Raw genomic sequence first — 115,343 nt, 5'->3', positions numbered from 1 at the left:
CGCGGGGCGTCGCCAGTGCACAAGTGAGTGTGCACAAATCATTGTGTACTCATGCCGAAGCAACGACGCATCAAGGAGATCGGCGATCTCGGGGCGCTCAAGGCGCTCGCGCACCCACGCCGCCAGCAGATCCTCGAACATCTGGCGCTGCACGGGCCGGCCACCTCGGCGACCCTCGCCCGCGCCCTGGACCTGAACACCGGAGCCACCAGCTACCACCTGCGGGAGCTGGACCGGCACGGCTTCGTCGAGGAGGCCGAAGGGACGGGACGGGGGCGCGAACGCTGGTGGCGGGCCGCGCCCGCGGACCTGCGCTTCCCGCAGCGCTCCGAGCAGAGCGACGAGATGCGGCCGGTCGTCGACGAGATGAACCGTCTCGCGTTCGCCGCCGACCTCGTGCTCTTCGAGCGGTCCCAGCGCGAGATCGAGGGCGGGTGGGCGGACGGCCAGCCGTACTCCCGGGGCTCCATCCAGGTGACCCTCCCCGAACTGCGCGAGTTCTTCGAGGAGTACATCGCCCTGGTCAACCGGTACAAGCGAGCCGACGACGCACTGCCGGAGGGCGCGCGAAACGTGCTCACCCGGTTCCTCGCCTTCCCGGCACCGGCCGACGACACCACGAACGGGGATCCGTCATGAACACGCTTGCCATGAACGCGCTTGCCGTGGACACCGACCGCATCGCGCTCGCGCCGGCCGTACGACTGGCGGCCGTCACCAAGACCTACGGCCGGGGTCCCCGGGCGGTGCGCGCCCTGGACACGGTCACCGCCAAGGAGATCCTCGGCCTCCTGCGCGGCTGTGTGGACGACACCGGCCAGACCGTCGTCATGGTCCCCCACGATCCCGTCGCCGCTTCGTACGCCGACACCGTGCTCTACCTCACCGACGGACGCATCGCGGGCCGTGACGACGAGCCCACCGCCGACCGGGTGGCCGAGCGCATGACGCACCTGGGGGCGTGGTCCTGATGCTGCACTACGCACTGCAGACCCTGCGGGCCCGCAAGGGCGGCTTCGCGGGAGCCTTTCTCGCCCTGTTCTGTGCCGCGGCGCTCGTCACCGCGTGCGGGGTGCTGCTGGAGACCGGCCTCCGGGGCGAGATCGCGACCGAGCGGTACGCGGCCGCACCGATCGTCGTCGGAGCCGACCAGAGCGTGCACCAGACGACCGTCAAGGAGAAGAAGGGCAAGACCAAGGTCAAGAACAAGGCCAAACCGCTCGCCGAACGGGTCTGGCTGCCGGACACCACCGTGCGGACCGTCCGCCAGGTGCCAGGAGTGCGGGCCGCAGTCCCCGAAGTCACCTTCCCCGCCTACGCGGTGGGCCCGGGCGCGGACCGGAGCGGTCCGCTGAGCGGAAAGCCGTCCTTCGGCCACGACTGGACCTCCGCCGTACTCACGCCCTTCACCCTCGCCGAGGGCCGTGCCCCGCAGGCGGACGGCGATCTCGTCGTCGATCGCGAACTCGCCGTGTGGCTGGGCCTGAAGCCGGGCAGCAGTGTCACCGTCCAGTCCACCCGGGCCCCGCGCAGCTATCGCGTCACCGGCATCGCGGCTGCCCAGGACGGTGATCTGCGACAGCAGACCTCGCTGTTCTTCACCACCGCCGAGGCCGGACGGCTGGCCGGTCACCCCGGGCAGATCACCGCGATCGGGGTCCTGCCGGAACCCGGCGCGGACACCGGAGCCCTCGCCACGAACCTCGCCGCCGCCCTGCGGGGCACGAAGGCCCAGGTGCACACCGGAGCCGACCGCGGACCGGTGGAGTTCCCCGACGCGGCCATGGCCAGGATCAAACTGGTCAGCATGGGTGGCGCGATCGGCGGCACCTCACTCCTCGTTGCGGTCCTCGTGGTCGTCGGCACCTTCACGCTGACCATCCAGCAGCGCTACCGGGAGATAGCCCTGCTGCGCGCCATCGCCGCCACCCCGAAGCAGATCCGCCAGCTGATCGGCAGGGAGGCGCTGCTGGTGGGCCTCGCGGCGGGCGCTCTCGGCTCCCTCGCGGGCCTGCCGGTCGCGTACTGGCTGCACGCCGAGTTCGTCGGCTTCGGCGCCGTGCCGGACACGCTGGGGATCGCCTGGAGCCCCTTCCCGATGTTCGCGGCCGTGGGTGCCGCGCTGCTCGGCGGCTGGTCCGCGGCCCGGATATCCGCCCGCAGGGCGGCCAGGATCCGGCCCGCCGAGGCGCTCTCCGAAGCCGCCATGGAGACCCGCACGTCCCCCTGGGGCCGGCTGCTGGCCGGCGGGCTGTTCCTCGCGGGCGGCATCGTCCTGCTCGTCGTGCTCAGCGGTCTGCGTACCGAACCCGCGTCCACGCCGGTCACCTTCCTGACCGTGGTGGTCCTCGCCGTCGCGGTCTCCCTGCTCGGGCCGCTGCTGGCCCGGATCGCCGCCGCGGTACTGGCCGTTCCGCTCCGCGCCTTCCGTATCGGCGGCCACCTCGCCGCCGCCAACGTCCGTACCAACTCCAAGCGCCTCTCGGCGGCCGTCACCCCGCTCGCGCTGCTCGTCGGGATGACCTGCACCGTGATCTTCGTGCAGACGACGATGGGTCATGCCGCCCAGCAGCAGGCCTCGGCCGGCAACCGCGCCCAGTGGGTGCTCGGCGCCGCCGCGCCCGGTGTGCCCGGCGAAGCCGCCGCGGCGGTGCGCCAGGTCCCCGGCGTCACCGCGGTCACCGAGGTCGTACGGACCAGCGTCCGGGTCGGCCTCTCGAAGTACACGGCGCAGGGCGTGACCCCCGCCGGACTGACGACGACCTGGGATCCCGACGTCACCCAGGGCACGCTCCAGGGATTCGGCGACGGCGACATGGCGCTCAGCGAGGTGGCCGCCGACGGGCTGGGGGTCCGGCCGGGCAGCACCGTACGGCTCACCCTCGGCGACGGAACTCCCGTCGCTCTCAAGGTGACGGCCGTCTACGCCCGCGGCCTCGGCTTCGGCGACCTGACGATGCCCCACGACCTGGTGGCACGACATGTCGACAATCCGCTCGCATCGGCCGTCCTCGTCGCCACCGACGGTCGCGCGGACCGTGCGGCGCTCGGCGCGGCGGTCAAGGACTTCCCGGGTGTCACCGTCCTCGACCACGCTCAGGCGGGAGCGGTCCAGGCCGAGGTCCAGCAGTCCAACGCCGAGGTCAACTACCTCGCGATGGGCCTGGTGCTCGCCTTCACCGCGATCGCGGTCGTCAACACCCTCGCGATGTCCACCGCCGACCGGTCCAGGGAGTTCGCGCTGCTGCGGCTCGTGGGCACCACCCGCCGGCAGGTGCTGCGGATGCTGCGGCTGGAGGCGTTGACGGTCGTGCTCGTCGGGGCGGTGCTCGGCACCGCGATAGCCCTGGCCACCCTGACCGCGTTCAGCCTCGGCATGACGGGAGCGGCGGCGCCGCGGCTCGACCCTGCCGGATACCTGCTGACCGTGGCCCTGGCGGCGGGTCTCGCCCTGCTCGCCACCGCCCTCCCGGCCCGGCTCGCGCTGCGGGTCCGGCCCGCCGAGGCGATCGGCTGACCACGAAGAAGTCCCGGAAGAAGTCCCGGAAGGAGTGCGGAAAGAATCCGGGAACAAGTCCGGGAAGAAGTCCGGTTCGAACACTTGCCCCTGTGATTGCTACCGGACAGTATCGGCAGCCATCCGTACGGAGCCCGAGCCTGAGAGGTGGGCCATGCGCCTGCGCCGTACCGCTACCGCACTCGCCGTCAGCGCCGCCCTCCTGGGCGCCGGAAGCCTCCCCGCCACCGCTCAGACCGGCCAGAGCCACCGTGCCGCCCAGAGCCACCGGGCGGCCCCGGTTGCCGCTGCTCCCCACCGGGCGGCGGCGAGCGCGGCGGCCGGCACCGTCACCACCCCCGACGGCCTGACCTATCTCGCCGACCGTCAGGGCCGCGCCCTCCAGTTGCACGGCCTCAACCTCGGCAAGACCGACACCGTCACCGAGGCCGGTATCGCCGAACTGGCCGCGAGCGGCTTCAATCTTGTACGGCTTAACATCCAGTGGCAGAAGGTCGAACCGCGGCGCGGCCACTACGACACCGGCTATCTGCGCTACCTCGGCCGGGTCATGGACTGGGCGGACCGGTACGGCGTCCTGGTCCTCGTCGACTGGCACCAGGACGTCTTCGGACCGGCCTTCGGCTTCAACGGCGTCCCCGCCTGGGCCACCCGCACCGATGGCATCCCCTACGAACCGCTGCCCGGCGACGACTGGTTCGCCAACTACTTCCAGCCGGCGGTCGGTGCGGCCTTCCGGCACCTCTACGACGACGCCGACCTGCGGGCCGCCCAGGCCGCCGCGTACACCAAGGTCGCCGCGACGCTGCGCGGCCACCGGTCCCTGCTGGGCTACGACCTGTTCAACGAGCCGTTCGGCCCCTTCACCGGCGACCCCACCGACCCGGCCACCCAGATCGAGAACTCCGCCGCAATGGAACGGGGCCGGCTCGCCGGCCTGTACCGGCGGCTGATCGCCGCCGTCCGCACGGCCGACCAGGACGCCTGGCTGTTCGTCGAGCCCACGGTCCTCATCGGCCAGGGCGTCCCCACTCAACTGCCCGGCTTCAGCGACCCACGACACGGCTCCGACCGCATCGGCTACGCCCCGCACTACTACGACACCGCCGTGGAGAACGGCGCCGACTGGGATCCCGCCGACGGGTTCATCGAAGCCTACGAAGCCGTCATCCGCGCCTACCCGGCCGCCCACAGGATGCCGGTCCTGGTCGGCGAATGGGGTCCCGCGAAGGCCACCGGCAGTGGCAACGCCGAGCTGATACGCCGCCAAACGGCGTCCATGCGCGGCTTCGCCACGGGCTGGGCCCTGTGGTACGACTGCCACGCCGCCGAAGGCGGTGGCTACTGCGCCTACGACGCCGACGGCCGACCCGCGCCCGGCAAGGAGCCGGTGTTCGCCGCCTATGCGCCGGCGATCGCCGGGACGCCCGGCGCGGAGTCCTACGACCCCGCCACCCACACGTACACCCTCGCCCTGACCACCACCGCGGTCTCGCGGCGCGCCTGGACGGAACTGCGGCTGCCCGCCACCGCGTTCCCGCGCGGCGCCAGGGTGTCCGTCACCGGCGCCCGCGGCGCCCTCGTCCAGCAGGCCCCGGGCGAGGCGCGGATCCTGCTCCCGGCGACCCCGCCGGGGAGGCACGTGACGCTGACGGTCACGGCCCGCTAGAAGCCGGGGCAGCCAGCGGGGTCCCTAGTCGGCGCGGATCGCCGCTGCCAGCCGTCCGGCCTCGGCCGCGCCCAGCTTGCGGGCGATATCGGCTTCGCTGATCATGCCGACGAGCGAGTCGCCGTCCAGCACGGGAATCCGGCGGATGCGCTTGGCGGCCATCGCGGCCACGACGCTGTCCGTGGTGTCGCCGGCCATGGCCGTCACGGGCTTCCCGTTCATCAGCTCGGCGGCCCGTATGGCCGACGGGTCATGCCCGATGGCCACACACCGCAGAACGATGTCCCGGTCGGTGAGCACGCCCCGCAGTCCGCCGTCCGAATCGGTGATGGCCAGCGCGCCGATGCCCGCATCCCGCATCCGCTTGGCAGCCACGTCCAGCGTCTCGTGTTCGGAGATGCTTTCCACACCCTTGTGCATGATGTCGCGTGCAGTCGCCACGGAAACTCCGTCCATCGCAGGTAAGCCCCCGCATTGACGCTAGGCGAGCCCGCCCCGGCCTGCATCCGGAGCCGCCCCCTGCTCGCCCACCCGGCTGGCGAACCGGTCACCCGTCCCGAAAGCCCCACCGGCCCCTCCTTCGCCGACCACTGGGCCGAACGGGTGCCGAACGGATGCCGAACGGACGCCGGCCGCGTTCCTACCGGAAATGTCGACACGTATGAGGTGCGCCCGCCGGGAACGGGCCGGCGACGCCGTACGCACTGGGGGGGCAGCGACTCACGTGAGTCGCTGCCCCCCAGTGCGTACACAGGGCGCCGTACCGGCACGACCTGCGGAAAGGTTTCCCCGGTACGGGTGAAGCGGTGGTGCCCCCAGCAGGACTCGAACCTGCGGCCAAGTGCTTAGAAGGCACCTGCTCTATCCACTGAGCTATGGGGGCCGGACAGTGGCCGCGGCTGTCTCCGCCCCTGGGTGGTTCCGTGACCTGGCCGGGGTCAAGGATAGGGCGCGGTGGACCTTCTACCGGTTGCTTCACCTCCGTGACACGTTGTGGAGGTTCAGTGAAGCGGTCCGATAATCGCAGGCGGGTACGAATGCTGCACCGCTTTTTCCGCCTCAGTCGGCGGCCGTTGTGCACTCGTTATGCCCGGGTCTCGTCCGGCTCCCTTACCGCCGTATCGGGTGCGTGCAAGCCCAAAAGGCGTGAACTGGGCGGTATACGCTTCAAAAATGCGCCAAAATGGGGCATTCTGCCACTGTGGCGATCTTGGACGTACGGCCCGATCTGCTAGACGCGCTGTCCGCGCTGCGTGACCGCGTCGACGTCGCGCGCTTTCCGTTCCCACTTCCTGGAGCCGCGCGGGCCCGCCGTACCCGCCAGGAGCTGATCGCGCAGCTCGACGACTATCTGGTGCCCCGGCTGCGGACCCCCGAAGCGCCGCTGCTGGCGGTGGTCGGCGGATCGACGGGGGCCGGGAAGTCCACGCTGGTCAACTCGCTGGTGGGGCGGCGGGTCAGCGAGGCGGGGGTGCTGCGTCCCACGACGCGGACGCCGGTGCTGGTGTGCCACCCCGCGGACCGGGCCTGGTTCGCCGATCCGCGGATCCTGCCGGGCCTGGCACGCGCCTGGTCCGCGCGCCCCGGGACGCAGGACGAGGACGGGGCCGCGGAGGGCGAACTGCTGCGGCTGGAGATCGATGACGCGCTGCCCAGGGGGCTCGCGCTGCTCGACGCCCCGGACATCGACTCGCTGGTCGCGCGCAACCGTGAGCTGGCCGCGGAGCTGATCTGCGCGGCGGACATCTGGATCCTGGTCACGACCGCGTCGCGGTACGCCGACGCGCTGCCCTGGCATCTGCTGCGCACCGCCAAGGAGTACAACGTCACGCTGGCCACCGTGCTGGACCGGGTGCCGCACCAGATCGCGGGGGACGTCGCCCGGCACTACGCGGCGCTGCTGACGAAGGCCGGGCTCGGGGACGTACCGCGCTTCACCGTTCCGGAGCTGCCCGAATCGGCGGGCGGCGGCGGGCTGCTGCCGCAGACCGCGGTCGCGGCGCTGCGCCAGTGGCTGGCGCACAACGCCGAGGACCCGGCCGCCCGTCAGCAGGCGGCACACCGCACCGTGGTCGGCGTCCTGGACTCGATGCGCGCCAGGATGCCCGCCCTGGCCTCGGCCTCGGCCGTCCAGCACGCGGCGGCGGTACGGCTGGCCCGTGGCGCGGAGGACGCGTACGCGGAGGCCGCCGAACGGATCGACGGCGCTGTGACGGCCGGGGTGCCGTTGGCCGGCGAGGCCCTGGCGCGCTGGCTGGAGTACCCGCACTGCGGGCGGGAGTCGCTGCAGTCGGCGCTCGCCGAGGGGCTCGCGACGCTGCTGCGCTCCGAGGTCGACGCGGCCGACGAGCGGATCGCCGCCGGATGGCAGCGGGACCGTGCGGGGGCCGCGCTGCTCGCGGAGCCGGACGGGCGCCCGGACCGGGCGGCCGCCGCGGACCGGATCGACGCCGGGGTCGCGCGGTGGCGCGAGGGCCTCACCGACCTCGCGTACGCCGAGGTGCGGGCCGCCCGCGACGCGGATCGCGCCCCCGCCGACCCGGAGGACGCGGCAGCGCTGCTGGCCACCGTCCTGCTCGGCGGCCGGCGCGGGAGCGCCGCCGGCGAACGGCTCGCGGAGACCGTCGGCGCGCAGGCCGCGCTGCGGATGCGCGACCGGGCGCGGGAGCAACTGGAGGACGGGGTCGCAGGGCTGCTGCGCGGCGAGTGCGAGCGGCGGCTGGCGCCCGTGGACGGCCTCGATGTGACCGCGCAGCAGCAGTCCTCGCTGATCGCCGCACTGTCCCTACTGCAGAAGGAAAGGTGATCGCGGTGGCTTCCACGGCAGGAACCGGCACGGGTGCCGCCAGCGGAACTGGCTCCGCCAGAGGAATGGGTGCCGGCGGTGGATCAGGCGTCGCCGGAGGAACGGGCGTCGCCAGCGGAACGGGTGTCACCGGACGGAGCGGGGCCCGTTCTTCCGGGGGCTCTTCCGGGGCCTCGCGCTTCCCCGATCCGCTCGCGGCCCGGGTCGACGCGCTCGGGGAGCTCCTGGGGCTGTCCCGGACGCGCGTCAGCCCGGACGAACTCGCCGAGACCGGAGCACTGTTGGAACGGCTCGGGGAGCGTCGGCGGCTGTCGCTCGACCACACGGTCGTCGCGCTGGCCGGTGCCACCGGGAGCGGCAAGTCGACGCTGTTCAACGCGCTCGCGGGACTGGAACTGTCGGCGACGGGCGTCCGCCGGCCGACCACCGCCGCCCCCGTCTCCTGCTCCTGGGACCCCGAGGGCGCGGCCGGACTGCTCGACCGGCTCGGCATCGCCCCGCAGGATCGTTACGCCAGACGGAGTGTGCTGGACGGCGCCGACCGCGTTCCCGGGACGGACGAGCGGCTGGCCGGGCTCGTGCTGCTGGACATGCCGGACCACGACTCGGCCGCGCACGGCCACCGCGACCAGGTGGACCGGCTGCTGCAGCTGGTGGACGTGGTGGTGTGGGTGCTGGACCCGGAGAAGTACGCGGACGCCGCGCTGCACGAGCGCTATCTGCGGCCGCTGGCCGGCCACGCGGACGTCACACTGCTGGTGCTGAACCAGGTGGACCGGCTGCCCGGCGACGCCGCCGACCAGGTACTCGACGATCTGCGGCGGCTGCTGGACGAGGACGGCCTCGCCGTCGGCGAGCACGGCGACGCCGGCGCGGTGGTGCTCGCGGTCTCGGCGCTCAGCGGGGTCGGCGTACCCGATCTGCGGGCCTGCCTCGGGCAGATCGTGGCCGAACGGGGGGCGGCGAACCGGCGGTTGGCGGCCGACGTGGACCGCACCGCCGGCCGCTTGCAGTCGCTGTACGTGGGCGAGGGTGCGGTGGGCCTGACGGATCCCGCGCGCGAGGACTTCGTCGACCGGTTGGCCGACGCGGTCGGTGTCGCGGGCGCCGGTGAGGCCGCGGAACGTGACTGGGCGCGCGCCGCGGAGGCGGCCTGCGGCACCCCGTGGGGGCGGTTGACCACCGATCGCCAGGGCGGGGCGGACCGGGTGGCCCGTGGGCCGGCCGGGCTCGCCGCGTCCCGTCCCGCGGTGGACGAGGCGGTGCGGGCGCTCGCGGACGACGCGGCCCAGGGGCTGCCCGTCCCCTGGGCGCAGGCGGTGCGGGACGCGGCGCGGCGTGGCGGCGAGGGACTGCCGGCGGCGCTGGACAAGGCGGCGGGCCGCGCGGAGCCGGGGGAGCCGGAACGGCCCGCCTGGTGGTCGGCGGTGGGTGCGGCCCAGTGGCTGCTGATGAGCCTCGCGGTGGCCGGGGTGGTGTGCCTGGTCGCGATCGCCGTCGGTTCGCTCGACGCTTCGTGGTGGCTGCCGGTCGTCCTGCTCGCGGTCGGCGCCCTCGGCGGCCGGGCGCTCGCCTGGGCCTGCCGTATCGCCGCGCGCGGGCCGGCCCGCCGGTACGGGCAGGCGGCCGAGCGCCGGCTGCGGGCCGCCGCGGCGGACTGCGGCCGGGCGCGGGTGCTGGAGCCGGTGGCGGCGGAACTGCTGCGCTATCGCGAGGTGCGGGAGCAGTACGCGGTGGTGGCCGGGGGTTGAGGACGGGAGCCGGGCCCGGGGCTTGGGGGCGGGCCCGGGGGAGGGGGTCGGGCGCTGAGGCGCGGTGCCCCTGGACCTGCCCGGCGTCCGGGGCCGGTATCCCGGGCCGGATTTCACTCCCAGGAGTGACGGAGATATCCACAACCGGCCGGTAATCCACAGATTCGCTCCGGTTTTTCCACGCTCCGTCCGGCTCGTGCACGATGTTCCCAGGGCATTCGGGAGCGGGAAATTCGGCGGCGGGGGGAGAGCGGGCGGATGAATGAGACGTCGGTGACGGTGGTGGGGAATGTCGTGACGCAGCCAGAATTCCGGGAGACCGCGACGGGGGTGCCGGTCATCCGGTTCCGGCTGGAGACGACAGCGCGTCGCTGGGTCGCGGAGCGGCGGGCGTGGAGCGAGGGCAGTACGAGCTTCTTCATGGTGCGCGCGTGGCGGACGCTGGCGGCCAATGTGCGGACGTCCGTCCAGGTCGGCGAGCCGTTGGTGGTGCGGGGCCGGTTGCGGGTCCGCGAGGAGGAGCACGACGGACGGTGGTATGCCGCCGCGGACATCGACGCGGTGGCGATCGGACACGATTTGTCCCGGGGGACGGCGGCGTTCCGCCGGGTGTCGGTGGTCCGGCCGGAACTCCTTTCGCCCCGACCGGTCGAGATGTCCTGAGAGGCCCGTTTGTGCGGCTTTATACGGGCGAGTGACATCGGTGACTTATCGACATTCTCATGACCATCCCTTAATCACATAACGATTGCGATTCGAATCGGTTATGGGAGGGGATTGTTGGTGGCCGCGATACCTGTGGTTCCTAGGATTCCTTCGGTACTGCGGGGGCCCGGATGCTCTCGGAGCCGCAGGCGAGGCCACCCTCACGACCCGGCTTCGCCCGAAGGGGAGTTCCATGTTCAAGATTCAGAGGCGAAGCGCTGCCCGCCTCGCCGCCGCGGGCCTGGCCACGGGTCTGCTCGCAGCCGGTGCGATATCCGGCGCGGGAGCCGCTTTCGCGGACGGCGGTGCCACCGCGGTACTGGGCGGTCTGCAGGCCGACAAGTCGGACGGCGTCGTCATCCACGAGGGTGGCAAGGACAAGGCCATCAACGCCGGCCTGTTCACCATGGACGTCGGCGGCGGCACCATCCAGACGTACTGCATCGACATCCACAACCCGACGCAGAAGCACGCGAAGTACCAGGAGGTCCCGTGGGACTCCTCTTCGCTGCACAACAACCCTGACGCGGGCAAGATCAACTGGATCCTGCAGCACTCCTACCCGCAGGTGGCCGACCTCGACGCGCTGGCCCAGGCCGCCAAGTCCGGCCCGCTCACCGAGAAGACCGCCGCGGCCGGTACCCAGGTCGCCATCTGGCGCTTCTCGGACAAGGCTGATGTCGAGGCGAACGACCCGGCCGCCAAGAAGCTCGCCGAGTACCTGGGCAAGACGGCGACGGACACTCCCGAGCCCAAGGCGACGCTGACGCTCGACCCGCCCGCCGTCTCCGGCAAGTCCGGCGACAAGCTCGGCCCGGTGACGGTGCACACCACCTCCACCACGCCCGTGCAGATCCAGCCCGCCCTGGACGTCCCGGCCGGCGTGAAGATCGTCAACAAGTCGGGCAAGGCCGTCACCACCGCGAGCAACGGTGACCAGCTCTTCTTCTCCATCCCGGCGGGTGCCGCCGACGGCACCACGTCGGTGACGGCCACGGCCGTCACCCAGGTTCCGGTCGGCCGCGCGTTCACGGGCGTCGACAGCAAGAGCCAGGTCCAGATCCTGGCGGGCTCCAGCGCCACCACCGCCACGGCCACGGCCACGGGCACCTGGGCCAAGAAGGGCCCGATCCCGGCGGTCTCCGCCACGGTCGACTGCGCCAAGAACGGCGTCGACGTCACCGCCAGCAACAAGGGCGACGAGGCCTTCACCTTCGAGCTCGCGGGCAAGAAGTTCTCCATCGAGGCCGGCAAGTCGAAGACCATCACCGTCCCGGTGAAGGAAGACCAGAAGTACGAGATCACGATCTCCGGCCCGAACGGCTTCACCAAGACGTTCAAGGGTGTTCTGGACTGCAAGACGACCGGTACGCCCACCCCGGCGCCGAGCACCCCCACCACCCAGCCCAGCCCGGCCTCGGCCGGTTCCACCACCGGCACCACCGGCGGTGACCTCGCTCAGACGGGTGGCAGCAGCGCCACCCCGATGATCGCGGGCATCGCCGTCGCGCTCGTCGCGGTCGGTGGCGGCGCGGTCTTCTTCCTCCGCCGGAAGAAGTCGGCCGGAACTCCCGCAGGCCAGTAGCAGCGGGCAGTACCGCAGGCTGAAGTACCTGAAGTACCTGAAGTAACGGGGGCGGGACTCTTGGAGTCCCGCCCCCGGCTCGTTCCCGGGGCCGGCGGAGAAGGCGCAGGCGGGGCCCTCTGACCTACTCGTTCGCCCGTCAGGGTGGACGTACGGCAAGATGGGGTGTATCTGCCCACACATCGATTGCCGGACGGTTTCTCTTGGCTGAGTACATCTACACGATGCGCAAGACGCGCAAGGCACACGGCGACAAGGTGATCCTTGACGACGTGACGCTGAGCTTCCTGCCCGGCGCGAAGATCGGTGTGGTGGGTCCCAACGGTGCCGGTAAGTCCACGGTGCTGAAGATCATGGCCGGCCTGGAGCAGCCCTCCAACGGTGACGCGTTCCTGTCGCCCGGTTTCACCGTCGGCATCCTCATGCAGGAGCCGAAGCTCGACGAGTCCAAGACGGTCCTGGAGAACGTCCAGGACGGCGCCGCAGAGATCATGGGCAAGCTCAAGCGCTTCAACGAGGTCGCCGAGCTCATGGCGACCGATTACTCGGACGCGCTGCTGGACGAGATGGGCAAGCTCCAGGAGGACCTGGACCACGCCAACGCCTGGGACCTCGACGCGCAGCTGGAGCAGGCCATGGACGCGCTGGGCTGCCCGCCCGGCGAGTGGCCCGTCACCACCCTCTCCGGTGGCGAGAAGCGCCGTGTCGCGCTCTGCAAGCTGCTGATCGAGGCCCCGGACCTGCTCCTCCTCGACGAGCCCACCAACCACCTCGACGCCGAGTCGGTGAACTGGTTGGAGCAGCACCTCTCGAAGTACGCGGGCGCCGTCGTCGCGGTCACTCACGACCGGTACTTCCTGAACAACGTCGCCGAGTGGATCCTCGAACTCGACCGCGGCCGCGCGATCCCCTACGAGGGCAACTACTCCACGTACCTGGAGAAGAAGGCCACCCGCCTCAAGGTCGAGGGCCGCAAGGACGAGAAGCGCGCCAAGCGCCTCAAGGAAGAGCTGGAGTGGGTCCGCTCCAACGCCAAGGGCCGTCAGGTCAAGTCCAAGGCGCGCCTGGCCCGTTACGAGGAGATGGCGGCCGAGGCCGACAAGGTGCGGAAGCTGGACTTCGAGGAGATCCAGATCCCGCCGGGCCCGCGACTGGGCTCCATCGTCGTCGAGGTCAACAACCTCTCGAAGGCGTTCGGCGACAAGGTCCTGGTCGACGACCTCTCCTTCACCCTGCCGCGCAACGGCATCGTCGGCATCATCGGCCCCAACGGTGCCGGCAAGACCACGCTGTTCAAGATGATCCAGGGCCTCGAGCCCGCGGACTCGGGCTCGGTCAAGATCGGCGACACGGTCAAGATCAGCTACGTCGACCAGAGCCGCGCCAACATCGACCCGAAGAAGACCCTCTGGGCGGTCGTGTCGGACGAGCTGGACTACATCAACGTCGGCCAGGTCGAGATGCCGTCGCGGGCCTACGTCTCCGCCTTCGGCTTCAAGGGGCCGGACCAGCAGAAGCCCGCCGGCGTCCTCTCGGGTGGTGAGCGCAACCGGCTGAACCTGGCGCTCACGCTCAAGGAGGGCGGCAACCTGCTGCTCCTCGACGAGCCCACCAACGACCTCGACGTCGAGACCCTGTCCTCGCTGGAGAACGCCCTGCTCGAGTTCCCGGGCGCGGCCGTGGTCATCTCCCACGACCGCTGGTTCCTGGACCGGGTCGCGACCCACATCCTCGCGTACGAGGGTGAGTCCAAGTGGTACTGGTTCGAGGGCAACTTCGAGTCGTACGAGAAGAACAAGGTCGAGCGGCTCGGCGCCGACGCGGCTCGCCCGCACCGCGCCACCTACAAGAAGCTGACCCGCGGCTGATGGCCCGGCATATCTACAGCTGCCCGCTGCGCTGGTCGGACATGGATGCCTTCGGGCACGTCAACAACGTGGTCTTCCTGCGGTACCTGGAAGAGGCGCGGATCGACTTCATGTTCCGGCTGGCACCCGGTGAGGGCAGCACGTCGTTCACGGGCGGGTCCGTCGTGGCCCGGCACGAGATCGACTATCTGCGACCGCTGGTCCACCGGCACGCGCCGGTGACCATCGAGTCGTGGGTGACGAAGATAGGTGCGGCCTCGATGACCGTCGCGTACGAGATCAAGGACGAGGAGACCGTGTATGTACGGGCCTCCACGGTCGTGGTCCCGTACAACCTCGCGGAAGCGCGGCCGCGGCGGATCAGCGCGGAGGAACGGTCCTTCCTCGAGGCGTACCGCGACGAACCGCCGTCGACGGCGGAAGCCGTGGCAGAAGAGGCCGTCGCCGCATGACGCGGCTGCTTCTCGCCGGCGCCGGGGAGGCGGCGGGTCTCGCCGCCTTCCTGGGCCGGCTGGTCCGCTGGGACAAGGCCGCCGTGGTGCGTCTGCGCTCCACGGAGGGGGTGCTCGCCGTGTTCGGCCAGCCGCCCTTCGGCGGCGTGCTCGCCATCCGCACGGCCTCGCTCCGCCATGTTTTCGACCTCGATGCCACGGTCTCGGCGGGGCAGCTGCTGGAAGGCATCCAGGAGCACTCCGGGGACGCTGCCGAAGCCGGCGACAGCGGCGACTCCGTCGTCGTCCCGCCGTCCGTCACCGGCCCCGCATGGGCCGGGCTGCTGCCGCCGCGCGGCGGCTGGCAGCGGATCGCGGAGTTCGCGCCCGAGGACGTACGGGCCGCCGCGGAGCGGCTGGTGGGGGAGTTCCGCTCGCGCACCGAAGTGCTGGTGCCGGAACGGCGGACGCGGGCCGAGCTCGACGCGCTCGCCGAGGAGGTCTGGTCCCGGCCGGTCGGGGACACGGTGCTGCCGATGCGCGCCGTGCACGCGGCGCAAGCCCTGGGCTTCCTGCGGGGTGGCCGCGACGAGCCGTTCACGCTGCTGACGGCGGGGGCCTGGCTGCGGCTGCGTACGCCCTACGGCTCGGTCGCCGTACGGCGCACCGCCCTCGGCTCCGGCCTGACCGTCACGCCCGCCTGACCGTCACGCCCACCTGACCGTCACGCTTACCCGTGACATCCCGCCGTCACGTCCGCAAGCCGCCGGATCAGTCCTGCTCCGGCGGCGCCGGACGGTCCGGCCAGACGCCGATGTGGTCGGATTCCAGTTCCAGCAGGACCCGGTTCTCGATGGAGAGCGCCGCGGTGTAGTCGCGGGGGAGCTGCAGCCGTCCGGCGCGGTCCACGGTGGCGTACTCGCGGGCGACGACCGACTCCTGGCCGTGTTCGTCGATCTCGGTGTGGCGCAGCACCTCGGACGCCGTCCGGCCGTCCCGGATCGCGACCGTGCGGCGTACGGCGTCGGCGACGGCGTGGTCGTGGGTGACGACGACGACGGTGGTGCCGAGCTCCTCGTTGGCGGTCCTGAACGCGGCGAAGACCTGCTCTCCGGTGGCGGAGTCCAGTTCGCCGGTGGGCTCGTCGGCCAGTACCAGGGACGGGGAGTTGGCGAGTGCCACGGCGATGGCCGTGCGCTGCTGCTCGCCGCCGGACATCTGCCCGGGGTGCCGGTCGTGGCAGTAGCCGACGCCGAGCATGGTGAGCAGCTCCGTGGCGCGGGCGGCGTGCAGCCGCTTGGCGCGGAACCCGTCGCGCCCTGACAACTGCATCGGCAGCACGACGTTCTGAGCTGCCGTCAGATAGGGCAGCAGGTTGCGGGCGGTCTGCTGCCAGACGAAGCCGACGACCTCGCGGCGGTAGCGCAGCCGGGACTTGGCGTCCATGTCGAGCAGGTCGTAGCCGCCGACCGAGGCCGCGCCGGCGGTCGGGACGTCGAGGCCGGCGAGGATGTTCAGCAGGGTGGACTTGCCGCTGCCCGAGGCGCCGACCAGGGCCATCAGCTCGCCCTTGGCGACGAGCAGGTCCAGGCCCTGCAGCGCCTGGACCTCGACGCCGTCGGCCGTGAAGATCCGTACCAGCCGGTCGCAGCTGATGAGCGCGTCCTGACCGTAGGCGGGCCGCTCGCGGCGGGCGGCCGCCCGCTGTTCCAGGTCGGCCAGGGTGGTCGTGGCGCCGCCGGCGCCGCTCTCGGTGGTGTGGGTCATGAGCGGTCTCCTACTCTCAGGTCCGTACTCTCTCGGCGCCGTCCGGTCACCCAGACCTGTGCCAGCAGCACCACGCAGGCCAGTGCCAGCAGTCCGAACGACGGCAGCGCCAGCGAGAGCGGGTCGACGCGCAGCCCGAGGCCGGCCGGTGCGGTCGTGCCGGGGTCGCTGCCGAACGCCAGCGCGGTGATGTCCACGCCGGGCCCGAGCAGCGGGATCACCGCGAGGCCGACGAGCACGCCGCCGATCGCCGCCAGCAGCGCCTGCGGCAGCATTTCCAGGAACACCAGCCGTCGCCCGTCGCGCCGCCCCATGCCCATCGTCCGCAGCCGGGCGAGCAGGGCGGTGCGTTGGGGTGCGGCCTGGAGCAGGGACAGCAGCAGCGCGAGCGCGCTGTAGCCGGCGCCGCCCGCGACCGCGGCGAGATAGATGCCCCGCGCCCCGGTCTGCAGGGCCGAGTCGGCGAGCACACCGCGCTGCTCACTGAGCAGGGCCACGAACATGTTGGAGCCGGTCCTGGCGGTGGCGGCGCGCAGCGCCTTGCCGTCGATCGGACCGTCCGCGGTGACCATCAGCACGGTGGGACCGGTGTACTGGCTGTAGTTCATGTCCGGGTGGCGCTTGGCGAGTTGCGCGGACGAGACGATCACGAAGTCGGCGTTGGGTGCCGCCGGGGTGAGGTCCAGCACCGCCGCGGCCCTGATGTCGGTCGTTCCGATGGCGGGCTCCACGGGGACGGTTCCGCCCGCGAGCTTCGCGGCGACGTTCCGGGAGACCACGGCCGGCATGGGGCCGGTGCCGTCGTCGTGCAGGAGGGCGTCGGCGGGGAAGTCGGGGAGGCCGATGGAACGGGTCAGCGCGGCGTACGCGACCGGGTCGACGCTGACCAGGCTGTACGGCATCCCGAAGCCGGTGGTGGAGGCGCTGGGCTCGATGCGGACGCCGAGGGTCCCGGCGACGCCGGGCACCTGCCGGACGGTCGCCGCGAGCTTCTCGGGCAGGACGAAGTTGGCGTCGATCCTGGCGTCGGCGCCGATGGCCGCGCGGGCCGCCACGTCCCGGCCGTCCGCGACCCCGGCGAGCACCGATCCGCCGAACGAGGCCACGGTCAGCGACATCAGCAGGGCGAGCAGCGGCAGTTGGGCGCTGGCCGGGGAGCGGCCGGCCCGGGCCAGGCCGAGATGGGTGACGGCGCCGGTCAGCCGGGCCGCGGGCCGGGCCAGCAGCCGCAGGGGCAGCGGGTACAGGCGCAGCAGGATCAGGGCGGCGGCGATGGCGACGAGGACGGGGGCGGCCGCCAGGAACGGGTCGGCGCCGCTGACGGTGCCCCGCCTCCGCAGGGCGGCCACCGCGCCGATGACCAGGACGGTGACCGTGAGCTCGGCCACCGTGCGGCGCCGGGAGGGCCGGGCGGCGGCCACGTCCTCGCGGGCGGCCGGGCGCGGCCGGCCGTGGGCGGCGACGGCCCGCAGCGGCAGCGCGAGCGAGGCCGTCACGGCCACGGCGGACCCCAGCAGCACGGACAGCAGGTACCGGTCGGTCGGCAGCAGGACGAGGGCGAGCGCGATTCCGGCGAGCGCGGCCGGCACGGCGGCCGCCGTCGTCTCACCGAGCAGCCGGCCGACCATGCCGCGCAGGGAGCCGCCGCGCGAGCGCAGCAGGGCGAGTTCGCCGCGCCGCCGCTCGGCCGCGAGCCCGCCGGCCATGAGCAGGACGGCGAACGCGGTGGCGCCGACACCGATCGCGGCGACCAGGACCAGCGGCAGCGCCGCCGTCCGGTCGCGTTCGTAGGAGGTGAGCAGCCGGCCGAGCCCGGTCGTGGTGTGGAGGTAACTCCCGGTGCCGTCCTGCAGGGCGGCACCGGCCGGGCCGCTGTCGAGCGAGGCCAGCTCCGACTGGAGCGGGGCCACGTCCTGGGCGGTGAGGCCGCCGGTGTCGACCGGGTGGTGCCAGTAGAAGGACGCGCCCTTGCCCAGGCTGAGCAGCGCGGGCGCCGCCTCCGGTGCGATCAGCACGGTGAAGTGCCAGTAGAACGTGGGGTACTCGCCGGGTTTCGGGGGAGGGGACGTCAACTGGGGGGTGAGGACGTCCTGCTCCTCGTTCCAGTACGCGCTGCCGGGATCGGTGGGCGCGACGATGCCGGTCACCTGGACGGTGAATGCCCTGCCCAGGGTGCTGAGGTGGATCGCGGAGCCCGGACGCAGACCCATCACCTTGGCGGTCTGCTCGGTGATCGCCGCATCGACCCGGTCCGTCCCGCCCGACGCGTCGGCGGGAGCGGGGCCGCGAGGCATGCTGCCGGCCACCAGCCGGGAGTGCCGCTCCAGACCCTGCTGGGCGACGAGGTCGGCCTTCGGGTTCAGCGCCTTGGTCGGCCGGGGGAGCGCGGGATCCAGCGCCGCGGAGTCGCTGCCGGTCCTGACCCCGACCACGGACTGGCCCGGCTGCAGCCGCAGAGGCGGCTGTACGAGCTTCTGGAACTCCGACTCCACGCCGGCGAGCCACTCCGGTGCGAACCGCGACGTGTCCCCCGCGCCCTCCGCACCCGACGAGGAGTCGCTGAGGCTCAGGGTGCGGTCGCGCAGCTTGGCGTCGGCGAGCGAGCCCCGCAGCGCCTTGACCTCGTAGCGGTCCACCGCGCGCGGCAGCGCGGCCGCGAGGAAGGCGGTGACCAGCACGAGCAGGGCCATCGCGATGGCGGCGGCCGGAGCGGCGCGCAGCCGGACCCGCACCCAGGAGAGCACGGCGGGCCGTGGAGCCGCCGGGAGACCTTCGGTCCCGTTCGTCATGTCAGTCCTCCCCTTGCCGGCGCAGCGCGGTGACCGGGTCGCCGCGCCGGACCGCCGTCAGGACGACCACCAGCAGCGGTACGACCAGCACGATGGCGATCAGCTGGACCAGCGGCCCCACCGGCAGGGTGACCAGCAGTCCCGGAACGGGCTGGGACGCCTGCGCCGTCAGAACGATCAGTGGTACGACCAGCCGGGTCAGCAGCGCGCCCAGCGCCACCCCGACCACCAGGGCCAGCAGCACCAGCAGGCCCTGCTCCGCGGCCATCATCCGGGCCAGCTTGCGGCGCGGTGCCCCCAGCGCCCGCAGCACGGCGAACTCCCCGCTGCGCTCGCGGATCGCGCCGGCCGAACTGACCGCGAAGCCCACCGCCGCCAGCACGGCGGCGGCGATCACGGCGGCCGGCAGCACCGACTGCGGACCGGCGCCGAGCGGGTCGGCCCGCAGCTCCGACGCGGTCTCGTCGCGCACCAGCAGCGAATCGATGTCGGCCCGGTCGCGCAGCGCGGCGGCGACCTTCCCGGTGGCGCCCGGCCGGGCCGACAGCCACCACTCGCTGGGCTCCATGCCGCGGCCGCCCGTCGCGTTGAGCGTCCGGTTCACGGCGCGCAGGTCCAGCAGCAGCGCCCCGCCGTCCTTCAGAGAGGACGGCGGTGCGGTGGTGCCGGGCAGCGCGCGGATCACGGAGGTGATGCGCACGGTCGTCTCGATGCCGTTGAGTTCGACCCGGACATCGCCGCCCACCTTGCTGCCGGTGGCCCGCAGGAAGGCGTCGGTGGCGACCCCGGCGAGCGGCGGGGCGGCCGGTTCTGCGACACGTACGGACAGATGGGCGCCCTTGGAATCCGCCAGGGTGGCCCCGGTGGAGTAGTCCACGGTCAGTGCGGAACCGGCCGCCGTGCTGGTGACGGTGCCGGCGTTCGGCTGGAGGGCGGGGTTGCCGCCGAGCGCGGCGTCGGCCCGCTGCATCTGCGCCTTCGCGGCCCAGGCCGAGCCGGCGGTGGTCGTGAGCGGGCGGACGGTGCCGTCCGCGGCGACGGTCGCCGGGGCGAGGGTGAGCCGGTGCCTCTCGACGGACTCGGGGGCCGTGTAGTCGACTTCGACGCGGGTGAGCCGCAGCGGTCCCGCCGGGGCCCCGCCCGTCCGGCCCGCCGCGTCGGCGAGGTCCAGGACCAGGAGGTGCGGTTTCCCGTCGGCCGGGAGGTCGCCGAGCGGGAAGGCGTACGTGATGCCGTTGGCGTCCTTGAGGACCGCGGTGAGCGAGTCGAGGACCCCGCCCTGCCCGTCCGAGTCGAGCCGCGCGGTGAAGCGCAGCTGCCGGGCGGTCGCCTCGACGGGGAAGCCGCCGGTCTCCTTCGTCCCGCCGGACGGGCCGGCCCGCAGCGGCAGGAGCAGCTCCGGCAGCGGTCGGTCGGCGAGGTCCTGGCGGAACCGCATCATCTCGCCGGCCTTCGCCGTGTCGATCATGAGGACGGAGGCCACCCGCTGTTCGGGCAGCGTCAGTTGGGCCCGCGCCGCGGGGGCGGCGCTGGCGATGCCGGGAGTGTGTTCGTACACCCCCGCCTGTCCGAACGGCGGGGTGGTGGAGCCGGTCACCCGCAGGTCCGCGCCCACCGCGAAGTCGGCCTGGTCGCGCTGGGACCGGTCCCAGCTGGCGCCCTGCCCGATCGCGAACATGCCCATGGCGACGGCCAGTACGAGCAGCAGCACGGCTCCGGCGCCGCGCCGCGGCCGCCGGGAGAGCTGCCAGCCCGCGAGGGCGAGCGACAGCCCGCTGCCCCGCGCCGCTCTGCGCTCACCGAGCCGGGCGGCCAGCGGCAGCAGCCGCAGGATCAGCACGGTGCCGGCCAGCAGGCACAGCGCGGGCGCGGCGACCAGCACCGGGTCCACCCCGAGGCTGCCGCCGGTGTCGGCGCTCAGCACCCCGCTGTCGGAGGCGCGGCGGGACAGCTGCCAGTAGGCGACCCCGGCGAGCAGCAGCAGCCCGAGGTCGGCCCCGGCCTGCACCGCGGCGGGCAGCGCCCCGCGCCGGGCGCGTGCCGAGCGCTCCTCGACATAGCTCCCGGCGCTGCGCAGGGCCGGCACGATGACGGCGAACGCGCAGGCCAGCGCGGTTCCGGCGGCCACCCACCAGGCGGCCGCACCGATCGCGCCGCCCAGGTCGGTGCCGGACCTGGCCAGGGCGCCCTGCCCGGCCAGCAGCCGGATGACCGGCCCGGCGAGCAGCGGCGCGGCCAGCCCCGCGGGCACCGCGAGCAGCAGCGACTCGGTGCCGGCCAGCCGGGCGACGCGGCCGCGCGAGCCGCCGCGGGCCCGCAGCAGCGCGGTCTCGCCGGCCCGTTCCTCGGACAGCAGCTGGGCGACGAGCAGGAGCGCGAAACCGGCCAGGATCAGCAGCTGCAGGGCGCCGATCAGCAGCGTCGAGCGGGTCACCAGCAGGGTGCGCTGCACCCCGGTGAGCAGGTCGGGCAGTTCGGAGGAGATCTGGATGCCGGAGTTCGCCGGGTCCTTGGCGGTGGCGTCGATGGTCCGCTGCACGTCGTCCCGCACCCCGGGGATCCCGGCCACGTCCAGGTTCCGGAAGTCGGCGGTGCTCTGCCAGGACAACTCGGCGGGCGTGAGGCGGTCGGAGGCGAAGACGCTCGGGTCGGCGAGCAGCGGCCCGTAGGTGGTGAAGGACACGGTGCGGATGCCGTGGCCGCCCATCGGGTCGAGCTGCCAGTACGGGTCGGTCCGGTCGGTCGGGCGGTACGTGCCGGTGACCCGGATGTGGAGCACCGGGCCGCCGAGCCGGCTGGTCAGATCGACCAGGGTGCCGGGCCGCACGCCCAGGGAGCGGGCCACGGGCTCGGGGACCGCCACCGGTACGACGCCGGTGCCGCGGTCGACCGCGGTGGGCCAGCCGCCCTGGACCAGCGTCACGTGCGCCCGGTCGAAGGTGGCCAGCAGCGTCAGGTCCGGGTCGGCGCCCTTGGGGGCGCCGGACGCGGCACCGCCCAGCGTGGCCGGCAGCGCGTACGGACCGGACCTGATGCTGGACCGCACCTGCGCGGGCAGCCCGTCGTACGCGCTCCCCAGGTTCTTGCGGATCCCGGCGTCCGCGGTCCGCCAGGCGTCGGCCGTGACGGTCAGCTGGACGTTGACGGTGGTCCGCGCCGCCGACTGGTGCTCCAGCGTGCGGCGCAGCCCGGCATCGCCGATGGCACCGGTGAACGCGGCGAGGGTGGCCAGCACGCTGGTGGTGAGAACCACGGTGAGCAGGGCGGCGGTCAGCAGCAATCGGTGCGCGCGGACACGCAGAAACACAAACCCCGTCACGCCACTCCCCCGTTCGCCCGCTGTCCGGATGCTCTCAAACAGATCGGGCGTGAGGAAGTGCAGAAAATTGTCGCAATACGATCGTGACCCGTTGTCCGTTGTTCGATGTCCGGTCAGCGGACGGTCACAGCACGGCCGAACGGCAACGGCGGTCCGCTCAGCCCGCGGTGTTCACCATCGACGCTGCGGCGTACACCAGGTAGTCCCACAACTGCCGCTCGTGCTCGGGCGCGAGAGCCAGATCGTCGACCGCGTCCCGCATGTGGCGCACCCACGCGTCGTGCGCGGCCTGGTCGACCTGGAAGGGTGCGTGCCGCATCCGCAGCCGCGGGTGGCCGCGGTTGTCGCTGTAGGTGCGCGGGCCGCCCCAGTACTGCATCAGAAAGAGCGTCAGCCGTTCCTCGGCGGGGCCGAGGTCCTCCTCCGGGTACATCGCCCGCAGTTCGGGGTCGGCCGCGACACCCTCGTAGAAGCGGTGCACCAGCCGCCGGAACGTCTGCTCGCCGCCGACGGCGTCGTAGAACGTCTGCTGCGGCGCCGTGTCCTGCGGGGTCTCGTTCACTCAGCTCCACCTCAAGATGTCGCACCGGCCCGGCGCCGGTCGACGTGGTCCGCGCACGGGGCACCGGGGTCGCCCCCGGAAGCGTGCGGCACTCCTCCATGGTCGCAGACGACCCGGCGGAGGACCTGGGACCTACGACCCGGTGCGCGACGGGACCGGGACGAGGGCGCGACGGGGCCGCGTCGGGACAGGGACCGGGGCCGGGACCGGTTTCCGGCCGGCGCGGACGCGGGGCGTCGCGGATCGGGCCCGGCCGCCGCACAGTGGAGCTATGGAGGACGCGGACCGGAAGGAGCACCGCACCGAGGCGGCGGACGCGCTGCGCGGCCTGCTGGTACGGCGGATCGTCGCGGCCGGCGGGCTGGCCGACCCCGGGTGGCGCACGGCCTTCGAACAGGTGCCGCGCCATCTGTTCGTCCCCGAGTACTACAGTCCGCGGCCCGGCGGATACGAACGGCTCTCCGCGGACGACCCCGATCCGAAGGAGCGCGCCCGCTGGCTGACCGGCGCCTACGAGGACGTTCCGCTGGTCACGCACGTACAGGACGGGAGGCTGATCTCGTCCAGCAGCCAGCCGTCGCTGATGGCCTCGATGGCCGAGGCACTGGAGGTACGGGAGGGACGGACGGTGCTGGAGATCGGTGCCGGCACCGGCTACAACGCCGCGCTGCTCGCCCACCGCCTCGGCGACGACGCGGTCACCACCGTCGACCTGGACCAGGAGATCACCGACGCGGCCCGCGCGCACCTGGCGACGGCGGGCGCCGCACCGGCCGTCGTCACCGGCGACGGGGCGCTCGGCCACCCGGACCGGGCGCCCTACGACCGGATCGTCGCGACCTGCGAGCTGCCGTCCGTGCCGGTCGAGTGGCTGCGCCAGTGCCGCCCCGGCGGCCGGATCCTCGCGCCGTTCGCGGGCGGGCTGATCCGGCTGACCGTCACCGGCCCCGACCGTGCGGAGGGCCGTTTCCTGCACACCGCGGCCTACTTCGTCCCGCTGCGCGGCACGGCCGCCGCCCACCGGCAGGATCCCGTACCGGACGGGCCGCACGACGGGCAGCACGACGGGTCACCGGACGCGCTGCCGGACGACGTCCCGGAGCGGGTCCGCTGGTCCGGCACGCCGCCGCGGATCCTGGAGGACGATCTCTTCCGCTTCCTGCTGACCCTGCGGACGGGCGCCCTGGAGGTCCGCTGGGCCTCCGGCTACCGCGGCGTCGCCATCACCGCCCCCGACGGCTCCAGCGCCCGCGCCGACCGCGACGGCAGGGTCCTGCTGGCCGGCCCCCGCGATCTGTGGGCCATCGCGGAGAGCGCCCACGCGCTGTGGCAGCGCGCCTCCCGGCCGGCGCGTGACCGCTACGGCCTCTCCGTCCACGGCGGCCGCCAGTGGACCTGGCTCGACGACCCTGACGGGCCGCACTTCTGGGACGTCCCGGCCGCCTGAGGCGGACCCGGGCGTCGTGCCGGGGGAGAAGTGACGGTTCAGCCGCGGCTGACGGTGATCGTCGTCCAGGCGCCGACGTGGACGCGGTCGCCGTCCTTCAGCGGTACCGGGAGGTAGGGCTGGATCGGGTCCGCCGCTCCGTTGACCGTGGTGCCGTTCGTCGAGTCCTGGTCGACGACGGACCAGCCGCCGTCGGGCTGTTGCACCAGAACGGCGTGCTGGTGCGAGACGCCCGGGTCCTCGGGGGCGCGGGACAGGTCGATGTCGGGAGCCTCGCCCGTGCTGTGCCGGCGGCGGCCGATGGTGATCTGGTTGCCGAGCAGCGGCAGCCGCAGTTCGGGGGAGTACGACGGGAAGTACAGACCGGTGGCGTCGGGTCCGCTGCGGGCCATCATCGCGGTGAAGTAGTCGCGGTCGGCGGCGACGGTGGCGGTCCAGGTCGTCACCTCGGGCGCGACCGGGGCCACCACCGGCTCCGCGACGGGCTCGGGCCGGGACGGCGCCGACGGGGTGGAGGGCGCGCTCGGCGGCGTCAGCAGGAAGTCGCCCGAGCCGCCCGGGATGATCGCCTCCGGAGCCAGCGGCTCCGCCGGGCGGTTCATCTGGGACGGGCGCGAGCGCTGCGACTCGTACCGCTGGTAGGGCGGGAACCCCGGCGAGGGCGGCGAGGGCGGGGCGACGAAGGTGGTGGCGGTGTGCGTCTGGAAGTTGTAGCGGCACTCCTCGCAGAACAGCGCCAGCCCCTCCCGGGGCGTACCGCAGGCCGGGCACGGCTCGGCCGCCGCCGTCGCGTCCGGATCGTAGCCGGACCTCACCGGCCCGGCGGGCCCCGAGGCCGCGGAGGAGGACGGCACGGCGGGTGCGGACATGCGGTGACCGCACACCTCGCACCAGTCGTCGGTTCCCGACTGGTGACCGTTCGGACAAGTCGACATACGGCTGGCTCCCCCTCCGCCTGCGAGCGCGGCTACTTCTTGACGCGGACGGTTTTCGTCGACCGCGTCTCCAAGGTCATCTCGTCGGCGTCCGCGACCCGCGCCTTCAGCCGTACGGTACCGCTCGGCGCGTCGACCACGTCGACCACCTTGGCCAGCAGCTTCGCGGTGTCGTCATTGCCCGAGGCGCTCGCGAGCTGAACGGCGCGGCCCAGCTTCGCGGTCGCCCCGTCGATGTCGCCCGACTTGCGTGCTTCCAGGCCCTCCTGGATGACGGAGGCGAGCTCCGCCTGGCCCGTGTAGTGCGCGACCTGCGGGTTGATCCGGGTCGAGGCGGCCATGTCGTCCGTCCACACCGCCCGAACCAGCCCCTGGGAGAGCACCTGGGAGGTGCCGTCCGGCTGCGGCAGGACCAGCGACAGACGGGCGGCGAGCATCTCCTGGCCGACACCGGCGTTCGGGACCTGGACGCACACGTGGTAGTCGCGGGACTCGTCGCCCCAGGAGCCGGTGGGGTAGTCGCCGGCCCGCGGACCGGCCTCCGTACGGCGTGCCGTCAGGTCCTCGACCGTCGGCGCGACCTGCTTCACGAACTTGATCTCGGAGCCCTGCGGGGTCCACAGCCGCAGACCCACGTCCGCGACCTCCTTGCCCATCGCGGTCTCCATCATCGCCTGGAAGTCCGCCTTCAGCCCGGCCGGGTCGGCGACGATGTCGACGGAGCCGAGCATCGCGGAGGCGATCCCGGTCAGCTCCTTGACCTCCCAGTCCGTCCCCACGCCCCGCGCGTCACAGGTGAAGCGGCCGGCGCAGGCCTCCAGGGTGGCCCGCAGGTCCTCCGGCTTCTCGTGCTCGTTGCGGCCGTCGGTCAGCAGGATGCCGTGCCGGATCGGCACGTCGGCGGTCGCCAGCAGCCGGTCGGCGAGCCGCAGCCAGGTGCCGATCGCGGTGCCGCCGCCCGCGGTGAGCTTGCGCAGCGCCTGCTTGGCCTGGCCGCGGGTCTGCGCATCGGCCACCGCGAGACCGCCGTTGGCGGGGTAGACCTCGCGGGCCTGATGGGTGCCGCCGACCACGGCGAAGGCCACCCCGTCGCGGATCGTGTCGATCGCGGCGGCGGTCGCGTCGCGGGCGTTGCGCATCTTCGTGGGCGGGTAGTCCATCGAACCGGAGCAGTCCACCATGATCACCACCGCTCCGCCCGGTGCGCCGTCGGTGGCGTAACCGGGAGCCGCCAGCGGGTGACCGCCGGAGGTGCCGCCGCCGGTCGACGTCACCGTGACGATGGCATTGACCTCGCGGCCGCCCTCGGGCAGGTACTCGTTCTGATAGATGTCGACCGAAAACTGCGGCACGTTCGACTTGGAGAAATTGGCCATCGCGTGAGCTCCTCGCGCTCCTCAGTCCACAAAGACATCCCCCGGAGAGGGACCGGTTCTACGCAGGTTCGGATCCTGCCCGCCCCACCGTGGCCGGGAACGGAAGTACGGCGACTGTTACGTTGTCGTGGCCCCCGCCGTCGAGCGCCACCCCCACCAGCGTCTGCGCGCAGTGCAGCGGCCGGGTGCGGGCGTCGGCCGGCACCACCGCCGCCAGTTCGGCCGCGGACTCGGCGTAGTTCCACAGCCCGTCGGTGCACACGACCACTACACCCGTTCCCTCCGGCTGGAAGGAAGCGGTGTGCGGATCGATTTCGACGGCGTCGGCGCCGAGCCAGCCGGTGATCGCGTGGGCGCGCTCGTCCGCGTACGCCTCGGCCTCCGACATCAGCCCCGCCGACACCATCCGGGCCGCCCACGAGTCGTCCTCGGTGAGGCGGGCGGACGGGGTGCTCCGGTCGTCCGGGACCCAGTACGCGCGGCTGTCGCCGATCCAGCCGACGGTGAAGACCGGGCCCGCGGCGACGGCGCTCACACAGGTGCAGGCCGGGGCGTTGTGGTGCGGGCCCTGCCGGCCGTCGTCCTCCTCGGCCAGCACCGCCACCGCGTGGGCCGCCGCCAGCAGGGCGTCGTGCATGGCCTGTTCCGGCGGACTGCCGTGCTCCAGCGCGTCGAGCAGCTTCTCGCTGCCCACCGCGGCGGCCGCCGCCGAGGCGTCGTCCGGGCGGTACGCCGACGAGACGCCGTCGCACACCACCGCGATGACCGCGGGTGTCCCGTCCGGCAGCGACGTCGCGGCCACGGCGAACGCGTCCTCGTTGCGGTGGTGCCGCAGACCGCGGTCGCTGACCGCGGCCACGCCTTCGAGTTCGCGCTCCTGGTGGTCGCGCAGCCGCGGCTGCGCGTGCCCGCAGTGTTCGCAGTACCCGTCGGCGTCGACCCCGCCGACCCCGCACGCCACACAGGTCCGCCCCTGCGGGGCCGGTCCCGCGAGCAGTTCCTCGCGGGGGTCGGTGACCTCCGCGGCGGGCTGCGGCGCGGCGGGGGCGTCAGCGCTCGCCGGCCGTCCCGGTGCGGACTGCCCGGGGACCCCGGCGGGGCTCTGCGGCGGGGCGAGCGCGAAGGGATCGGTGAACTCACCGTTCCCCGCGCCCGACGCTACCGAGCCGTTGCCGGAGGGCCCGGTTCCGGGCAGGTCGGCGCCCGAGGCGGGGAGCGGCGCGGTCACGTCCGTGCCGCATACGCCGCAGAACCTGTCACCCTCCTCCAGCGGTTCCGCACAGCTGGGGCAGCTGATCGACTGAGCTGACTGGGCCGACTCCGGCAGTCCTGGCATTCGGTTACACCCACGTCCGGGGGCGGAAACGGTTGGCCCGCTCCACCAGTTCGATCCTTGTGCGGTCCTTCTGGGCCAGCCGGGCCAGCACCCGGTACGAGCGCTCCAGGCCGAAGCGCAGCCCGCGTTCTTCCAGGGCGCTGCCCAGCAGGACCGGACGGGCGCCGGCGGCGGGCTGCGCGCCCTGCCCGCCGGCCAGCACCCAGTCGAGCGCGCTGCCGAGCACCTCGGCGGACAACTGCTCGCGCCGGTCGGCGTCGAGGCCCTGCTGCTGCAACTGCTCGACCTGCCGGCCGGCGGCCGTCAGATCGTCCAGCAGCGGTTCGTGCGGGGACCGGTCGCGCAGCCGGGCCCTGATCGCCGCGACCCGTGCCGCCGTGAAGTGGATCGACGACTCGGGCACCGACTCCAGGACCTGTACGGCACCGGGCCGGTCGCCCGCCGCCAGCCGCACCCGGGCCAGCCCGAAGGCGGCGCTGACGTAGCTCTGGTCGGTGCTCCACACCAGGCGGTAGTACTCGGTCGCGTTGTCCAGCTGGCCCAGCACCTCGGCGCAGATGCCCAGCGCGAGCTTCGGCGCGGACTCGCCGGGGAAGGCGTCGTAGACCGCGTCGAAGGAGAGCGCGGCCGTCTCGTGGTCGCCGGTGGTCAGCGCGGTGAGGCCGCGGTGCCAGACGACGCGCCAGTCCTCCAGGTCGTCGTCCGCCAGCCCCTGCAGCACGAGCAGTGCGGTGCCGCCGTCGCCCAGTTCGAGCCGGGCCCGCAGATCGCGCAGCCGCCGCTCGACCGACTCGACGGGGGAGGACTGCAGCGCGGAGATCAGTTCGGCGGGCGCCGCGGACGACAGACCCGCCAGGAAACCGGCGTTCGGGTCGGACGGGTCCACATGCGGCACGGGGAGCGCCAGTACGGCGGCGGGTGCGTCGAGCCGGGTGACCGACGGGAAGCCGAATCCGTTCCCGTCACCCGCCGGTCCCGCCGCACCCGGCAGGGCGGCCGGGGCGATGGGCACCGTGCCGACGACGGTCGCGCTGTACGGGAGGGGAGCGCCGGGCGGCAGGGCGGGCGCGCCCGGGGTGCCCGCCAGGGCTCCCTGCTGGGCGCCGCCCTGCGGCGGGATGAACGCGGGCGGCGCGCCGTTCACGCCGTTGGCGGTGCCCGCGGCGACCGCGCCGGGCTTGCGGCGGCGGTCCGCGCCGAGCCGGGACGCGTCGCCGGGCAGCGGGTGCACCAACTCCGTGTCCACCACCCGGATCTCCGGCCCGAAGAGGGTGGACAGCGCGGGCCGCGGCTTGCCGGTCTCGAGCGCCACGACCTCGCGCAGCACGCCCAGCAGCTGGTCCGACATCTCCTCGGCGGACGCGAAGCGCTTGTCCGGGTCCGGGTCGGTGGCGCGCACCAGCAGCCGGTAGAAGGACTCGTAGCGGGAGAAGACCTCGATGTTGTCGGGGTCGGGCAGGCTGTCGGCGAAGACGTTGGTGTAGCCCTGGAAGTCGAAGGTCAGCACGGCCAGGGTGCGCGCGACGGTGTACAGGTCGGAGGCGACGGACGGGCCCAGCTCGGCGACCTCCGGAGCCTGGTAGCCGACCGTGCCGTAGATCGCGCTGTCGTTGTCGTCCATCCGGCGGACCGCGCCCATGTCGATCAGTTCGAGGCGGTCCTCCTGCTGGATGGCGTTGTCGACCTTGAAGTCGCAGTACAGCAGGTTGCGGCTGTGCAGATAGCCGAGTGCGTCCAGCGCCTCGATGGCGTACGCGATGGCCGTCGCCACCGGCAGCGGCGCGCGCTTGCCGTCGGGACCGCGCCGGTCGTTGGCGATCTCCTTGAGCGACTTGCCGCCGACGTAGGCCATCACGATGTAGCCGTCGAGGGTGCCGGACCGCTGGTCCAGGTGCTCCACGAAGTTGTAGATGCGGACGATGTTCGGGTGCTCGATCTCGGCGAGGAACCGCCGTTCGGAGACGGCCGCGGCCAGCGCGTCCTCGTCCCCGGTGTCCAGCAGGCCCTTGAGCACCACCCAGCGGTCGGAGACCGCGCGGTCCACCGCGAGGTAGATCCAGCCGAGCCCGCCGTGCGCCAGGCAGCCCACGACCTCGTACTGGCCGCGCACCACATCGCCGGCCCGCAGCTTCGGCGAGAAGGAGTACGGGTGCCCGCACTTGGTGCAGAACCCCTCGGTGCGGCCCGCCTTGTCACCGCGGCTGCGGCCCACCGGCGCCCCGCAGTCGCCCTTGCTGCAGAACCGCTTGCGCTCGGGGACCTGCGGGTTGTCCAGGACGGCCGCGGCCGGATCCGGCCGCGGGATGGGCGGTACGGAGACCAGCCCGGCGCCGAGCTTGCCGCGGGTGGAGCCGCTGCCGGCGCTCCGGGAGCTGCGCACCGACACCGAACGCCCGGTGGTGGAGCCGCTGAGCGCGCGGGACAGCCGCCCGGACACCGAGCGGCGCGAGGACCGCGAGGACGACTTGGACGAACGGGAGGAGTGCGCCGACGAGCGCCCCGAGTCCTGGCCGCCGCCGGCGGCCGACCGTGCCGAGCTGCTCGCCGCCGCGACGGCCACGGGGGCGAGCCCGCAGGTGTCGCAGTACAGCTCGCCGCCGCCCATGTCCTCCAGAGCCCCGCCGCAGCCGGGCCGTTGGCACTTGCTCACGGTGTCCCCCCTCGTTCACTCGTGCGGCCGCCCGGCGACCGTCCAGCCCTCTTCGGTGATCCCGTTGTCCGATGGTCCCGCATCAGTGGTCCCGCCTGTCCGCGGGCTGGGACTGCTTCGGGGCCAGAGTCTCCGCCACCGCCTGCTGGTAGCGCAGCACCGTCGACTCCGCGGCCCGCAGATCGCACGGCGCGCTCCACAGCATGCGGCGCGCCTGGTCGTACCGTTCGATCAGCAGCGGATCCTCCGCCATGCCGTGCCGCGCCACCTTCGCGCGGTAGGCGTCCAGCCGGCCGCGCAGCTCGGCGCGGACCGCGAGCGGCGCGGTCACCGCCGTCAGGGAGTCGCGGGCCCGCAGCAACTCGTCGTCGGCGTGCTGCTCCAGGCCGTCCAGCAACGGCGACAGCCGGTGCCACTGACCCGTCCTGTGGTAGTCGTCGGCCGCCGAAAGCCGCTCGTGCAGCGCGGACGACGGGCCGCTGACCGCGGGCACCTCCGACGCCGCTATCTTCGCCAGCACCTCGACGCGCGCGCTGCGCGCCTCGGTGAGGGTGCGGTCCGCCCGGGACAGCACGTCCCGCAGGTGCAGCAGCCGCTGGTCGGCGTCGTCGCGCACGTGCAGCACGGCGTCGACCTCGCGGCGCAGCTCCTCCAGCCGGCGGCCGGCCTGCTCGTAGCGGGCGGTGTCCGCGCGGCCCGGCTTCGGCTCCGGCAGCCAGAACGCCAGCGGGTCGGAGACCACCTGGGCGCGCAGCGCGGCCAGATCGGTGATGAGCCGCTCCAGCTCGTCCCCCGAGGGGTGGGCGCCGGGGCGCACCCCCACCGAGTGGGCCAGCGAGCGGACCCGCTGCACGTCCGCGGCGAGCAGATCGATACGGGCGGGCAGCGCGGACCAGACGGAGTCGGCGCCGGCGACCATCGTCATGGCCTGCTCGTACCAGCCGTTCATCCGGTCCAGCAGCTGCTCCAGGCTGAACCGTTCGGTGAGCACGGCGGGGCCGGTCAGACTGCGGGCGGCGTCCGGGACCGCGCCGCCGGACACCGTGACGCCGGTGCCGCGCAGCAGTTCGGTGAGCGAGTTCAGATCGGTCTGGGTGGGCCAGCGGCGGCGGCCGCGCAGCTCACGCGCGGAGTTGAGGGCAGCGGTGTACGCCTCGAAGTGCGACCAGAGCAGGGTGATCGCCGAATCCGTCTCGGTCCAGCGCTCCTTGGTGACACCCGTCAGCTCGGCGCCTTCGAGCAGCCTGCGGCCGGAGTGGTCCTGGAGTGCGAGCAGCGAGGACTCGATGGCCTCGTGGTCCGCGCCGAGCCGCGCCAGGGCACGGTCGACCTCGTCCCGGCCCATCACCGGCCCGGACGGTCCCTCCACCGACCTCCGGCCGGGAGGTGCCCCCTCCGCCATCGAACCTTCTTTCCCGTAACCGGCACGTCGTGTGCGGAGCTCAGTCCTGCTGGGTCGGCCCTGGTGTTCCCGGCCCTGGTGGCCCGGTGGTTCAGTTCTTGTAGAGCGGTGCGGGCGGTCCGGTCACATCCGGCAGCTTGGCGGCCAGCCAATGACGGTACGCCTGCATCCAGGGGCTGTTGACGCCGCCGCTGCGGTAATCCTCCAGAACCTTGTTGACGCGGGCCACCAGATCGGTGTCCTTGAGGTTCATGGCCACCCCGTACGGCTCCGTGGTGACCTTCTGGCCGATGAGGTGGACCGAGGGGTCCTGCGCGGCCTGGCCGGCCGCCAGCGCGTTGTCGGTGAACACCGCGTCCACCAGGTTCAGCTGCAGCCGCACGAGGCAGTCCAGCTGGTTCGGTACGAGGACGACCTTGGCTCCGTGCGACTCCTCCTTGAGCTTGGTCTCGCCCGTGGAGCCCTTCGCGGTGCAGACCGTCCGGCCGTTGAGGGAGTTGTCGAAGCCGGTGATGGTGGTGCCCTGCAGGGGGACGAGGAGCTGCTGTCCGGCCTCGAAGTACGCGGTGGAGAACGCCACGTCCTTCAGCCGCGAGCAGTTGATGGTCATGGTGCGCACCACCATGTCCACCTTCCCCGCCTTGATCATGGGGATGCGCTGGTCGGTCGGCACCGTCAGGTACTGGACCTTGTCCGGGTCGCCGAGGATGTCCTTGGCTATGGCGCGCACCAGGTCGATGTCGAAGCCGGTGATCTGGCCGGTGGCCGGATCGCGGAAGCCCCACAGGTAGCTGTTCTGGTCCACGCCGACGATGAGCTTGCCGTGCTCCTTGATCCGCCGCACGGCGTCACCGTCCACCGCCGACGGCCGCTGGCCGCTGGCCTCCGGGTGGTCGCAGGTGTCCTCCGTGGAGGCGTACTTGGCGCTCAGCACGCCCTCGGGCGTCGCCGACCGCGCGCCGTCCGGCGTGCCGGCACCGCGCAGCGGGACCGCCACCGCGGTGACGACCAGCGCGCAGGCCGCCGCCATCCCCGCGACTCCGCCCCAGCCGCGCCAACTGCGGCGCGTCCGCCGCGTCCGCGGCGTGTCCTCGCCCATGGTCCGCTTCCCTCCACCGGCCTGGCCGGTCACGCCGGTCACCGGTACTCCGACAGCCGGCGTCCGATGCCGAGCGCGGCGCCGGCCGCGGCCAGTACGGCCAGCAGCGCGGCACCCGCCGGAAGCCCGGTCAGCGCCCCGCGGCCGTCGTTCGCCGCCTGCTCGAATTCCTGCTGCTCATGGTCGACGGCCTTGCGCAGGCTGGCGTCCACCGCGTCGAAGCACTGGCCGGTGGTCGCGCTGACCACCTCGCCCTGTTGGTTCTTGCCGCCGATCACCTGAGCGACGGCGTCCGCGTAGTTGCCCTCGTTGTCGCTGGCGCGGGCCGCGGTGTGCCGGCCCCGCCAGGCCTGAACGCCCTTGATCGCGTCGTTGACCGGGCCGCGGCCCGCCTCGTCGTCCGCGAGCGTCAGGGCCTGTGCCATCTCGCCGCCGACGCCCTTGGGGTCCTTGCCGGCCAGGGTCGACATGCCGCCCTGGAAGTTGGTCTCGTACGAGGCGCCGGAGCCGCGGGCGACCAGCGTCAGGTTCTCGTCGCCGCGGGCCTGCAGCACGCCGATCCGGGCGCTGTTGAGCACCTGCAGGGACTTCGCCCCGTGGTCGTACGACGTGTCGAGCTGGGAGGCGGCGACGGTGTGGCCGACCACCGCCCACAGCAGCACCACCACGGAGGCCGCGCTGGCGGCCAGCATCCCCTGGTTGAAGACGCGGTTGGTGCGCCGGTACGAGCGCCGCTGGGCCCACAGCAGGGCGCCGAGCGCGATCGCTCCGAGCGACCAGGCGAGCCACGGCAGCGCCTTGGCGGAGCCGTAGTCCTCGCCGAGCCGGGCCGTCTCGGCCTTGTACAGCTTGTCGGCGGTGTCCAGCAGGCCGCCGTCCTGGCGCATCAGCTCGTTGGCGTACCGCAGGTAGGCACCGCCCACCGGGTAGCCCTGCCGGTTGTACACACCGGCGTTCGCCACCGCCTCGGTGTACCCCTTGAGCTGCTGGTTGAGCAGCGAGATCTGCTCCAGGGTCGTCGCGGACCCCTGGGCGTTCCCCGCCGCCTCGGCGATCAGCTTCGACGCCGTCCGCAGATCGGCGTCGTACCGGTCCGTGACGGACTTCGGCTGCTGGCCGCCGATGAGGAAGCCGCCGGAGGCGGTGGTGTCCGCGTCCGCCAGCGACCGGTAGATCTCGGCGGCCTTGGCGCTCAGCGGGGCGCTGTGGTTGACCACGTCGCTGGCCGCCGAGGCGCGGTCGGTGATCTGCCACGCCGTCACCGCGCCGAACGCCACGACCAGCACGGCCAGTACCGCGCCGATGATCCGCAGCCGGCCGGGCTCGGTCGTCGCGGCGGCGCGCAGCCGGTCCGCGCCCTCGCTCCAGGCCCGCCGCCGTGGCGGCGGGGGCGGCGGTGCGGCCGGCGGCCTCACGGGCTGCTGGGGAACGCGCGGCGCGGGCGGGGCACCGTAGCCCTGCGCGGCCGGGATTCCGCTCCCCGTCGGCGTTTGTGTCACTGACCCTCCCCCGGAACAACTCCCCTGCGCACGGCAGTCAAGCTCTTGGCCAGCAGTATGGCCGTAGGCGGTGTCATCCACCTAGGGATTGCGTGGATCTTGCGCGAACTGCCCGCTATGCGGCCCTGCCGTACGAACTTCACCCGTATCCCATCACGCCCGGGACCCGCGCCCGGTTCCGGGGGCGCCCGCGAAAAGCCGGACGGACCCGTGGAACGGGCCCGTCCGGCGGTCGCGGACGGCACTACGCGTAGTGCGCGCGCAGCCTGGCGTGGACCGCGGGATCCGCGGCGACGTGGTCCAGGCCGAGAAGCGCCGCGCCCAGCACCGGGGCGGCGCTCACCACACGGGTGACGGCCTTCGGCGCGCGGGCGGTGAGGCGCTCCGTGATGGCGTCCATCAGGGTCGGGTTCCCGGCCGCCATGACACCGCCGCCGAGCACCACGTCGGCCTCCTCGTCGAGCAGGCCGAGCCGCCCCAGCGCCACGGTCGCCAGCGCGACGATCTCGTCGGCCTGCCGGCTGACGATCTCCCGGGCCACCGGATCGCCCGCGTCCGCGGTGCGGAACAGCACGGGCGTCAGCTCGTACTTGCGGGACGGCGGGATGTGCTCCAGGTGCAGCGCCTCGATCAGCGCGTACATCGAGGTGAGGCCGAAGTGCGCGGGCAGCGCGACGGCCAGTTCCGTGGGGCCGCCGCGGCCGTCCTCGGCCCGTGCGGCATGGAACAGGGCCTCCTCCGCCAGACCCGATCCGCCTCCCCAGTCACCCGATATCTTGCCGATCGCCGGGAAGCGGGCCGTCCGGCCGTCCGGCAGCATGCCGACGCAGTTGATGCCCGCGCCGCACACGACCGCGACGCCGCGCGGCTCGTCGACGCCCGCGCGCAGTATCGCGAACGTGTCGTTGGCGACCCGGGTGCTCAGGCTCCAGCCCTGCGCGTGCACGGCCAGTTCGAGCTGCTGCTCCTCCACGGGCAGGTCGGCGTTGGCCAGACAGGCCGAGGTGTGCTCGGTCAGCGGCCGCTCGCCGAGGGTCAGGCCGGCCGCGGCGGCGGCCCGGCCGACGATGGCCGCCAGAGCCGCGACGGCCGCGTCGACACCGACGACCGGCGGCTGGAAGCCGCCGCCGCGGGCGGTGCCGAGCACCGTCCCGTCGGCGGCCACGATCGCCACGTCGGTCTTGCTGTTGCCCGCGTCGATGGCGAGGACGCCACCCGCCACGAGCGGTTCGTTCAGGCCCACGCGAGGTGCTCCCGGTTGTGCGCGACGAGACTGTCGGTCAGCGCTTCGGCGTACTCGTACTGGCCGATGAGCGGGTGCGACAGCAGCGCCTTGAACACCCGGTCCCGGCCACCGTGGATCGCGGCCTCCAGAGCGAGGTCCTCGTAAGCGGTGACGTTGGCGATCAGGCCCGCGTACAGCGGGTCCAGCGGGGCGACGGGCAGCGGCTCGGTGCCGGAGCCGTCCACCGTCGCCGGTACCTCGATCACCGCGTCGTCCGGGAGGAACGGCAGGGTCCCGTTGTTGTACGTGTTGACGACCTGGATGTCGCCGGTGTTCCGCAGCAGGGAGGAGGCCAGGGCCACCGCCGCCTCGGAGTAGAAGGCGCCGCCGCGCTTGGAGAGCAGCTCGGGCTTCTCGTCCAGCTTCGGGTCGCCGTACATCTCCAGCAGCTGCTTCTCCATCGCCGCGACCTCGGAGGCCCGCGACGGCTTGATCTTCTGCTCGCGCACCACCTCGTCGTGCGCGTAGAAGTACCGCAGGTAGTACGAGGGGACGACGCCGAGCCGGTCCAGGATCACCCGCGGCAGGCGGATGTCCTCGGCGATGGCGTCGCCGTGCTCCGCGAGGAGCCGGGGCAGCAGGTTCTCGCCGCCGGGTCCGCCGAGGCGGACCCCGCGCTCCCACGTCAGGTGGTTGAGGCCGACGTGGTCCAGGTGGACCTCGCCGGGCGCGACGTCGAGCAGTGCGGCGAACTTCCGCTGGAAGCCGATCGCGACGTTGCACAGGCCGACGGCCTTGTGGCCGGCCTGCAGCAGGGCGCGGGTCACGATGCCGACCGGGTTGGTGAAGTCGATGATCCAGGCGTCGGGCGCCGCCCTGCGGACCCGCTCGGCGATGTCGAGCACGACCGGGACGGTGCGCAGCGCCTTGGCGAGGCCGCCGGCCCCAGTGGTCTCCTGGCCGACGCAGCCGCACTCCAGCGGCCAGGTCTCGTCCTGGTTGCGCGCGGCCTGTCCGCCGATGCGCAGCTGGAGCAGTACCGCGTCGGCGCCGGCGACGCCGGCCTCCAGGTTCGCGGTGGTGGTGACCTTTCCGGGATGTCCCTGCTTGGCGAAGATCCGCCGGGCGAGTCCGCCGACGAGTTCGAGGCGCTCGGCGGCCGGGTCGACCAGCACCAGCTCCTCGATCGGCAGCGTGTCGCGCAACCGCGCGAAACCGTCGATGAGTTCGGGGGTGTAGGTCGAGCCACCGCCGACAACTGCCAGTTTCATCCCTTGACTCCAGTCAGGGTCACGCCTTCGATGAAGGCCTTTTGGGCGAAGAAGAAGACCACGATCACGGGAGCCATCACCAGAACGGTGGCGGCCATCGTGAGATTCCAGTTGGTGTGGTGGGCGCCCTTGAACGATTCCAGGCCGTAGCTGAGGGTCCAGGCGGCCGAGTTGGAGCTGGCGTAGATCTGCGGGCCGAAGTAGTCGTTCCAGCAGTAGAAGAACTGGAACAGCCCCACGGCGGCGATCGCCGGCTTGATCATCGGCACGATCACGGTGAGGAGCGTGCGCAGCTCGCCGCAGCCGTCGACCTTGGCGGCCTCCGTGTACTCCTTCGGGATCGTCAGCAGGAACTGCCGCAGCAGGAAGATGGTGAACGCGTCACCGAACGCCATCGGGATGATGAGCGGGTACAGGGTCCCGTCCATGCCCATCTGCCGGGTCCAGAACAGGTACATCGGAATGATGATGACCTGGGGCGGCAGCATCATCGTCGAGATGACCAGCACCATCACCAGATTGCGGCCGCGGAAGCGGAACTTCGCGAGCGCGTAGGCGACGGGCAGGCTGGACACGACGGTCAGCACCGTGCCGGACACCGCGTACACCAGGGTGTTGCGCCACCAGGTGAGGAAGCCCGGGGTGTCCCAGACCTGCCGGAAGTTGCTCCACTGCCAGTCGTGCGGCCACAGGTCGCGGCTGAGCGCCTGGTTGTCGCTCATCACGGCCGTCAGGAAGACGAAGACGAACGGCAGGACGAAGAACAGCGCCGCCGCGAGGCCGAGCGAGTGCACCGCGATCCAGTGCAGTACGTCCTTGCGCTTCGCGGTCCGTCTGGCCGCCACCGCGGTGATGTGCGGGGCCGGCGCCTGGGTCGGCGGGGCGAGAGTTGCGTGGGTCATGATGATCAGTCCTCCGCCGACAGGAAGCCGTTGCGGCGTCGCATGAGCAGCGCCGTGAACGCCATCGCCAGGACGAAGAGCACCAGCGCGATCACGCAGGCGGCGCCGTAGTCGAAGCGCTGGAAGCCCAGGTTGTACACGAGCTGGGGCAGGGTCAGGGTCGACTTGTCCGGGTAACCGGGCTCGAGCTGCTGGCCCGAGTTGCCGATGATGCCGGACGCGATCTTCCCCGCGACCAGTGGCTGTGTGTAGTACTGCATCGTCTGGATGACGCCGGTGACCACCGCGAACATGATGATCGGCGAGATGTTGGGCAGCGTGACGAAGCGGAACCGCGCCCACGCGCCCGCGCCGTCCAGCTCGGCCGCCTCGTACTGGTCCTTCGGTACGTCGAGCAGCGCGGCCATGAAGATGACCATGAGGTCACCGATGCCCCACACGGCCAGGATGGTCAGCGCCGGCTTGGACCACGCCGGATCGGTGAACCAGCCCGTCGTCGGGATGCCCACCGAGTCCAGGATGTGGTTGACCGGTCCGGTGCCCGGGTTGAGCAGGAAGACGAACGCCATGGTGGCGGCGACCGGCGGGGCCAGGTACGGCAGGTAGAACGCCGTGCGGAAGAAGCCCGCGCCGGTCTTGATCTTGGTGATCAGCAGACCGATGCCGAGTCCGAAGACCACCCGCAGCGTCACCATGACGATGACCAGCCACAGGGTGTTCCGCAGCGACGGCCAGAACAGGGGGTAGTCGTTGAAGACGTACGACCAGTTCTTGAATCCCGCGAACGTCGGGGGGTTGAACCCGTCGTACTTCATGAAGGAGAAGTAGACGGTCGACAGCAGCGGGTAGACGAAGAAGACCGTGAAGCCGATCAGCCACGGCGAGAGGAAGCCGAGGGTGCGGAGGGTCGATTTCCTGCGCTTCGCCTTGAGCAGGGGATGGATGGTCGTCATCACTTGGCCTGCGCGATGTCCTTGTCGACCTGAGCGTCGACACCCTGCAGACCGGCCTGGACATCCGTCTTCTTGCCGGACTCGAAGGCGTATCCGAAGTCCTGCAGCGTCACCTGGTAGGCGCCGCCGTTGATGCTGGCCGGGGTGGTGTTGCTGTACTGGTTCTGGGCGATGTCGAGGAAGACCTTCGGGACACCGGTCAGCTCGGGGGACTTCTGCGCCTCGAACGTCGACGGCACGTTGTGGATGGCGTTGGCGAACGACACGACGGCCTGGGTGTCGGTGGTCATGAACTTGACCAGCTCCCACGAGGCGTTCTTCTTGGAGCTGGTGTTGGCGACGCCGACGATGGTGCCGGAGAGGTAGCCGCGGCCGTAGGTGTCGGCCTGGTCGTCCGGGACCGGGAACGGCGCCACGGCGAGGTCGGAGGTCGCGTTGGCTTCCTTGGCCATGCCCAGCCGCCACTCGCCGTCGATGCCCATCGCGACCTGGCCGGTGTGCAGCGGGTTCTTGGCGCCGAACTCGTCACCGAAGGTGTTGCGGTACTTCTCCAGCTTGTCGAAGCCGCCGAGGGACTTCACCATGTCCCGCTGCCAGGTGAGCATCTCCGCGAAGCCCTTGTCCTTGGCGAGCTGGGCCTTGCCGCTGGCGTCGAAGTACTTGGCGCCCCACTGGGCGGCGAAGTGGCCGGGAGTGGACTCGTAGCCGTGGAAGTTGGGCATGAAGCCCAGCTGGGAGTACGAGGCACCGGTGGACTTCGTCAGCCTCACCGCGTCGGCCTTGAACTCCGACAGGGTCTTCGGCGGGCCGGCGATGCCGGCCTCCTTGAAGGCCTTCTGGCTGTAGTAGAGGGCGTAGACGTCGCCGAGCAGCGGCAGCGTGCAGCGCTTGCCCTGGAACTGGGTGTACTCGAGCATCGGCTTCGGGAAGACCTTCGCCGGGTCGATGTTGTCCTTCTTCAGGAACGGCGCCAGGTCGGCGAACGCGCTCGAGGAGCAGAACTTGCCGACGTTGTCGGTGGTGAAGGACGACACGACGTCGGGGGCGGTGGCGCCGCCGGCCCGCACCGCCTGGTTGATCTTGTCGTCGGTGATGTTGGCCTGCACCTTGACGTGGATGTTCGGGTGCGCCTTCTCGAAGCGGGCGACGTTGTCGTTGATCGCCTTGAGCTCGTTGGGAGCGGTCCACCCGTGCCAGAAGGTGATGGTGACGTCCTTGGTGGCGTCATCGTTCGCCTGGGTGGTGCTCTGGCTGGTACAGGCGCTCGCGAACAGCGTTATCGCGGCCGTGGCCGCGACGGCGGCGGCCACCTTCTTGGTACGGGACACTGCGCTTCCTCCGGGGGATGAGAGGGGTCGTTGACGGGCGGGCGAAGGGTGTGCGGAGCCAACGGGCCGGCTGTCGGGGCCGGTCCGGAACGGTGACGCTGCGGTGGGTGGTGCGTCGAGGGGTGGTCGGCGGGGGAGCGGGGGTCAGCGCGAGGTGTCGAACACCTCGTCGCGTGTGGTGGCGAGGGCGCTCTGCAGCGCCCCGCACAGGACGGGGTGTTCCTGCACCGCGCCGATCACCAACCGGGGCCTGGGCACGGCGAGTTCCGCCAGTTCGGCCTGGATGAGGGCACGGAGGTGCTCCCCGCCGGCGACGATCACGCTGCCGGTGAGGACGATGAGTTCCGGGTCGAGGACGGCGACCATCGAGGCCAGGCCGGTGGCCAGCCCGGTGGCGATCCGCGCCAGCAGCTCGGCGTGCGGCCCGGTGTCCGGGGTGCCGTCCCGTTCGGCCGTCTCCGCCGACCGCGCCGCCTCGGTGAGCAGCGTGGCGGCCAGATCGGCGAGCGGGGCCCCGCTGACCGGGGTGAGGCCGAGTTCCCGCGCGATGCGCACCACCGCGTCGCAGCCGGCCAGTTCCTGGAAGCCGCCGTTGTTGGCCTTGGTCACGTGCCGTACGAGCGGCGTGCCGGGCACCGGCAGGAAGCCGACCTCGCCGGCGCCGCCGGTCCAGCCGCGGTGCAGCCGGCCGCCGATGACGATGGCGGCGCCGATGCCCTCCTCGTTCCACAGCAGGACGAAGTCCTCGTGGTCACGGGCGGCGCCGACCCGCTGCTCGGCGACCGCGGCGAGGTTCACGTCGTTGTCGTACTCCAGCGGCACGGCGAGCGCGGCGGCCAGTTCGTCGAGGAGCGTGGTGGAGTGCCAGCCCGGGAGGTGGCTGGCGTAGCGCAGCCGGCCGGTGCTCGGGTCGAAGGCGCCAGGTGTGCCGATCACGACCCGGTGCAGGTCCGAGCGGTTCAGCCCGGCGGCCTTGGCCGCCTCGTCCACCGCCTGCACGACCTGCTCTACGGTGCCCTGTGCGCGGCGGCCCGGGGTCGGCAGCTCGAACTCGCCGACGGTACGGCCGGTGATGTCCGCGACGGCTGCCTTGATCCGTATCGGTGTCACGTCCAGCCCGGCGACATGCGCCGCGGCCGGGTTCACCGAGTACAGCTGGGCGTTGGGCCCGGGCCGGCCGGCCGTGGTGCCGGTGGCCAGTACCAGTCCGGCCGCTTCGAGCCGCGCCAGCAGCTGCGACGCGGTCGGCTTGGAGAGGCCGGTGAGCTTGCCGATCCGGGTTCGCGACAGGGGCCCGTGCTCCAGCAGGAGGTCGAGCGCCGCGCGGTCGTTCATGGCGCGCAGTACGCGCGGGGTTCCAGGGGTGCCAGCCATGCGCGCCATCCTCCCTCAGTTCACTGTTAGGAAACTTTCCTATTGGTGAAACGAAAGGTAGGCCCGCTTTCGGCGGAGCGTCAAGGGGGGTCGGCCACAGGTCGACCAAAGCGTTACCTCCATGAAAGCGGCCCCCGGCGCAGTGCGCCAGAGGCCGGCAGCGGCATGTGTCAAGACCGCCGAAAGGAGGGGACCCAAGGGGCGCCTGGTTACTTGGCGCCGTCCGCCCCCTGCGAGGGCACCGGACGGGCCGCCAGCGCCTGCGGTGAATCCGGGTTGGAGAGCGCCGAAGGGGCCGCCACCGCCACCATCGGGTCGGCCGGCACACCCGTGTCGTCCACGGCCGCGGTCGGCGTGCCGCCGACGATCGTGATGCCCGCCTCGTCGAAGGCCCGCTTGATCCGCCAGCGCAGCTCCCGCGCGACCGCCGTGGCCTTGCCCGGCATCGTCTTGGCCTGCGCCTGGATCACCACCGAGTCCGCGCTCACCGACTCCAGGCCCAGCACCTGCACCGGCTCCCACAGCGCCTCGTCCCACGGATCGGTCTTCGCCATGTCCTCGGCGGCGGCCTCGATCACCGCGCGTGCCCGGTCCAGATCCTGCGCGTAGCCGACCTGGACGTCCACCACGGCCGTCGCCCAGCCCTGGCTCAGGTTGCCGATCCGCTTGACCTCGCCGTTGCGGACGTACCAGATCTCTCCGTTGTCGCCGCGCAGCTTCGTCACCCGCAGCCCGACCTCGATCACCGTGCCGCTGGCCACCCCGGCGTCGATCACGTCACCCACGCCGTACTGGTCCTCAAGGATCATGAAAACGCCGGACAGGAAGTCCGTCACCAGGTTCCGGGCGCCGAAACCGATCGCGACACCCGCGACCCCGGCGCTCGCCAGCAGCGGCGCCAGGTTGATCTGCAGCACCGACAGCACGGTCAGCGCCGCGGTGCCCAGGATGGTGAACGAGGCGATACTGCGCAGCACCGACCCGATCGCCTCGCTGCGCTGCTTGCGCCGCTCCGCGTTGACGACCAGCAGCCCGCCCAGGGTGGTGCCCTGCGCGACCTCCACGCCCCGGTTCATGCGGTCGATCAGCTTGCTGATGGTCCGCCGGACCAGCCCGCGCAGCACCAGCGCGATGACGATGATCAGCAGAATTCTCAGGCCCGCGCCGAGCCAGTCCGCCCAGTTGGCCTCGACCCAGCCCGCGGCCTCGGTCGCGGATTTCTGGGCGTCGTCAAAGCTGGTTGCAGGAGCACTCGGGGACGGTGCGGGGGTGGACACGGTGGAAAACCTCCGTTGTGGGACAGACCCTCCACACTAACGGGCTAACGGATATGCCTCGTTGCCATGTTCGAGGGCCAACAGCCCGAAAGGTGGGGAAGTAAAGGAGTGTGGTCGAAAACACCCTGAGTCCGTTACCTGGTCATGGTGGCGCCGCCACCCGGCTTCCGGAGAGACTGAGGGCAGATCGTCCCGGCGCGAGCCACGCGCCGCCGGCGTATAAGGAGGCACCCGTGCCGCATGTCCTGGTCCTCAACGCGTCGTACGAGCCGCTCGGCGTCGTACCGCTCCGCCGTGCGCTTGTCCTCGTACTGAACAAGAAGGCCGTGTGCCTCGAGGAAACCGGCGCCTATCTGCACAGCGAGTCCTGCGCTCTTCCGGCGCCCAGTGTCGTCAAACTCACCAAATTCGTGCGAGTCCCCTTTCGAGGCACCGTCCCGCTGACCCGTAGGGCACTCTTCGCCCGCGACGGCGGCAGGTGCGCGTACTGCGGAGCCGCCGCAACCAGCGTCGACCACGTCATCCCGCGCAGCCGCGGCGGTCAGCACGCCTGGGAGAACGTCGTCGCCGCGTGCAGACGCTGCAACCACGTCAAGGCGGACCGCCATGTCGCGGAGCTGGGGTGGCGGCTGCGCCATACACCCGCACCACCGGCGGGCCTGGCCTGGCGGATCATCGGAACGGGACACAGAGACCCGCGCTGGCTGCCGTACCTGCAACCATTCGGCGCGGACGACGCCCTGGCCCGGATTGACGGCATCTCTGCCTGATATCCGGGCTTTCGTGTCTGCGGGTGTCTGCGGGTGTCTGCGGACGCGGTGTCCGCGGACGCGGTGGATGCGGGGCTGGTTGTGTTCGTGGTGCCGACCGGGCCCGGCCCGGCCGGCACCTTGCTGCGTCGTGGCCGCTTCGTGGTCGTCGGGTGCCGGGCGCCCGTTTCGCGTGGGCCGGTCACGGCAGGACGGCGTAGGCCTCCACGCCGAACAGGCTGTAGCTGTACTTCGTCGCCCGCTGGACGCCGTGCACTCGCAGGAACCGGGCCCCCGCCCACGGGGCGGTCGCGTCGTCCAGGCGGACCGACTCGGTGCCGCCCTTGCCGTCGCGCACGGTCGCCGCGGTGTGCCACGTCACCCCGTCGGCCGAGGTCTGCACCTCGTAGCGGGCGGCGTACGCGTCCTGCCAGTGCAGCACCACCCGGCCCACCCGGGCCGGCGCGGCCAGCTCCACCTGGACCCACGCATCGTCCTGCACCGGCGATGACCAGCGGGTTTCCGGGTCGCCGTCGGCGATCGCCGCAGCCGGGAAGGCCGGGGTCTCGTCCCCGGAGGACGTCGCCCGCGCGCCCCTGACCAGGTCGGGGCCGCCGGTCCGCGGCCGGGCCCGTACGGTGATCCACTGCTCGGCCGAACGGCCGTCCACCGTGAAGCGCACCGGAATGGAGTACGTGCCCGGCGCGGAGCCGGGCGGCACCGACACCCGCACCGGTACGACCGGCGCCGCGCCGCGCCGCACGACGACGGAGGCGGGCACCTCCACGTGGGCGCCACCCTTCGGTGCCGCCGCCTCCAGCGTGCCCTGCGTGTCCAGCGGCCGTTCGGAGCGCAGCTCCGCGTGGACGGTGACCGGGTCGCCGCCGATCTCCGCGTCGGCCTCGGCGTCGTCCAGCGTGATCCGCGGCGGTTCGGTGAACCACGGCACGATCTCGTGGACGGCCGGGACCGGGTTCGGGACCTGGTTCGGGCCCGGCGTACCGCTGCCGCCGGTCGTGGTGAGCCGGATCGCGTCGGCCGTCACCCCGTGGGCCGACAGCTCCGTCCACCCGTCCGCGAGGGTGCCCACACGCTGCCATCCCTTGCCGGGGACCCGTACCTCCACGGAGGCGGGGGAGGGGGTGGCGCTGGCGCCTGCGGCCGGGGGCTGTGCCGTGCCGCCCGGTTCCGTCAGCACGGTCACCGCCTCCAGCGGTCGGGCGGCGCCGAATTCGACGGTCAGCGGCCCGTCGGTCCCGTCGGTTCCGTCCGGTCCGGACGGCCGGTACGAGGTCGTCACGTCGTCGTCCGCGACGGCACGGGCGGCCGGGGCGCCGCCGACCACCTGCGCCGCGGTCCCGTCGACCGGCACGTCGAACGCCCGCACCGCCACCGAGCTGGGCTGCGCGCCCGTCGCCCGCAGCCGGACGAAGCGCGCGCGGGCGCCCGCCGGGAGCCGTACCGCGATCGTCCGCCGGTCGTGGAAGGCACCGGCCGACCGCCAGCCCGCGTCGTCGCCCGCCGAGTACTCCAGCACCGCGTCGTGCAGATAGTCCTCGGAGTCGGCGGCGCCGCCCATCACGATCCGCACCCCGCCCACCGGCCGGACCAGGCCGAGGTCCACCCCGAACGCGTCGCCCTCCTGCGGCGGCGTGTCGCTCGACCACGCCGTGCCGTCCTTGCCGTCGACCATCAGGGACGGATCGGTGGCCCGGGCCGAACCCTGCGTGACGATGGCCTTCCGCGCGTCGGCGTGCACGCCCGTCCAGGAGTCCGCCGTCGTGGTCGCCGTCGTCAGGAACGTGTCCAGGACGGTGCTGCCGCCCATCGTCGCCGTCCCCGCGCCGAGCCCGGTGCGGGCCCGCCGCACCGCCAGCCGCCCCTGCCAGCCGGCCGCCCCGTCACCACGGGCCTGCGCCAGCAGCATGTCCACCGCCCGCTCGCCCGCCGTGCCGTACAGCGCCAACCGGTCCAGCCACGGCCGTACTTCACCGCCGAACGAGCCGGCCGCCAGCCCCGCGAGCCGGCCCGGCGCCCACCGCATCGTGGTGAACGCGGCCCGCAGCCGGCGGGCCGCGTCCGGCAGCCCCTTGCGGTCCGCCGACCCGTACGCCGTCCAGAAGTCCGCCAGCAGCGGCCGCAGATACGCCGACTCCGTACCGCCGAGCGCCGACGACGCGTCATTGCCCGCCAGCGAGCGCAGCGCCTCGCGGGCGCCCCGGTCGGGACCGGCGAGATCGTCGATCGCCGCCTGCCAGGAGGCCTGGGCGTCGTACCCGTGCGCGTTCCACGCGTAGTCGGCCGTGGTGAACAGCGCGATCCGAGACGCCACCGGCTGCTGCATCGCCGCCGCGACCACCCCTGCGGACACGCTCGCGACGGCCGGCTCCCGGCCCGTGTACGGGCCGAGGAAGAGCCGGGTGGGCGCGTAGTCGTTGACCGGGTAGTTGTCGACGGTCAGGAGGGAGTGCTTGAACGCTGCCGCTGTGGTGGCCAGTTGGGTGCCGGTGATCCGCTCGGGCACCACGCCGACGCCCGTCCACGCCACGGCGACGCCGGGGCGCAGCGCGGTTGCGAGCGCGGTGCGGTATTTCGTGGGGCCGTCCTGGTAGTACTCGGTGGGCATGAGGGACAGGTCGGCTGCGCCTGCGCCTGTGCGGCCCGTCAGATGATCGGCGAGCGCGTTCGTCAGCCGCGCCTGCGCGCGGGCCGCCGCTTCCGGGCCCTTGCCGAACTCCTTCGCGTCCGCGCCGCAGTGCCACTCCGTGTAGCTCACGTCCTGGAACTGCAGCTGGAACGCGCGGATGCCCAGCGCCCACATGGCGTCGGTCTTGCGGGTCAGCGCGCGCAGATCGTCCGCCGACGAGAAGCAGAATCCCTGGCCGGGGGCGACGGCCCAGGCGAGCGTCACGTGATTCGCCGCCGCGCGGTCGGCGAGCGCCCGGAACTGTGCCCGCTGCGCGGCCGGGTACGGCTCCCGCCACTTCGCCGCCTGCCGGTACGGGTCGTCGCCCGGCGCGTACAGCAGCCGGTTCTGCTTGGTGCGGCCCATGAAGTCCAGCTGCGACAGGCGCTGGGCCTGGGTCCAGGGGACCCCGTAGAAACTCTCCGCGGTCCCGCGGACCCTGGCGGTCGGCCAATCCCGGATCAGCGCCGCGGCGAAGGCCTTTCCACGGAGCAGCTGGCGCAGGGTCTGCGCGGCGTGGAACAGACCGTCGGTGCCGACGCCCGCGAGGGCGACGGTGTCGCGGCCGGTGGCGAGCCGGTAGCCACCGGCCGGCAGGTCCGCCTGCGGCTCGGCTTTGAGGCGGCTCAGCTGGGCTTCGGCGGCGGGGCCGTCGGCGTAGACGATGAGGCCGGTTGTGGTTGCCGTGGTGGCTTCAAGGATGGTGCGGGCGCCGGCTTCCCGGAGGGCGTCGCGGATGACGGTGAGCGCGTACGGGTCGGCTGTGGGGGCGGCGACGAGGGTGACGGTGGGGGTCACCTGGGCGGCTTCGCCGTCCGTGCCGTGGAGGGACTGGGGGCGCGGCCAGACGGACGGCTGCGCCTGCGCCTCTTGTTGGCGCGGCGGTGACTCCGGTGCGGCGCCGGCGGCGGGCACGTTCCCGAGGACACCGCCGAGGACACCGCCGATGACGGCGGCCACCAATGCCACGGCTGATCGGCTGCGCAAGGGCTGCACGGGTCCTCCTCGCGGCACGCGGTGAACTGAGCGCTGAGCCCATCACTGTGGTGGCGGCCGTGTCAACGCGGGTTGTCCTGCCGACGGCTTGCTCGGGGTCGGTGCCCGGGCCCTCCGGGGTGGGGGGTCGAAATCGACTATTTACGGGCCTGGCGGCCCACAAATAGCTCGGCAGCACTTCGACCCCCCACCCCTCCGACCCCGGTCCCCTCACGTCACCACCACCCCGTCGGCCCACCGGCCCGCCGACCTCCGCGACCCGGTGCACCCGGCCACCGCCCCACCCCGCCGGTAGGCATAGATGGGGCGGGTGGGCGGGGAATGCCCGCCGCAGGCGCAACGGTGCCGCGGGCGTCCGCGTACCCGAACCCCCGCCCGGAGGCGCGTCGCGCAACGGCCGTCTCGGGGCGGCCGAGCCCCGCTGTGCAGCCCCGCCGTGAGGCGAAAGGGCGGGTGGGTGGGGAACAGCCCGCCGCAGGCGGAAGCGGCTCGCACGGGCCGGCATACCCGTGGTTCCGCCCGGACCGAACTACCCTGCCCGGATGGGCGAACCTCATGAGTTGACGATGCTGGAGCAGGCCGCCGCGGTCCGGGGCAAGGTTCTCTCCCCAACGGAGTTGGCGCGGCATTACCTCGGGCGGATCGACCGGCTGAACGATGCCGTCGGGGCGTATGTGACCGTGACGCCCGAGCGCGCGCTCGAGGACGCGCGGCGGGCGGAGCGGCGGTTGGCGGAGGGTGGGGTGCTGCCGCCGCTGTTGGGGGTGCCGGTGCCGGTGAAGGATCTGACGCCGGTGGCGGGGGTGCGGTGGACGGCGGGGTCGGCGGTGTTCGCGGACCAGGTCGCCGAGTCGGGGACGCACGTCGGGGAGCTGCTGCGGGCCGCCGGGACGGTGCTGCTCGGGAAGACGAACACGCCCGAGTTCGGGCTGCCGGCGTACACCGAGGGCCGGGTGGCCCCTCCGGCGCGGAGCCCGTACGACACGGAGCTGATGGCCGGCGGGTCCAGCGGGGGAGCGGCGGCCGCCGTGGCCGCCGGGCTGGCGCCCGCCGCGCACGGGAACGACGGCGGGGGCTCGATCCGCATTCCGGCGAGCTGCTGCGGGGTGGTGGGGCTGAAGCCCAGCCGGGGGCGGGTGAGCCCGGCGCCGTACGGGGATGTGACGGGGCTGGCGGTGACGGGGCCGATCGCGCGGAACGTGCGGGACACGGCGGCGCTGCTGGATGTGATGGCGGGGCCGGTGCCGGGGGATCCGATGCCGGTGGCGGCGTCGGGGACGTCGTTCCTGGAGTGGTGCGAGCGGGAGCCGCGGCGGTTGCGGATCGGGCGGTGGGCGCGGCCCGATGTCGACGTGCCGGTGGATCCGGTGGTGCTGGCGGCGTACGAGCGGACGTCGGCGCTGCTCGCGGGTCTTGGCCATGAGGTGGTGGACGTCGAGCAGCCGCTCGGGCCGGGGGACCACGGGTCGTTCGATCCGGTGTGGGAGGTGATGGCGCTGATGGCACCGGTGCCGGCCGAGCGGGAGGGGGAGTTGATGCCGCTGACGCGGTGGCTGCGGGAGCGCGGCCGGGCGGCTTCGGGGGAGCGGTTCGCGATGGCGCTGGGGGCGATGCAGGCGGTGGGGCGGAAGTTCGCGGCGGCGGTGGCGCCGTTCGACGCGGTGCTGACGCCGACGCTGGCCCAGCTGCCGCAGCCGGTGGGGGCGTTGCGCGACGACGCGGATCCGGCGGCGGATTTCGCGGCGCAGTACGCGTTCACGCCGTTCACGGGGGCGTGGAACATCGCGGGTCTGCCGGCGGTGTCGCTGCCGGTGGAGTGGACGGACGGCGGGCTGCCGGTCGGGATGATGCTCGGCGCGGCGCACGGTGCGGAGGGTCCGCTGCTGGCGCTCGCGGCTCAGGTGGAGGCGGCGGCGCCGTGGCGGGAGCGGCGGCCGGCGGGTTGGTAGCGGTGCCGGGCGGGGTGGCGGCGTCTGACGGGGTGTCCGGTGGGGTAAGGCTGGGGTGACCCCCACCCCGCACGGTGATCTTGGAGGCCCGATGGACCGGGAGCGGCTGGCCGCGCTGCACGGCGTGGACACGACGTACCGCCCTGGGCCGGACCGGGAGGTCCGGGTGCCGGAGGAGACGGTGGTGGCCGTGCTGGCCGCGCTGGGGGTGGACGCCTCGACGCCGCAGGCGGTGCGGGACGCGCTGGCCGCGTACGAGCACCGCGACCGGCAGCGGCTGCTGGCGCCGTGCACGGTGGTGCGGACCGGCCGTCCGCTGCCGCTCGGGCTCCCGGAAGGGACCCGGGTGCTGATCGAGGCGGAGTCGGGCGAGGTGTTCGACGCCGGCGACTGGGAGCGGATTCCGCTCGGCCGGCATGTGGTGCGGGCGACCGCGCTGGACGGGCGGACGGCGCGGGCCGATCTGGTGATCGCGCCCGAGCGGCTGCCGGGTCCGCCGGGGCGCACGTTCGGCTTCATGGCGCAGCTCTACTCGACGCTGTCGGAACGCTCCTGGGGGATGGGTGACCTGGGCGATCTCGCCGATCTGGCGGCCTGGTCGGGGCGGGCGCTGGGGGCCGGGTTCCTGCAGATCAATCCGCTGCACATCGCGGTGCCGGGGCGGCCGACGGATCCCTCGCCGTACCGTCCGTCGTCCCGGCGGTTCCCCGATCCGGTGTATCTGCGGGTCGAGGACGTTCCGGAGTACGCGTATCTGGCGCCGGAGGACCGGGTGCAGGCCGTGGAGCTGGCCGGCCGGGCCGCGGCGCTGCGGGCGGGTGTGCTGTACAAGGACGCGCTGATCGACCGGGACGCGGTGTGGGAGCTGAAGCTGGAGGCGCTGGGGCTGGTGCGGAAGGTGCCGCTGCAGCCGGGGCGCCGGGCCGGGTACGCCGACTTCCTGGCCGAGCAGGGGCAGTCGCTGGACGACCACGCCACCTGGTGCGCGCTCGCGGAGGTGCACGGTCCTGACTGGCACGCGTGGCCCGCCGGGCTGCGTGATCCGCGGTCCGCGCAGGTCGCGCGGGCCCGCAGCGAACTGCTGGACCGGGTGGACTTCTACTGCTGGCTCACGTGGCTGACGGATGATCAGCTGGGCGCGGCGCAGACGGCGGCGCGGGCCGCGGGGATGCCGATCGGGATCGTGCACGACCTGGCCGTCGGGGTGCATCCATCGGGCTCGGACGCGTGGGCGATGCAGGACGCGCTGGCCCGGGGCATGTCGGTGGGCGCGCCGCCGGACGCGTTCAACTCGCGCGGCCAGGACTGGGGCCTGCCGCCCTGGCGGCCGGACGCGCTGGCGGCCACCGGGTACACCCCGTACCGGGATCTGCTGAGCCGGCTGCTGCGGCACGCGGGGGCGCTGCGGATCGACCATGTGATGGGGCTGTTCCGGCTCTGGTGGGTGCCGGAGGGCCGGCCGCCGACCGAGGGCGCCTATGTCCGGTACGACGCGGAGGCGATGCTCGGGGTGCTCGCCCTGGAGGCGCACCGGGCGGGCGCGGTGGTGATCGGCGAGGACCTGGGGACGGTGGAGAACGGGGTCAGGGAGGAGCTGTCGGACCGCGGCATCCTCGGCACGTCGGTGCTGTGGTTCGAGCGGAACCACGACGGGGACGGCAAGCCGCTGGCGCCGGAGGCCTGGCGGCCGGCCTGTCTGGCCACCGTCACCACGCACGATCTGCCCAGTACGGCGGCCCGGCTGACGGGCGAGCACGTCGAGCTGCGCTACCGGCTGGGGCTGCTGACCCGGCCGCTGGCCGAGGAGCAGGCGGAGGACGCGGCGGAGGTCGCGGAGTGGATCGCGCTGCTCGGCCGGCTGGGGCTGCTGCCGGAGGGCGCGGGCGACGAGGAGGCCGTCGTCAAGGCCGTCCACCGGTTCCTGGCGCGCACTCCGGCGGCGATGGTCGGCGTCTGGCTGCCGGACGCGGTCGGCGACCGCCGACCGCAGAATCTGCCGGGCACCTGGGACCAGTACCCGAACTGGCGGCTGCCGGTGGCCGACGCGGCGGGCCGGCCGGTCACCCTGGAGCAGCTCGCCGGATCGCCGCGGCTGCACGCGCTGCTGGACGAGGTGCGGGCCGCGCTGGCGGCCCGCCCGGAGTGACGCCGTCCTCCGTTGCCGCAGGTCGCAAGGACATGGGCGTGTAAAGACATGGGCAAGGACCCCCATAAGGACACCCCGGGCGTGCGGGCCCGGAGGTCGTTCACTACATTGAGGGCGTGGACAAGAAGCTCAACAAGAAGGCCGTGCGCGCCGGGGTCATCACCGCCGGGACGACGCTGATGCTGCTGATGTCGTCCCCCGCGTTCGCGGTCACCCGCGACGACGGCGACGACCCGGGTTCCGGCCTGAGTGTCGTACAGACCCTCGGCCTCTTCGTGCTCGCGCCGATCGCGCTGTTCGCGATCATCGCCGGCGTGGTGATGGCGACCGACAAGACCCGTAAGCAGCAGCAAGAGCGCGGCTGACGCCTTTCTCCTGCTGGCCCCCTGACCGCATGCGCGGCAGGGGGCTCAGTGCTGTTCCGACGATCCGAGCAGCTGCCGCAGCAGGTCCGAGAGCTGCGCGGCCTGCTCGTCGTCCATCGCGCCGAGAGCCGCCTTCTGCACGGCGAGCCCGGCGCCCACCGCCTCGTGCAGCAGCGTGAGGCCGCGTTCGGTGAGGGTGACCCGCAGACCGCGCCGGTCGTGCGGGTCCGGGCTGCGCTCGACGAGGCCGGCGCGCTCCAGCTTGTCCAGCCGTCCCGTCATGCCGCCGGTGGTGAGCAGCAGCGTCGAGGAGAGCTCGCGCGGTGACAGGGTGTGCGGCTCACCGGCCCTGCGCAGCGTCGCCAGTACGTCGAACTCGCCGCGGCTGATGCCGAAGCGCCCGTACTCCTTCTCCATCTGGTCGCCGACCGCGCGCGCGATGCGGTAGATGCGGCCGAAGATCGCCATCGGCACGGTGTCGAGGTCGGGGCGGACCTCGTTCCACTGCGCGGTGATCTTGTCCAGGGGATCCGGGGCGGGGGTGGTCATACGCACCAGTATCGGACGAGGGACGATCGCTGGCAAGAAAGTAGATTGACGGTAAGTCGCTTAGTAGTAAGCTAATCACCATCGAGCTACTTCGGCGACGATCTCCCAGGAGCGGACATGCCCAGCACCCAGCGGATCCCCGGTGAGCGGTCGATGCTCGCCGCGATGACCGTCAACGCGGTCGGCTCCGGGATGTACCTCCCCTTCACCCTGATCTTCTTCCACCACGTCACGGGGCTGTCGTTCGCCGCCGTCGGCGCGGTGCTCACGGCGGCCGGGCTCATCGGGCTCACCACGCTGCCGCTGGCCGGCACCGCCGTCGACCGCTTCGGGGCGCGCCGCGTCCAGCTGGTGCTCTTCGGGGTGCGGGGGCTGGGCTTCGCGCTCTACCCGTTCGCCCAGTCGGTGCCCGCCTTCGCCGTCGTCGCCCTGGTCACGATCATCGGCGACGGCGCCTTCCCCGCCGTCCAGCAGTCCTTCCTCGGCGAGATCGCCCGCGGCGCCGACCGGGACCGGCTGCAGGCCGCCTCCCGGGCGCTCAGCAACGGCGGCATGGGCGCCGGCGCGCTGCTCGCCTCGCTCGTCGTCGGCTTCGGCGGCGACGCCGGCTTCACCGCGGCGGCCTGGCTCAACGCGGCCAGCTTCATCCTCTCGGCGCTGCTGATGTGGCGGGTTCGCCCGGTCCTGGTGGTCAGGGACGCGGCCGCCGTCGCCCGCCAGAAGGCCGGCTACCGGCTGGTGCTCCGTGACCGCCCGTTCCTCGGTCTGACCGCGGCCAACTTCCTCATCGCCCTGGGCTACACCGCGCTGCCCGTCCTGTACCCGCTCTACATCTCCACCTGGCTGCACGGCCCCGAGTCCCTGACCGGCGCCGCCTTCACCGTCAACACCGTGCTGTGCGCCGCGGGCGGCGTCCTGGTCGCCTCCTTCGTGCGCCGCCGCGGCGCCCGCCGCAACCGGTCCGCGGCGCTCGGCGCGGTGCTCTTCGCGGTGGCCTTCGCCGGACAGATCGTGCTCGGCACGGTGCGCCCGCAGGCCGGCTGGGCGATCGGCGCCGGCCTCGCCGTGATCATCACGGTGCACACCATTGGAGAGATGGTGCACAACCCGTCGGCCGGCGCCCTGGCCATCGCCGCCGCCCCGGACGCGGTACGCGGCCGGTACATGGCCGCCTACCAGTTCTCCTGGCAGCTGGTGCGGGCCATCGCCCCGTCGCTCTTCACCGGCCTGATGGCCGTCGACGGCCGGCTCCCGTGGCTGCTGCTCATCGGCACCACGCTCGGCGCGGCGCTCCTCCTGGTGCGGCTCGAGCCGCACCTGGCATCCGACGCGGTCCACCCGGCGGCCCCGCGCCCGGTGGCCGCCTCCCCGAAGCCGGACCTCGTCCCCGCCGCCTGATCCCCGCCTGATCGCCGTCTGTTCACCGCCTGATCCCTGATCGCCCGGTCGTCGCCCGGCTTCCGTTCCCGCGGCCCCCGCCCTTGTGACCGCTGCTCCCGTGAGGAGTCCGCAGATGTCCCGTCTCCCCACCATCGCCCTCACCGCCCTCGCCCCGCTGGCCTGGGGTTCCACCTACGCGGTCACCACCCAGCTCCTTCCGCCGGACCGCCCGCTGTTCGCCGGCCTGATGCGGGCACTGCCCGCCGGGCTCGTGCTGCTCGCCGCCACCCGGGCGCTGCCGCGCGGCGCCTGGTGGTGGAAGTCGGCGGTGCTCGGCACCCTCAACATCGGCGCCTTCTTCCCGCTGCTTTTCCTCGCCGCCTACCGGCTGCCCGGCGGCGTCGCCTCCGTCGTCGGCTCGGTGGGCCCGCTGTTCGTGGCGGGCCTCGCGGCGGCCCTGCTCAGCGAACGCCCCAGCGCCCGTACGCTCACGGCCGCGGTCATCGGGGCGGTCGGCGTCAGCCTCGTCGTCCTGCGGGCCGGTGCCGGATTCGACGCCCTCGGCCTGCTCGCCGGGGTCGCCGGCTCGGCGAGCATGTCGGCCGGGACCGTCCTGACCAAGCGCTGGGGACGCCCGGAGGGCGTCGGCCCGCTCGCCTTCACCGGCTGGCAGCTCACCGCCGGCGGCCTGCTGATCGCCCCGGTCGCCCTCCTCGTCGAGGGCCTCCCGCCCGCCCTCGACGCCCGCGCCGTCACCGGCTACGCGTACCTCGCCGTCGCCAACACCGCCGCCGCGTACTGGCTCTGGTTCCGCGGCATCGGCCGCCTCCCGGCAACGTCGGTCTCCCTCCTCGGCTTCCTCAGCCCGATCTCCGCCGCCGCCATCGGCTGGGCCGCCCTGAGCCAGGCCCTGACCCCCGTCCAACTGCTGGGCATGGCCATCGCGTTCACCGGAACCCTGCTGGGACAGCCGCACCACCAGCGAGCGAAGTCGGTGCCGCTGGTGGTGGGGACGTCGGTGCCGGCAACGGTGCCGGTGGCCGTGCCGAGTCGTCTCTCCCGCTAGGGGGCGACGGCTACGCCCAACGCGGCGGCGCCCATGGGTTTGGGGGCGCCGTCCTCGTAGAAGACGTCGACTTCCCTGATGGTGAATCCCGCGGTCGTCAGCATTTCGACGGTCGGCCGGGTGAGGTGGCAGCCGCCGAGGAGGCGTTTGTTCACCGGTTCGAGGCGGCGTTGCCAGCGGCGAATGTTCTCGTCCGTCTCCGGAGCCAGCCCGTGCTCGACGAAGTGCAGCGTGCCGCCGGGCCTGAGGACGCGTCGGATCTCGTGCAGGGCGGCATCCGCATCGGGGATGGTGCACAGGGTCCAGGTGGACAGGGCGGCGTCGAAGCTGTCGTCGGCGAAGGGGAGTGACTGGCCGTCCAGGCCGGCGCGGCGCACCGGGACCGTTGTCGCTCGGACCCGGTCGGCGGCGAGCCGCCAGCCGACGTCGGAGGGTTCGATCGCGGTCACGCCGGTGACGGCCGCCGGGTAGTAGGGAATGTTGTGGCCCGAGCCGAATCCGATCTCGACGATCTCGCCTTCCAGGCCCTCGCAGACCCGGCGTCGCAGGGGCACGGTCACCTTCACCCCGCAGGCGACATTGATGATCCGCGGCACGACCTGTTCGGCATAAATACCCATCTCTCGACCTCCGCGTCTCCCTTCCAGAATGTCACCGGAGGAGCCGGGACGCACTGTTTAGCACAACTGAACATATAGGTCAGAAACATTCGATGGACCTGATCGGTCGGCCGGGGCGACAGTGGGGAAACCGCCGACCGAAGGAGCCATGTGACCGTCCTGGATCACGCCCCCGCAACCGCCACAACCGCAACCGCCACAACCGCCACAACCGCCACCGCCACCCGTACTCCCGCCGGAGGCGGAGCCGGGCTCCTGCTCGCGGCCGTCGCGACCGTCGTGTGGTCCGGGAGCTTCGTCGTCTCCCGGGCGCTGCACGACGGCGTGCCGCCCGTGCAGGCCGCCTTCTGGCGGTGGGTGATCGCGCTGGTCGCGGTCGCGCCGTTCGCGGTGCGCCAGGCGTGGCGGGAACGGGCGCTGCTGAGACGTCACTTCGGGTACATCGCGCTCGCCGCGCTCCTCGGCATCACCGTCTACAACACACTGGTCAACCAGGCCGGGGTCACCACCTCCGCGAGCAACATGGGCATGATCATGGCGGCGGCGCCGGTGCTGATCGCCGTCTTCGCCCGGCAGCGGATCGGCGGGCGGCGGGCCGTGGGGCTGGTGATCGCGCTCCTGGGCGTGCTCACCCTGCTGGGCAAGGGCTCCCCGGCGGCGCTGCTCCGCCTCGACTTCACCACCGGCGACCTGTGGATGCTCGCCGCCGCCCTGTCGTTCGCCTGGTACAGCGCGCTGCTGCGCCGCAAGCCGGCCCGGATCGGCCAACTGCCGTTCCTGTTCGCCACCTTCGCGCTCGGTACGGCGCTCCTGGCGCCGGTGTACGTCGTCAGCCTGGTGACACAGGGCGGCTTCGCGCCCTCCGCCGGGACGGTGGGGCCGCTGCTCTACGTCGGCGTGTGCTCCTCGGCCGTCGCCTTCTTCGCCTGGAACAAGGCCATCTCGCTCATCGGCCCCGCCCGCGCCGGAATCGTCTACTACCTGCAGCCCGTCTGTGTCGCGCTGCTCTCCTTCGCCCTCCTTGGCGAGCGGACCGGTCCGCTGCAGATCCTCTGCATGGCGCTGATCCTGGCCGGCGTCGCCCTCGGCGCCTCCGGCCCGGTCACCGCCAGGCGGTGATCAGCTCCTCGGGCCCCACGGCCTGGACACCGTCCACCGACACGCCGCTGCGCGCCACCGCGATCAGCGGCGTCGAGGTGTCCGCGCCGGGCAGCTGGGAGCGATGGACGATCAGCTTGGCGAGGTCGTGGCCGTCGAACGGTCGTTTCTCCAGCCACTTGACGGAGCCGACGGCCGTGATGCGCTTGGCGATCGGCCCCCGGTCGGCCGCGACGATGTCGATCTCGGGATCGTTGTTGCGGGTCCAGTAGCCGCCGACCGCGCCGGTGTCGTCGGGTACCCCGCCCGCCCGCATGCGGAAGAGGGCGTCACGCACCACGGGTTCGATCGCCCGGCCGCGCCACGAGGTCCACGTCTGCAGGATGCGCGCGAACGTCAGGTCGCCCCGGCCGCGTTCGATCTCGGACATGTACGGCCCGAGCAGGGCGAGCCAGAAGCGCAGGTGCGGGTCGGCGACGTAGTAGCGGGTCTCCTTGGAGGGACGGGTCGACAGCGGGGTGATCGCCTCCACCACCCGCTTCGCGGTGAGCAGTTGGAGCGAACGGTTGAGGCTGGTGGGGGCGAGATCGCCGGCCGCCCGGCCGATCAGGGTGCGGGTCCGCTCACCCGACCCGATGGCCCCCAGCACCAGTCGCGCCTGTGCGTCGGCCGGGAACTCGGCGGCCAGCGACCGCTCCCCGCTCACGAGCAGCGCGGACGTCGGGTCCTCCACGACCTCGGCGAGGTAGTCGAAGACCCCCGCGCCACGGGGCCACTCCTCCAGCACGAGCGGCAGCCCGCCGGAGACGAGGAAGGCGTCGAAGGCGTCGGCGGGCGGTAGTTGCAGCATCTCGGCCACGTCGGCGGGGCTGAGCGCGGGGACCACCATCTCGGTGCCGCGCTGGTGGAACGGGCGGTCGTAGTCGTTGAGCCGCTCCATCATCGCCAGGTCGGAGCCGACGCAGAGCAGCAGCACCGGCTTCCTGGACAGCTCCCGGTCGAAGAGCTTCTGGAGTGTGCCCTCGAAGCCCGCGTCGTTCTTGATCAGGTACGGCATCTCGTCGAGGACGACCGCGCTCGGCCGGTCGTCGGGCAGGGCGGCGACCAGCAGGCGCAGGGCGGCGTCCCAGTCCCGGGGGGACTGGCCGATCAGGGTCGCGGCGCCGGGCAGGTCGGATGCCGCGGCGGTCTCGACGAACATCCGCAGGTCCGCCTCCGGGTTGGACTGCTGCGAGGCGGTGAAGAAGACGCTCGGCAGCCCGGAGCGCTCGATGAACTCCTCGACCAGCCGTGACTTCCCCACCCGGCGGCGGCCGCGGATCAGCATGGCCTTGCCCGGCCGCCCGGTCCGCCCGCCGTCCGCGACGCGCCGCAGCATGCGGTTGAGCGCGGCGAGCTCCGGCTCCCGGCCGATGAAGTTGTCCATCGCGGCCACCCTGATCAATAGGTCCATCTTTGGTACAACCAAAATCGAACCTACCAGAAATGGATGTGTTGTGCGTCACTCTGGACATGCGGGAGGCCCCGGACCTGGCGGGTCCGGGGCCTCCCGTACAGAGCCGGTACTACGCGGTGGCCGCCGCCGCGTCCGCCGCCTGGGCCTTCAGGGCGCGCTCCACACCCGAGCGGGACTCGATGACGAGCCGGCGCAGGGCCGGCACCGGGGTCGCCGAGGCGAGCCAGGCGTCGGTGGCGTCCAGGGTCGCCTGGGAGACCTGGAGGGCCGGGTAGAGACCGATCACGATCTGCTGGGCGATCTCGTGGCTGCGCGAGTCCCAGACGCCCTTGACCGCGCTGAAGTACCGCTCGGTGTAGGGCGCGAGGAGCTCGCGCTGATCGGTCTGCACGAAGCCGCCGATCGCGGACTCCTGCACGGAGTTCGCGAGCTTGTCGTCCTCGACGACCGCGGCCCAGACCGCGGCCTTGGCGTCGGCGGTCGGACGGGCGGCACGGGCGCCGGCCGCGTGCTCCTCGCCCGCCGAGGTCGGGTCGAGGGCGAGCTCCGCCGCGATGGCCGCCTCGTCCGCCCGGCCGGTCGCCGCGAGCCGGTGCAGCAGGGACCAGCGCAGCTCGGTGTCGACGGCCAGGCCGTCGATGACCTGCGAACCGTCCAGCAGCCCGGCGAGCAGCCCGAGCTGCTCCGGGGTGCGCGCGGTCGCCGCGAAGGCGCGGGCCCACGCGAGCTGGTGGTCGCTGCCGGGGGCGGCGGCGCGCAGCTGCTCCAGCGCGGCCTCCGTCCAGCGGGCCAGGCCGGTGTCGCGCCAGGCCGGGTCCGCGTACAGGTCGAGCGCGAGCTTGAGCTGGCGGTGCAGCGACTGGACGACGCCGATGTCCGACTCCTTGGTGATGCCGGAGAGCACCAGTTCCAGGTAGTCGCGGGTGGCGAGTTCGCCGTCACGCGTCATGTCCCAGGCCGCGGACCAGATCAGGGCGCGGGGGAGGGACTCGGTGAAGTCGCCGAGGTGGTCGCGGACGACGGCGAGGGACTCGTCGTCGAGGCGGACCTTGGCGTACGTCAGGTCGTCGTCGTTGAGCAGGATCACCGCGGGGCGCCGGGTGTCCCGCGGGAACGGCACCTCGGTCAGCTCGCCGTCGACGTCCAGCTCGATACGGTTGGTGCGGACCAGCTTGCCGTCCTGGAGGTCGTAGCAGCCCACCGCGATGCGGTGCGGCCGCAGCACGGCCTCGCCCTTCGCGCCGGCCGGCAGCGCCGGAGCCTCCTGGCGGACCGCGAAGGACGTGATCGTGCCGTCCTCGGCGAGGGTGATCTCCGGGCGCAGGATGTTGATGCCCGCGGTCTCCAGCCACGCCTTCGACCAGCTCTTCAGGTCGCGGCCCGAGGTTTTCTCCAGCGCGCCGAGCAGGTCGGACAGCTGGGTGTTGCCCCAGGCGTGCTGCTTGAAGTACGCCTGCACACCGGCGAAGAACTCGTCCATGCCGACGTAGGCGACGAGCTGCTTGAGCACCGAGGCGCCCTTGGCGTACGTGATGCCGTCGAAGTTGACCAGGACGTCGTCCAGGTCGTTGATCTCCGCCATGATCGGGTGGGTGGACGGCAGCTGGTCCTGCCGGTACGCCCAGGTCTTCATGGAGTTGGCGAACGTCGTCCACGACTGCGGGAACTTGCTGCCCGGCGCGTACGCCTGGCAGGCGATCGAGGTGTACGTGGCGAACGACTCGTTCAGCCAGAGGTCGTTCCACCACTCCATGGTGACCAGGTCGCCGAACCACATGTGGGCCAGTTCGTGCAGGATGGTCTCGGCGCGCGTCTCGTACGCCGCGTCCGTCACCTTGGAGCGGAAGACGTACTGGTCACGGATGGTGACCGCGCCCGCGTTCTCCATCGCGCCGGCGTTGAACTCCGGGACGAAGAGCTGGTCGTACTTGGCGAACGGGTACGGGAAGTCGAACTTCTCCTCGAACCAGTCGAAGCCCTGCCGCGTGACGTCGAAGATCGCGTCCGCGTCCAGGAACCCGGCCAGCGACGGGCGGCAGTAGATCGCCAGCGGGACGCTGCGGCCCGCGCCCTCCCACGTGCTGTGCACGGCCGTGTACGGGCCGGCGATCAGCGCGGTGATGTACGAGGAGATGCGCGGCGTCGGCTCGAAGCGCCAGACGTTGTCCTTGACGTCCTCGGGCTTGGGCGTCGGCGAGTTGGAGATGACCGTCCACCCCGCCGGGGCGTTCACCGTGAACCGGAAGGTGCCCTTGAGGTCGGGCTGCTCGAAGCTCGCGAAGACACGGCGCGCGTCCGGCACCTCGAACTGCGTGTACAGGTAAGCCTGCTTGTCGACCGGGTCGACGAAACGGTGCAGGCCCTCACCGGTGTTGGTGTAGGCGCAGTCCGCGACGACGCGCAGCTCGTTGCGGCCGGCCAGGAGCGACGGCAGGGCGATGCGCGAGTCCGCGAACACCTCCGCCGGGTCGAGCGCGGTGCCGTTCAGCACCACTTCGTGCACGGTCGGGGCGACCAGGTCGATGAATGAGGACCCCGCCTTCGCGGCATCGAAACGCACCGTGGTCACCGAGCGGAAGGTGCCCCCGTCCTGCGCGCCGCTCAGGTCGAGGTCGATCTCGTACGCGTCCACGGTGAGAAGGCGAGCACGCTGCTGCGCCTCCTCGCGGGTGAGGTTCGTGCCAGGCACGGTAGGCCACTCCTTAATGAAGACTGACCGCCATCCTCGCACGCTGCGCGGGCCGGGATCAGGGTCTGCACCAGCTCCGGCCTCGGGTTTTCCCCACCCCCAAGACGCCGGGAACCGGCATGGTCCGGGACCCCCGGTGATCCGTAACTTCGGAAGGGTCGTCGGCAACCGAAACAGAGGACATCATGCGACTCCGGTCGAAGCACTCCAGCACCGCCCCCACGGCCCCCGCGGCGCCGCAGTACCCGCCGCGGACCAGCGGTGACACCGCGCACGGCCGTACCGGGACGGGCTCGGGTGCCGCCGTCGAGCTGCGCTCGGTCCGCCGTACCTACGGCCGCGGCGACTCCACCGTGCACGCGCTGCGCGGCATCGACCTGGCGCTGCCGCGGGGCAGCTTCACCGCGGTGATGGGCCCCTCCGGTTCCGGCAAGAGCACCTTCCTGCAGTGCGCCGCCGGGCTCGACAAGCCCACGGCCGGCACCGTGCACCTGGGCGGCGCCGACATCACCGGTCTCAACGAGAACAAGCTCACCCAGCTGCGCCGCAGCCGCATCGGCTTCATCTTCCAGTCCTTCAACCTGCTGCCGTCGCTCACCGTGCAGCAGAACGTGCTGCTGCCGCAGCGGCTGGCCGGTGGCCGGCCCGACCGGCGGCGGGCGGCCCAGCTGCTCGCGCAGGTCGGCCTCGAGGGGTACGGAAGCCGGCGGCCCGGGCAGCTGTCCGGCGGCCAGCAGCAGCGGGTGGCCATCGCCCGCGCCCTGATCACCGAGCCCGAGGTGGTGTTCGCCGACGAGCCGACCGGCGCCCTGGACACCAACACCGCCCGCGAGGTGCTGGGTCTGCTGCGGCACGCCGTCGACCGGCTCGGCGCCACCGTCGTCATGGTCACCCACGACCCGGTCGCCGCCTCCTTCGCGGACCGGGTGCTCTTCCTCGCCGACGGTTCGTTCGCCGGTCACCTGGAGCGCCCGGAGCCGACGGAGATCGCCGACCACATGGTCGCGCTGACCACCGGCGCCCGCCCCGAGCGCGCTGCGAGGGCCGCCGCGTGAACGGTCTCGCCCGCGCCTCCGTGCGCTTCCGGCCCGCGTCCTTCGCCGGCACGTTCATCGCCCTGCTGTTCGCCGCCGCCGTCATCACCGCCTGCGGCACCCTGCTGCAGACCGGGATCGTCGCGCACCTCGCGCCCGAGCGCTACGCGGGTGCCCCGGTGGTCGTCGCCGCCGATCAGCACGCCCGGATGACCGTCGGCCACGGCGAGGACCGCGACGAGGAGGCCGAGCCGCTGCCCGACCGGGCCCGCGTCGACGCCGGGCTCGCGGACCGTATCGCCCGTGAACCGGGTGTCGCCGCGGCCGTGCCCGACGTGGCCTTCCCCGTGCAGAGCAAGGCGCTGCCGGCGCTGACCGGCCGCGACTGGTCGGCCACCGCGATCAGCACCGCCCCCGCCGCGAAGCCGCTCGCCGAGGGCCGCGCCCCGGCGGCCGGCGAGGTCGCCCTCGACGCCGCGACGGCGCACGCCGCGAAGCTCGGCACCGGCGACACCGTCACCCTCGTCACGCCCGCCAGTACCGGCAGTTACCGGATCGCCGGTCTGACGGTGGCGGGGTCCGGCTCCGCCACCGCCTGGTTCGAGGACGGCGCGGCGGGCCGGCTCGCCGGCCACCAGGGCCAGGCGGACGCCATCGCCGTCTACCCGCGCGCCGGTGTCAGCACCGATCAGCTCGCCGGGCAGGCCGAGCACGCCGTCGGCGGGCACGCCCTGGTGCGGACCGGGGACGACCGCGGCGAGGTCGAACACCCCGAACTCGCCGGCGGCAAGGAGATGCTGACGGGGCTGGGCGGCTCCTTCGGCGGCATCGCCGCCCTGACCGCGATCTTCGTCGTCATGGGCACCGTCGCCCTCGCCATCGGCCAGCGCAGCCGGGAGATCGCCCTGCTGCGGGCGATCGGCGCGACCCCGCGGCAGATCCGCCGCACCGTCGCCACCGAGGCGATGATCGTCGCCCCGCTCGCCGGCGCGGCCGGCATCCTGCCGGGACTGGCGCTCGCCCACTGGTGGTTCGGCCAGCTCGCCGACCGCGGTGCGGTGCCCGCCGGACTGCAGGTGTCCACCGGCTGGATCCCCATGGTCAGCGCGGTCGGCGCGGGCCTGCTCGGCTCGCTCGTCGCCGGCTATCTGGCCGCCCGCCGGCCGTCCAAGGCCCGGCCCAGCCAGGCGCTGGGCGAGGCGGCGGTGGAGCGGGGGCGCCCCGGACCCGTCCGTACGGTGCTCGGCGTGGCGGCCCTCGCCGGCGGCATCGTCGTGGCGTCGCTCGCGGCCCACGCCACGGGGGAGGACGCGGCCAACATCGCGCTCGGCGTCGTGATGCTCTTCATGCTCAGCGTCGCGCTGCTCGGTCCTGTCGTCGCCTGGCTCGCCGCCACGGTCCTCGGACTGCCGCTGCGGGCGGGGGCCGCGCCGGCCGTGCTCGCCGCCGCCAACGCCCGTGCCAACTCCCGCCGACTGGCCTCCGCGATCACCCCGATCGTGCTGGTCATCGCCTTCTGCGGCACGTTGGTCTTCATGCAGAGCACCATCAAGCACGTCTCCGCGGAGCAGGTGCGCGACGGTGTCGTCGCCGACCAGATCGTCAGCGGCACCGGCGCGGGGCTGCCGTCCACGACCGCCGCGGAAGCGGCGCGGGTGAAGGGCGTGGACGCGGCCGTCGGCATCCTGCGCACCGGAGTCCTCTACCGCTCGGCCGGCTCCTTCATCGGCGCCTCCACGCTGGGGGTCTCCGGGAATCCGGCGGACCTGGCCAAGGTGCTCGACGTCGGCGTCAAGGAGGGCTCGCTGACCGGGCTGGCGGCGAACGACACCGTCGCGCTGAACAGCCTGCTCGCCGACACCGCCAAGGTCTCGGTCGGAGACCGCATGGAACTGCGGCTCGGCGACGGCACCACGGTGCACCCCCGGGTCGTCGCCCTCTACGAGCGCGGTCTGGGTCTCGGCGAGGTGCTGATGCCGCGCGCCGCGGTCGCCGGACACGTGTCGGCCGCGTACGACAGCCAGGTGCTCGTCCGGGACGCGGCGGGCGCCGACCAGGCCGCCGTCGCGAGTGCGCTGCAACGGCTCGACGCCCCCGGCGTCGCGGTCACCGACCGCGCCGGCTATACCGCCCAGGTCGACAAGGACCTGGAGCTCAACGCCTGGGCCAACCGCGTGATGGCGGCGGTGCTCGGCGGATTCGCCGCCGTCGCGGCGGCCAACACCCTGGTGATGACGGTCCTCGACCGGCGCCGCGAGGTCGCCCTGCTGCGGCTGGCGGGCACCACCCGCCGCCAGGTGCTCGGGATGATGCGCTGGGAGGCGCTGCTCGTCGGCACCGCGGGCCTGGTGATCGGCACGGCCATCGCCTGGGCGACGCTCAGCCCGATCGCCCGCGGGCTGACCGGCGGCGCCCCGTACGTACCGCCCACCGTGGCGGCCGCCATCGCCGGCGGTGTGCTCCTGCTGGGCCTGGCCGCCACCGGCCTGCCGGCCAGGGCGCTGCTCCGCACCCGCCCGATCGAGGCGGGGGCGGCCCGCGAGTAGCGGGACCGGGGAACACGACGGGGCGGGTGCTCGTGAGAGCACCCGCCCCGAAGCGGTCCTACAGCTGATCAGATGCTGGTCAGCCGGTGACCTTCTTGATGATGACGCTGCCGGTTCCGGCGATGGTGCCGCGGGAGTTCAGCAGCTGCACCTCACCGAAGAACTGACGTCCTTCGGGGGCCGGGGACGCGGCCACGACCTGCGCGGAGAAGGACGCCGAGGCGCCGTTCGCCAGCGAGACGGTCTTGGTCTCGTCGACCTTGACCTGGCCGAGCGAGTCCGCGAAGTACACGTCCTTGTAGTTGTACTCCGTGGTGCCCGCCGGGACCGAGTAGCCGGTCACGACGACGGTGTACGTACCGGCCGCCGGGTTGGCGATGCTGACGGCTTCCTCGGAGTCGCCGTCCGCGGACGAACCGACCTTGGTGGAACCGAGGTAGACCTCGAGGTCGAGGTCGGCGCCGGTGTCCGAGGTGGAACCGATCGCCACGTCGAGCCGGGAGGCGCCGGGGCCGACGACCAGCGTCGTCTGCTTCGTCTCGCCCTGCGCGATGGTCGGGCGGGCGGTCAGCGCGGAGCCGAGGGCGCCGCCCTTCAGCTTGCCGTCAAGGGCGGCGAAGCCGTTGGTGACCTTCCAGTTGACCGCGGCGGGGGTACCGACCTTGGCCTCGTCGAGGGTCTGCACGGCCGGGTCGAAGGACACACCCAGCACCGACGCCGTGACGGCGTACGGGTTGTTCAGCAGCGGCGAGGTACGGCGTGCCTCGACCTCGATCTCCCAGACGCCCGGCAGCGGGTCGGTGTACGACCGCAGGTCCGGACGGCACTTGTTGTTCGGGTTCACGTAGTTGAGGTAGCACGACGGGGTGGACGTGTCGTCCATCGGAACGCCGTACGGGTTGATCGCGATGAACCGGGTCTGGCTGGTCGCCTGGATGCCGCCGAGGGCGATCTCCAGGGACTTGGCGCCGGCCGGCACGTTCAGGAAGTACGAGGTGGTGCTGTTGCGCTGCACCACGCCCGACTCCTTGGTGGAGAAGGCGGGCTTGGCCAGCGGCTTCGAGACCACGACGGTGGCCAGGATCTGCTGGTCGGTGCCCTTGGTGCGCTTGTCGTCAACGGTCAGGATGACGCTGTGCAGACCGGTGGTCTTCGCCTTCGCGGTGACCTTGACGGTGACCGGCACGTTCAGCGGCAGCGAGACCTCGCTGCTGCCGGCGAGCTTGAAGGTGCCGTCGTTGTTCACCAGCGCCAGCGAGTGCTTGACCGGGCGGTCGGAGCCGGTGGTGCGGGTGATGGTGACGTCGTACGTCCGGGTCTGGCCGGTCTTGAGGCCGCCCTCCCGGTCGTAGATGCCGGTGCCGAAGCCCGGGGTCTTCAGGAACGCCGACAGCGCGGTGTTGACCGGAGCCTTGACGGTGTACTCGTTGGCCGAGACACCCGCCTTGATCAGGTTCCAGGCGCCGTTGATGTCGATCAGACCGGAGCCCTCTTCGTACGCCTGCGCGCCCGCGATGTGCTTCGCGGAGCTCGTCAGCGCGGTCCGCAGGGCGGCCGGGTTCAGGGCGATGTTCTTCTGCTTCGCGGCGGAGATCAGCAGTGCGCTGGCGCCCGCGGCCTGCGGCGAGGCCATCGAGGTGCCCTGCAGCATCGCGTAGCCGGGCGGCAGGCTGTAGCCGGCCTCGGCGACCGGGCTGCCGGCCTCCCAGGTCGGGACCGTGTTGATCGACGCGCCGGGCGCGGTGATGGTCGGCGTGAAGCCACCGTCCTCACGCGGGCCGCGCGAGGAGAACGGCATCATCTGGTACGCCTTGTCCACCTGCGAGCCGTAGTTGGCCGCCCAGGTGTCCTTGGAGATCGACGCACCGACGCTCAGGACCTTGTCGGCCAGGCCGGGGTCGCCGATGGTGTTGGCACCCGGGCCGCTGTTGCCGGCCGAGATGACCAGCTGGACGCCGTAGGTGTCGATGAGGCGCGTGTACAGCTCGGCGCGCGCGTTGTTGGCGTCGTTCAGCGCGGGCAGGCCGCCGATGGACATGTTGACGATGTCCACGCCGTGGTTCACGACGAGGTCGATCATGCCCTCGGTGAGCGCGACGTTGGTGCAGCCGCCGCTCCAGGTGCAGGCGCGCGAGGAGACGATCTTCGCGCCGGGAGCCGCACCGGTCATCTTGCCGCCGAACAGGCCGTTCGCGGAGGTGATGCCCGCGACGTGGGTGCCGTGCTCGGACTGGACGAGGCCGATGTTGACGAAGTCGGCCTTCTTGCCGACCCAGTCGCCGCCGTACGGGTCCGTCGGGACGTCCTTGCGGATCTGGACGACGAACGGGATCGACTCGGAGATGGCCGTCGCCGGGTTGTCCGTCCCGAAGTGCGCGATCTGGAAGCCGTTCTTGTACGGCTTGAGCGCCTCGTCGTCGCTGAAGTCGCCGTTGTTGTTCAGGTCGACCCGCACGGTGCCGGCGGCGGCGTCGTAGAGCACGCCCCAGACATCGGTGGTGTCGCCGTCACGGTTCAGGTCGCCCGCCATGTCGCCGCCGACCGTCGCGGCCTCGGAGAACGTGTTGAACATGTACGAGCCGGCCGGCGCGGTCCAGGTGCGGCCCGCGATGGTGAAGGTGGGGCCGGAGACCGCGGCCGTCATGCGGCGCCAGGTGGCGTCGCCGTCGGTTATCGGGTCGGTCGAGGTGACCCAGTCGACGATCTTGCGCTCGCCGGTGGTGGTCTTCTGCAGCGCCGGGTGACCGAGGTCGACACCGGAGTCCAGGATGCCGATGGTCACGCCGCGGCCGTCGGCCTTGGGCTGGTTCTTGACGAAGTCCACCGCGCCGGTCTCGAAGGCCGGCTGGTACGGGTTCTTCACCGGGGTGCTCGCGCTGGGACCGGGGTAGGTCTTCGCGGCGGCCTTGCCCTTGGCCTTCGCGCCCTTGGCGGTGTCCGCCACGGGGGTCGGGTCGTCGAGCGCGATCTCCTGCTTGAGGTCGATGCCGTGGACCGAGGTCAGCTTCTGCGCCTTGGCGATCGCCGCGTCCGCCTTGGCGGTCGGGACGGTCGCTCGCACATAGCCGAGCTTGTCGTAGGTGCTCCCCACCGAGGCGCCGGAGGCACCGAGCTGGTCGACGACCTGCTTGGTGGCGCCGGGAGCGGTGGCGATCATCATCGTCACGGTCTTGTCGCCGTCGGACTTGGCCTTGGCCAGGAGCTGCGCGTCGGCAGAACCGAGCTTGTCGGTGGAAGCCTTGACCGGGGCGGAAGCGGGGCCGCCGGTCGGAGTGCCGCTGGGGGCGTTGTCGGCGAACGCGGTGGCGGACCCGGTCGCGGCCAGTGCGGCCACCAGGCCCGCGGCGAGCGCGACGCGGGCCACGCGTCTCTTGGCGCGTATGTGATCGAGAGGCATGGGCATCCTTGTTCGGAAAACGGTGCCGGTTGACCGCTAAGAGTCACGTAAGCGACCGGTGTTTGTGGAGAGTTGTCCGAGGCAGGATGTGGACATGACGTATTTCCGCCATACGCCATCACCGGCAAAGCGCGCGTAAAGGAGTAAAGCGCCGGTCAACTCGGGGTCACGACCACGTAAGCGGCCGGAGTCCGGTCCGTCGAAGCCATCAGCGCGGTGCGCACCACGGTCGCCTGCTGTTCCAGGGTGTCCCGCAGTTTCTTCGGGGTGAGGTGCACGACGGTGATGCCGAGTCCCTCCAGGTGCTCGCGCTTCTGCGCGTACTGCGACCACAGGGCGTCGTCGTCCTGGCGGGGTCCGCGCGCGTCGATCTCCACCGCCACCGCGTGCTCCGGCCAGTACGCGTCGACGCCGCCCAGCGACGGCCCGCCGGGCAGCCGCAGATCGACGTGCCACACCGGGTCCGGCAGGCCGAAGCAGGTCACCATCTCGTACAGCCGGCCCTCGGCGAGCGCCCGGCCCTCCGCCAGCAGCGCGTCCACCGCGTCCACCACGTGCGGCCGGGACAGCAGCCGGGCCCGGCTCAGTTCCCGGACCACCGCGGCGGCCTCGCAGTGCCCGCCGCGCACCGCCTCGGTCAGCAGCCGCCGAACGGTCTCGGCGTCGTCGAGGTCCGCCACCGCGTCGGCCAGCGCACGGGGCACCGGGGCGCACGGCAGTCCGGTCACCTGCTGCGGCCGGGGCAGCGTGTGCGCCCGGCGGATCGCCACGTCCCCGGCGTCCCGCAGCCGCCGCTGGCGCGCCACCAGGACGTCGATCCGGTCGATCCCCAGCAGCGGCGGCACCGAGGAGAACCGGTGCAGCGCCAGCGCCGCCAGCCCGGTGACCATCGCCTCACCGTCGCCGGGGCCGCCCGTGCCGCCCGGCTCGCAGCCCGCGTACAGCAGCGCCGCCCGCAGCCGTTCGTCGCTGGTGGGCGGTCCCGCGTGCAGCAGGAACACCTGCGGCAGCAGCTGCTGCCACGGGCCGCCGGGCCGGCAGCGTTCCGCCAGGGTGCTCGCGGTCACGCCGTGCTCGCGCAGCTGACGTGTCGTCAAGATCCTTTGCTGGGTGCGGGAAAGGTGGTCCAGGGGGCGCGGGGTGTGCGGTGCGTTGTGGTTCATGTCGGGTTGGTTCCGCCGCTGGACCGCCCGCTAACCGCTGTTACACAGCCGTCGACAAACCGGGACAACTCCGCACTAAAGTTCAGGCGTTCGGATGCCGATGGGCGAATTTCACCTATTCGGATGACAGCCCGCTGTTCGGTGGGCGGGCGAGCGGCGGAAGCCTGCCCATCGCATGACGGAACCCCGCCGCGTCACCGTTCGATGGGGTGACGCTCCCCCCAGCTACCGCTGGGAGGTGCCCCCAGGTCCGCAAGGTACGGGGACGTGGGGGCCAGGCCCTAGCCGTCGGTCGCCTGGGCGCGCAGCGCGCGGGACAGGTCGTCGCTGGCCTCCAGGACGAGCCGGCGCAGGGCGGGCGCCGCGTCCGTGTGCGCGTCGAGCCAGCCGCCGGCCGCGTCGACGGTCTCCTGGGCGATCCGGTACCGCGGGAAGAGGCCCCGCACGATCGCCATGCCGATCTCGATCGAACGCTGCGACCAGATCCGCTCGATCACGGCGAAGTACCGGTCGGCGTAGGGCGCCAGCAGCTCCTCCTGGCCCGGCTGGTCGAACCCGGCGATGCTCGCCTCGACCAGCGCGTTCGACAGGGAGTCGGACTCCACGACCGACGCCCACACCTGCGCCTTGACCGCGGCCGACGGCCGGGCGGCGAGGCAGCGCACCTGGTGCCGTCGCCCGGAGGCGGTGTCGTCGCGCGCCAGTTCCGCCGCGATCACGGCCTCGTCGACCTCGCCCGCGGCGGCCAGCGGCTCCAGGAAGGACCAGCGCAGCTCCTGGTCGATCTCCAGCCCGTCGATCTTGGCGCTGCCTTCGAGCAGCCCGCTCAGCAGCTGGAGATCGGCCGCCGACGCCGCCACCGAGGCGAAGAAGCGCGCCCAGGCGAGCTGGTGACCGCTGCCCGGCTCGGCCTGCCGCAGCTCGGTCAGCGCCCCGTCCGCCAGCGCCCTGGCGCCCTCGGCGCGCCACTCCGGCGCCGCGTACTGGTGCAGCGCGGTCTGCGCCTGCTGGTGCAGCGACTGCAGCACCCCGATGTCGGACTCCTGCCCGGCGAACCGCAGCACGAGCCCGAGGTAGTCACGGGCCGGCATCAGCGCGTCCCGGGTCATGTTCCACACCGCGGACCAGGCCAGCGCCCGCGCCATGGGGTCGGACAGATCGCCCAGGTGCTTGCGCAGGGTGTCGAGGGAGTCCGGGTCGAACCGGATCTTGCAGTACGTCAGGTCCTCGTCGTTGACCAGGATCAGATCGGGCCGCTCGGCGCCGGCCAGCTCCGTCACGATGGTGCGGGAGCCCGTCACATCGGTCTCGGCGCGGGCGTAGCGCTCCAGCGCGCCGCCCGCGGCCCGCCGGTACAGGCCGACGGCGACGCGGTGCGGCCGCAGTTCGGGGTGCGACGCGGCGGCGGTCTGCAGAACGGACAGCCGGGTGATCCGTTCCTCGGCGTCGTACACGGCCTCCGGCGTCAGCGAGTTCACACCGGCGGTCTGCAGCCAGGCGCGGGACCACTGCGCCATGTCCCGGCCCGAGGTCTCCTCCAGCACCGCCAGCAGGTCCGCCAGCGTGGTGTTCCCGTACGCGTGCCGCTTGAAGTAGCGCCTGGCCGCCTCCAGGAAGGCGTCCGCGCCGACATAGGCGACGAGCTGCTTCAGCACGGACGCGCCCTTGGCGTACGTGATGCCGTCGAAGTTGAGCTTGGCGTCCTGCAGGTCGTGGATGTCCGCGGTGACGGGGTGCGTCGAGGGCAACTGGTCGGCCCGGTACGCCCACGCCTTGCGGCGGTTGGCGAAGGTGATCCAGCCGTCCGTGAAGCGGGTCGCCTCCACCTGCGAGTACGCGCCCATGAAGTCCGCGAACGACTCCTTGAGCCACAGGTCGTCCCACCACTGCATGGTGACCAGGTCGCCGAACCACATGTGCGCCATCTCGTGCAGGATGACGTTGGCCCGGCCCTCGTACGCCGCCTGCGTCACCTTGCCGCGGAAGACGAACTCCTCGCGGAACGTGACACAGCCCGGGTTCTCCATCGCGCCGATGTTGTACTCGGGCACGAACGCCTGGTCGTACTTCCCGAAGGGGTACGGGTAGTCGAAGGTGTCGTGGAAGAAGTCCAGGCCCTGCTTGGTGACGGTGAAGATGTCGTCCGCGTCGAAGTGCGGCGCGAGCGAAGCCCGGCACAGCGCGCCGAGCGGGATGTCCAGCACGGTGCCGTCGTCGAAGGTGCGCGAGTAGTGGTCGCGCACCACGTGGTACGGCCCGGCGACGACGGCCGTGATGTACGTCGAGATCGGCTTGGTGGGCGCGAAGTCCCAGGTCGCCGAGGAGGGGTCGGCGTCCCGCGCGGGGCCGGCCTGAGCCTCGTTGCTCAGGACGGTCCAGTGCGCGGGCGCGGTCACCGAGAAGGTGAAGGGCGCCTTGAGATCCGGCTGCTCGAAGTTGGCGAAGACCCGGCGGGCGTCGGCCGGCTCGTACTGCGTGTAGAGATACGTCTCGCCGTCCTCCGGGTCGGCGAACCGGTGCAGCCCCTCGCCGGTGCGGCTGTAGGCGCACCGCGCGTCCACGGTGAGGACGTTCTCGGCGGCGAGGCCGTCGAGGGCGACCCGCGTCCCGTCGAACACGGCCGCCGGGTCCAGCTCCCGTCCGTTCAGCACCACGGACTCGACCGAGGGTGCCAGCAGATCCACGAAGGTGGCCGCGCCCGGCTGCGCGGACCGGAAGCGGATCGTGGTCACCGAGCGGAACGTGTCCTCGTCGGGCCGGGTGGCCGACCGCAGGTCGAGCGCGACCTCGTATCCGTCGACCGAAAGGATCCGCGCGCGTTCGCGGGCCTCGTCGCGGGACAGGTTCTCACCGGGCACTGATGACTCCTTTGTCAGCATCGTCGATCGATTCGAATACTGCCACGCCGCACCAATGGGCGACAGGCGGGAATGCCGCCCCCGATCCCGAGGTTTCCGAGGTACGAGCAGTCCCGTGCCGTGTTGGTTTTGTTCCTGAGGAGAAGAAGAAGTGACCACAGCCGAGAAGACCCCCGTCGACTTCTGGTTCGACCCGCTGTGCCCCTGGGCGTGGATGACCTCGCGCTGGATGCTGGAGGTCGAGAAGGTCCGGCCGGTCGAGGTCCGCTGGCATGTGATGAGCCTGGCCGTCCTCAACGAGTCCAAGCTCGACGAGCTGCCCGAGCGGTACCGCGAGCTGCTCGGCCCGAAGGGCTGGCGGCCGGTGCGCGTGGTCGTCGCGGCCCAGCAGAAGTTCGGTGACGAGGTCGTCGGCAAGCTCTACACCGCGCTCGGCACCCGCTTCCACAACCGCGGCGAGGGCGCGACCCTGGAGGCGATCGCGGGGGCGCTGGAGGACGCCGGCCTCCCTGCGGACCTGATCGACTTCGCTGACAAGGACACCTACGACGCCGAGGTGCGCGCCTCCCACCAGGAGGGCATCGACAAGGTCGGCCAGGACGTCGGCACCCCGGTCATCGCCGTTCCCGGCGCCGACGGCGAGCAGGTCGCCTTCTTCGGCCCGGTCGTCACCCCCGCCCCAAGGGCGAGGCCGCGGCCCGCCTCTGGGACGGCACGCTGCTGGTGGCCTCCACCCCCGGCTTCTACGAGATCAAGCGCACCCGGACCGCCGGGCCGATCTTCGACTGATGCCGTACCTCGGACTGGTGACCCTCGTCGTCCGCGACTACGACGAGGCCATCGCCTTCTACACCGGCGCCCTCGGCTTCGAGCTGCGCGAGGACACCGCGCGTGACGACGGCAGCCGCTGGGTGATCGTGGATCCTCGCGGGTCGCGGGGGCAGGGGACGGGACTCCTGCTGGCGCGCGCCTCGACGCCCGAGCAGGAGGCGCGGATCGGCGGCCAGACCGGCGGCCGGGTCGGGCTGTTCCTGAACACCGACGACTTCGACCGCGACTACAAGCACATGGTCGCGGCCGGCGTCGTCTTCGAGGAGGAGCCCCGGCACGAGGCCTACGGTTCCGTCGTCGTCTTCCAGGATCTGTACGGCAACCGCTGGGACCTCATCGAACCCCGCTGACGCGGGTCGGCGGGCGAGGGTTCGGCAGAACAGGGTGAAGGCCCCCGCGCGACACCACCGCGCGGGGGCCTTCGGCCTTCGGGGCGCGCTACGGCGCCAGCAGCAGCCCGCTCGTCCGCTCCTTGGCGGCGGCGAAGCGTGCCTGGACGTCCTGCCAGTTCACGACGCGCCACATGGCCTCGACGAAGTCGACCTTCTGGTTGCGGTACTGAAGATAGAACGCGTGCTCCCAGGCGTCGAAGACGAGCAGCGGAACGCTGCCCTGGCCGACGTTCCCCTGGTGGTCGTAGATCTGCTCGACGATCAGCCGCTCGCTGAGCGGCTCGTACGCCAGCACGCCCCAGCCGGAGCCCTGCGTGGTGGCCGCGGCCTTGGAGAGCTGGGCCTTGAAGCGGTCGAAGCCGCCGAAGTTCTCCGCGAGGGCGTCCGCGAGCTGCCCCGTGCCGTCCCGGTCCAGCGGCTCGCCACCGCCGTCACCGGACATGTTCGACCAGTAGATGCTGTGCAGGATGTGGCCGGAGAGATGGAAGGCGAGGCTCTTCTCCAGCCCGTTGATGCCGCCCCACTGCTCCTTGTCACGGGCCTCGGCGAGCTGGTCGAGGGTGTCGTTCGCGCCCTTCACGTACGCCGCGTGGTGCTTGTCGTGGTGCAGCTCGATGATCTCGCCGCTGATCACGGGCTCCAGCGAGGCGTAGTCGTAGGGCAGTTCAGGAAGCGTGTACGTGGGCATGCGCGAGTTCCTCCGGCCGCTAGGTTATTGCAAGTCGTATGCAAGTGCACGCTAGCAGCAGGAGTGTGTCCGGCCCGGGTGCCCCTACCGGCCCGGTCGGCCCGGGGTCCGGCGGCGGTCCCGGCGGTCCCGCCACTCCCGTCCGAGGGCCACCGCGAGCACCACGCCCGTCGCCCCCGCCGACCACAGCACCTGCGGGCGCGCCGCGTCGTCGGTCAGCATCAGCACCAGGACCGCGGCCATCCCCGCCAGTGCCGCCCAGCTCAGCCAGGGGAAGCACCACATCCGCAGGCTGAGCGCCCCCGGCGCCTCGCGCTCCAGCCGCCGCCGCAACCGCAGCTGCGAGGCGGCGATCAGGCTCCACACCACGAGCAGCACCGCGCCCACCGCGTTGAGCAGGTACTGGAAGACCGAATCCGGCCACTTCAGATTGAGCAGCACCGACCCGAAGCCGAACGCGACGGACGCCAGCACCGCCGGCCGCGGCACCCCGCCGCGCGAGACCTTCGTCAGCGCGGCCGGCGCCTCGCCCCGCTCGGCGAGCGAGAAGATCATCCGCGACGAGCCGTACAGATTGGCGTTGAGTGCCGACAGCAGTGCGACGAACACGACGATGTTCATGATCTGGGCGGCCCCGGAAACGCCGATCCGGTCCAGTACCGCGACGTACGGGCTCTGACCGGGCACGACGGAGTCCCACGGCAGCAGCGTCACGATGACGAGCATCGAGCCCACGTAGAAGAGCAGGATCCGCCACACCGCGCTGCGTACCGCGCGCCCCACCGCGCGCGCCGGGTCGTCCGACTCGGCCGCCGCGATGGTCACGACCTCCAGGCCGCCGAACGCGAAGACGACCGCGAGCACCCCCGAGACCACCCCGTCCCAGCCGTTGGGCAGGAAGCCGCCGCGGCCGGTGAGGTTGGCCAGGCCCACCGGGTCGGTGTCGGGCAGCAGCCCGAGGACCGCCAGCAGGCCCAGCACCAGGAAGAGCACGATCGCGCCGACCTTGAGGGCCGCGAACCAGAACTCGAACTCGCCGAAGTTGCCGACGGCGGCGAGGTTCGCGGCGGTGAACACCACCATGAAGAGCAGCACCCACGCCCAGGTCGGCACCGATGGCAGCCAGCCGTTCGCGATCTTCGCCGCGCCGGTCGCCTCCACCGCCAGCACCACGACCAGCAGCAGCCAGTACAGCCAGCCCACCGTGAAACCGGCCCAGCGGCCGAAGGCCCGTTCCGCGTGCACCGAGAAGGACCCGGAGGCGGGCATCGCGGCCGACATCTCGCCGAGCATCCGCATCACCAGCATCGCGAGCAGGCCCGCGATCAGATACGAGACGACGATCCCCGGCCCGGCGACCGCGATCCCGGCGCCCGAGCCGACGAACAGCCCCGCACCGATCACCCCGCCCAGGCCGAGCATGGTCAGATGGCGCTGCTTCAGCCCGGCCGACAACGGCTCGGCGGGGGGAGATACCTCGTGCACGGTGCTCGAACTCTCACAGGATCGGGGGAGGGGGACGGTGGAGGAAGCGGTGGGCTTTGGTGGGACCCCACAGTGTCCCCGTGCCTGGGCACGCTCCGCAAAACCCGTCCGCGTCGGGCGGGGTGTCCCGCGCCGACCGTGACGAGCATCACGTGACCTGCTGAAACAAGCGAAACGCAAGCGCGGCGGCGAAAGCCGGCCGGTGCAGGGAACTCTCCAAGACGCCGAGCACGGCTTTGTCGGCTGCCGACGGTGATCTTGGGTTGTCCGCTGCGTTAGCGTCGCGGCGTCACCTGTACGGACCCGGCCCGGCCGACCTCTCACCCACGGAGTACCGATGAGCACCGCTGTTGTCCCTGACACCCGGACCGGGACGGTCCTCGCCGATCTGCTCCCCGCCTCCTCCGCCGCCCGGGCCCGGGTGCGCGACGTGGCGCTGGTGCTCGGCGGCGCCGCGCTCACCGGCCTGGCCGCGCAGCTCTCGGTGCCGGTCCCCGGCTCCCCGGTCCCGGTCACCGGCCAGACCTTCGCCGCGCTGCTCGTCGGCACCGCGCTCGGCGCCCGCCGCGGCTTCGCGGCCCTGGCGCTGTACGCCGTCGCGGGTGTCGCGGGCATGCCGTGGTTCGCGGAAGGCTCGTCGGGCTCCGCCATGCCGAGCTTCGGCTACATCCTCGGGATGCTGCTCGCCTCGGCCGCCGTCGGCGCGCTCGCCCGCCGCGGTGCGGACCGCACCGTGCTGCGGACGGCCGGTGCCATGGTGCTCGGCAGCGTGATCATCTACGCGGTCGGAGTGCCGTACCTGGCGCTGGCCGCCCATCTCTCCTTCGGCAAGGCCGTTTCGCTCGGCCTCACGCCGTACCTGCTCGGTGACGCCCTCAAGGCCGCGCTCGCGATGGGCGTGCTGCCCGCCGTCTGGCAGCTGGTGGGCCGCCGCGGCTGACCCGCCGGACAGCACGGCGGCCCGGCCCCTGGGGGACCGGGCCGCCGTCGTTCCACGGCTACGAGCCGACGACAGCGTCCTTGCGACCGCTCTTCATCCGCTCACGGACCAGCGAGATCGCGATGACCACGGCCGCCACCAGCAGCGACAGCAGCACCTGCGGGCGGCCGTCCTTGTCGGTGAGCATGTAGACGAGCACGAACGAGATCATGCCGATGGTCGCCCACGTCAGGTACGGGAAGAGCCACATCCGCACGATGAGCTTCTCCGGTTCCTCCCGCTCGATGATCCGGCGCATCTTCAGCTGCGAGAAGCAGATGACCAGCCAGACGAACAGCGCGACCGCGCCGGACGAGTTGAGCAGGAACTTGAAGACCGTGTCCGGCCACTCGTAGTTGAAGAAGACCGCGACGAAGCCGAACAGGACCGAGCCCAGGATCGCGTTCCGCGGCACCCCGCCCTTGCTGGTGCGCGCGAACCGCGCCGGCGCGTCGCCGCGCTGCCCGAGCGAGAAGGCCATCCGGGACGCCGTGTACAGGCCGGAGTTGAGGCAGGACAGCACGGCCGTCAGCACGATGACGTTCATGATCTCGCCGGCGTGCGCGATGCCTATCGAGTCCAGGGCCGCGACGTACGAGCCCTTCTTGGTGATCGCCGGGTCGTCCCACTTCAGCAGGGACACCACGATGAGGATCGAGCCCAGGTAGAAGACGCCGACACGCCAGATGACGCTGTTGGTCGCCTTGGTGATCGCCTTGCGCGGGTTCTGGGACTCGCCCGCCGCGAGGGTGACGATCTCGCTGCCCATGAACGAGAACACCACCATCAGCACACCGGTGAGGATCGCGCCCGGCCCGTTCGGCAGGAAGCCGCCGTGTCCGGTGAGGTTCGCCATACCGACCGCTTCGTGGTCGGAGCCCGGCAGGATGCCGAAGGCGGCGAGCCCGCCGAGGACGATGAACGCGGCGATGGCGACGACCTTGATCCCGGCGAACCAGAACTCGAACTCGCCGTACGAGCCGACGGAGACCAGGTTGGTCGCGGTCAGCACCGCCATCACGATCAGCGCCCAGGCCCACTGCGGGACCGAGGACACCCAGCCGTGCAGGATCGTCGCGCCGGCCGTCGCCTCGACCGCCAGCACCACGACCCAGAAGAACCAGTAGAGCCAGCCGATGGAGAACCCGGCCCAGCGGCCGAGCGCCCGGTCCGCGTAGGCGGAGAACGAGCCGGACGTGGGATTGGCCACCGCCATCTCGCCCAGCATCCGCATGACGAACACGACCATCGTGCCGACGAGGGCGTACGAGAGCAGGATGCCCGGGCCTGCTGCCGCGATACCGGAGCCGGAGCCGACGAACAGGCCGGCGCCGATGACACCGCCGATCGCGATCATCGACAGATGACGGTTCTTGAGTCCGGCCTGGAGGCCGGACGACTGCTGTGGAGTCCTGTCTTCCTGTTGGGGGGCGTCGGTCACGACTGAGGGGGGAAGTGAGCTCATGGGGTCGCATCCAATACCCGGAACGACCACTTACGGAACAGCGGAGGACAGCTGAGGCCAATTCGTTGTTTTAACCTCAAATAACCCTCAAGCGCGCCTGACGCCCCCCTGACCTCTGCCCGCCTCCGGACATGCCACACTCGTCCGTATGCGCGTGTATCTCGGCTCCGACCATGCCGGCTTCGAACTCAAGAACCACCTCGTCGAGTGGCTCAAGGCCAACAACCACGAGGTGACGGACTGCGGTCCGCACATCTATGACGCCCAGGACGACTACCCGCCGTTCTGCCTGCGGGCCGCGGCGGGCACCGCCGCCGACCCCGGCAGCCTCGGCATCGTCATCGGTGGCTCCGGCAACGGCGAGCAGATCGCCGCGAACAAGGTCAAGGGCGTCCGCGCCGCACTCGCCTGGAGCGAGCAGACCGCCGCCCTCGGCCGTGAGCACAACGACGCCAACGTGATCAGCATCGGCGGCCGGATGCACACCGAGGACGAGGCGATCAAGTTCGTCGAGATCTTCCTCGCCACCCCGTACTCCGGCGAGGACCGGCACACCCGCCGCATCGACATGCTCACCGCGTACGAGAACACCGGTGAGCTCCCCCCGATCCCGGCCCACCACCCGCAGGGCTGACCGCACCATGCCCGAAGGGCACACGATCCACCGGCTGGCCGCCGACCACCTCGAGAGGTTCGGCGGCCGTCCTGTGCGGGCGAGCAGCCCCCAGGGCAAGTTCTCCGACAGCGCCGCACTGCTGGACGCCGCGGTCCTCGACCGCGTCGACGCCCACGGCAAGCACCTGTTCCTCGGCTTCGACGGGACGGGCTGGGTCCACATCCACCTGGGCCTGTTCGGCAAACTCGGCTTCGGCGACGGCAAGGCCCCGCCGCCCACCGACACCGTCCGGCTGCGGCTCGCCAACCCGGACTCGTACGCCGACCTGCGCGGCCCCACCACCTGCGCGCTGATCACCGACGGCGAGAAGCACGCGATACACGCCCGCCTCGGCCCGGACCCGCTGCGCCCGGCGGACGACCCGGCCAAGGCATGGCACCGCATCACGCGCAGCCGCAGCACCATCGCGGCACTCCTGATGGACCAGAAGATCATCGCGGGAGTGGGAAACGTCTACCGGGCCGAAGTCCTCTTCCGCCACGGCATCGACCCCTACCTCCCCGGCCGCGACATCACCCGCGCCCAGTGGGACGCGATGTGGACCGACCTGGCCGCCCTCATGCGCGAGGGCGTCCGCAACAACCGCATCGACACCGTCCGCCCGGAACACGAGCCCGAAGCCATGGGCCGCCCGCCCCGCCAGGACGACCACGGCGGCGAGGTCTACGTCTACCGCCGCACCGGGCAGCCCTGCCTGATCTGCGGGGGAGAGATCCGCACGGCGGGCCTGGCAGCGAGAAACCTGTTCTGGTGCCCGCGCTGCCAGGGGCCTTCGGCGGCAGGTTAGAAACCTCAGAACCCGTGCGGCAACCACGGCTTGACGTCGGAAGCGAATGCCGCCGACGCCTCGGCCAGTGCGCCCGGACGCAGTTCCTTGATCCGCCCCGCCGCCGCGAGGGCGCTGAGCGAGAAGCCGCCCAGATACGCCGCCCCCAACTCCCGTGCCGAGAGCGCCAGGTCCGCGGAATCACCCGTGCGGGCACACGTGGCCCCCTTCGCGTCGCCCGCCAGCCGCCAGCGGCCGGCGTTCCACGGGCAGAACGCGTCCTCGACGTCGAGGACCACGTCGACCGGAGCCGCGTACGTCCGTGCCTCCAGGGCCGCGCCGACGTCCACCGTCCGGACGAACAGCCCGTCGCGGAGCCCGATGCCGCACCGGCGGACGTCGGAGACCAGATGGAGCACCGGGTCGTCGGCCGGCCGGTTGCGGATCCGTACCGAGGACGTCAGGTCGAGGCCGAACAGGAAGTTCCACAGCGCCGCGTACGCCACCGGGTCGAGCGCCTCGACATCGCGCGGCAGCACCGCGCCGTCGGGCCCGGTCGCCGGGCTCCAGATCGGCCGCACCGCGTACCGCGCATACCCGCGCACCTCACCGTCCACCTCGGCGAGGACGCACAGCAGCTCGCCCGCGCCGTCCCGGTTCCCCTTCGGGTCGAGCAACGGCAGCCGGTCCCAGCCCGGTTGCCGGGCGAGCATCCCCGGCCGGGCGGCGACCCGCTGCGCGTAGACCGCCTCGCACGCCTCCCGTGCCGCGGTGGGCGCCACGATCCGCAGCCGGACCCGGTCGGTCCCGGCGGGCAGGTTCAGCCGGACGCGGTTGGTGTCGATCTCCAGCCGCATCTGGTCCGTGGCCTGCCCGTAGCCGAAGCGGCCGTAGATCGCCGGCTCCGAGGCGGTGAGCACCGCCAACGGCTCGCCCGCCGCCCGCACATCGTCCAGCTGCCTGCGCATCATCGACGTCAGCACCCCGCGCCGGCGATGCGTCGGCTGCACGCTGACCATCGTCACGCCCGCGGCCGGCACCAGCGCGCCGCCCGGCACCGACAGCCGGAACGAGAACGCTCCCGCGGTGCCGGCGATCTCGTCCCCGTCCCATGCCGCGAGCGACCGTTCGCACTCGGTCAGCTCCCGCCACAGCGCCCGTTCCTCCCGGGACTCGGCCGGGCCTCCGAAGGCGCGCTCCAACTTCCCGTACCAGTCGTCCCACTGCCCGGCGTCAAGCACCCGCAATTCGGTCGTCATACACCCTGCCTACCAGCCCTCTTACCGTGATGCGAGCGCATTTACCGCAGACGGCGACCCACCGTCCAGGGAATCGACGTGCCGCCGAAAGGGTGGGTAGGGTCGCCGGAACATGGGTAAGGACGCGGCAAGAGACAGTCTTGGCACCCGGTGGCGCCGGTCGCTGCACAGGGTCCGCCTCGGCCTGCGCAAGTCCGCCGTCGACTACTTCCGCGGGGACGCCTCGGACTGGCTGGCCCTGACCGTGCTGATGCTCACGGTCCCGGCGCTCGCCTACACCACCGTCTGCATCCCCGTCTGGTGCCCGCCCAGCGCCCTCGTCCTGCCGATCCTCACCGGCGGCCTGCTGCTGCGCCCGGCGAGCCTCCTGGTGCTCTACACGAGCGCCGCGGTCGCGCTGGTCGTCGAGGCCGCGGTCCTCGGCCCGTACCGCGACGGCCCGTCCCGGGTGACCCCCGGCATCGTCCTGGTGGTCTCCGCCGTCGCCCTCTCCGGACTGCTCATCGCCCAGTTCCGCAGCCGGGTCGGGGTGCCGTGGCGGGGCGGCCACACCATGCTGTTCGACCTGCGGGAACGGATCCGGGTGCAGAGCCGGCTGCCCAGGCTCCCGGCGGGGTGGCACGCCGAGATGGCGCTGCGCCCGGCCGGCGGTCAGTCCTTCTCCGGCGACTTCGTGGTCGCCACCCGCACGCTGGGCGGCCGGGTGCTCGAAGCGGTGCTGACCGACGTGTCCGGCAAGGGCATGGACGCCGCGTCCCGTTCCCTGCTGCTGTCCGGCGCCTTCGGCGGCCTGCTCGGCTCGCTGCCGCCGCACGCGTTCCTCACCGCCGCCAACGGCTATCTGCTGCGCCAGAACTGGGACGAGGGTTTCGCGACCTCCATCCACCTGGTGCTCGATCTCGAGAGCGGCGACTACGAGTTGCTCTCAGCCGGCCATCTGCCCGGCGTGCAGCTCAGCGCGGGAACCGGCCGCTGGGAGGAGATGGCGGCGGAGGGCCCGTTGCTGGGGGTCTACGACGGCGCCGAATTCCACGGCGTCAAGGGCACGTTGCGGTCGGGCGACGTTCTGCTGCTGTTCACCGACGGCCTGGTCGAGGCCGCGGACCGGGACATCACCGAGGGAATCGACCGGCTGATCGGCGAGGCCGACCGGTTCGTCGCCACGGGATTCCGCGGCGCCGCCTGGCGGTTGATCGAGGCGGTCGCCAAGGACGTCAACGACGACCGTGCGCTGCTGGTCGTGTGCCGTGACTGACGGCGCGGCGCCCCCTCCGGCACCACCGTCACCACGCCCCCAACACCGGTGTTCCGCACGCCAGTTCGCCACCCCTGTTCTTGAGGCCGCCTGTTTGTGGCCGGGTTGTCGTGGAACGATGTGGTTCCCGGGTCCATAGTGTCGCTGCTTGGTGGCACGATGGATGTGGCGCGGGGGCGCGGCGACTCCCCGGACCGTTGCGGCGTACCGAAGAGGAAGTGATCCGCTGTGGCCATCTCCCTGTCCGTAGTCCTGTTGTTGGGCGTCATTCTGGTGGTCATGATCAGGGGGAAGTCGATCAAGGTCGGCCCCGCGATAGTGGCCGCCCTGTTCGGCTTCTTCATCGCGTCGACCAATATGGCGCCCTCGGTGAACCGTTTCCTTACCTCACTTGCCGACACCATCAACCAGATAAAGCTCTGACGTCGAGTCCACGATCCGGCGCAGCGCGGCGGGGCGGTCCGCGCGGTCGGGCGTGCACAGCAGGGCGGAGAGCACCGCGATGCGGGCCTGTCCCGCGCGCAGCGAGCCGGCCAGCACGGCGCCCGCCTCGACCAGGTCCACGGCTCCGCCGCCGGTGTAGATCGGCGCCACCGCGCCGGCCGCCACCCGGGTGCTGACCGCGACGAGGACACCGGCCGCCACCGCCCGGCCTACCGCGGCCGCGAAGTCCGGGGTCGCGTTGCCGGCTCCGGTGCCGACCAGCACGATGCCCTCGGCGCCGGCGGCCAGCGCGGCGTCGAACAGCACCGGATCGGCGTCGCTGTGGTGCATCACGATGTCCACCCGCGGCGGCCGTACGTCCGCGGCGGGCAGCGGCAGCGCCTCCGGCCGGGGGCGGTGCCGCCCCCAGGTGACCCGGCCGAACTGCACCCGGCCCAGCGGCAGCCCCGTCGGGTCGGCGAACGCCTGGACGTCGACGGTGTGCTTCTTCACCGTGCCGCGGGCCGCGTGCACCAGCCCGCCGAAGGCGATGACCGCGCCGATGTCCCGGCCGGTGGAGGCCGTCAGCAGTGCGTCGTAGAGATTGCCCGCCGCGTCGCCGTCGGCCGCGTCGAGCGGCTTCTGCGCCCCGGTGAGCACGACCGGCCTGCGGTCCGCGTGGTGCAGGTCCAGCAGGAAGGCGGACTCCTCCAGGGTGTCCGTGCCGTGCGTGACGACCACGCCGTCGACGGCCGGGTCGGCCAGCACCTCGTGCACCGTACGCAGCAGTTCCAGCTGGTGGGCGGTGGTCAGCCGGGAGCTGTTGACGGTGAACAGGTCCACGACCCGTACGTCGACGCCCTCGGGGATCGCCCCCGCGGCCAGCACCTCGAGGCCCGCGGCCTCCGCCGCGTAACCGGCTCCCTGCCACCTGCTGGCTATCGTGCCCCCGGTGCTGATGACGACGATGTGCGGCACTGTGACCCGCTTCCGCGTGTTGTCTGATAAGTCCGTCTGATAAGTCCACGGCAAGGATATGCGGATATTGACAACATTTGATTGCTGATTACGGCGCGAAATGCTCACGACAGTGCTAGAAAATGTCACCATGGACGCCATCGACAGACGAATCTTGCGCGAGCTGCAGGCCGACGGCCGGCTGACCAACCAGGAGCTGGCCCAGCGGGTCGGCCTCACCCCTTCCCCCTGCCTGCGCCGGGTGCGCCAGCTGGAGGACGACGGGGTGATCCGCAGCTACCGCGCCGTCGTCGAGCCGGCCGCCGTCGGCCGCGGCTTCGAGGTCTTCGCCTCCGTCGAGGTCCGCCGCGACCGCGACTCCGTCGCCGCCTTCGAGGCCCAGCTCCAGTCCACCCCTGACGTGGTCGAGGCCTACCGCCTCTACGGCGCCCCCGGCTGCCTCCTCCGCATCGCCGTCGCCGACAGCGAGGCCTACGAGCGCTTCTGGACCGAGAAGCTGATCTCCCTCCCGGGCGTCAGCGACGTCAACTCCCAAATGATTATGAAACGTATCAAAGCCCCCCAGGGCGTCCCGGTCGACTGACCGCGGCCCCCTGCCGGGTGGCAGGGGGCCGCGGTGATCTCGTACGGGTGGGCCGTCGGACCCGTCCTAGAACAGGTTGTGGCCGGTGGGCCAGCCGCTGCGGGCCAAGGTGGCCGGGGCGCCCAGCGTCCCGTCCGCCGCCGGGACGAAGAGTTGCAGGCCCTGCGTCCGGGTGGTGGCGAGCAGGTCGTTGCGGCCGTCACCGTTCAGGTCGAACGGAGCGAGGAAGAGCGGGTGCTGCGCCGTCTTCCAGCCCGAAGCCGCGATGACGGTGGGGTCGCCGAGGCTCCCGGGATCCAGCTGGTCCGAGCTCCAGTCCCGCAGGATCGGGTACTGGGAGAGGGTGCCGGCCACGCCGTCGCGCACCCACACCTTCGGCAGGTCGCCGTCCACGAGCTGGTCGGAGATCGCGACGGTCTTGTCGGCCCAGCCGCTCTGCACCAGGGTGATCACCCTGCCCACCACCGCGTCGCGTCCCAGCGGGGCATAGACCAGGCGGTCGCCCTCCTTCGCCAGGAGGAAGCCGGAGAACTGCGGGTTCGGGCTCACGACCAGCTGCGTCGCCGCCGACCAGTCATGGGTGTCCACGCCCGACAGGGCCGGAACCGGGGTCCCGAATCCGCCCTTGCCGTTGCCCGGGTAGACGAACAGCTGCGAACCGCGGCGCACCAGGAGGTCGTTGCGCGGGTCGGTGTCCTGGTTGAGGCCGGACAGCGGCACGTTGTAGCCGGCGCGGGCGATCAGCGTGCCCCGCCAGTCCCCGCCGTCCGAGAGCACGGGCGCGCCGAACGTGCCGTTCGCCCGGCCGGGGTGCAGGTAGAGCTTGCCGTCGGTCCCGACGCTGAACAGGTCGGGGTGGCCGTCACCGGAGTAGTCCCCGGGGGGCTCGACGAACGGGGTGGTGATCCAGTACTCCACGCGGGCGGTGTCCGACCGCTGGCCCGCCCGGTCCACGCTGAAGACCTTGACGCTGCTCGGCCCCGAGCTGTCCGGGGTGACGAACGTCGCGGTCGCCGTCCCGTCCGGCCCGACCGGCGCCCACTGCGGCCCGCAGCCGTGCGGACCGGTCGGGTGGCTCGTGTCCGGTTCGTCGGCGGCTCGTACGGAGAAGCAGAAGCCGTCCACCTCGCTTCCCGCGGGGACCGTGAACCTGAGGCTGCGCACGGTGCCGGCCGGCACACCCGGCCCGCTGTTCGGGTAGCCGTCGGTGAACGCGACCGTCGGGGTGGGGGGCCGGTCACGGTCCACCGAGAAGCCGCACGGGGCGGCCCACGCGGAGCTCGGGCCCGCGCTGTTCTCCAGACGCGCGGACCACGCGTACCCCTCCCCGGACGGGAGCAGCTCGTCCGGCACCGAGAACGTCGACGCCTGGCCGCCCGCGAGGCTGGTGAGCACCGCCTCCGCGACGGGGGCGTTCTCGTCGCCCTTCCAGACCTTGAAGTGGACCGACGGCCGCGGCTCGGCCGGGCTGGTGCCGTCCACCCGGGCGCTCAGCGCGACCCGGGTGTTGCCTATCCAGGGCAGCGGGGTCCCGCTGGCGCAGGCGTTCCCCGGATGCGTCTGCAGGTCGCTCAGCGCGTACGGATACGCGTCGGCCTGTGCGGTGCCGGTGGTCGCCATGCCCAGCGCGCACGTGACGGCCGCCACGGCGGCCCCCCAGCGGGCCAGGTTTCTGCGGTGTCGTGAGTGGAACACGTACCCCTCCCAAGTTCTACGTGTTGATCACCGGACCATAGCCCGCGCCACCGACACCGCCGGGCCTCAGCCCGCCCCGCCGCGCCCCAGTGCGTCGCGTACCGCGTCCTCAGTGCGGGCCACCTGGGCCGTGCCGTCGTCGGAGGTGATGATCGGGCGCTGGATGAGGGAGGGGTGGGCGGCGAGGGCGTCGATCCAGCGGTCGCGGTCCTCGGGGGCGCGGCCCCACTCCTTCAGGCCCAGCCCGGCGGCGGCCGGCTCCTGGGTCCGTGCGATGTCCCACGGCTCCAGCCCCAGCCGCCCCAGCACCGCCCGCAGCTCGACCGCGTCCGGCGGGTCCTCCAGATAGCGGCGGACGGTGTACTCCGCGCCCTCGGCGTCCAGGGTGCTCAGCGCGGAGCGGCACTTCGAACAGGCGGGATTGATCCAGATCTCCATGCCCGGCACCCTAGAACGCACCGGCACCCTGGAACGCGGCCGGCCCGTGACCGGGACGGAAGTCCTCGGGCACGGGCCGGAGCCGTACAGAGCGGGCGACGGGAATCGAACCCGCGTAGCTAGTTTGGAAGACTAGGGCTCTACCATTGAGCTACGCCCGCAGCGCCACAGATTCTGGCACACCGCATCGTAGCGGCTCGCACACCCCCGCCGCACACCGGTAAATCCGGGTGTGTGACCCGGCCGGGATTCAGTTGAAGTCGCGACGGAATATTGGCCGCCCGCGTGTACCAGGGCATGTACTCTACGTCTCGCACCAGCGGGGTGTGGCGCAGCTTGGTAGCGCGTCCGCTTTGGGAGCGGAAGGCCGTCGGTTCGAATCCGGCCACCCCGACCAGATGACTTTGCCGAGCGGGACGGGCGTGCCCGTCGTACCGGTACTATGCAATGGCGCCTGTATACGGGGCGACGTAGGGGCGCAGTCCCCGAGTAGTACGTCTCGTCGGCCGCCGGTTCCGCTCACATGGTGGGAACCGGGTGTTGGCGCGATTCTCTAAAGCCCCTGATGTCAGCCCCAAGGAGACCCAACCGTGAAGAGCGCCGTCGAGACTCTGAACCCGACCCGGGTTCGACTCACTGTCGAGGTGCCCTTCGAGGAGCTCAAGCCCAGCCTCGACGCGGCCTACAAGAAGATCAACCAGCAGGTCACGGTGCCGGGCTTCCGTAAGGGCAAGATCCCCGCGCGCGTCATCGACCAGCGGTTCGGTCGCGGCTCGGTCCTCGAAGAGGCCATCAACGACGCACTCCCGAAGTTCTACACGGAGGCTGTCAGCGAGGGTGAGCTGAACGTTCTCGGCCAGCCCGACGTCGACATCACCGAGTTCAACGACGGCCAGGACCTCAAGTTCACCGCAGAGGTCGACATCCGTCCGGCGATCGAGATCCCGGACTACTCCGGCATCGAGGTCACCGTCGACGCCCTTGAGGTGTCGGACGAGGACATCGACAAGTCGCTGGAGCAGCTCCGCGAGCGCTTCGCCTCGACCTCCCCGGTCGAGCGCGCCGCCGCCGAGGGCGATGTCGTGGTCCTGGACCTCGAAGCGTCCGTGGACGGCGAGGTCCTCGAGGACGGCGTCGCCAAGGGCATCAGCTACACCATCGGCTCCGGCCAGCTGCTCGAGGGCATCGACGAGGCCGTCATCGGTCTCGAGGCCGGCGGCACCGCCACCTTCGACTCCGAGCTCAAGGGCGGCTCCGCCGCCGGCAAGACCTCGTCGGTCAAGGTGGACGTGACGTCCGTCCAGGCCCGTGAGCTGCCCGAGCTGGACGACGACTTCGCCCAGCTGGCGAGCGAGTTCGACACCCTCGAGGAGCTGCGCGCGGACAGCGTCAAGCGCCTCGAGAACATGAAGCGTTACGACCAGGCCACCCAGGCCCAGGAGAAGGTGCTCGACGCCCTCCTGGAGCTGGTCGAGGTCCCGATGCCGGAGAAGCTGCTGGCGGACGAGATCCAGACCCGCAAGCACAACCTGGAGCACCACCAGTTCCCGGCCATGGGCCTGGACTGGGACGGCTACCTGGAGCGCGAGGGCAAGACCGCCGAGGAGCACGACGCGGAGCTCGGCGCGCAGGCCACCAAGGGCATCAAGACCCAGTTCATCCTGGATGAGCTGGTCTCCAAGGAGCAGCTGTCGGTCAACCAGGAGGAGCTCACCGAGCACCTCATGCGCCGCGCCGCCTCCTCGGGCATGAGCCCGGACCAGTTCGCCCAGGCCGTCGTCGAAGGCGGCCAGGTGCCGATGCTCGTCGGCGAGGTCGCCCGCGGCAAGGCGCTCGCGGTGGTCGTCGAGGCCGCCAAGGTCACCGACACCAACGGTGAGACGGTCGACCTGGACGACGAGGTCGAGGACGAGGGTGCTGTGACGGTGGAGGCCGGCTCCGACGAGGAGACCGCCACCGATGCCGAGGACGCCGTCGAGGCGACCTCCGACAAGGCCTGACCTGTTCGCACGACGGGCCCGGACGCGAAGCCGCGTTCGGGCCCGTTTTGCTTACCCGGGCGTCGAGCCTGCGCTCACAGCGAACAGTTTCGCGTAGGGGATTGCTGGGCCCCACCTGCGCGTTAGGGTCCAAGTAGGGATGCTGGGGGACTGACCCCCGAAGCCGCCCGAGAACACCCGAAGACGCGAAGACGCGAAGACGAAGACGCTGAGACGGCCCCGGGCCGTCCGACAACGAGCAGGTGGATACGTGACGACTCCGATGCCTTCCGCCGCCGGCGAGCCGACCATCGGTGGACTCGGCGACCAGGTCTACAACCGACTGCTCAACGAGCGGATCATCTTCCTCGGCCAGGCGGTCGACGACGATATCGCCAACAAGATCACCGCGCAGCTGCTCCTTCTCGCCGCTGACCCGGACAAGGACATCTACCTCTACATCAACTCGCCCGGCGGCTCCGTGACGGCCGGCATGGCGATCTACGACACGATGCAGTTCATCAAGAACGACGTCGTGACGATCGCCATGGGCCTCGCCGCCTCGATGGGTCAGTTCCTGCTCACCGCGGGCACGCCCGGCAAGCGCTTCGCGCTGCCGAACACCCGGATCCTGATGCACCAGCCCTCCGCCGGTCTGGGTGGCTCCGCCACCGACATCAAGATCCAGGCCGAGCAGCTGCTGCACACCAAGCGGCGGATGGCCGAGCTCATCGCGCAGCACAGCGGCCAGAGCGTCGAGCAGATCACCAAGGACTCCGACCGCGACCGCTGGTTCTCGGCCGAGGAGGCCACCGCGTACGGCCTGCTGGACGGGGTCATGCTCACCGCCTCCGGCGTTCCGGGTGGTGGCGGCACCGGGGCTGTCTGAGCACCTCAGGCCCCCTCCGCCGAACCCGCCCAGCCCACTGCTCATCACCAGGACGGTGAAAGTGAACTCCCTGAATTTCCCCGGTAGCGGCCTCTACGAGCGCACGATGGCCGAGGCGCCAGGTGTGCTCGGCGCCGAGGCCCGCTACATCATTCCGCGCTTCGTCGAGCGCACCTCGCAGGGCGTGCGCGAGTACGACCCGTACGCGAAGCTCTTCGAGGAGCGCGTGATCTTCCTCGGCGTGCAGATCGACGACGCCTCGGCCAACGACGTCATGGCGCAGCTGCTGTGCCTGGAGTCGATGGACCCGGACCGCGACATCTCCGTCTATATCAACTCGCCCGGTGGCTCGTTCACGGCCCTCACGGCCATCTACGACACCATGCAGTTCGTGAAGCCGGACATCCAGACGGTCTGCATGGGCCAGGCGGCCTCCGCCGCGGCCGTGCTGCTCGCGGCCGGCAGCCCCGGCAAGCGGATGGCGCTGCCGAACGCCCGGATCCTGATCCACCAGCCGTACAGCGAGACCGGCCGGGGTCAGGTCTCCGACCTGGAGATCGCGGCCAACGAGATCATCCGGATGCGCGCGCAGCTGGAGGAGATGCTCGCCAAGCACTCCACCACGCCGATCGATCAGATCCGCGAGGACATCGAGCGCGACAAGATCCTGACCGCCGAGGAAGCCCTCGCGTACGGTCTGGTCGACCAGATCGTCTCCACCCGTAAGACCTCCGCGTCGGTCTGACGGGCAGGTCGCGGTACCCCTGCGGGGCACCGTAGTGCGGAAGCGTTACCGCCCTCCTTGGACTGAGTAGGTCCAAGGGGGGCCCGCACGGGGGGCGCGGCAAGGTACCGTCGATGAGAGAAGCACCAGGTTCCGTTGGACTAGGCGGATCCCAGGCGAAGGGGAAACACCTCGTGGCACGCATCGGTGACGGCGGCGACCTGCTCAAGTGCTCGTTCTGCGGCAAGAGCCAGAAGCAGGTGAAGAAGCTCATCGCAGGGCCTGGTGTGTACATCTGCGATGAGTGCATCGATCTCTGCAACGAGATCATCGAGGAGGAGCTGGCCGAGTCCTCCGAAGTGCGGTGGGAGGATCTGCCCAAGCCTCGGGAGATCTACGAGTTCCTGGAGAGCTACGTCGTCGGCCAGGAGCCGGCGAAGAAGGCCCTCTCGGTCGCGGTCTACAACCATTACAAGCGGGTGCAGGCCGGTGAGAACAACGGCCGGGGCCACGACGACGCCATCGAGCTCGCCAAGTCCAACATCCTGCTCCTCGGTCCCACCGGATCCGGCAAGACGCTGCTCGCGCAGACCCTCGCCCGGATGCTGAACGTGCCGTTCGCCATCGCCGACGCCACCGCGCTCACCGAGGCGGGCTACGTCGGCGAGGACGTCGAGAACATCCTGCTCAAGCTGATCCAGGCGGCCGACTACGACGTCAAGAAGGCCGAGACCGGGATCATCTACATCGACGAGATCGACAAGGTCGCTCGCAAGAGTGAAAATCCTTCGATCACGCGGGATGTGTCCGGTGAGGGCGTTCAGCAGGCGCTGCTGAAGATCCTGGAAGGCACGACGGCCTCGGTGCCGCCGCAGGGCGGGCGCAAGCACCCGCACCAGGAGTTCATCCAGATCGACACCACGAACGTGCTGTTCATCGTGGGCGGTGCCTTCGCGGGCCTGGAGAAGATCATCGAATCGCGGGCCGGCGCCAAGGGCATCGGCTTCGGCGCGACGATCCGCTCCAAGCGCGAGATCCAGGCCGCGAACCAGTTCCAGGAGATCATGCCGGAGGACCTGGTGAAGTTCGGGATGATTCCCGAGTTCATCGGCCGGCTACCGGTCATCACCTCCGTCCACAACCTTGACCGCGAGGCGCTGCTGCAGATCCTCGTGGAGCCGAAGAACGCACTGGTGAAGCAGTACCAGAAGCTCTTCGAACTCGACGGTGTGGAGCTGGAGTTCGAGCACAGCGCGCTGGAAGCCATCGCCGACCAGGCGATCCTCCGCCAGACCGGCGCGCGCGGGCTGCGCGCCATCATGGAGGAGGTGCTGATGTCCGTGATGTACGAGGTGCCGTCCCGCAAGGACGTCGCCCGTGTCGTCATCACCGACGAGGTCGTGCACTCCAACGTCAACCCGACCTTGGTGCCGCGTGAGCCGCGCATCATCGGCAAGGGCGAGCAGAAGAGCGCCTAGCGCTCGGCGGACAGACACCGAAGGGGGCGCCCGGCAACTGCCGGGCGCCCCCTTCGCGTTGTGCGGCTACCGCACGGGTGCGGCTACTTCTTGACGCGGATCTCGCTGCGGATCTTGGCCGTGGTGTTCGCCCAGTCGGCGGCCGAGGGCGGCGTGGACGTACCGCTGAGGTCGATGTTGATGTACATCGAGATCATCACGGTGCTGTCGTCGCCCCAGACGCAGTAGGGCATGGACGAGCCGCCACCGGCGCACTTCATCACGGTGCCGTCGAATCCGGCGGGGTGCTGCTCGGTGGCCTCGGAGCCGCTCTTGCTGAGACCGCTCGACAGGATCTTGTCGACCGCAGCCTTGGGGTCCGTGACGTTGCCTTCGCCGCCGGAGAGGGAGACCGTCTCCTTGTCCGACTTGTACGTTCCCCGCACGCTGGTCGGGTCGGTGATGCCGGCGTCCGACTTGCCCGTCTCAGGGGTGCCGATGTTCTCCGACGACTTGGTGTACTTGCCGTCGGCGATCTTCTCCGGGAAGGCGATCTTGTAGCCGCCGCCACTGCCGCTGGAACCGCCACTGGTGGCGAAGTAGATGCCCCCGCCGATCGCGGCGAGCACCACGACGCCGATCACCACAGGGACGGCCTTGCTCTTGCCCTGCGGCGGCTGCGGCGGGTATCCGGGCTGCTGGCCCGGCTGCTGGCCGTTCCAGCCCTGCTGCGGCTGCGGCTGCTGGGGCTGCTGCGGGTAACCCTGCTGCTGCGGCCAGCCCTGCTGCTGGGGCTGCTGCGGCTGCTGGGGGTAGCCGCCGTACCCGGGCTGGGGCGGCTGCTGGCCGTAGGGCTGCTGCGGCTGCTGCGGCTGGCCGTAACCCGGCGGCGGCTGGTTGTAGCTCATGTGTGGTGCTTCCCCTCGTGGAACGTACGTCTTGCTTCGTGTGGCCGGGTACCGCTACGCGGTCACGGTCTGCCGCGCCGCGGTCTACTTGATCTCGACGCGCGCGTCCTTGCGCACCTTCGCGGTGGTGGCCGCGGTGTCGCTGATGCTGGGGCCGCTGCCGGTGAGAGCGGCGATCGGGTCGACGACCATGACCATGGCCACGGTGCTGCGGTCGGACCAGATGCACAGCGGAACGTCCGCGCTCTTCACCGGCGAGGTGCTGGTGGTGGGCGCCTTGAACCGGACGATCTGGCACTTCATGACGGCGCCGCCGTCGAGCCCGTCCGGGGTGACCTTCTCCGGGGTCCCGACCAGCTCGGCGTCACCCTCCTTGGTGATGTCCTGCGTGCCGCTGACGAAGAGCGCGTCCACCTCCCTCCCGGGATCGGCGACCGTGCCCCACACGCCCCTGAACAGCATCTTCTTCTTGGTGCTGCTCTCGTAACTGCCGCCCGCCGGAGCCGGGTTGGCGACTCCGGGCACCTTGTTCATCTCGGTCTTGCTGTCGTCGTCCAGCGGGTCCTTGAGCTGGAAGTCACCGGCGACGGTCTGCGGAGCGGTCAGCTTGTACTTCTTGCCGTCGTCGCTGCCGCTGCCCTTGGTGCCGCCCGTGGTGCCGCCGCTGCTGCTGACTGTGCCCTTGTCCTTGTCGTCCCCGCTGCCGAGGAGCGCGAAGGCGCCACCGCCGATCGCGGCGACGACGACCACGGCGGCGATGACGATCCACACCGTGTTCTTCTTCCCGGGCGGCGGCTGCGGCGGATAGCCGCCGAAGCCCTGCTGCGGCTGCTGTCCGTACGGGCCGGGCTGCGGGGGGACCTGCTGCGCCGGGTAGCCGTACCCGGGCTGCTGAGGCGGCTGACCGTAGCCGCCCGGCTGGGGCTGGCCGTATCCGCCGGGCTGCTGCGGCTGCTGCGGCTGCTGCCCGTAGGGGTTCGGCTGCCCGCCGTAGCCGGGATCGGGCGGCGGTTGGTTGTAGCTCATATGACTCGTCCCCTCCGTAAACGACCGTGCACCCATCCTTCCGGATGTCTTACCCGCCGCTTACGCCGGGCCCGCTACGGCTTCGTAACGAGCGGTGCGGGGGCGCCCGTAGAATGGCCGGGTGACCGACAACTCTCAGCGCAGCCCCCATGGCGGGCCGAACAGCACCCCCGAACTGCCGACCGCGTACGTGCCGGCCGAGGTAGAGGGGAAGCTGTACGAGCGCTGGGTGGAGCGTGGGTACTTCGAGGCCGACGCCAAGAGCGACAAGCCGCCGTACACGATCGTCATCCCGCCGCCGAACGTGACGGGCAGCCTGCACCTGGGCCACGCCTTCGAGCACACGATCATCGACTCCCTGACCCGCCGCAAGCGGATGCAGGGGTACGAGACGCTGTGGCAGCCCGGCATGGACCACGCGGGCATCGCCACCCAGAACGTCGTCGAGCGCGAGCTGGCCAAGGAGGGCAAGTCCCGCCACGACCTGGGCCGCGAGGCGTTCGTCGAGAAGGTCTGGCAGTGGAAGGAAGAGTCCGGCGGCCAGATCTCCGGCCAGATGCGCCGGCTCGGCGACGGCGTCGACTGGTCGCGCGAGCGCTTCACCATGGACGAGGGACTGTCACGGTCCGTCCAGACGATCTTCAAGAAGCTCTTCGACGACGAGCTGATCTACCGCGCCGAGCGCATCATCAACTGGTGCCCGCGCTGTCTGACCGCCATCTCGGACATCGAGGTGGAGTACCAGGACGACGACGGCGAGCTCGTCTCGATCCGCTACGGCGAGGGCGACAACGCCATCGTCGTCGCCACCACCCGCGCCGAGACGATGCTCGGTGACACCGCCGTCGCCGTGCACCCGGGCGACGAGCGCTACGCGCACCTGGTCGGCACCGAGATCGAGCTGCCGCTCACCGGCCGCCGCATCCCGATCGTCGCGGACGAGCACGTGGACCCGGAGTTCGGCACCGGCGCCGTCAAGGTGACCCCGGCGCACGACCCGAACGACTTCGAGATCGGCCGCCGGCACGACCTGCCGAACCTCAGCGTCATGAACGAGCGGGCGATCATCACCGTCCCGGGCCCGTTCGAGGGCCTGGACCGGCTCGAAGCCCGCAGTGCCATCGTGGCGGCCCTGCGCGCCGAGGGCCGCATCGTCGCCGAGAAGCGCCCGTACCAGCACTCCGTGGGGCACTGCTCGCGCTGCAAGACGACCATCGAGCCGCGGCTGTCGCTGCAGTGGTGGGTCAAGGTCGGCCCGCTGGCGCAGGCCGCCGGTGACGCGGTCCGCGACGGCCGGGTGAAGATCCACCCCAAGGAGATGGAGTCCCGCTACTTCAGCTGGGTCGACAACCTCCACGACTGGTGCATCTCGCGCCAGCTCTGGTGGGGCCACCGCATCCCGGTCTGGTACGGCCCGGCCGGCGAGGTCGTCTGCGTCGGACCGGACGAGCAGCCCCCGGCCGGTGAGGGCTGGACGCAGGACACCGACGTGCTCGACACGTGGTTCTCGTCGGGCCTGTGGCCGTTCTCGACGCTGGGCTGGCCCGAGCAGACGGAGTCGCTGGAGAAGTTCTATCCCAACTCGGTGCTGGTCACCGGCTACGACATCCTCTTCTTCTGGGTCGCCCGGATGATGATGTTCGGCCTGTACGCGATGGACGGCACCCCGCCGTTCCACACCATCGCCCTGCACGGCATGGTCCGCGACCAGTTCGGCAAGAAGATGTCGAAGTCCTTCGGCAACGCGGTCAACCCGCTGGACTGGATGGACACTTACGGCTCCGACGCCGTCCGCTTCACCCTGGCGCGCGGCGCCAACCCCGGTGTCGACGTGCCGATCGGTGAGGACTGGGTCCAGGCGTCCCGCAACTTCACCAACAAGATCTGGAACGCGACGCGCTTCGCGCTCATGAACGGCGCGACGGTCGAGGGTGAACTCCCGCCCGCCGAGGAGATGTCGGCCACCGACCGCTGGGTGCTGTCCCGGCTCAACACGGTCGTCGCCGAAGTGGACGCGCTGTACGAGGACTACCAGTTCTCCAAGCTCTCCGAGGCGCTCTACCACTTCGCGTGGGACGAGGTCTTCGACTGGTACGTCGAGCTGTCGAAGACCACCTTCTTCGCGGGCGGCCGCGGCGCCGAGGTCTCCGGCCGGGTGCTCGGCGAGGTGCTGGACGTGCTGCTGCGGCTGCTGCACCCGGTGGTCCCGTTCGTCACCGAGACCCTGTGGACCACGCTCACCGGTGCAGAGTCGGTCGTCATCGCCGACTGGCCGAAGGACAGCGGTTTCCGGGACGCGGCGGCCGAGAAGGAGATCGCCGGCGTCCAGCGGGTGGTCACCGAGGTCCGCCGGTTCCGCGCCGACCAGGGCCTGCAGCCCGGCCAGAAGGTCCCCGCGCAGCTCACGCTGCCGGGCGCGCTGGCGGCCCACGAGGCGCCCATCCGCCAGCTGCTGCGTCTGCAGCCGGCCGGTGACGAGTTCAGCGCCACCGCGACCCTCCCGGTCGCCGGCGGCACCGTCGCGCTGGACCTGTCCGGCACGATCGACGTCGAGGCCGAGCGCAAGCGGCTGACCAAGGACATCGGGCTGGCCGAGAAGGAGAAGGCGCAGGCGCTGGGCAAGCTCGGCAACGAGGCGTTCCTCGCCAAGGCGCCCGAGCCCGTCGTGGACAAGATCCGGGTCCGGCTGGCGGCGGCCGAGGCGGACATCGCCCGCATCACCGCCCAGCTGGACGCCCTGCCGCTGAGCTGAGCCGCGGCACCACCCGGACCTCCTGGACGCGGGGCCGGCCCGTTCGCCACGGGCCGGCCCCGCGTCCGCCGCGTTCTCCGGGGGCGCGCGGGCCGCCGCCCGCTCACCCGGGCATGTGGACCCGCACCGGCTCCGTAGACTGGGCGGCGTGAGCGAGCACCCCCAGAACGACGACGCGGCAGCAAACCTGTTCGACGAGACTCCGGACGACGACGCCCCCGACGGCGGGCCCGTCCGGGAAGCCGACATGGCGGTGATCGAGGCAGGCAGCCGTACCCTGCGCACGCCCGTCCCGCTCACGCCGGACGACGGCGTACCGGCCCCGCCCAAGGACCCCGAGACCGAGCGTGAGCTGCGGGAGATCGAGGGGGAGCTGACCGGGCGCTGGCCCGAGACGAAGCTGGAGCCGTCGCTCGACCGGATGACCGCACTCATGGACATCCTGGGCGAGCCGCAGCGCACCTACCCGGCCATCCACATCACCGGCACCAACGGCAAGACCAGCACCGCCCGCATGGTCGAGCAGCTGCTGCTCGGCTTCCATCTGCGCACCGGCCGCTACACCAGCCCGCACGTGCAGGCGATGACGGAGCGGATCAGCCTGGACGGGCAGCCGATCAGCGCCGAGAAGTTCATCGAGACGTACCGCGACATCCAGCCGTACATCGAGATGACGGACAACGCGCAGCCGCACCGGCTGTCGTTCTTCGAGGTGCTCACCGCGATGGCCTACGCGGCCTTCGCCGATGCCCCCGTCGATGTCGCGGTCGTCGAGGTCGGCATGGGCGGCAGCTGGGACGCCACCAACGTGATCGACGGCTCGGTCGCCGTCGTCACTCCGATCGCGCTCGACCACACCGACCGGCTGGGCACGACGCCCGGCGAGATCGCCGTGGAGAAGTCCGGGATCATCAAGAAGGACGCGACCGTCGTGCTGTCCCAGCAGCCCGTCGACGCCGCGACCGTGCTGCTCAAGCACGCCGTCGAGGTCGACGCGACGGTGGCCCGCGAGGGCATGGAGTTCGGGGTCGTGCACCGTGAGATCGCGGTCGGCGGCCAGCTGCTGACGCTGCGCGGGCTCGGTGGCGAGTACGAGCAGATCTTCCTGCCGCTGCACGGCGAGCACCAGGCGCAGAACGCCGCGGTCGCGCTGGCGGCCGTCGAGGCGTTCTTCGGCATCGGCACCACCCGGGTCGGCTCGCTGGACATCGACACCATCCGCGGTGCCTTCGCGTCCGTCACGTCGCCGGGCCGCCTGGAGATCATCCGGCGCAGCCCCACCGTCGTCCTGGACGCCGCGCACAACCCGGCCGGCGCACGGGCGGCGGCGGCCGCGGTCAGTGAGGTCTTCGACTTCACCCATCTGGTGGGCGTCGTCGGTCCGAGTGCGGAGAAGGACGTCCGCGGGCTGCTGGAGGCGTTCGAGCCGGTGTTCTCCGAGGTCGTGGTGACCCGGAACTCGACCAGCCGGGCGATGGACGTGGACGCGCTGGCGGCGCTGGCCGTCGAGGTCTTCGGCGACGACCGGGTGCAGGTCGAGGCGCGGCTGGACGACGCCATCGAGGCCGCGATCACCCTCGCCGAGGACGAGGGCGCGTACTCGGGGGCGGGCGTGCTGGTCACCGGATCGGTGTTCACCGTGGGAGAGGCCCGGCTGCTGCTGGGCCGGAAGTGAGGCGGCACGATGCGGACCCTGTGCGCGAGCACCCTGATCGGTGAGTTCTTCGTGATCGGTTTCGCCGGTCTCGTCGCGATGAAGCAGGACGACCTGACGGCCGGCACCGTGTGGGCGGTGTGCGGTGCGGGGATGCTGCTGTGCGTGCTGCTGTGCGGCATGCTGTCCCGCCCCGGCGCCCTCACGATCGGCTGGGCGCTGCAGATCGCCCTGGTCGTGAGCGGCTACTGGGTCGGGACGATGTACTTCCTGGGCGTGGTCTTCGCGGCCCTGTGGTGGGCCTCCATCCACTTCGGCCGGAAGATCGACGAGGCCAAGGCGAGGCACTCGGCGCAGGTGGCCTGACCACGCCTTGTAATGTCGTCATACCCGTCACCGTCAGTAGGAGCCGTACCGTGAGCCAGCGCACCCTTGTCCTTCTCAAGCCGGACGCCGTCCGCCGCGGCCTGATCGGCGAGATCATCGGCCGGATCGAGCGCAAGGCAGGCTGGACGATCGGCGCCCTCGAACTGCGCACGCTCGATCTCGGCACCCTGGAGCAGCACTACGCCGAGCACGTCGGCCGCCCGTTCTACGAGCCGCTGATGGAGTTCATGGCCTCGGGCCCGTCCGTCGCGCTGGTCGTCGAGGGCGAGCGCGTCGTCGAGGGCGTACGGGCGCTGGCCGGCCCCACCGACCCGATCGCCGCCGCCCCCGGATCCATTCGCGGGGATTTCGGCAGCATCGTGCGCGAGAACCTCATCCACGCCTCGGACTCCCCGGAGTCCGCCGAGCGTGAGATCAAGCTCTTCTTCCCGGGCCTGGTCTGAACAATCGGCCCGCCGTCCCGCTTCCGGGTGTATGTGCCGACCGGCCGTACCCCCTCTGACCTGCGGTGCAGGCTCGCCGACTGACGTCCAATCAGCTCAGAGGCGACCGGAGAAATCCGGTCGCCTCTGGCATATGCAACGCTTTATCGGGAACCAATCTCTCCGACACGTCGTCACCATTACCAGCGGACGCTGTGTGTTCTGATGACAATGACGTCGGAACCCCGGACCCCGTGCCCCGTGGGGCGCGACTACGATGGAATCTCCGCTCAAGCTCGGGAAGGCCAGACGTATCCACATGGCGAACAACATGTCGTTCATCGGCCGTGACATGGCTGTCGACCTCGGGACTGCCAACACGCTGGTGTACGTCAGGGGTCGCGGGATCGTCCTCAACGAGCCCTCGGTCGTCGCCATCAACACGAACACCGGCGGCATTCTGGCGGTCGGCGCCGAGGCCAAGAAGATGATCGGCCGCACCCCGGGAAACATCGTCGCGGTCCGCCCGCTGAAGGACGGCGTCATCGCCGACTTCGAGATCACCGAGCGGATGCTGCGCTACTTCATTCTCAAGATCCACAAGCGTCGTTATCTGGCCCGGCCCCGCGTCGTCGTCTGCGTGCCCTCCGGTATCACCGGGGTCGAGCGACGCGCCGTCATCGAGGCCACCACCCAGGCCGGTGCCCGCCAGGTGCACATCATCGAGGAGCCGATGGCCGCCGCGATCGGCGCCGGGCTCCCGGTCCACGAGGCCACCGGCAACATGGTGGTCGACATCGGCGGCGGCACCACCGAGGTCGCCGTGATCTCCCTCGGCGGCATCGTCACCGCGCAGTCCATCAGGGTCGCCGGCGACGAGCTGGACAGCTCGATCATCCAGCACATCAAGAAGGAGTACAGCCTCCTGCTCGGCGAACGCAGCGCGGAGCAGATCAAGCTCACCATCGGGTCGGCCTTCGACCCGAAGCTGGAGAAGGACGAGCACACCGAGATCCGTGGCCGGGACCTGGTCAGCGGCCTGCCCAAGACGGTGGTGATCTCGGCCGCCGAGGTCCGCAAGGCCATCGAGGAGCCGGTCAACGCGATCGTCGACGCGGTCAAGACGACGCTCGACAAGTGCCCGCCCGAGCTCTCCGGCGACATCATGGACCGTGGCATCGTGCTGGCCGGCGGGGGAGCGATGCTCCGCGGGCTGGACGAGCGACTGCGGCACGAGACCGGAATGCCCATCCACATCGCGGAATCCCCGCTGGACTGCGTGGCGCTCGGCGCCGGCAAGTGCGTCGAGGAGTTCGAGGCGTTGCAGCAGGTTCTGGACGCCCAGCCGCGCAGATGAGTTCGCACGGTCCTGCGTGCGGGTGACTGCCCGCCGGCCCGCGGGATCGTTCTCACTGCGTCACACACTTCGACCGGCCGGGGACCGCAGCCGACCGGTCCGTTCGAGGAAGGCACGGACTGGCGCCCGTGAGGGACACACGAGAGAGCCGGCTTCTGCTGGTGCTGTTGATCGCGATCGCGTTCGCACTGATCACCGTGGACATCCGCGGAGGCGAACAGTCACCGATGGACGGCCCCCGACAGGCGGCGGCCTCGGCCTTCGGACCTGTCGAAAAGGGTGTGGCGTCCGCCGTCGACCCGGTCGGCAACGCGATCTCCGCGGTGCGCGACTCCGGGGGACGGCACAGCACGATCAGCCGCCTGGAACGCGAGAACGCGGAGCTCAAGCAGCAGCTCGGCAGCAAGGACATCACCCGCAACAAGGCCCGTGAACTGGACCAGCTCCTGAAGACCGCGGGAGCCGGCCAGTACGCGATCAAGGGCGCTCAGATCATCGCCATAGGAGCCGCCCAGGGATTCTCCTGGACGGTCACCATCGACGCCGGAAGCGCTGACGGAGTCCTCCGCGATCAGACCGTCATCAACGGCGACGGCCTGGTCGGACGGGTCACCACCGTCGGACCCTCCACCTCCACCGTGCTGCTCGCCAACGACCCGGACTTCACCGTCGGGACCCGGATGGAGGGCTCGATGGAACTGGGCTTCGCGACCGGCCAGGGCGACCGGCCGATGCGCGTCCAGCTGCTCAACGGCAAGGCCAAGGTGAGCAAGGGCGACCGGCTGGTCACCTTCGGCTCGCAGGCCGGCAAGCCGTTCGTACCCGGCGTCCCGGTCGGCAGGGTCGTCGCGATCGACCCGTCCGCGGGCAGCCTGACCCGTACGGTCCAGGTCGAGCCGTACGTCGGCTTCTCCCGGCTCGACATCGTCGGCGTCGTCGTCGAGGGTCCGCGCACGGACCCGCGCGACAGCGTGCTGCCGCCCAAGCCCACGCCGTCGCCCACCGCGGCCAAGGTCGCCCCGCCGGCGCGGAAGCCGGGCGCCACCCCTTCCGGTGCGCCCACCACCAGGAGCTGACCATGCGACTCAACCGGATCCTGCTCTCCACCGTCCTGGTCGTCGTCGCGATGGTCGTCCAGGTCAGCGTGCTGGCCCGGCTGCACCTGCCCGGCGCGGTACCCGACCTGCTGCTGCTCACCGTGCTCGGCCTCGCGCTGACCTACGGCCACGTCGGCGGCTCGCTGGTCGGCTTCGGCGCCGGCATGCTCGCCGACCTCGCACCGCCCGCCGACCACGCCGTGGGCCGGTACGCACTCGTGCTGTGCGTCATCGGCTATCTGGCGGGCCTCGCCAAGCCGGAGACCGGGCAGCTGCGGACCGCCGCCATGCCGATGCTCGTCGTCGTCGCGGCGGCGATCGGCGGCACCCTGCTCTACGCGGGCGTCGGCGCCCTCGTCGGCGACACCGCCGGGGCCCACGTGGGCCTCGCCAAGCTGCTGTTCACCGCGGCCGTCTACGACCTGCTGCTCGCCCCGTTCATCGTCCCGCTGGTGATGGCACTGGCCAGACGCTTCGACAACGATCCGCTCGCCGAGGACGCGGCCGGCGGCTACGGCAGCCGCATCGGCAGCCAGCGCGCCGGACTGCTCGGCCGGGTCGGCCGCGGCAGCCGGGTCGGCTCCATCGCCAAGGGAGGCCGCCGACTGTGAGCGCCCACCCTCCCCTGGCCTCCGGCATGGGGCACCCCACCGCCACGAATCCCGCGAGGAAGGCGCAGCGCGCCGATGTCTAACATTCCCGAGACCGGCCGCACCTCCCGCGTCACGATCCGCCTGGTCATCCTGCAGATCCTGGTCTTCTCGCTGCTGCTCACCCTCGGCGGACGGCTGTGGTACCTGCAGATCCGCAACGGTGACGAGTACACCGAGAAGGCCGCCAGCAACCACATCCAGCAGGTCGTCACCCCCGCGGTCCGCGGGGCGATCCTGGACGCGCGCGGTGTGCCCATCGCCGACAACGAGACCCGGCTGGTGGTCTCCGCCAGCCGCACCGAGCTGCTCAAGCAGAAGGACGACGGCAAGGCCGTCCTCACCCGGCTCGCCGCGGTGCTGGCCATGCCGCCCGCCGACGTCATCGCCAAGGTCCGGCTCTGCGACGCCAAGACCCCCCAGCCCTGCTGGAACGGTTCGCCGTACCAGCCGATCCCGATCACCGACAAGGCCACCACCCAGCAGGCGCTGCAGATCATGGAGCGCCGCGAGGACTTCCCCGGGGTGACCGCGGAGCCGACCGCCGTCCGCCGCTACCCGGCGCCGAGCAAGGCGAACGCCGCGCAGGTGCTCGGCTACCTCTCGCCCGTCACGGACGACGAGATCACCTCCTCGCAGAAGAACGGCACCCCGCTGCTGCGCTCGGACCAGGTCGGCCGCTCCGGCCTGGAGCGCCAGTACGACGCGGCGCTGCGCGGTACGGCGGGTGTGACCCGCTACGAGGTGGACAACCTCGGCCGGGTGATCGGCCGGGCGGGCGACACGCCCGCGGAACCCGGCGCCAACCTGGTGACCAGCATCGACTCGCGCGTCCAGGCCGTCGCCGAGAAGGAGCTGAACGACGCGATGGTGGAGGCCCGCAAGACCTTCGACACCGTCACCGGCACCAACTACAAGGCCGACTCGGGCGCGGTCACCGTCATGGACGTGCACACCGGCCAGGTCATCGCGATGGCCAGCGCACCGACGTACGACCCGAACGCGTGGGTCGGCGGCATCTCCCCGGCCAGCTACAAGCAGCTGACCGGCAAGGACTCGAACTACCCGCTGCTGAACCGGGCCATCCAGGGCCTGTCGGCGCCCGGCTCGACCTTCAAGGTGATCTCCACGTCGGCTGCCGTCAACGCCGGATACCCGCTCGACGGCGCCTACCCCTGCACCTCGTCGATGACCATCGGCGGCCGCCTGTTCAAGAACTTCGAGGGCGAGAGCTTCGGCGCGATCAACCTCGGCAAGGCGCTGGAGATCTCCTGCGACACCGTCTTCTACGGCCTCTCGTACAACCAGTGGCTCGCGGACGGCGGCACCAAGCCCAAGAACCCCAAGGACTTCTTCTACAAGACCGCCCACCAGTTCGGCCTGGGCGCCAAGACCGGCATCGACCTGCCGGGCGAGGTCAAGGGCCGGGTCCCCGACCGCCAGTGGAAGCAGGCCTACTACGAGGCCAACGTGGACTACTGGTGCCGGGAGGGGAAGACCAACAAGCAGGACTACGCGACGCAGATCGCCCGTGAGAACTGCGTGGACGGCAATGTGATGCGCGCCGGTGACTCGGTCAACTTCGCGATCGGCCAGGGCGACACCCTCGTCACCCCGGTCCAGATGGCGCGGATCTACTCGGCCCTCGCCAACGGCGGCACGCTCTACCAGCCGACCATAGGGAAGGCGATCGTCAGCGCCGACGGCAAGACGGTCAAGCCCATCGCGCCCAAGGCCACCGGCAAGCTGCCGGACAGCGCCGAGACCCTGAAGTACATCAACCAGGCCACCGCCGGCGTCATCACCAGCGGTACCGCCGCCTGGCGCTTCGCCGGCTGGCCGCAGGACAAGATCCAGCTGCACGCCAAGACCGGTACCGCGGAGGTCGACGGCAAGCAGACGACGTCCTGGCTGACGACGTACACCAAGGACTACGCGATCGTCATGACGATCTCGCAGGGCGGCACCGGCTCCGGCGGTTCGGGCCCCGCGATCCGCAAGATCTACGAGGCGATGTACGGCATCCAGGCCAACGGCTCGATCGACAACAAGAAGGCGCTGCTGCCGACCCCCGAGACGAAGCTGCCGAAGTTCACCGACGACGGCTCCGTCGTCCGGGCCGCGTCCGCCGTCACCACCTTCGCCCCGTCGTCCGGCGCACCCTCCGTGCCCGCCGGCGGCCCGGTGCTCGCCGCGCTCACTCCCGGCCGCGACGACAAGCTCCTGCTGGGCCGGAGGTACCTCTCATGAGCGCCAGCGGCTACACGATCCGCCGCTTCACCCCGGAACGCAGCACCCTGGGCAAACTGCTCGCCCGGGACTCGATACTGCGCCGGATGGACTGGGTCCTGCTGGGCTCCGCGCTCGCGCTGTCGGCGATCGGCACGCTGCTCGTCTACTCGGCGACCCGCGGGCGCACCAACCTCACCCACGGCGACCAGTACTACTTCCTGCTGCGCCATCTGATGAACACCGGCATCGGCCTCGGCCTCGCCGCGGGCGTCGTGGCGCTGGGACACCGCCGGCTGCGCGGCGTCGTGCCGGTGCTCTACGTGATCTCGGTGCTGCTGATCCTGTCGGTGCTCAGCCCGCTGGGCACCACGATCAACGGCGCGCACTCATGGATCGTGATCGGCGGCGGCTTCTCGCTGCAGCCGTCCGAGTTCGTGAAGATCACCATCATCCTGACCATGGCGATGCTGCTGTCGGCCCGGGTGGACGCGGGCGACCGCGTGCACCCCGACCACCGCACCGTCCTCCAGGCCCTGACCTGGGCGGCGCTGCCCATCGCGATCATCATGCTGATGCCGGACCTCGGCTCGGTGATGGTGATGGCGGTGATCATCCTCGGGGTGCTGCTCGCCTCCGGCGCCTCCAACCGCTGGGTGCTGGGCCTGATCTCGGCGGGCGCCGTGGGCGCCGGGCTGATCTGGCAGCTCGGCGTGCTCGACAAGTACCAGGTCGACCGGTTCGCGGCGTTCGCCAACCCCGCCCTGGACCCCGCGGGCGTCGGCTACAACACCCACCAGGCGCTCATCGCGATCGGCTCCGGCGGCCTGTTCGGCAAGGGGCTCTTCCACGGCAGCCAGACCACCGGCCAGTTCGTGCCCGAGCAGCAGACCGACTTCGTCTTCACCGTCGCCGGCGAGGAGCTCGGCTTCGTCGGGGCCGCCCTGATCATCGTCCTGCTCGGGCTGATCGTCTGGCGGGCCTGCGCGATCGCCCGCAGCGCCACCGACCTGTACGGCACGATCGTCGCGGCCGGCATCGTCGCCTGGTTCGCGTTCCAGGCGTTCGAGAACATCGGGATGACGCTCGGCATCATGCCGGTCGCCGGCCTGCCGCTGCCCTTCGTGTCGTACGGCGGCTCGTCGATGTTCGCGATCTGGATCGCCATCGGACTGCTGCAGGCGGTCCGGATACAGCGCCCGATGTCCGCCTGATCGCCGCCACCGGCCGGAACGAACCGGCCGGTGGCAAGGTACGCACCATTGCCCGCAGCGGAACCCGCGACTACGTTCCCTTCATGGGCAAGCGTGTGCGGGAGACCGAGCGCAAGTACGAAGCGGACGGCCGGTTCGAGCCGCCCGATCTCAGCGGGCTGCCCAAGGTCTTCAGCAGCTGTGTCCTGGATCCGGCGGAACTCGACGCCGTCTACTTCGACACCGAGGACCTGCGCCTCGCGGCCCGCAGGATCACCCTGCGCCGCCGCACCGGCGGGGACGACGCCGGCTGGCATCTGAAACTGCCGACCACCGAGGCCGACACCCGCACCGAGGTGCACGCCCCGCTCGGACGCGCGACCCGCACCGTCCCGAAGGACCTGGCCGCCGAGGTGGCCGTGCACACCCGGGGGCGGCGGCTGATCCCCGTCGTGCGGCTCAAGAACCACCGCGAACGGCAGCATCTGCTGGACGCGGCGGGGGAGCCCCTGGCGGAGATCGCCCATGATCACGTCACCGCGCAGCTGCTGGGAGCCGGACCGGCGAACAGGGCCGTGGCGATCACCTGGACCGAGTTCGAGGTCGAGCTCGTCGGCGGCAAGCCCGCGCTCCTCGACGCCGTCGAGCAGCGGCTGGCCGCCGCGGGCCTGCACCGGTCGGACTCGCCCTCCAAGCTCGCCCGCGCCCTCGGCGACCGGCTGACGGCCGCGACCGTCCCGCCGGGACCGCCCGCCGAGCTCCGCACCGCAGGAGACGCGGCGCTGGCCTATCTGCACGAGCAGCTGCGGGCCCTCATCACCCTCGACCCCGAGGTCCGGCGGGCCGAGCCCGACGCCGTGCACCAGATGCGGGTCGCGGCCCGGCGCGCCCGCAGCGCGCTGAAGACCTTCCGCCGGGAGCTGGACCGGGTGGTGACCGACCCGGTCGGCGAGGAGCTGAAGTGGCTCGGCGCGGTGCTGGGCACGGAACGCGACCGGGAGGTGCTGGCCGAGCGGCTGCAGGAGCGGCTCGCGGAGCTCGCCCCGGACCTGATCGACGAAACGCTGCGCAGCCGGCTGCTCGCGGAGGGCACCAAGGCACACGGCGAGACGCACGCCGCCGTGCTGCGGGTGCTCGGCGGCCCGCACTACTTCCAGGTGCTGGACACCGTCGAGGCACTGCTCGCGGACCCGCCGTACCTGGAGGGCGCGAAGGCGCCCGCGACGCCCGCGGTGCAGAAGGCCGTACGCCGGGACCACCGCCGGCTGCGGAGGCTGATCGAGGCCGCCATGGCCGTCGAACGCGGTCAGGAGCGCGATCTGGCGCTGCACGAGGCCCGCAAGGCGGCCAAGCGCGCCCGCTACTGCGCCGAGGCCGCCCGCCCGGTGCTCGGCTCCCCGGCGAAGGACCACACCGCCCGGATGAAGTCCGTGCAGCAGCTGCTGGGCGAACACCAGGACAGTGTGATGTGCCGGGTCGCGATCGCCCGGCTGGCGGAGGAGGCCGTAGCGGCGGGCGAGAGCGCCTTCCCGTACGGCGCGCTCAGCCAGCTGGAACGGGCCCGCGCGATCGAGGTGGAGGAGCAGCTCCCCGACCGCTGGCGCGAGGCCGACTTCCGGCCGTGACCCGGTGCGGCGCACAGCCGGGATTTCCACGGGGCGAGGGTGACTCCGAAGGCGCGCTAGTCTTGAGGGTCCCCCTGCCCGCTGATGAAAGACATCTCTGATGCCTGTCGAGTCGGTCTTCCCCCGTCTGGAAGCGCTTCTCCCGCACGTCCAGAAGCCCATCCAGTACGTCGGTGGGGAGCTGAACTCCACCGTCAAGGACTGGGACGCCTGCGATGTGCGCTGGGCGCTGATGTACCCGGACGCGTACGAGGTCGGGCTGCCCAACCAGGGCGTCATGATTCTTTACGAGGTGCTCAACGAGCGTGAGGGCGTCCTCGCCGAGCGCACGTACAGCGTGTGGCCCGACCTGGAGGCCCTGATGCGTGAGCACCGGGTCCCGCAGTTCACGGTCGACGCGCACCGTCCGGTCAAGGCGTTCGACGTGTTCGGCCTGAGCTTCTCGACCGAGCTCGGCTACACCAACATGCTCACCGCGCTCGACCTCGCCGGCATCCCGCTCAACGCCGCCGACCGCACCCTCGACGACCCGATCGTGCTCGCGGGCGGCCACGCGGCCTTCAACCCGGAGCCGGTCGCGGAGTTCATCGACGCCGCGGTGATCGGCGACGGTGAGCAGGCCGTGCTGGCGATCACCGACATCGTCCGCGCGTGGAAGGCCGAGGGCCGTCCCGGCGGCCGTGACGAGGTGCTCTTCCGGCTCGCGAAGACCGGCGGGGTGTACGTCCCCCGGTTCTACGACGTCGAATACCTGGAGGACGGCCGGATCTCCCGCGTCGTCCCCAACCGCTCGGGCGTGCCGTGGCGGGTGTCCAAGCACACCGTCATGGACCTCGACGAGTGGCCCTACCCGAAGCAGCCGCTGGTCCCGCTCGCGGAGACCGTCCACGAGCGGATGTCCGTCGAGATCTTCCGCGGCTGCACCCGCGGCTGCCGTTTCTGCCAGGCCGGCATGATCACGCGCCCCGTGCGGGAGCGAAGCATCACCGGCATCGGCGAGATGGTCGAGAAGGGCCTCAAGGCGACCGGCTTCGAGGAGGTCGGGCTGCTCTCGCTCTCCTCGGCGGACCACAGCGAGATCGGCGAGATCGCCAAGGGCCTCGCGGACCGCTACACGGAGGACAAGGTCGGCCTGTCGCTGCCCTCCACCCGCGTCGACGCGTTCAACATCGACCTCGCCAACGAGCTGACCCGCAACGGGCGCCGGTCCGGCCTCACGTTCGCCCCCGAGGGCGGCAGTGAGCGCATCCGGAAGGTCATCAACAAGATGGTCTCGGAGGAGGACCTGATCCGTACGGTCGCCACCGCGTACGGCAACGGCTGGCGCCAGGTGAAGCTGTACTTCATGGTCGGGCTCCCCACCGAGACCGACGAGGACGTCCTGCAGATCGCCGACATGGCGCGCAACGTCATCCAGAAGGGCCGCGAGGTCACCGGGCAGAACGACATCCGCTGCACGGTCTCCATCGGCGGTTTCGTCCCCAAGCCGCACACCCCGTTCCAGTGGGCGGGCCAGCTCGGCGTCGAGGAGACCGACGCCCGGCTCGCCAAGCTGCGGGACGCCATCCGCAACGACAAGAAGTACGGCCGCAACATCGGCTTCCGCTACCACGACGGCAAGCCCGGCATCGTCGAGGGCATGCTCTCCCGCGGCGACCGCCGGATCGGCGCGGTCATCCGCGCGGTGTACGAGGACGGCGGCCGCTTCGACGGCTGGCGCGAGCACTTCAGCTACGACCGCTGGATGCGGGCCGTCGACAAGGCGCTCCCCGGCACCGGCGTCGACCTGGACTGGTACACCACCCGCGAGCGCACCGAGGAAGAGGTCCTGCCCTGGGACCACCTGGACTCGGGCCTCGACAAGGACTGGCTCTGGCAGGACTGGCAGGAGTCGCTGGACGAGACCGAGGTCGAGGACTGCCGCTGGACCCCGTGCTTCGACTGCGGCGTCTGCCCCCAGCTCGACCTGGACATCCAGATCGGCCCGACGGGCAAGAAGCTGCTCCCGCTGACGGTCGTCAAGTAACAACCGCAGCGGTCGGCGTCGTCCTAGGACGACGCCGACCGCTGTTCGAACACCACGTCCCGCGCGGTCCCGAGCGCCGTTGCCACCGCGCCGAGTACCACCGCGTCCTCGCCCAGCCCGCTCGGAACGACCTTCGGTCGTAGCGGTGTCAGCGCCCGCAGGGTGTCCCGGACCGTGCTCAGCAGCAGGTCCGCGCTGTGCCCCACGCCCCCGCCCAGCACCACCAGGTCCGGGTCGAGCACCGCCGCCACCGCCGCCACCGTGTGCGCGAGCCGTTCGCCCTCCTGGCGGACGGCGGCCACGGCCGCGACGTCCCCGGCCCGTGCCGCGTCGAAGACGTCCTTGGCGGTGAGCGGGCCGCTCATGCCCAGCCCGCGGGCGGCCTGGACGACGGCGTCGGCCGCCACCGCGCCCTCCAGGGTGTCCGGGGTGTCCGGCCGGTGGTGGCCGGGGCCAGCCCACGGCAGATAGCCGATCTCGCCCGCCGCGCCGTGCGCACCGGTGAACAGCCGGCCCTCGGAGACCACGCCCATGCCGAGGCCGGTGCCGATCATCACGTAGACGAAGAGCCTGCTGCCCGCGCCGACACCGAAGGTGTACTCGCCGAGCGCGGCCAGGTTGGCGTCGTTGTGGACGGCCAGCGGTACGCCGAGTTCGTCCCGCATCCGGTCGAAGAGGCCGGCCCGGCCCCAGCCGGGCAGGTGCTGGGCGTAGCGGACCCGGCGCTGCGCCTCGTCGTACACGCCGGGGGTGCCGACCACCGCGTGGGCGACCTTGGCGGGGGCGACGCCGGAGTCGGCGACGACCTGGTGGGAGGTGGCGACCACGAGGTCGGCCATCGCGGCGGAGCTGCGGGCGCGGTTGCGGACGTCGGCGCGGGCGACGACCGTTCCGTCGAGGTCGGCGAGTGCGACCCGCAGCCACGCGCGGCCGATGTCGATGCCGAGCGCGTAGCCGGCGGAGGCGTCGGGGGCGTAGAGCACGGCGACGCGGCCGCGTTCGGGGGTGTGCAGCCCGGCTTCGCGGACCAGACCGGCCAGTTCGAGGAAGGCGAGGGCGCTGGAGACCGTCGGCTTGGACAGGCCGGTCTCGCGGGCGAGTTGGGCGCGGGAGGCGACACCGCCGGTCCGCAGCCGCTCCAGCAGGAGCCGCTCGTTGCTGCTGCGCAGTCGCTGCCGGTTCCAGGGCTGTTCCGCACCGCCGTCGCTGCTGCTCATCGAACCATTCTCATGCATATCGCCGTGACCCCTTGACGCATCAAGTAAAGGTACTTAACTTAAGCACGCCCGGCGCCGAGGCGAACCCCTGCACTGGCGAAACGGCAGTCCGCTCCCCGTCCCCGTCACCTGCCCAGGGAGGCACCGTGTCCGGCTCCCCGCCACCCGCCGGCGGCTTTGTCCGCCGCATCGGCCTGTTCCAGGCCACCGCCATCAACATGAGCCAGATGTGCGGCATCGGACCCTTCGTCACCATCCCCCTGATGGTCGCCGCGTTCGGCGGGCCGCAGGCCGTGATCGGCTTCCTGGCCGGTGCCGTGCTGGCCCTGGCCGACGGTCTGATCTGGGCCGAGATGGGCGCGGCGATGCCCGGTTCCGGCGGCTCGTACGTCTACCTCCGGCAGGCGTTCCAGTACCGCTCGGGCAAGCTCATGCCGTTCCTGTTCGTCTGGACGGCCATGCTCTTCATACCGCTGATCATGTCCACCGGAGTCGTCGGCTTCGTCCAGTACCTCGGCTATCTGGCCCCCGACATGGGCCAGAACGCGGGGGACGCCGTCGGTCTCGGCATGATCGCGCTCGTCGTCCTGCTGCTGTGGCGCGGCATCGAGCACATCGCCCGGATCACCGCCGTCATGTGGTGCGTGATGATCCTGTCGGTCGCGCTCGTCATCCTCGCCGCGTTCACGCACTTCGACGCGGACCTGGCCTTCACCTACCCCGCGCACGCCTTCGAACTGACCAGCCACACCTTCTGGATCGGCTTCGCCGCGGGCCTCACCATCGGCATCTACGACTACCTCGGCTACAACACCACCGCGTACATGGGCGCCGAGATCAAGGACCCCGGGCGCATCCTGCCGCGCTCCATCATCTTCTCGATCCTCGGCATCATGGGGATCTACCTGCTGCTCCAGATCGGCACCCTCGGCGTCATCGACTGGCACCGGATGCTCAACGCCGACGACATCGCCTCCTCGTCGGTCGCCTCCGCGGTCATGGAGAAGACCTGGGGCAAGGGCGCCGCCGACACCGTCACGGTCCTCATCCTCATCACGGCCTTCGCCTCGGTCTTCACCGGACTCCTCGGCGGCTCCCGGGTGCCCTACGACGCGGCCCGTGACCGCGTCTTCTTCCGCCAGTACGGGAAGCTGCACGCCAAGCACCGCTTCCCGATGCTGGGCCTGGCCACCATGGGCGTCATCACGGCGATCGGCTTCCTCATCGGCCGCCACACCGATCTGGCCACCCTCATCCAGCTGCTCACCACCGTCATGGTGATCGTCCAGGCGCTCGCGCAGATCCTCGCCGTCTCGGTGCTGCGCCGCCGCCAGCCCGGTCTGCACCGGCCGTACAAGATGTGGCTCTACCCGCTGCCGAGCTTCATCGCCCTCGTCGGCTGGCTGGTGATCTACGGCTACGCGGACAAGAACTCGCCCGGCCGTCACCCCATCGAGTGGTCCCTGGCGTGGGTCGCCCTCGGCTGCGTCGCCTTCTTCCTCTGGGCCCGCTTCGAGAAGGTCTGGCCGTTCGGGCCGAAGGAGATCACCGAGGAGTACCTCCAGGGGATCGACCCCGACACCGAGCAGAACACCGCGCCGGCGGCCGTCTGACGGGCACGGGGACGTAGGGCGGGGCCCCGGGCGCACGGACCGGGGCCCCTCCGCTTCTGGGTTCCGGCCGGCGTCCCGTACCGTGCGCGCATGAGCGTGACGGGGGAACAGAACACCAACCAGGGCTGCTTGACGGTCGCGATACGGATGCCGGTGCGGATCTTCGCGCTCGTCGTGATCCTTCCGGTGCGGATGGCGTGGGACGCGCTCGCCGCCCTGAGCCGCGCCCTGGGCGCCGCCCTGGGCTGGCTGTGGCGGCGCATCGTCGTCGAACCGCTCGGCGCCGTGGCCCGCGGCACCGGCCGCGCCCTCAGATGGCTGGGCGGCGCCCTCGCCCGGCTCGGCCGCGTGCTCATCGCCGCCCCACTCGTCCGGCTCTGGACGGCGGTACTCGTCCCGGCCGGCCGGGGCACCGCCACCGCCACCCGGTGGCTGGTGCGCACGCTGGTCGTGGTGCCGCTCTGCGCCCTGTACCGCTACGTCCTGACGCCGTTCGGCCAGGGCGTGACGTGGTCGCTGCGCGCCACCGGATCCGGTCTGGCCGCGCTGGTGCGGCTGTTCGGCACCGGGGTCGCCCTGCTCGTGACCCACCTCCTCGTCCGGCCGCTGCGGCTGCTCCACAGCGCCGTCCTCGCCCCCGCCGCCCGCGCTCTGGCCGCCGCCCTCGCGGCCACCGGCCACGGCACCGGCGCGGCCGTGCGGTGGCTGCTGCGCGTGCTGATCGTCGTTCCGCTGGTGCTCCTGTACCGCTACGTGCTGACGCCGGCCGGCCACGGCGCCCGGTGGTCGGTGCGGGCGCTCGGCACGGCCGCCGGCTGGCTGCTCCGTTACCTGGTCGCCGTACCGGCCGTGGTCCTCTACCGCTATGTGCTCACTCCGCTCGGCCACGCCGCGGTCTGGACGGCCCGCGCGTCCGGCACCGCCGCACTGTGGCTCGGGCGGGTCCTGTTCGTGGTGCCGGTGGTCGCGTTCCACCGGTACGTGCTGACGCCGCTCGGCCGGGCCGCAGTGTGGTCGGTGCGGGCGCTCGGCACAGCCCTCACCTGGTCGGCCGAGGCCGTCGGCACGGCCGTCGGCTGGCTGCTGGGGTATCTGGTCGTGGTGCCGCTCGTGGCGCTCTACCGCTATGTCCTGGCCCCCGTGGGGCGGGAGATCGCCGCCGCGCTCGGCCATGCCTGGCGGGTCGCCGGGTACATCTCGCGGGCGGCGGGGCGCGGGCTGAAGTGGCTGGCGCGGACCCTGATCGGTGATCCGGCGCGCTGGGTGTGGCACACCGTCGTCGTACCCGCCGCCGACGCCGCGCGTGCCGCCGGCCGCTGGACGCGGCGCGAAGTGCTCGCGCCGGCCGGCCGGGCGGTCGGTGAGGCCCGGCAGATCGTTCAGGACGCGCTGCGCACCGTGCGGGTGACCGTACGCGAGGCGCGGGCGGACGCCCGCCGGATGCTGTTCGGGGCGCCGAAGAGCGCCGCGCGCCTTCCGGAGCAGAGCGCGGCGCCCGTCCCGGACTTCGTGAAGCGCGCCCCGGAGCCCGGCAGGCGCGTCCCGCCGGGTCACCGCTGAGCGGGACCGGGACCCGGCGGGACGCCGCCGTCAGCCGGTGATCGGCTTCGTGTCCAGCCGGACGTGGTCGATGGCCCAGTACCAGTTGTTGCCCGCGTTGAACATGCGGAACTTCAGGGTCACGGACCTGGCACCGGCCGGTACCGCCAGCTCACGGGTCACGAACCGGTCCTCCATGTCCTGGCCCGCGTTGTCGTTGCCGGTGGCGGCGGAGCTGTAGGTGAGCAGCGTCCGCTCCTCACCGGTGTCGAAGACGGCCGTGACGGTCGCGGTCTGCGGCGCCTCCTGGCGGTAGTGGGAGTCGAAGCCCAGGTGCAGCGTGGTCGCCCCGGCCGGAACGGCGACCGCCGGGGAGGCGAGCGTCGAGTCGAAACGGCCCTTGGCGGACGGCGCCCCGGTGTCGTCCCAGTCGTCCGGATCGGCGACCGCGACGATGCCGAGGCCGCGGGTGAAGCCGGCCCGGTCCTGGCCGCCGGTCGACCAGAAGCGCTTGGTCATGAACGTCCAGCCCTGCAACTCCCTGGTGCCCTGCGGCATCGCCGCCGCGTTGGTGACCGTCCAGCCGGCCGGGGCCGCCGCCGTCCAGCCGAGCAGATCGGCCGGGGAGCCGCGGTCGACGGCCGGCTTCAGCGCTCCGGCCAGCGACTCGAAGTCCTCACCGAGCAGATGACCGGCCATGGACGGCGCGGTGCGCGCCGCGATCTCGGCCTCGGCGAGGGCGAGACGGTCCCCGGCCCGGGCCCGGGAGACCACCAGCAGCCGGTGGGTGCCGCCGGCCGGGAGGCTCGCGGGCGGGGTGACGTCCCATACGGCGGTGCCGGAGGCGCCCGCGGCCAGCGCGGACGGCGCCGCGGTGACGTTCCGGACGCTCCAGCCCGGCGGAACGACGAGCCGCGCCTCGACACGGCCGGCGGCGGACGTGGCGGTGAGGGTCGCGGAGACCCTGGCGGCCTTCCCGGGGACGAGGATCGCCTCGTCGATGGTGGTGGAGGCGGAGGCCAGCCGGACGGTCGCGGCCAGCGCGTCCGGCAGGCCCATCGCCGGATCGGTGACCCCGGGCCGCCGATCGGCGATGCGGCCCGCGAACCGCCGCAGGAAGTGCACGTCGTCGGTGGTGGTGACGGCGAGGTCGTACCAGCCCTCACGGCCGGTCCTGACGGTCACCGTCCGGCGGTCGCCCCGGCCGACCCGCACCTCGCGGATGCCGTCGCCGTACGCCAGGTCGCCGACGAGGAACGTCCGGGCGGCGCGCTCCTCGTTGGTGAGTTCGATCTCGACCCGGCGGTGCCCGGTGTCCTCGGTGAGCTGCGCTTCCAGGCGCTGCGCGGCGCCGCGGAAGTGCCACAGCGAACCGCTCGGCCCGTGGACGCGCAGATCGTAGCCCTCGTCACCGATCGTCCAGGTGTCGGAGAGCCGGCCCTGCGCGCCGACGGTGTAGAACCGCGGCTTCCCGCCGGGGGCGGGGTACGCGGCGAGCACCGCGCCCTGCCGGCCGCGGTTGCGGAAGTCCAGCTCCAGCCGGCCCCTGCGCACCTGCGGCCGTACCCGCAGCGCGTACGGCAGGGCGCGTGCCGGACGGGTGCCGCGCTGCTGCCGGGGGAGGGACTGCGGGCTGGGCACGGTCGGCGCGGGGCGCGATCCGGCGTCCTCGGCCTTCTTCCGGTTGCCACTGGTGTCGGGCAGCGCCGGCCACACCGGGTCGTCACCGGAGAAGTCGAACACCGACAGCAGGTCGCCGGTGACCTCCCGGCGCCAGGCGCTGATGTTCGGCTCGCGCACCCCGAAGCGCCGCTCCAGGAAGCGGATCACGGAGGTGTGGTCGAAGACCGTCGAGTCGACGACCCCGCCCCGGGTCCACGGTGAGGCGACGATCATCGGGACCCGGGTGCCCAGGCCCAGCGGGTACGGGCCCGAGACGACGCTCTCGCCCGCCGGCAGGGTGTCCGACCAGGTCAGCGACCCGTCGGCGGCCTTGACCCGGTACTTCCCGTGCTGGCTGACCAGCCGGTGGTAGGTCTTGCCGTCCTTCGTCACCCGCATCACGACCTCGCCGTCCGGCGAGACCGTGCTGGCGCCCCGGCCGGCCGCGACCGGGGGGACGGGCGGCAGCAGATGGTCGAAGAAGCCGCCGTGTTCGTCGTAGTTGAGGATGAAGACGGTCTTCGCCCACACCTCGGGGTTGTCGGCGAGCGCCCCGAGCAGCCGGGCCGTCAGGTCCTCGCCGTTCGGCGGCGCGTAGTCGGCGTGCTCCGACAGCGCGGCGGGCGCCACCAGCCACGACACCTGGGGCAGCGTGTCGGCCCGCACATCGGCGGCGAACGCCGCGACCAGCGCGTCGCCCATCGCGAACGGGTCACCGCTGTGCGCGGCGTCCCCGACCATCCGCAGTCCCCGCTCGTACAGCGGCTCGCCGGGCTTGGCCCGGTGGAAGGCCGCGAACCAGGCGAGCGCGTTGTCGTCGAAGTTGTCGTGCGCCTGGTACGTCCGCCAGCTGACGCCGGCCCGCTCCAGCCGCTCCGCGTACGTCGTCCACTCGTAGCCGTCGGCGGTCTCGGTGTTGTCGTGCACCACGACATCGCGGACGGTGCCACCGCTGGTGCCCGTCATGAAGTGCTCGCGGTTCGGGTTGGTGCTGGTCTCCATGGACGCGTGGTAGTGGTCACAGATGGTGAACACCGAGGCCAGCGCGTTGTAGAAGGGCATGTCGGCCGGCTCGTAGTAGCCCTGGCCGAGCCAGCCGCCGCCGCGTCCGGACACATAGCCGTCGGCGATGCCGTCGTTGCGCGCGCCCATGGAGTCGACGTAGCCGAAGGCGGGAGCGCCCTGGCGGTAGGCGTTGGTGTGCGCCGCGTTCATGGCGAACGGCGAGAGGTAGCCCTCCTTGCGGGACGCGTCCGGCTGGTCGAAGACCGGCCGGCCGTTGATGCCGCGCACGGCGGTCCGGTCGCCGAAGCCGCGGATGCCGGACATGGTGCCGAAGTAGTGGTCGAACGCACGGTTCTCCTGCATCAGGATCACCACGTGCTGGATGTCCTCCAGCCGGCCGGGCTTGGCGGGGGCGGCGAGCGCGGTCTG

82 protein-coding genes, 3 tRNA genes and 2 pseudogenes (1 of these 87 only partly in view) are annotated in these 115,343 nt (G+C 71.8%); 47 read left to right on the top strand and 40 right to left on the bottom strand.

What is annotated here, in order from left to right; genetic code table 11:
* Window positions 1–51: 51 nt before the first annotated feature.
* The 4 genes and pseudogenes from LNW72_RS15535 to LNW72_RS15520 all read left to right on the top strand — a co-directional run bounded on the left by LNW72_RS15535 (window position 52) and on the right by LNW72_RS15520 (window position 5,186).
* A complete protein-coding gene (locus LNW72_RS15535; protein WP_250975962.1) occupies window positions 52–639 on the top strand; it encodes a helix-turn-helix domain-containing protein in 588 nt (195 codons plus the stop codon).
* 110 nt (window positions 640–749) lie between these two features.
* A pseudogene (locus tag LNW72_RS15530) lies at window positions 750–971 on the top strand (ABC transporter ATP-binding protein); the annotation flags it as partial.
* Complete coding sequence (locus LNW72_RS15525) at window positions 971–3,517, top strand: FtsX family ABC transporter permease (RefSeq protein ID WP_250975961.1); 2,547 nt, start codon at window positions 971–973, stop codon at window positions 3,515–3,517. The pseudogene LNW72_RS15530 and the gene LNW72_RS15525, both read left to right, overlap by 1 nt.
* Before the next feature lie 154 nt (window positions 3,518–3,671).
* Window positions 3,672–5,186, top strand: coding sequence for a cellulase family glycosylhydrolase (locus LNW72_RS15520; RefSeq protein ID WP_250975960.1), 1,515 nt, complete (start codon window positions 3,672–3,674; stop codon window positions 5,184–5,186).
* A 24-nt stretch (window positions 5,187–5,210) separates the two neighbouring features.
* Here the strand turns inward: LNW72_RS15520 and LNW72_RS15515 are convergent, their stop codons facing one another.
* Entirely contained in the window at window positions 5,211–5,627 is a 417-nt protein-coding gene (locus LNW72_RS15515; protein ID WP_250975959.1) for a CBS domain-containing protein, read from the bottom strand.
* Between the two features lie 366 nt (window positions 5,628–5,993).
* Window positions 5,994–6,069 (bottom strand) — tRNA-Arg (locus LNW72_RS15510).
* Between the two features lie 327 nt (window positions 6,070–6,396).
* Between LNW72_RS15510 and LNW72_RS15505 the strand changes: the two genes are divergently transcribed.
* From LNW72_RS15505 to LNW72_RS15475, 7 genes are all read left to right on the top strand, one after another.
* Complete coding sequence (locus LNW72_RS15505) at window positions 6,397–7,992, top strand: dynamin family protein (protein ID WP_250980169.1); 1,596 nt, start codon at window positions 6,397–6,399, stop codon at window positions 7,990–7,992.
* A gap of 5 nt (window positions 7,993–7,997) precedes the next feature.
* Window positions 7,998–9,743, top strand: a complete 1,746-nt coding sequence (locus tag LNW72_RS15500; protein ID WP_250975958.1) for a GTPase — start codon at window positions 7,998–8,000, stop codon at window positions 9,741–9,743.
* 258 nt (window positions 9,744–10,001) lie between these two features.
* The gene (locus LNW72_RS15495) at window positions 10,002–10,406 is read left to right on the top strand and encodes a single-stranded DNA-binding protein (RefSeq protein ID WP_250975957.1); all 405 of its coding nucleotides are present in this window, start codon (window positions 10,002–10,004) and stop codon (window positions 10,404–10,406) included.
* Window positions 10,407–10,641: 235 nt separating this feature from the next.
* Window positions 10,642–12,033, top strand: coding sequence for an LAETG motif-containing sortase-dependent surface protein (locus tag LNW72_RS15490; protein ID WP_250975956.1), 1,392 nt, complete (start codon window positions 10,642–10,644; stop codon window positions 12,031–12,033).
* Window positions 12,034–12,236: 203 nt separating this feature from the next.
* Window positions 12,237–13,901, top strand: coding sequence for an energy-dependent translational throttle protein EttA (gene ettA / locus LNW72_RS15485; protein ID WP_250975955.1), 1,665 nt, complete (start codon window positions 12,237–12,239; stop codon window positions 13,899–13,901).
* Window positions 13,901–14,353, top strand: coding sequence for a thioesterase family protein (locus tag LNW72_RS15480; protein WP_250975954.1), 453 nt, complete (start codon window positions 13,901–13,903; stop codon window positions 14,351–14,353). The genes ettA and LNW72_RS15480 overlap by 1 nt, the downstream gene beginning before the upstream one ends.
* Window positions 14,350–15,036: a hypothetical protein gene (locus LNW72_RS15475; protein ID WP_250975953.1), complete on the top strand. Its 687-nt coding sequence runs from the start codon at window positions 14,350–14,352 to the stop codon at window positions 15,034–15,036. The genes LNW72_RS15480 and LNW72_RS15475 overlap by 4 nt, the downstream gene beginning before the upstream one ends.
* Window positions 15,037–15,103: 67 nt before the next feature.
* Here LNW72_RS15475 and LNW72_RS15470 read toward each other — a convergent pair whose 3' ends face one another.
* The 4 genes from LNW72_RS15470 to LNW72_RS15455 form a co-directional block, all read right to left on the bottom strand.
* Window positions 15,104–16,099: an ABC transporter ATP-binding protein gene (locus LNW72_RS15470; RefSeq protein WP_250975952.1), complete on the bottom strand. Its 996-nt coding sequence runs from the start codon at window positions 16,097–16,099 to the stop codon at window positions 15,104–15,106.
* Entirely contained in the window at window positions 16,096–18,888 is a 2,793-nt protein-coding gene (locus tag LNW72_RS15465) for an FtsX-like permease family protein (protein ID WP_250975951.1), read from the bottom strand. The genes LNW72_RS15470 and LNW72_RS15465 overlap by 4 nt, the downstream gene beginning before the upstream one ends.
* A 1-nt stretch (window position 18,889) precedes the next feature.
* Window positions 18,890–22,207, bottom strand: coding sequence for an FtsX-like permease family protein (locus tag LNW72_RS15460; RefSeq protein ID WP_250975950.1), 3,318 nt, complete (start codon window positions 22,205–22,207; stop codon window positions 18,890–18,892).
* Between the two features lie 157 nt (window positions 22,208–22,364).
* Window positions 22,365–22,769 carry a globin gene (locus LNW72_RS15455; protein ID WP_250975949.1) on the bottom strand — a complete coding sequence of 135 codons (405 nt, stop codon included), beginning with the start codon at window positions 22,767–22,769 and terminating at the stop codon, window positions 22,365–22,367.
* Window positions 22,770–23,040: 271 nt separating this feature from the next.
* Here LNW72_RS15455 and LNW72_RS15450 point away from each other — a divergent pair, with 271 nt between their 5' ends.
* Window positions 23,041–24,216 carry a methyltransferase domain-containing protein gene (locus LNW72_RS15450; RefSeq protein WP_250975948.1) on the top strand — a complete coding sequence of 392 codons (1,176 nt, stop codon included), beginning with the start codon at window positions 23,041–23,043 and terminating at the stop codon, window positions 24,214–24,216.
* 38 nt (window positions 24,217–24,254) lie between these two features.
* On the opposite strand, the gene LNW72_RS15445 is transcribed toward LNW72_RS15450, so the two are convergent.
* The 14 genes from LNW72_RS15445 to LNW72_RS15380 form a co-directional block, all read right to left on the bottom strand.
* Window positions 24,255–25,151 (bottom strand): FHA domain-containing protein, encoded by an 897-nt coding sequence (locus LNW72_RS15445; RefSeq protein WP_250975947.1) that lies wholly within the window; start codon window positions 25,149–25,151, stop codon window positions 24,255–24,257.
* 32 nt (window positions 25,152–25,183) lie between these two features.
* Window positions 25,184–26,527 (bottom strand): VWA domain-containing protein, encoded by a 1,344-nt coding sequence (locus tag LNW72_RS15440; RefSeq protein WP_138355100.1) that lies wholly within the window; start codon window positions 26,525–26,527, stop codon window positions 25,184–25,186.
* A 58-nt stretch (window positions 26,528–26,585) separates the two neighbouring features.
* Entirely contained in the window at window positions 26,586–27,863 is a 1,278-nt protein-coding gene (locus tag LNW72_RS15435) for a PP2C family serine/threonine-protein phosphatase (RefSeq protein ID WP_250975946.1), read from the bottom strand.
* Window positions 27,864–27,867: 4 nt separating this feature from the next.
* Entirely contained in the window at window positions 27,868–30,468 is a 2,601-nt protein-coding gene (locus LNW72_RS15430; RefSeq protein ID WP_250980168.1) for a serine/threonine-protein kinase, read from the bottom strand.
* A 127-nt stretch (window positions 30,469–30,595) separates the two neighbouring features.
* On the bottom strand, window positions 30,596–31,915 hold the full coding sequence (locus LNW72_RS15425; RefSeq protein WP_250975945.1) for a hypothetical protein: 1,320 nt from the start codon (window positions 31,913–31,915) through the stop codon (window positions 30,596–30,598).
* Window positions 31,916–32,006: 91 nt separating this feature from the next.
* Window positions 32,007–33,014, bottom strand: coding sequence for a glutamate ABC transporter substrate-binding protein (locus LNW72_RS15420; RefSeq protein ID WP_250980167.1), 1,008 nt, complete (start codon window positions 33,012–33,014; stop codon window positions 32,007–32,009).
* A 38-nt stretch (window positions 33,015–33,052) separates the two neighbouring features.
* A complete protein-coding gene (locus LNW72_RS15415) occupies window positions 33,053–34,513 on the bottom strand; it encodes a hypothetical protein (RefSeq protein ID WP_308401951.1) in 1,461 nt (486 codons plus the stop codon).
* Between the two features lie 244 nt (window positions 34,514–34,757).
* Window positions 34,758–35,756, bottom strand: coding sequence for a BadF/BadG/BcrA/BcrD ATPase family protein (locus tag LNW72_RS15410; RefSeq protein WP_250975944.1), 999 nt, complete (start codon window positions 35,754–35,756; stop codon window positions 34,758–34,760).
* Window positions 35,747–37,009 (bottom strand): 6-phospho-beta-glucosidase, encoded by a 1,263-nt coding sequence (locus LNW72_RS15405; RefSeq protein WP_250975943.1) that lies wholly within the window; start codon window positions 37,007–37,009, stop codon window positions 35,747–35,749. Before LNW72_RS15405 ends, LNW72_RS15410 begins: the two co-directional genes overlap by 10 nt.
* Entirely contained in the window at window positions 37,006–37,911 is a 906-nt protein-coding gene (locus LNW72_RS15400; RefSeq protein WP_250975942.1) for a carbohydrate ABC transporter permease, read from the bottom strand. The genes LNW72_RS15405 and LNW72_RS15400 overlap by 4 nt, the downstream gene beginning before the upstream one ends.
* A gap of 5 nt (window positions 37,912–37,916) precedes the next feature.
* On the bottom strand, window positions 37,917–38,864 hold the full coding sequence (locus LNW72_RS15395) for a carbohydrate ABC transporter permease (protein ID WP_250975941.1): 948 nt from the start codon (window positions 38,862–38,864) through the stop codon (window positions 37,917–37,919).
* On the bottom strand, window positions 38,864–40,192 hold the full coding sequence (locus LNW72_RS15390; RefSeq protein ID WP_250975940.1) for an extracellular solute-binding protein: 1,329 nt from the start codon (window positions 40,190–40,192) through the stop codon (window positions 38,864–38,866). The genes LNW72_RS15395 and LNW72_RS15390 overlap by 1 nt, the downstream gene beginning before the upstream one ends.
* A 144-nt stretch (window positions 40,193–40,336) precedes the next feature.
* Window positions 40,337–41,575 (bottom strand): ROK family transcriptional regulator, encoded by a 1,239-nt coding sequence (locus LNW72_RS15385; RefSeq protein ID WP_250975939.1) that lies wholly within the window; start codon window positions 41,573–41,575, stop codon window positions 40,337–40,339.
* A gap of 200 nt (window positions 41,576–41,775) precedes the next feature.
* The gene (locus LNW72_RS15380) at window positions 41,776–42,843 is read right to left on the bottom strand and encodes a mechanosensitive ion channel family protein (RefSeq protein ID WP_250975938.1); all 1,068 of its coding nucleotides are present in this window, start codon (window positions 42,841–42,843) and stop codon (window positions 41,776–41,778) included.
* A 233-nt stretch (window positions 42,844–43,076) separates the two neighbouring features.
* On the opposite strand from LNW72_RS15380, the gene LNW72_RS15375 reads away from it, so the two are divergent.
* On the top strand, window positions 43,077–43,613 hold the full coding sequence (locus LNW72_RS15375) for an HNH endonuclease (RefSeq protein ID WP_250975937.1): 537 nt from the start codon (window positions 43,077–43,079) through the stop codon (window positions 43,611–43,613).
* A gap of 181 nt (window positions 43,614–43,794) precedes the next feature.
* Here LNW72_RS15375 and LNW72_RS15370 read toward each other — a convergent pair whose 3' ends face one another.
* Window positions 43,795–47,274 (bottom strand): beta-N-acetylglucosaminidase domain-containing protein, encoded by a 3,480-nt coding sequence (locus LNW72_RS15370; protein ID WP_250975936.1) that lies wholly within the window; start codon window positions 47,272–47,274, stop codon window positions 43,795–43,797.
* A gap of 542 nt (window positions 47,275–47,816) precedes the next feature.
* Here LNW72_RS15370 and LNW72_RS15365 point away from each other — a divergent pair.
* The 3 genes from LNW72_RS15365 to LNW72_RS15355 all read left to right on the top strand — a co-directional run bounded on the left by LNW72_RS15365 (window position 47,817) and on the right by LNW72_RS15355 (window position 51,734).
* A complete protein-coding gene (locus LNW72_RS15365) occupies window positions 47,817–49,223 on the top strand; it encodes an amidase (RefSeq protein WP_250975935.1) in 1,407 nt (468 codons plus the stop codon).
* A gap of 91 nt (window positions 49,224–49,314) precedes the next feature.
* Window positions 49,315–51,369, top strand: a complete 2,055-nt coding sequence (gene malQ / locus LNW72_RS15360) for a 4-alpha-glucanotransferase (protein ID WP_250975934.1) — start codon at window positions 49,315–49,317, stop codon at window positions 51,367–51,369.
* Window positions 51,370–51,548: 179 nt separating this feature from the next.
* The gene (locus LNW72_RS15355) at window positions 51,549–51,734 is read left to right on the top strand and encodes a hypothetical protein (RefSeq protein WP_285370352.1); all 186 of its coding nucleotides are present in this window, start codon (window positions 51,549–51,551) and stop codon (window positions 51,732–51,734) included.
* Between the two features lie 45 nt (window positions 51,735–51,779).
* On the opposite strand, the gene LNW72_RS15350 is transcribed toward LNW72_RS15355, so the two are convergent.
* Window positions 51,780–52,283: a MarR family transcriptional regulator gene (locus tag LNW72_RS15350; RefSeq protein ID WP_250975932.1), complete on the bottom strand. Its 504-nt coding sequence runs from the start codon at window positions 52,281–52,283 to the stop codon at window positions 51,780–51,782.
* 117 nt (window positions 52,284–52,400) lie between these two features.
* Between LNW72_RS15350 and LNW72_RS15345 the strand changes: the two genes are divergently transcribed.
* Window positions 52,401–53,681, top strand: a complete 1,281-nt coding sequence (locus tag LNW72_RS15345; protein WP_250975931.1) for an MFS transporter — start codon at window positions 52,401–52,403, stop codon at window positions 53,679–53,681.
* Window positions 53,682–53,796: 115 nt separating this feature from the next.
* On the top strand, window positions 53,797–54,729 hold the full coding sequence (locus tag LNW72_RS15340) for an EamA family transporter (RefSeq protein ID WP_250975930.1): 933 nt from the start codon (window positions 53,797–53,799) through the stop codon (window positions 54,727–54,729).
* Here the strand turns inward: LNW72_RS15340 and LNW72_RS15335 are convergent.
* Entirely contained in the window at window positions 54,726–55,349 is a 624-nt protein-coding gene (locus LNW72_RS15335; RefSeq protein ID WP_250975929.1) for a class I SAM-dependent methyltransferase, read from the bottom strand. The genes LNW72_RS15340 and LNW72_RS15335 overlap by 4 nt on opposite strands.
* Window positions 55,350–55,499: 150 nt before the next feature.
* Between LNW72_RS15335 and LNW72_RS15330 the strand changes: the two genes are divergently transcribed.
* On the top strand, window positions 55,500–56,468 hold the full coding sequence (locus LNW72_RS15330) for a DMT family transporter (RefSeq protein WP_250975928.1): 969 nt from the start codon (window positions 55,500–55,502) through the stop codon (window positions 56,466–56,468).
* Here LNW72_RS15330 and LNW72_RS15325 read toward each other — a convergent pair.
* Window positions 56,452–57,873, bottom strand: coding sequence for a DUF234 domain-containing protein (locus LNW72_RS15325; RefSeq protein ID WP_250975927.1), 1,422 nt, complete (start codon window positions 57,871–57,873; stop codon window positions 56,452–56,454). The two genes, LNW72_RS15330 and LNW72_RS15325, sit on opposite strands and share 17 nt — an antisense overlap.
* Window positions 57,874–58,012: 139 nt before the next feature.
* Window positions 58,013–60,592: an aminopeptidase N gene (gene pepN / locus LNW72_RS15320; protein WP_250975926.1), complete on the bottom strand. Its 2,580-nt coding sequence runs from the start codon at window positions 60,590–60,592 to the stop codon at window positions 58,013–58,015.
* A 185-nt stretch (window positions 60,593–60,777) separates the two neighbouring features.
* Here pepN (LNW72_RS15320) and LNW72_RS15315 point away from each other — a divergent pair, with 185 nt between their 5' ends.
* Both LNW72_RS15315 and LNW72_RS15310 read left to right on the top strand, forming a co-directional pair.
* Complete coding sequence (locus LNW72_RS15315) at window positions 60,778–61,647, top strand: ABC transporter ATP-binding protein (protein ID WP_250975925.1); 870 nt, start codon at window positions 60,778–60,780, stop codon at window positions 61,645–61,647.
* Window positions 61,644–64,172, top strand: a complete 2,529-nt coding sequence (locus LNW72_RS15310) for an FtsX-like permease family protein (protein WP_250975924.1) — start codon at window positions 61,644–61,646, stop codon at window positions 64,170–64,172. Before LNW72_RS15315 ends, LNW72_RS15310 begins: the two co-directional genes overlap by 4 nt.
* A 79-nt stretch (window positions 64,173–64,251) precedes the next feature.
* Here LNW72_RS15310 and LNW72_RS15305 read toward each other — a convergent pair whose 3' ends face one another.
* The 3 genes from LNW72_RS15305 to pepN (LNW72_RS15295) all read right to left on the bottom strand — a co-directional run bounded on the left by LNW72_RS15305 (window position 64,252) and on the right by pepN (LNW72_RS15295) (window position 71,590).
* Window positions 64,252–67,569, bottom strand: a complete 3,318-nt coding sequence (locus LNW72_RS15305) for a S8 family serine peptidase (protein ID WP_250975923.1) — start codon at window positions 67,567–67,569, stop codon at window positions 64,252–64,254.
* 155 nt (window positions 67,570–67,724) lie between these two features.
* The gene (locus LNW72_RS15300) at window positions 67,725–68,732 is read right to left on the bottom strand and encodes a hypothetical protein (protein WP_250975922.1); all 1,008 of its coding nucleotides are present in this window, start codon (window positions 68,730–68,732) and stop codon (window positions 67,725–67,727) included.
* Window positions 68,733–69,013: 281 nt separating this feature from the next.
* Window positions 69,014–71,590 carry an aminopeptidase N gene (gene pepN / locus LNW72_RS15295; protein ID WP_250975921.1) on the bottom strand — a complete coding sequence of 859 codons (2,577 nt, stop codon included), beginning with the start codon at window positions 71,588–71,590 and terminating at the stop codon, window positions 69,014–69,016.
* 214 nt (window positions 71,591–71,804) lie between these two features.
* Between pepN (LNW72_RS15295) and LNW72_RS15290 the strand changes: the two are divergent.
* Both LNW72_RS15290 and LNW72_RS15285 read left to right on the top strand, forming a co-directional pair.
* A pseudogene (locus LNW72_RS15290) lies at window positions 71,805–72,379 on the top strand (disulfide bond formation protein DsbA).
* Entirely contained in the window at window positions 72,379–72,771 is a 393-nt protein-coding gene (locus tag LNW72_RS15285) for a VOC family protein (protein ID WP_250975920.1), read from the top strand. Before LNW72_RS15290 ends, LNW72_RS15285 begins: the two are co-directional and overlap by 1 nt.
* Before the next feature lie 88 nt (window positions 72,772–72,859).
* On the opposite strand, the gene LNW72_RS15280 is transcribed toward LNW72_RS15285, so the two are convergent.
* Window positions 72,860–73,501: a superoxide dismutase gene (locus LNW72_RS15280; protein WP_250975919.1), complete on the bottom strand. Its 642-nt coding sequence runs from the start codon at window positions 73,499–73,501 to the stop codon at window positions 72,860–72,862.
* Between the two features lie 84 nt (window positions 73,502–73,585).
* Window positions 73,586–74,986 carry an amino acid permease gene (locus LNW72_RS15275; RefSeq protein ID WP_250975918.1) on the bottom strand — a complete coding sequence of 467 codons (1,401 nt, stop codon included), beginning with the start codon at window positions 74,984–74,986 and terminating at the stop codon, window positions 73,586–73,588.
* Between the two features lie 337 nt (window positions 74,987–75,323).
* Between LNW72_RS15275 and LNW72_RS15270 the strand changes: the two genes are divergently transcribed.
* Window positions 75,324–75,926, top strand: a complete 603-nt coding sequence (locus LNW72_RS15270; protein WP_250975917.1) for a biotin transporter BioY — start codon at window positions 75,324–75,326, stop codon at window positions 75,924–75,926.
* Between the two features lie 58 nt (window positions 75,927–75,984).
* Here LNW72_RS15270 and LNW72_RS15265 read toward each other — a convergent pair whose 3' ends face one another.
* Window positions 75,985–77,430 carry an amino acid permease gene (locus LNW72_RS15265; protein WP_250975916.1) on the bottom strand — a complete coding sequence of 482 codons (1,446 nt, stop codon included), beginning with the start codon at window positions 77,428–77,430 and terminating at the stop codon, window positions 75,985–75,987.
* 148 nt (window positions 77,431–77,578) lie between these two features.
* Between LNW72_RS15265 and LNW72_RS15260 the strand changes: the two genes are divergently transcribed.
* A complete protein-coding gene (locus tag LNW72_RS15260) occupies window positions 77,579–78,064 on the top strand; it encodes a ribose-5-phosphate isomerase (protein ID WP_250975915.1) in 486 nt (161 codons plus the stop codon).
* A gap of 7 nt (window positions 78,065–78,071) precedes the next feature.
* Entirely contained in the window at window positions 78,072–78,893 is an 822-nt protein-coding gene (locus LNW72_RS15255; RefSeq protein ID WP_250980165.1) for a DNA-formamidopyrimidine glycosylase family protein, read from the top strand.
* Between the two features lie 5 nt (window positions 78,894–78,898).
* Here the strand turns inward: LNW72_RS15255 and LNW72_RS15250 are convergent, their stop codons facing one another.
* Window positions 78,899–80,131 carry a GNAT family N-acetyltransferase gene (locus tag LNW72_RS15250; protein WP_250975914.1) on the bottom strand — a complete coding sequence of 411 codons (1,233 nt, stop codon included), beginning with the start codon at window positions 80,129–80,131 and terminating at the stop codon, window positions 78,899–78,901.
* A 112-nt stretch (window positions 80,132–80,243) separates the two neighbouring features.
* Between LNW72_RS15250 and LNW72_RS15245 the strand changes: the two genes are divergently transcribed.
* Window positions 80,244–81,386 carry a PP2C family protein-serine/threonine phosphatase gene (locus LNW72_RS15245; protein WP_250975913.1) on the top strand — a complete coding sequence of 381 codons (1,143 nt, stop codon included), beginning with the start codon at window positions 80,244–80,246 and terminating at the stop codon, window positions 81,384–81,386.
* Window positions 81,387–81,614: 228 nt separating this feature from the next.
* Window positions 81,615–81,809: a hypothetical protein gene (locus LNW72_RS15240; RefSeq protein ID WP_138357641.1), complete on the top strand. Its 195-nt coding sequence runs from the start codon at window positions 81,615–81,617 to the stop codon at window positions 81,807–81,809.
* On the opposite strand, the gene LNW72_RS15235 is transcribed toward LNW72_RS15240, so the two are convergent.
* The gene (locus LNW72_RS15235) at window positions 81,774–82,787 is read right to left on the bottom strand and encodes an asparaginase (RefSeq protein ID WP_250975912.1); all 1,014 of its coding nucleotides are present in this window, start codon (window positions 82,785–82,787) and stop codon (window positions 81,774–81,776) included. The genes LNW72_RS15240 and LNW72_RS15235 overlap by 36 nt on opposite strands.
* Window positions 82,788–82,917: 130 nt before the next feature.
* On the opposite strand from LNW72_RS15235, the gene LNW72_RS15230 reads away from it, so the two are divergent.
* Window positions 82,918–83,370, top strand: coding sequence for an Lrp/AsnC family transcriptional regulator (locus LNW72_RS15230; RefSeq protein WP_138357640.1), 453 nt, complete (start codon window positions 82,918–82,920; stop codon window positions 83,368–83,370).
* 66 nt (window positions 83,371–83,436) lie between these two features.
* On the opposite strand, the gene LNW72_RS15225 is transcribed toward LNW72_RS15230, so the two are convergent.
* From LNW72_RS15225 to LNW72_RS15215, 3 genes are all read right to left on the bottom strand, one after another.
* Window positions 83,437–85,065, bottom strand: coding sequence for a hypothetical protein (locus LNW72_RS15225; protein ID WP_250975911.1), 1,629 nt, complete (start codon window positions 85,063–85,065; stop codon window positions 83,437–83,439).
* A gap of 66 nt (window positions 85,066–85,131) precedes the next feature.
* Complete coding sequence (locus tag LNW72_RS15220; RefSeq protein ID WP_250975910.1) at window positions 85,132–85,503, bottom strand: arsenate reductase family protein; 372 nt, start codon at window positions 85,501–85,503, stop codon at window positions 85,132–85,134.
* Between the two features lie 90 nt (window positions 85,504–85,593).
* Window positions 85,594–85,664, bottom strand: a tRNA-Gly gene (locus LNW72_RS15215).
* 159 nt (window positions 85,665–85,823) lie between these two features.
* Between LNW72_RS15215 and LNW72_RS15210 the strand changes: the two genes are divergently transcribed.
* The 5 genes from LNW72_RS15210 to clpX all read left to right on the top strand — a co-directional run bounded on the left by LNW72_RS15210 (window position 85,824) and on the right by clpX (window position 90,573).
* Window positions 85,824–85,900: transfer RNA gene (locus LNW72_RS15210), tRNA-Pro, on the top strand.
* Window positions 85,901–86,093: 193 nt separating this feature from the next.
* Window positions 86,094–87,503 (top strand): trigger factor, encoded by a 1,410-nt coding sequence (tig, locus tag LNW72_RS15205; protein WP_250975909.1) that lies wholly within the window; start codon window positions 86,094–86,096, stop codon window positions 87,501–87,503.
* 262 nt (window positions 87,504–87,765) lie between these two features.
* Complete coding sequence (locus tag LNW72_RS15200; protein WP_164295743.1) at window positions 87,766–88,371, top strand: ATP-dependent Clp protease proteolytic subunit; 606 nt, start codon at window positions 87,766–87,768, stop codon at window positions 88,369–88,371.
* Window positions 88,372–88,477: 106 nt separating this feature from the next.
* Window positions 88,478–89,116, top strand: a complete 639-nt coding sequence (locus tag LNW72_RS15195) for an ATP-dependent Clp protease proteolytic subunit (RefSeq protein WP_250980164.1) — start codon at window positions 88,478–88,480, stop codon at window positions 89,114–89,116.
* Between the two features lie 173 nt (window positions 89,117–89,289).
* Window positions 89,290–90,573 (top strand): ATP-dependent Clp protease ATP-binding subunit ClpX, encoded by a 1,284-nt coding sequence (clpX, locus tag LNW72_RS15190; RefSeq protein ID WP_138357760.1) that lies wholly within the window; start codon window positions 89,290–89,292, stop codon window positions 90,571–90,573.
* 83 nt (window positions 90,574–90,656) lie between these two features.
* Here the strand turns inward: clpX and LNW72_RS15185 are convergent, their stop codons facing one another.
* Window positions 90,657–91,460: a hypothetical protein gene (locus LNW72_RS15185; protein WP_250975908.1), complete on the bottom strand. Its 804-nt coding sequence runs from the start codon at window positions 91,458–91,460 to the stop codon at window positions 90,657–90,659.
* 84 nt (window positions 91,461–91,544) lie between these two features.
* On the bottom strand, window positions 91,545–92,486 hold the full coding sequence (locus tag LNW72_RS15180; protein WP_250975907.1) for a hypothetical protein: 942 nt from the start codon (window positions 92,484–92,486) through the stop codon (window positions 91,545–91,547).
* A gap of 121 nt (window positions 92,487–92,607) precedes the next feature.
* Here LNW72_RS15180 and LNW72_RS15175 point away from each other — a divergent pair, with 121 nt between their 5' ends.
* The 11 genes from LNW72_RS15175 (at window position 92,608) to LNW72_RS15125 (ending at window position 107,878) form a co-directional block, all read left to right on the top strand.
* Window positions 92,608–95,238 (top strand): valine--tRNA ligase, encoded by a 2,631-nt coding sequence (locus tag LNW72_RS15175; protein WP_250975906.1) that lies wholly within the window; start codon window positions 92,608–92,610, stop codon window positions 95,236–95,238.
* A gap of 187 nt (window positions 95,239–95,425) precedes the next feature.
* Window positions 95,426–96,913, top strand: a complete 1,488-nt coding sequence (locus LNW72_RS15170) for a folylpolyglutamate synthase/dihydrofolate synthase family protein (protein ID WP_250980163.1) — start codon at window positions 95,426–95,428, stop codon at window positions 96,911–96,913.
* A 9-nt stretch (window positions 96,914–96,922) separates the two neighbouring features.
* Window positions 96,923–97,258: a DUF4233 domain-containing protein gene (locus LNW72_RS15165; RefSeq protein ID WP_250975905.1), complete on the top strand. Its 336-nt coding sequence runs from the start codon at window positions 96,923–96,925 to the stop codon at window positions 97,256–97,258.
* A 50-nt stretch (window positions 97,259–97,308) separates the two neighbouring features.
* Complete coding sequence (gene ndk, locus LNW72_RS15160; protein WP_138357754.1) at window positions 97,309–97,722, top strand: nucleoside-diphosphate kinase; 414 nt, start codon at window positions 97,309–97,311, stop codon at window positions 97,720–97,722.
* A 310-nt stretch (window positions 97,723–98,032) separates the two neighbouring features.
* Window positions 98,033–99,058 (top strand): rod shape-determining protein, encoded by a 1,026-nt coding sequence (locus LNW72_RS15155; RefSeq protein ID WP_250980162.1) that lies wholly within the window; start codon window positions 98,033–98,035, stop codon window positions 99,056–99,058.
* Between the two features lie 128 nt (window positions 99,059–99,186).
* Complete coding sequence (mreC, locus tag LNW72_RS15150) at window positions 99,187–100,134, top strand: rod shape-determining protein MreC (RefSeq protein ID WP_250975904.1); 948 nt, start codon at window positions 99,187–99,189, stop codon at window positions 100,132–100,134.
* Between the two features lie 2 nt (window positions 100,135–100,136).
* Entirely contained in the window at window positions 100,137–100,766 is a 630-nt protein-coding gene (mreD, locus tag LNW72_RS15145) for a rod shape-determining protein MreD (RefSeq protein WP_250975903.1), read from the top strand.
* 75 nt (window positions 100,767–100,841) lie between these two features.
* Entirely contained in the window at window positions 100,842–103,055 is a 2,214-nt protein-coding gene (gene mrdA / locus LNW72_RS15140) for a penicillin-binding protein 2 (protein WP_250975902.1), read from the top strand.
* On the top strand, window positions 103,052–104,248 hold the full coding sequence (gene rodA, locus LNW72_RS15135) for a rod shape-determining protein RodA (protein ID WP_250975901.1): 1,197 nt from the start codon (window positions 103,052–103,054) through the stop codon (window positions 104,246–104,248). The genes mrdA and rodA overlap by 4 nt, the downstream gene beginning before the upstream one ends.
* Before the next feature lie 83 nt (window positions 104,249–104,331).
* On the top strand, window positions 104,332–105,852 hold the full coding sequence (locus LNW72_RS15130) for a CYTH and CHAD domain-containing protein (protein ID WP_250975900.1): 1,521 nt from the start codon (window positions 104,332–104,334) through the stop codon (window positions 105,850–105,852).
* Between the two features lie 100 nt (window positions 105,853–105,952).
* Window positions 105,953–107,878, top strand: coding sequence for a TIGR03960 family B12-binding radical SAM protein (locus LNW72_RS15125; RefSeq protein WP_250975899.1), 1,926 nt, complete (start codon window positions 105,953–105,955; stop codon window positions 107,876–107,878).
* 23 nt (window positions 107,879–107,901) lie between these two features.
* Here LNW72_RS15125 and LNW72_RS15120 read toward each other — a convergent pair whose 3' ends face one another.
* Window positions 107,902–109,095, bottom strand: coding sequence for an ROK family protein (locus LNW72_RS15120; RefSeq protein WP_250975898.1), 1,194 nt, complete (start codon window positions 109,093–109,095; stop codon window positions 107,902–107,904).
* Window positions 109,096–109,241: 146 nt separating this feature from the next.
* Here LNW72_RS15120 and LNW72_RS15115 point away from each other — a divergent pair, with 146 nt between their 5' ends.
* Both LNW72_RS15115 and LNW72_RS15110 read left to right on the top strand, forming a co-directional pair.
* A complete protein-coding gene (locus tag LNW72_RS15115) occupies window positions 109,242–110,708 on the top strand; it encodes an APC family permease (RefSeq protein WP_250975897.1) in 1,467 nt (488 codons plus the stop codon).
* 90 nt (window positions 110,709–110,798) lie between these two features.
* The gene (locus tag LNW72_RS15110) at window positions 110,799–112,268 is read left to right on the top strand and encodes a hypothetical protein (RefSeq protein WP_250975896.1); all 1,470 of its coding nucleotides are present in this window, start codon (window positions 110,799–110,801) and stop codon (window positions 112,266–112,268) included.
* A 30-nt stretch (window positions 112,269–112,298) separates the two neighbouring features.
* Here the strand turns inward: LNW72_RS15110 and LNW72_RS15105 are convergent, their stop codons facing one another.
* Window positions 112,299–115,343, bottom strand: partial view of a phosphocholine-specific phospholipase C gene (locus tag LNW72_RS15105; protein ID WP_250975895.1) — the 3' portion only. The gene runs 81 nt beyond the window's last position; the window shows 3,045 of its 3,126 coding nt (coding positions 82–3,126); its start codon lies off the right edge, out of view; it ends in the stop codon at window positions 112,299–112,301.

The sequence above is a fragment of the Streptomyces sp. RKAG293 genome, from assembly GCF_023701745.1.
Classification (GTDB): domain Bacteria; phylum Actinomycetota; class Actinomycetes; order Streptomycetales; family Streptomycetaceae; genus Actinacidiphila.
Note: the sequence above shows the minus strand (reverse complement) of the source record. Positions and strands in the feature narration are given on the sequence as shown.

Coding starts and splice junctions, on each gene's coding strand:
- LNW72_RS15470 (WP_250975952.1), bottom strand. CDS start 16,099: ATGACCCACACCACCGAGAGCGGCGCCGGCGGCGCCACGACCACCCTG.
- LNW72_RS15305 (WP_250975923.1), bottom strand. CDS start 67,569: ATGCCTCTCGATCACATACGCGCCAAGAGACGCGTGGCCCGCGTCGCG.
- LNW72_RS15465 (WP_250975951.1), bottom strand. CDS start 18,888: ATGACGAACGGGACCGAAGGTCTCCCGGCGGCTCCACGGCCCGCCGTG.
- LNW72_RS15325 (WP_250975927.1), bottom strand. CDS start 57,873: ATGGACAACTTCATCGGCCGGGAGCCGGAGCTCGCCGCGCTCAACCGC.
- LNW72_RS15480 (WP_250975954.1), top strand. CDS start 13,901: ATGGCCCGGCATATCTACAGCTGCCCGCTGCGCTGGTCGGACATGGAT.
- LNW72_RS15365 (WP_250975935.1), top strand. CDS start 47,817: ATGGGCGAACCTCATGAGTTGACGATGCTGGAGCAGGCCGCCGCGGTC.
- LNW72_RS15350 (WP_250975932.1), bottom strand. CDS start 52,283: ATGACCACCCCCGCCCCGGATCCCCTGGACAAGATCACCGCGCAGTGG.
- LNW72_RS15180 (WP_250975907.1), bottom strand. CDS start 92,486: ATGAGCTACAACCAACCGCCGCCCGATCCCGGCTACGGCGGGCAGCCG.
- malQ (WP_250975934.1), top strand. CDS start 49,315: ATGGACCGGGAGCGGCTGGCCGCGCTGCACGGCGTGGACACGACGTAC.
- LNW72_RS15120 (WP_250975898.1), bottom strand. CDS start 109,095: ATGAGCAGCAGCGACGGCGGTGCGGAACAGCCCTGGAACCGGCAGCGA.
- mreD (WP_250975903.1), top strand. CDS start 100,137: ATGCGACTCAACCGGATCCTGCTCTCCACCGTCCTGGTCGTCGTCGCG.
- LNW72_RS15300 (WP_250975922.1), bottom strand. CDS start 68,732: ATGAACCACAACGCACCGCACACCCCGCGCCCCCTGGACCACCTTTCC.
- LNW72_RS15280 (WP_250975919.1), bottom strand. CDS start 73,501: ATGCCCACGTACACGCTTCCTGAACTGCCCTACGACTACGCCTCGCTG.
- LNW72_RS15400 (WP_250975942.1), bottom strand. CDS start 37,911: ATGACCCACGCAACTCTCGCCCCGCCGACCCAGGCGCCGGCCCCGCAC.
- LNW72_RS15285 (WP_250975920.1), top strand. CDS start 72,379: ATGCCGTACCTCGGACTGGTGACCCTCGTCGTCCGCGACTACGACGAG.
- LNW72_RS15250 (WP_250975914.1), bottom strand. CDS start 80,131: ATGACGACCGAATTGCGGGTGCTTGACGCCGGGCAGTGGGACGACTGG.
- LNW72_RS15195 (WP_250980164.1), top strand. CDS start 88,478: ATGGCCGAGGCGCCAGGTGTGCTCGGCGCCGAGGCCCGCTACATCATT.
- LNW72_RS15535 (WP_250975962.1), top strand. CDS start 52: ATGCCGAAGCAACGACGCATCAAGGAGATCGGCGATCTCGGGGCGCTC.
- LNW72_RS15335 (WP_250975929.1), bottom strand. CDS start 55,349: ATGGGTATTTATGCCGAACAGGTCGTGCCGCGGATCATCAATGTCGCC.
- LNW72_RS15220 (WP_250975910.1), bottom strand. CDS start 85,503: ATGGAGATCTGGATCAATCCCGCCTGTTCGAAGTGCCGCTCCGCGCTG.
- LNW72_RS15430 (WP_250980168.1), bottom strand. CDS start 30,468: ATGGGCGGCGGCGAGCTGTACTGCGACACCTGCGGGCTCGCCCCCGTG.
- LNW72_RS15490 (WP_250975956.1), top strand. CDS start 10,642: ATGTTCAAGATTCAGAGGCGAAGCGCTGCCCGCCTCGCCGCCGCGGGC.
- LNW72_RS15345 (WP_250975931.1), top strand. CDS start 52,401: ATGCCCAGCACCCAGCGGATCCCCGGTGAGCGGTCGATGCTCGCCGCG.
- LNW72_RS15110 (WP_250975896.1), top strand. CDS start 110,799: ATGAGCGTGACGGGGGAACAGAACACCAACCAGGGCTGCTTGACGGTC.
- LNW72_RS15450 (WP_250975948.1), top strand. CDS start 23,041: ATGGAGGACGCGGACCGGAAGGAGCACCGCACCGAGGCGGCGGACGCG.
- LNW72_RS15420 (WP_250980167.1), bottom strand. CDS start 33,014: ATGGGCGAGGACACGCCGCGGACGCGGCGGACGCGCCGCAGTTGGCGC.
- LNW72_RS15340 (WP_250975930.1), top strand. CDS start 53,797: ATGTCCCGTCTCCCCACCATCGCCCTCACCGCCCTCGCCCCGCTGGCC.
- LNW72_RS15260 (WP_250975915.1), top strand. CDS start 77,579: ATGCGCGTGTATCTCGGCTCCGACCATGCCGGCTTCGAACTCAAGAAC.
- rodA (WP_250975901.1), top strand. CDS start 103,052: ATGAGCGCCAGCGGCTACACGATCCGCCGCTTCACCCCGGAACGCAGC.
- LNW72_RS15525 (WP_250975961.1), top strand. CDS start 971: ATGCTGCACTACGCACTGCAGACCCTGCGGGCCCGCAAGGGCGGCTTC.
- LNW72_RS15425 (WP_250975945.1), bottom strand. CDS start 31,915: ATGGCGGAGGGGGCACCTCCCGGCCGGAGGTCGGTGGAGGGACCGTCC.
- LNW72_RS15445 (WP_250975947.1), bottom strand. CDS start 25,151: ATGTCGACTTGTCCGAACGGTCACCAGTCGGGAACCGACGACTGGTGC.
- LNW72_RS15130 (WP_250975900.1), top strand. CDS start 104,332: ATGGGCAAGCGTGTGCGGGAGACCGAGCGCAAGTACGAAGCGGACGGC.
- LNW72_RS15435 (WP_250975946.1), bottom strand. CDS start 27,863: ATGCCAGGACTGCCGGAGTCGGCCCAGTCAGCTCAGTCGATCAGCTGC.
- LNW72_RS15395 (WP_250975941.1), bottom strand. CDS start 38,864: ATGACGACCATCCATCCCCTGCTCAAGGCGAAGCGCAGGAAATCGACC.
- LNW72_RS15385 (WP_250975939.1), bottom strand. CDS start 41,575: ATGGCGCGCATGGCTGGCACCCCTGGAACCCCGCGCGTACTGCGCGCC.
- LNW72_RS15475 (WP_250975953.1), top strand. CDS start 14,350: ATGACGCGGCTGCTTCTCGCCGGCGCCGGGGAGGCGGCGGGTCTCGCC.
- LNW72_RS15185 (WP_250975908.1), bottom strand. CDS start 91,460: ATGAGCTACAACCAGCCGCCGCCGGGTTACGGCCAGCCGCAGCAGCCG.
- LNW72_RS15405 (WP_250975943.1), bottom strand. CDS start 37,009: ATGAAACTGGCAGTTGTCGGCGGTGGCTCGACCTACACCCCCGAACTC.
- LNW72_RS15440 (WP_138355100.1), bottom strand. CDS start 26,527: ATGGCCAATTTCTCCAAGTCGAACGTGCCGCAGTTTTCGGTCGACATC.
- LNW72_RS15355 (WP_285370352.1), top strand. CDS start 51,549: ATGCTGCTGATGTCGTCCCCCGCGTTCGCGGTCACCCGCGACGACGGC.
- LNW72_RS15155 (WP_250980162.1), top strand. CDS start 98,033: ATGTCGTTCATCGGCCGTGACATGGCTGTCGACCTCGGGACTGCCAAC.
- LNW72_RS15255 (WP_250980165.1), top strand. CDS start 78,072: ATGCCCGAAGGGCACACGATCCACCGGCTGGCCGCCGACCACCTCGAG.
- LNW72_RS15200 (WP_164295743.1), top strand. CDS start 87,766: ATGCCTTCCGCCGCCGGCGAGCCGACCATCGGTGGACTCGGCGACCAG.
- LNW72_RS15245 (WP_250975913.1), top strand. CDS start 80,244: ATGGGTAAGGACGCGGCAAGAGACAGTCTTGGCACCCGGTGGCGCCGG.
- LNW72_RS15265 (WP_250975916.1), bottom strand. CDS start 77,430: ATGAGCTCACTTCCCCCCTCAGTCGTGACCGACGCCCCCCAACAGGAA.
- LNW72_RS15520 (WP_250975960.1), top strand. CDS start 3,672: ATGCGCCTGCGCCGTACCGCTACCGCACTCGCCGTCAGCGCCGCCCTC.
- LNW72_RS15315 (WP_250975925.1), top strand. CDS start 60,778: ATGCGACTCCGGTCGAAGCACTCCAGCACCGCCCCCACGGCCCCCGCG.
- mrdA (WP_250975902.1), top strand. CDS start 100,842: ATGTCTAACATTCCCGAGACCGGCCGCACCTCCCGCGTCACGATCCGC.
- LNW72_RS15270 (WP_250975917.1), top strand. CDS start 75,324: ATGAGCACCGCTGTTGTCCCTGACACCCGGACCGGGACGGTCCTCGCC.
- LNW72_RS15230 (WP_138357640.1), top strand. CDS start 82,918: ATGGACGCCATCGACAGACGAATCTTGCGCGAGCTGCAGGCCGACGGC.
- LNW72_RS15125 (WP_250975899.1), top strand. CDS start 105,953: ATGCCTGTCGAGTCGGTCTTCCCCCGTCTGGAAGCGCTTCTCCCGCAC.
- LNW72_RS15495 (WP_250975957.1), top strand. CDS start 10,002: ATGAATGAGACGTCGGTGACGGTGGTGGGGAATGTCGTGACGCAGCCA.
- LNW72_RS15165 (WP_250975905.1), top strand. CDS start 96,923: ATGCGGACCCTGTGCGCGAGCACCCTGATCGGTGAGTTCTTCGTGATC.